The sequence below is a fragment of the Coprococcus hominis (ex Arizal et al. 2022) genome (assembly GCF_040094675.1).
GTDB classification, from domain to species: Bacteria; Bacillota; Clostridia; order Lachnospirales; family Lachnospiraceae; genus Coprococcus_C; species Coprococcus_C hominis.
The window spans coordinates 1-115,343 of record NZ_JBBNHG010000036.1 but is presented as its reverse complement, the minus strand read 5'-3'; the positions used below and the strand labels follow the sequence as shown (position 1 = coordinate 115,343).

Annotated in this window: 99 protein-coding genes, 1 tRNA gene, 1 pseudogene and 1 riboswitch (1 of these 102 running past the window's edge); of the genes and pseudogenes, 13 read left to right on the top strand and 88 right to left on the bottom strand. The window is 42.5% G+C overall.

The window, feature by feature from the left end; all coding sequences use genetic code 11:
* The 16 genes in view from AAAT93_RS11090 to rfbC are tightly spaced (at most 45 nt apart) and all read right to left on the bottom strand, a layout consistent with a single transcriptional unit that may run on beyond the window.
* Positions 1 to 1,239, bottom strand: the 5' portion of a protein-coding gene (locus AAAT93_RS11090) for a hypothetical protein (RefSeq protein ID WP_195541548.1). 159 nt of this gene lie to the left of the window's left edge; 1,239 of the gene's 1,398 nt are visible here — the first part of the coding sequence; it begins with the start codon at positions 1,237 to 1,239; its stop codon lies off the left edge, out of view.
* Positions 1,240 to 1,284: 45 nt separating this feature from the next.
* Positions 1,285 to 2,331: an acyltransferase gene (locus tag AAAT93_RS11085; protein WP_227573226.1), complete on the bottom strand. Its 1,047-nt coding sequence runs from the start codon at positions 2,329 to 2,331 to the stop codon at positions 1,285 to 1,287.
* Positions 2,306 to 3,532 carry a hypothetical protein gene (locus AAAT93_RS11080; protein WP_227573227.1) on the bottom strand — a complete coding sequence of 409 codons (1,227 nt, stop codon included), beginning with the start codon at positions 3,530 to 3,532 and terminating at the stop codon, positions 2,306 to 2,308. The genes AAAT93_RS11085 and AAAT93_RS11080 overlap by 26 nt, the downstream gene beginning before the upstream one ends.
* Before the next feature lie 10 nt (positions 3,533 to 3,542).
* The gene (locus AAAT93_RS11075) at positions 3,543 to 4,625 is read right to left on the bottom strand and encodes a hypothetical protein (RefSeq protein WP_227573228.1); all 1,083 of its coding nucleotides are present in this window, start codon (positions 4,623 to 4,625) and stop codon (positions 3,543 to 3,545) included.
* Positions 4,626 to 4,635: 10 nt separating this feature from the next.
* The gene (locus tag AAAT93_RS11070; RefSeq protein ID WP_227573229.1) at positions 4,636 to 5,652 is read right to left on the bottom strand and encodes a stealth family protein; all 1,017 of its coding nucleotides are present in this window, start codon (positions 5,650 to 5,652) and stop codon (positions 4,636 to 4,638) included.
* 3 nt (positions 5,653 to 5,655) lie between these two features.
* On the bottom strand, positions 5,656 to 6,768 hold the full coding sequence (locus tag AAAT93_RS11065; protein WP_118545715.1) for a glycosyltransferase family 1 protein: 1,113 nt from the start codon (positions 6,766 to 6,768) through the stop codon (positions 5,656 to 5,658).
* Positions 6,765 to 7,787, bottom strand: coding sequence for a glycosyltransferase family 2 protein (locus AAAT93_RS11060; RefSeq protein WP_349095587.1), 1,023 nt, complete (start codon positions 7,785 to 7,787; stop codon positions 6,765 to 6,767). Before AAAT93_RS11060 ends, AAAT93_RS11065 begins: the two co-directional genes overlap by 4 nt.
* Before the next feature lie 13 nt (positions 7,788 to 7,800).
* Positions 7,801 to 9,381 carry an MBL fold metallo-hydrolase gene (locus tag AAAT93_RS11055; protein ID WP_021984821.1) on the bottom strand — a complete coding sequence of 527 codons (1,581 nt, stop codon included), beginning with the start codon at positions 9,379 to 9,381 and terminating at the stop codon, positions 7,801 to 7,803.
* Positions 9,382 to 9,401: 20 nt separating this feature from the next.
* A complete protein-coding gene (locus tag AAAT93_RS11050; RefSeq protein WP_330594697.1) occupies positions 9,402 to 10,232 on the bottom strand; it encodes a DUF4422 domain-containing protein in 831 nt (276 codons plus the stop codon).
* 28 nt (positions 10,233 to 10,260) lie between these two features.
* Positions 10,261 to 11,337 (bottom strand): DUF6077 domain-containing protein, encoded by a 1,077-nt coding sequence (locus AAAT93_RS11045; protein WP_227573231.1) that lies wholly within the window; start codon positions 11,335 to 11,337, stop codon positions 10,261 to 10,263.
* A gap of 7 nt (positions 11,338 to 11,344) precedes the next feature.
* Positions 11,345 to 12,748 (bottom strand): sugar transferase, encoded by a 1,404-nt coding sequence (locus tag AAAT93_RS11040; RefSeq protein ID WP_021984824.1) that lies wholly within the window; start codon positions 12,746 to 12,748, stop codon positions 11,345 to 11,347.
* Complete coding sequence (locus tag AAAT93_RS11035) at positions 12,738 to 13,976, bottom strand: hypothetical protein (protein WP_227573232.1); 1,239 nt, start codon at positions 13,974 to 13,976, stop codon at positions 12,738 to 12,740. Before AAAT93_RS11035 ends, AAAT93_RS11040 begins: the two co-directional genes overlap by 11 nt.
* Position 13,977: 1 nt before the next feature.
* On the bottom strand, positions 13,978 to 14,895 hold the full coding sequence (locus AAAT93_RS11030) for a class I SAM-dependent methyltransferase (protein WP_117781559.1): 918 nt from the start codon (positions 14,893 to 14,895) through the stop codon (positions 13,978 to 13,980).
* The gene (locus AAAT93_RS11025; RefSeq protein ID WP_118671231.1) at positions 14,883 to 16,196 is read right to left on the bottom strand and encodes an ABC transporter ATP-binding protein; all 1,314 of its coding nucleotides are present in this window, start codon (positions 16,194 to 16,196) and stop codon (positions 14,883 to 14,885) included. The genes AAAT93_RS11030 and AAAT93_RS11025 overlap by 13 nt, the downstream gene beginning before the upstream one ends.
* Positions 16,197 to 16,214: 18 nt before the next feature.
* The gene (locus AAAT93_RS11020; RefSeq protein ID WP_021984828.1) at positions 16,215 to 17,048 is read right to left on the bottom strand and encodes an ABC transporter permease; all 834 of its coding nucleotides are present in this window, start codon (positions 17,046 to 17,048) and stop codon (positions 16,215 to 16,217) included.
* 2 nt (positions 17,049 to 17,050) lie between these two features.
* Positions 17,051 to 17,638 (bottom strand): dTDP-4-dehydrorhamnose 3,5-epimerase, encoded by a 588-nt coding sequence (rfbC, locus tag AAAT93_RS11015; RefSeq protein ID WP_021984829.1) that lies wholly within the window; start codon positions 17,636 to 17,638, stop codon positions 17,051 to 17,053.
* A 253-nt stretch (positions 17,639 to 17,891) separates the two neighbouring features.
* On the opposite strand from rfbC, the gene AAAT93_RS11010 reads away from it, so the two are divergent.
* Positions 17,892 to 17,981, top strand: a tRNA-Ser gene (locus tag AAAT93_RS11010).
* Between the two features lie 66 nt (positions 17,982 to 18,047).
* On the opposite strand, the gene rfbD is transcribed toward AAAT93_RS11010, so the two are convergent.
* Complete coding sequence (rfbD, locus tag AAAT93_RS11005; RefSeq protein WP_227573233.1) at positions 18,048 to 18,998, bottom strand: dTDP-4-dehydrorhamnose reductase; 951 nt, start codon at positions 18,996 to 18,998, stop codon at positions 18,048 to 18,050.
* A 427-nt stretch (positions 18,999 to 19,425) separates the two neighbouring features.
* Between rfbD and AAAT93_RS11000 the strand changes: the two genes are divergently transcribed.
* Positions 19,426 to 20,628, top strand: a complete 1,203-nt coding sequence (locus AAAT93_RS11000; RefSeq protein ID WP_227573234.1) for a CgeB family protein — start codon at positions 19,426 to 19,428, stop codon at positions 20,626 to 20,628.
* Positions 20,629 to 20,645: 17 nt separating this feature from the next.
* Here AAAT93_RS11000 and AAAT93_RS10995 read toward each other — a convergent pair whose 3' ends face one another.
* From AAAT93_RS10995 to AAAT93_RS10985, 3 genes are read right to left on the bottom strand one after another with little or no spacing between them, the layout of a single operon-like run.
* The gene (locus AAAT93_RS10995; RefSeq protein WP_279220907.1) at positions 20,646 to 21,701 is read right to left on the bottom strand and encodes a CatB-related O-acetyltransferase; all 1,056 of its coding nucleotides are present in this window, start codon (positions 21,699 to 21,701) and stop codon (positions 20,646 to 20,648) included.
* Positions 21,702 to 21,729: 28 nt separating this feature from the next.
* Positions 21,730 to 22,392 (bottom strand): glycosyltransferase family protein, encoded by a 663-nt coding sequence (locus AAAT93_RS10990; protein WP_021984833.1) that lies wholly within the window; start codon positions 22,390 to 22,392, stop codon positions 21,730 to 21,732.
* Between the two features lie 59 nt (positions 22,393 to 22,451).
* Positions 22,452 to 22,976: a hypothetical protein gene (locus AAAT93_RS10985; protein ID WP_227573235.1), complete on the bottom strand. Its 525-nt coding sequence runs from the start codon at positions 22,974 to 22,976 to the stop codon at positions 22,452 to 22,454.
* A 192-nt stretch (positions 22,977 to 23,168) separates the two neighbouring features.
* On the opposite strand from AAAT93_RS10985, the gene AAAT93_RS10980 reads away from it, so the two are divergent.
* Positions 23,169 to 24,230: a glycosyltransferase gene (locus tag AAAT93_RS10980; protein ID WP_227573236.1), complete on the top strand. Its 1,062-nt coding sequence runs from the start codon at positions 23,169 to 23,171 to the stop codon at positions 24,228 to 24,230.
* Between the two features lie 15 nt (positions 24,231 to 24,245).
* Positions 24,246 to 25,418 carry a CgeB family protein gene (locus AAAT93_RS10975; protein WP_227573237.1) on the top strand — a complete coding sequence of 391 codons (1,173 nt, stop codon included), beginning with the start codon at positions 24,246 to 24,248 and terminating at the stop codon, positions 25,416 to 25,418.
* Positions 25,419 to 25,460: 42 nt separating this feature from the next.
* On the opposite strand, the gene AAAT93_RS10970 is transcribed toward AAAT93_RS10975, so the two are convergent.
* The gene (locus tag AAAT93_RS10970) at positions 25,461 to 27,089 is read right to left on the bottom strand and encodes a cytidylyltransferase domain-containing protein (protein ID WP_227573238.1); all 1,629 of its coding nucleotides are present in this window, start codon (positions 27,087 to 27,089) and stop codon (positions 25,461 to 25,463) included.
* A gap of 214 nt (positions 27,090 to 27,303) precedes the next feature.
* Between AAAT93_RS10970 and AAAT93_RS10965 the strand changes: the two genes are divergently transcribed.
* Positions 27,304 to 28,404 carry an N-acetylneuraminate synthase family protein gene (locus AAAT93_RS10965; protein WP_021984838.1) on the top strand — a complete coding sequence of 367 codons (1,101 nt, stop codon included), beginning with the start codon at positions 27,304 to 27,306 and terminating at the stop codon, positions 28,402 to 28,404.
* 52 nt (positions 28,405 to 28,456) lie between these two features.
* On the opposite strand, the gene AAAT93_RS10960 is transcribed toward AAAT93_RS10965, so the two are convergent.
* From AAAT93_RS10960 to AAAT93_RS10775, 38 genes are all read right to left on the bottom strand, one after another.
* Positions 28,457 to 29,395 (bottom strand): sugar phosphate isomerase/epimerase family protein, encoded by a 939-nt coding sequence (locus AAAT93_RS10960; protein ID WP_117781564.1) that lies wholly within the window; start codon positions 29,393 to 29,395, stop codon positions 28,457 to 28,459.
* Positions 29,395 to 30,450, bottom strand: coding sequence for a sugar phosphate isomerase/epimerase family protein (locus AAAT93_RS10955; protein ID WP_117781565.1), 1,056 nt, complete (start codon positions 30,448 to 30,450; stop codon positions 29,395 to 29,397). The genes AAAT93_RS10960 and AAAT93_RS10955 overlap by 1 nt, the downstream gene beginning before the upstream one ends.
* A 67-nt stretch (positions 30,451 to 30,517) precedes the next feature.
* Positions 30,518 to 32,806: an adenylyltransferase/cytidyltransferase family protein gene (locus AAAT93_RS10950; protein ID WP_227573239.1), complete on the bottom strand. Its 2,289-nt coding sequence runs from the start codon at positions 32,804 to 32,806 to the stop codon at positions 30,518 to 30,520.
* 44 nt (positions 32,807 to 32,850) lie between these two features.
* Positions 32,851 to 34,158, bottom strand: coding sequence for a glycosyltransferase (locus tag AAAT93_RS10945; RefSeq protein ID WP_117781567.1), 1,308 nt, complete (start codon positions 34,156 to 34,158; stop codon positions 32,851 to 32,853).
* A gap of 13 nt (positions 34,159 to 34,171) precedes the next feature.
* Positions 34,172 to 35,368 (bottom strand): glycosyltransferase family 2 protein, encoded by a 1,197-nt coding sequence (locus AAAT93_RS10940; RefSeq protein WP_117781568.1) that lies wholly within the window; start codon positions 35,366 to 35,368, stop codon positions 34,172 to 34,174.
* Between the two features lies 1 nt (position 35,369).
* Complete coding sequence (locus AAAT93_RS10935; RefSeq protein WP_117781569.1) at positions 35,370 to 36,557, bottom strand: radical SAM protein; 1,188 nt, start codon at positions 36,555 to 36,557, stop codon at positions 35,370 to 35,372.
* A 17-nt stretch (positions 36,558 to 36,574) separates the two neighbouring features.
* Positions 36,575 to 37,717 (bottom strand): glycosyltransferase, encoded by a 1,143-nt coding sequence (locus tag AAAT93_RS10930; RefSeq protein WP_118235330.1) that lies wholly within the window; start codon positions 37,715 to 37,717, stop codon positions 36,575 to 36,577.
* A 62-nt stretch (positions 37,718 to 37,779) separates the two neighbouring features.
* Positions 37,780 to 38,877 carry a glycosyltransferase family 32 protein gene (locus tag AAAT93_RS10925; protein ID WP_118235331.1) on the bottom strand — a complete coding sequence of 366 codons (1,098 nt, stop codon included), beginning with the start codon at positions 38,875 to 38,877 and terminating at the stop codon, positions 37,780 to 37,782.
* A gap of 4 nt (positions 38,878 to 38,881) precedes the next feature.
* The gene (locus AAAT93_RS10920; protein WP_118235332.1) at positions 38,882 to 40,048 is read right to left on the bottom strand and encodes a radical SAM protein; all 1,167 of its coding nucleotides are present in this window, start codon (positions 40,046 to 40,048) and stop codon (positions 38,882 to 38,884) included.
* Positions 40,039 to 41,106: a glycosyltransferase family 32 protein gene (locus AAAT93_RS10915; RefSeq protein WP_118235333.1), complete on the bottom strand. Its 1,068-nt coding sequence runs from the start codon at positions 41,104 to 41,106 to the stop codon at positions 40,039 to 40,041. Before AAAT93_RS10915 ends, AAAT93_RS10920 begins: the two co-directional genes overlap by 10 nt.
* 10 nt (positions 41,107 to 41,116) lie before the next feature.
* On the bottom strand, positions 41,117 to 42,400 hold the full coding sequence (locus tag AAAT93_RS10910; protein WP_117780844.1) for a CDP-glycerol glycerophosphotransferase family protein: 1,284 nt from the start codon (positions 42,398 to 42,400) through the stop codon (positions 41,117 to 41,119).
* A gap of 227 nt (positions 42,401 to 42,627) precedes the next feature.
* Complete coding sequence (locus AAAT93_RS10905) at positions 42,628 to 43,359, bottom strand: glycerophosphodiester phosphodiesterase family protein (RefSeq protein ID WP_227573240.1); 732 nt, start codon at positions 43,357 to 43,359, stop codon at positions 42,628 to 42,630.
* A gap of 10 nt (positions 43,360 to 43,369) precedes the next feature.
* Positions 43,370 to 44,710 carry a Gfo/Idh/MocA family oxidoreductase gene (locus AAAT93_RS10900; RefSeq protein WP_227573241.1) on the bottom strand — a complete coding sequence of 447 codons (1,341 nt, stop codon included), beginning with the start codon at positions 44,708 to 44,710 and terminating at the stop codon, positions 43,370 to 43,372.
* A 39-nt stretch (positions 44,711 to 44,749) separates the two neighbouring features.
* Positions 44,750 to 50,083 carry a LicD family protein gene (locus tag AAAT93_RS10895; RefSeq protein ID WP_227573242.1) on the bottom strand — a complete coding sequence of 1,778 codons (5,334 nt, stop codon included), beginning with the start codon at positions 50,081 to 50,083 and terminating at the stop codon, positions 44,750 to 44,752.
* A gap of 21 nt (positions 50,084 to 50,104) precedes the next feature.
* Complete coding sequence (locus tag AAAT93_RS10890) at positions 50,105 to 52,117, bottom strand: glycosyltransferase (RefSeq protein WP_021984854.1); 2,013 nt, start codon at positions 52,115 to 52,117, stop codon at positions 50,105 to 50,107.
* A gap of 26 nt (positions 52,118 to 52,143) precedes the next feature.
* Complete coding sequence (locus tag AAAT93_RS10885; protein WP_227573243.1) at positions 52,144 to 53,979, bottom strand: motility associated factor glycosyltransferase family protein; 1,836 nt, start codon at positions 53,977 to 53,979, stop codon at positions 52,144 to 52,146.
* A gap of 27 nt (positions 53,980 to 54,006) precedes the next feature.
* Positions 54,007 to 54,279 (bottom strand): hypothetical protein, encoded by a 273-nt coding sequence (locus AAAT93_RS10880; RefSeq protein WP_021984856.1) that lies wholly within the window; start codon positions 54,277 to 54,279, stop codon positions 54,007 to 54,009.
* A 70-nt stretch (positions 54,280 to 54,349) separates the two neighbouring features.
* Positions 54,350 to 55,204 carry a flagellin gene (locus tag AAAT93_RS10875; RefSeq protein WP_118545750.1) on the bottom strand — a complete coding sequence of 285 codons (855 nt, stop codon included), beginning with the start codon at positions 55,202 to 55,204 and terminating at the stop codon, positions 54,350 to 54,352.
* Positions 55,205 to 55,397: 193 nt separating this feature from the next.
* Positions 55,398 to 55,880 (bottom strand): hypothetical protein, encoded by a 483-nt coding sequence (locus AAAT93_RS10870; RefSeq protein ID WP_021984858.1) that lies wholly within the window; start codon positions 55,878 to 55,880, stop codon positions 55,398 to 55,400.
* Positions 55,881 to 55,890: 10 nt separating this feature from the next.
* On the bottom strand, positions 55,891 to 56,283 hold the full coding sequence (fliS, locus tag AAAT93_RS10865) for a flagellar export chaperone FliS (RefSeq protein WP_117780850.1): 393 nt from the start codon (positions 56,281 to 56,283) through the stop codon (positions 55,891 to 55,893).
* 21 nt (positions 56,284 to 56,304) lie between these two features.
* Positions 56,305 to 58,221, bottom strand: a complete 1,917-nt coding sequence (gene fliD / locus AAAT93_RS10860) for a flagellar filament capping protein FliD (protein ID WP_021984860.1) — start codon at positions 58,219 to 58,221, stop codon at positions 56,305 to 56,307.
* Between the two features lie 31 nt (positions 58,222 to 58,252).
* Complete coding sequence (locus tag AAAT93_RS10855; protein ID WP_021984861.1) at positions 58,253 to 58,717, bottom strand: flagellar protein FlaG; 465 nt, start codon at positions 58,715 to 58,717, stop codon at positions 58,253 to 58,255.
* Between the two features lie 110 nt (positions 58,718 to 58,827).
* On the bottom strand, positions 58,828 to 59,043 hold the full coding sequence (gene csrA / locus AAAT93_RS10850) for a carbon storage regulator CsrA (RefSeq protein WP_021984862.1): 216 nt from the start codon (positions 59,041 to 59,043) through the stop codon (positions 58,828 to 58,830).
* Position 59,044: 1 nt separating this feature from the next.
* The gene (fliW, locus tag AAAT93_RS10845; RefSeq protein WP_021984863.1) at positions 59,045 to 59,509 is read right to left on the bottom strand and encodes a flagellar assembly protein FliW; all 465 of its coding nucleotides are present in this window, start codon (positions 59,507 to 59,509) and stop codon (positions 59,045 to 59,047) included.
* Positions 59,510 to 59,718: 209 nt separating this feature from the next.
* Complete coding sequence (gene flgL / locus AAAT93_RS10840; protein WP_227573244.1) at positions 59,719 to 61,248, bottom strand: flagellar hook-associated protein FlgL; 1,530 nt, start codon at positions 61,246 to 61,248, stop codon at positions 59,719 to 59,721.
* 24 nt (positions 61,249 to 61,272) lie between these two features.
* Positions 61,273 to 63,141, bottom strand: a complete 1,869-nt coding sequence (gene flgK, locus AAAT93_RS10835) for a flagellar hook-associated protein FlgK (RefSeq protein WP_227573246.1) — start codon at positions 63,139 to 63,141, stop codon at positions 61,273 to 61,275.
* Between the two features lie 42 nt (positions 63,142 to 63,183).
* Positions 63,184 to 65,001, bottom strand: coding sequence for a flagellar hook-associated protein FlgK (flgK, locus tag AAAT93_RS10830; RefSeq protein WP_196020557.1), 1,818 nt, complete (start codon positions 64,999 to 65,001; stop codon positions 63,184 to 63,186).
* Between the two features lie 21 nt (positions 65,002 to 65,022).
* Entirely contained in the window at positions 65,023 to 65,550 is a 528-nt protein-coding gene (locus AAAT93_RS10825) for a flagellar protein FlgN (RefSeq protein WP_021984867.1), read from the bottom strand.
* Between the two features lie 13 nt (positions 65,551 to 65,563).
* Positions 65,564 to 65,851, bottom strand: coding sequence for a flagellar biosynthesis anti-sigma factor FlgM (gene flgM / locus AAAT93_RS10820; RefSeq protein WP_021984868.1), 288 nt, complete (start codon positions 65,849 to 65,851; stop codon positions 65,564 to 65,566).
* Between the two features lie 204 nt (positions 65,852 to 66,055).
* The gene (locus tag AAAT93_RS10815; RefSeq protein WP_021984869.1) at positions 66,056 to 66,451 is read right to left on the bottom strand and encodes a hypothetical protein; all 396 of its coding nucleotides are present in this window, start codon (positions 66,449 to 66,451) and stop codon (positions 66,056 to 66,058) included.
* Positions 66,452 to 66,498: 47 nt separating this feature from the next.
* A complete protein-coding gene (locus AAAT93_RS10810) occupies positions 66,499 to 67,212 on the bottom strand; it encodes a ComF family protein (RefSeq protein WP_021984870.1) in 714 nt (237 codons plus the stop codon).
* On the bottom strand, positions 67,196 to 69,544 hold the full coding sequence (gene recD2 / locus AAAT93_RS10805; RefSeq protein WP_196020559.1) for an SF1B family DNA helicase RecD2: 2,349 nt from the start codon (positions 69,542 to 69,544) through the stop codon (positions 67,196 to 67,198). The genes AAAT93_RS10810 and recD2 overlap by 17 nt, the downstream gene beginning before the upstream one ends.
* A 20-nt stretch (positions 69,545 to 69,564) precedes the next feature.
* Complete coding sequence (locus AAAT93_RS10800) at positions 69,565 to 69,969, bottom strand: rod-binding protein (protein WP_021984872.1); 405 nt, start codon at positions 69,967 to 69,969, stop codon at positions 69,565 to 69,567.
* Positions 69,970 to 69,988: 19 nt separating this feature from the next.
* A complete protein-coding gene (locus tag AAAT93_RS10795) occupies positions 69,989 to 70,819 on the bottom strand; it encodes a flagellar hook-basal body protein (RefSeq protein ID WP_021984873.1) in 831 nt (276 codons plus the stop codon).
* Positions 70,820 to 70,845: 26 nt separating this feature from the next.
* Positions 70,846 to 71,628 (bottom strand): flagellar basal-body rod protein FlgF, encoded by a 783-nt coding sequence (gene flgF, locus AAAT93_RS10790; RefSeq protein ID WP_118671255.1) that lies wholly within the window; start codon positions 71,626 to 71,628, stop codon positions 70,846 to 70,848.
* 14 nt (positions 71,629 to 71,642) lie between these two features.
* Positions 71,643 to 72,632 carry a rod shape-determining protein gene (locus AAAT93_RS10785; RefSeq protein WP_021984875.1) on the bottom strand — a complete coding sequence of 330 codons (990 nt, stop codon included), beginning with the start codon at positions 72,630 to 72,632 and terminating at the stop codon, positions 71,643 to 71,645.
* A gap of 34 nt (positions 72,633 to 72,666) precedes the next feature.
* On the bottom strand, positions 72,667 to 74,481 hold the full coding sequence (locus AAAT93_RS10780) for a PAS domain-containing protein (protein ID WP_227573249.1): 1,815 nt from the start codon (positions 74,479 to 74,481) through the stop codon (positions 72,667 to 72,669).
* A gap of 98 nt (positions 74,482 to 74,579) precedes the next feature.
* A complete protein-coding gene (locus AAAT93_RS10775) occupies positions 74,580 to 75,467 on the bottom strand; it encodes a hypothetical protein (RefSeq protein WP_117780860.1) in 888 nt (295 codons plus the stop codon).
* Positions 75,468 to 75,804: 337 nt separating this feature from the next.
* On the opposite strand from AAAT93_RS10775, the gene AAAT93_RS10770 reads away from it, so the two are divergent.
* Complete coding sequence (locus AAAT93_RS10770; RefSeq protein ID WP_147341771.1) at positions 75,805 to 76,458, top strand: hypothetical protein; 654 nt, start codon at positions 75,805 to 75,807, stop codon at positions 76,456 to 76,458.
* Positions 76,459 to 76,554: 96 nt separating this feature from the next.
* Here AAAT93_RS10770 and metG read toward each other — a convergent pair whose 3' ends face one another.
* From metG to AAAT93_RS10690, 16 genes are all read right to left on the bottom strand, one after another.
* The gene (gene metG, locus AAAT93_RS10765; RefSeq protein ID WP_117780861.1) at positions 76,555 to 78,543 is read right to left on the bottom strand and encodes a methionine--tRNA ligase; all 1,989 of its coding nucleotides are present in this window, start codon (positions 78,541 to 78,543) and stop codon (positions 76,555 to 76,557) included.
* 26 nt (positions 78,544 to 78,569) lie between these two features.
* Complete coding sequence (locus tag AAAT93_RS10760) at positions 78,570 to 79,874, bottom strand: UDP-N-acetylglucosamine 1-carboxyvinyltransferase (protein WP_021984880.1); 1,305 nt, start codon at positions 79,872 to 79,874, stop codon at positions 78,570 to 78,572.
* Between the two features lie 88 nt (positions 79,875 to 79,962).
* Positions 79,963 to 80,376 carry an aspartate carbamoyltransferase regulatory subunit gene (locus AAAT93_RS10755; protein WP_021984881.1) on the bottom strand — a complete coding sequence of 138 codons (414 nt, stop codon included), beginning with the start codon at positions 80,374 to 80,376 and terminating at the stop codon, positions 79,963 to 79,965.
* 31 nt (positions 80,377 to 80,407) lie between these two features.
* Positions 80,408 to 81,370: an aspartate carbamoyltransferase gene (pyrB, locus tag AAAT93_RS10750; protein ID WP_227573250.1), complete on the bottom strand. Its 963-nt coding sequence runs from the start codon at positions 81,368 to 81,370 to the stop codon at positions 80,408 to 80,410.
* A complete protein-coding gene (locus AAAT93_RS10745) occupies positions 81,367 to 81,855 on the bottom strand; it encodes a DUF5673 domain-containing protein (protein ID WP_021984883.1) in 489 nt (162 codons plus the stop codon). The genes pyrB and AAAT93_RS10745 overlap by 4 nt, the downstream gene beginning before the upstream one ends.
* Positions 81,856 to 81,867: 12 nt before the next feature.
* Entirely contained in the window at positions 81,868 to 82,803 is a 936-nt protein-coding gene (locus AAAT93_RS10740) for an ornithine carbamoyltransferase (RefSeq protein WP_118545768.1), read from the bottom strand.
* A gap of 19 nt (positions 82,804 to 82,822) precedes the next feature.
* Positions 82,823 to 84,010 (bottom strand): methionine adenosyltransferase, encoded by a 1,188-nt coding sequence (gene metK / locus AAAT93_RS10735; RefSeq protein ID WP_117780862.1) that lies wholly within the window; start codon positions 84,008 to 84,010, stop codon positions 82,823 to 82,825.
* 113 nt (positions 84,011 to 84,123) lie between these two features.
* A riboswitch (SAM riboswitch) is annotated at positions 84,124 to 84,232 on the bottom strand.
* 87 nt (positions 84,233 to 84,319) lie between these two features.
* A complete protein-coding gene (locus AAAT93_RS10730) occupies positions 84,320 to 84,856 on the bottom strand; it encodes a VanZ family protein (RefSeq protein WP_021984886.1) in 537 nt (178 codons plus the stop codon).
* Positions 84,834 to 85,250 (bottom strand): HIT family protein, encoded by a 417-nt coding sequence (locus AAAT93_RS10725; RefSeq protein WP_117780863.1) that lies wholly within the window; start codon positions 85,248 to 85,250, stop codon positions 84,834 to 84,836. The genes AAAT93_RS10730 and AAAT93_RS10725 overlap by 23 nt, the downstream gene beginning before the upstream one ends.
* A 72-nt stretch (positions 85,251 to 85,322) precedes the next feature.
* Positions 85,323 to 85,802 (bottom strand): flagellar protein FliS, encoded by a 480-nt coding sequence (locus tag AAAT93_RS10720; RefSeq protein ID WP_021984888.1) that lies wholly within the window; start codon positions 85,800 to 85,802, stop codon positions 85,323 to 85,325.
* Positions 85,803 to 85,858: 56 nt separating this feature from the next.
* Complete coding sequence (locus AAAT93_RS10715) at positions 85,859 to 87,289, bottom strand: flagellin (RefSeq protein ID WP_227573251.1); 1,431 nt, start codon at positions 87,287 to 87,289, stop codon at positions 85,859 to 85,861.
* Positions 87,290 to 87,398: 109 nt separating this feature from the next.
* Positions 87,399 to 90,680 carry a DUF6240 domain-containing protein gene (locus tag AAAT93_RS10710; protein WP_227573252.1) on the bottom strand — a complete coding sequence of 1,094 codons (3,282 nt, stop codon included), beginning with the start codon at positions 90,678 to 90,680 and terminating at the stop codon, positions 87,399 to 87,401.
* A 39-nt stretch (positions 90,681 to 90,719) separates the two neighbouring features.
* The gene (locus AAAT93_RS10705; RefSeq protein ID WP_227573253.1) at positions 90,720 to 90,857 is read right to left on the bottom strand and encodes a hypothetical protein; all 138 of its coding nucleotides are present in this window, start codon (positions 90,855 to 90,857) and stop codon (positions 90,720 to 90,722) included.
* A 165-nt stretch (positions 90,858 to 91,022) separates the two neighbouring features.
* The gene (locus AAAT93_RS10700; RefSeq protein ID WP_118374229.1) at positions 91,023 to 93,644 is read right to left on the bottom strand and encodes a hypothetical protein; all 2,622 of its coding nucleotides are present in this window, start codon (positions 93,642 to 93,644) and stop codon (positions 91,023 to 91,025) included.
* A 27-nt stretch (positions 93,645 to 93,671) separates the two neighbouring features.
* A complete protein-coding gene (locus AAAT93_RS10695; RefSeq protein ID WP_021984892.1) occupies positions 93,672 to 94,673 on the bottom strand; it encodes an aldose 1-epimerase in 1,002 nt (333 codons plus the stop codon).
* 290 nt (positions 94,674 to 94,963) lie between these two features.
* The gene (locus AAAT93_RS10690) at positions 94,964 to 95,305 is read right to left on the bottom strand and encodes an Ig-like domain-containing protein (RefSeq protein WP_021984893.1); all 342 of its coding nucleotides are present in this window, start codon (positions 95,303 to 95,305) and stop codon (positions 94,964 to 94,966) included.
* A 292-nt stretch (positions 95,306 to 95,597) separates the two neighbouring features.
* On the opposite strand from AAAT93_RS10690, the gene AAAT93_RS10685 reads away from it, so the two are divergent.
* On the top strand, positions 95,598 to 96,356 hold the full coding sequence (locus AAAT93_RS10685) for a M23 family metallopeptidase (protein WP_181985530.1): 759 nt from the start codon (positions 95,598 to 95,600) through the stop codon (positions 96,354 to 96,356).
* A gap of 29 nt (positions 96,357 to 96,385) precedes the next feature.
* On the opposite strand, the gene AAAT93_RS10680 is transcribed toward AAAT93_RS10685, so the two are convergent.
* From AAAT93_RS10680 to AAAT93_RS10645, 8 genes and pseudogenes are all read right to left on the bottom strand, one after another.
* Complete coding sequence (locus tag AAAT93_RS10680; protein ID WP_118734611.1) at positions 96,386 to 96,958, bottom strand: VanZ family protein; 573 nt, start codon at positions 96,956 to 96,958, stop codon at positions 96,386 to 96,388.
* A gap of 374 nt (positions 96,959 to 97,332) precedes the next feature.
* Positions 97,333 to 97,764: a protein-export chaperone SecB gene (locus AAAT93_RS10675; protein ID WP_021984896.1), complete on the bottom strand. Its 432-nt coding sequence runs from the start codon at positions 97,762 to 97,764 to the stop codon at positions 97,333 to 97,335.
* Positions 97,764 to 98,162 (bottom strand): helix-turn-helix domain-containing protein, encoded by a 399-nt coding sequence (locus tag AAAT93_RS10670; RefSeq protein ID WP_021984897.1) that lies wholly within the window; start codon positions 98,160 to 98,162, stop codon positions 97,764 to 97,766. Before AAAT93_RS10670 ends, AAAT93_RS10675 begins: the two co-directional genes overlap by 1 nt.
* Positions 98,163 to 98,193: 31 nt before the next feature.
* Positions 98,194 to 98,571 (bottom strand): type II toxin-antitoxin system RelE/ParE family toxin, encoded by a 378-nt coding sequence (locus AAAT93_RS10665; RefSeq protein WP_176934011.1) that lies wholly within the window; start codon positions 98,569 to 98,571, stop codon positions 98,194 to 98,196.
* A gap of 159 nt (positions 98,572 to 98,730) precedes the next feature.
* The gene (locus tag AAAT93_RS10660; protein WP_021984900.1) at positions 98,731 to 99,522 is read right to left on the bottom strand and encodes an AbiH family protein; all 792 of its coding nucleotides are present in this window, start codon (positions 99,520 to 99,522) and stop codon (positions 98,731 to 98,733) included.
* 300 nt (positions 99,523 to 99,822) lie between these two features.
* Complete coding sequence (locus AAAT93_RS10655) at positions 99,823 to 100,023, bottom strand: hypothetical protein (RefSeq protein ID WP_021984901.1); 201 nt, start codon at positions 100,021 to 100,023, stop codon at positions 99,823 to 99,825.
* A 206-nt stretch (positions 100,024 to 100,229) separates the two neighbouring features.
* Positions 100,230 to 101,855, bottom strand: a pseudogene (locus AAAT93_RS10650) (nucleotide sugar dehydrogenase).
* A 160-nt stretch (positions 101,856 to 102,015) separates the two neighbouring features.
* A complete protein-coding gene (locus AAAT93_RS10645) occupies positions 102,016 to 102,645 on the bottom strand; it encodes a nucleoside-diphosphate sugar epimerase/dehydratase (protein WP_227573254.1) in 630 nt (209 codons plus the stop codon).
* Positions 102,646 to 102,934: 289 nt separating this feature from the next.
* On the opposite strand from AAAT93_RS10645, the gene AAAT93_RS10640 reads away from it, so the two are divergent.
* Positions 102,935 to 105,418 (top strand): GH36-type glycosyl hydrolase domain-containing protein, encoded by a 2,484-nt coding sequence (locus AAAT93_RS10640; protein WP_118734607.1) that lies wholly within the window; start codon positions 102,935 to 102,937, stop codon positions 105,416 to 105,418.
* Positions 105,419 to 105,564: 146 nt separating this feature from the next.
* Here the strand turns inward: AAAT93_RS10640 and acpP are convergent, their stop codons facing one another.
* Together acpP and AAAT93_RS10630 are read right to left on the bottom strand one after the other, a co-directional pair.
* The gene (gene acpP, locus AAAT93_RS10635; protein WP_021984907.1) at positions 105,565 to 105,798 is read right to left on the bottom strand and encodes an acyl carrier protein; all 234 of its coding nucleotides are present in this window, start codon (positions 105,796 to 105,798) and stop codon (positions 105,565 to 105,567) included.
* Positions 105,799 to 105,928: 130 nt separating this feature from the next.
* Positions 105,929 to 107,608, bottom strand: a complete 1,680-nt coding sequence (locus AAAT93_RS10630) for a putative bifunctional diguanylate cyclase/phosphodiesterase (protein ID WP_227573255.1) — start codon at positions 107,606 to 107,608, stop codon at positions 105,929 to 105,931.
* Positions 107,609 to 107,957: 349 nt separating this feature from the next.
* On the opposite strand from AAAT93_RS10630, the gene AAAT93_RS10625 reads away from it, so the two are divergent.
* A complete protein-coding gene (locus tag AAAT93_RS10625; RefSeq protein ID WP_117780873.1) occupies positions 107,958 to 108,359 on the top strand; it encodes a Fur family transcriptional regulator in 402 nt (133 codons plus the stop codon).
* A 276-nt stretch (positions 108,360 to 108,635) separates the two neighbouring features.
* Here AAAT93_RS10625 and AAAT93_RS10620 read toward each other — a convergent pair whose 3' ends face one another.
* Both AAAT93_RS10620 and AAAT93_RS10615 read right to left on the bottom strand, forming a co-directional pair.
* Positions 108,636 to 109,499 (bottom strand): peptidoglycan DD-metalloendopeptidase family protein, encoded by an 864-nt coding sequence (locus AAAT93_RS10620; RefSeq protein ID WP_195541177.1) that lies wholly within the window; start codon positions 109,497 to 109,499, stop codon positions 108,636 to 108,638.
* A gap of 56 nt (positions 109,500 to 109,555) precedes the next feature.
* Positions 109,556 to 110,005, bottom strand: coding sequence for a SpoIID/LytB domain-containing protein (locus AAAT93_RS10615; RefSeq protein ID WP_118374236.1), 450 nt, complete (start codon positions 110,003 to 110,005; stop codon positions 109,556 to 109,558).
* Between the two features lie 226 nt (positions 110,006 to 110,231).
* Between AAAT93_RS10615 and AAAT93_RS10610 the strand changes: the two genes are divergently transcribed.
* The 4 genes from AAAT93_RS10610 to AAAT93_RS10595 all read left to right on the top strand — a co-directional run bounded on the left by AAAT93_RS10610 (position 110,232) and on the right by AAAT93_RS10595 (position 115,155).
* On the top strand, positions 110,232 to 111,005 hold the full coding sequence (locus AAAT93_RS10610) for a thiazole synthase (protein WP_021984912.1): 774 nt from the start codon (positions 110,232 to 110,234) through the stop codon (positions 111,003 to 111,005).
* Between the two features lie 14 nt (positions 111,006 to 111,019).
* On the top strand, positions 111,020 to 112,354 hold the full coding sequence (thiH, locus tag AAAT93_RS10605) for a 2-iminoacetate synthase ThiH (RefSeq protein WP_227573256.1): 1,335 nt from the start codon (positions 111,020 to 111,022) through the stop codon (positions 112,352 to 112,354).
* A 486-nt stretch (positions 112,355 to 112,840) separates the two neighbouring features.
* Positions 112,841 to 113,782: a thiamine phosphate synthase gene (locus AAAT93_RS10600; protein WP_227573257.1), complete on the top strand. Its 942-nt coding sequence runs from the start codon at positions 112,841 to 112,843 to the stop codon at positions 113,780 to 113,782.
* Between the two features lie 602 nt (positions 113,783 to 114,384).
* Positions 114,385 to 115,155 (top strand): ATPase, encoded by a 771-nt coding sequence (locus AAAT93_RS10595; RefSeq protein WP_196020579.1) that lies wholly within the window; start codon positions 114,385 to 114,387, stop codon positions 115,153 to 115,155.
* Here AAAT93_RS10595 and AAAT93_RS10590 read toward each other — a convergent pair.
* The coding region (locus AAAT93_RS10590; RefSeq protein WP_227573258.1) for a hypothetical protein at positions 115,133 to 115,343 on the bottom strand (211 nt) is incomplete at its 5' end. The genes AAAT93_RS10595 and AAAT93_RS10590 overlap by 23 nt on opposite strands.

The window sequence follows — 115,343 nt, the reverse complement described above, 5'->3', positions numbered from 1 at the left end:
AATCTCTGCTAATACATCCAGCTGAATGCCTTGTTTTTCAAGTTTCTTTACGAGATCTTCCTGCATATTTTCACTAATATTCCTCATATCACTGGATATCAGCGCTAACTTTGTAATCTCCTTTTTCTTACATGCTGCCAAAATTTTTGCTACCACAAATCCTAGCTGCTCCTGCATTTCAGATTCTGATATGTTTCCCAGTAATTTCATCCCCATAGTAAGTGTGTAATCCGTGTCTGCAACAATAACTTTGCTATACATAAAACATAATAACAGGATCACAATGGAACCTGCCGCGCCCAATACACCTCCTACCAGTCCATATTTTATGAGTTTTTTCTTATCCACATGTGGCGCTGGCACCGCATCTGCAGTTGTTCCCGTCTCCTCCAGCTTTTCTTCTTTTAACGCCTGTTCTTTCTCGTCCTCGACAATGCCATTATAATAAGTTAATGTATTCCCAGATAGTGCATCCACCGCATTTTTCAACCGATCCTTTGTATTCACACGTTCTGTATATATCGTCCTTTGCACATTATAAACTGTATCAGAACGAACGACCGCAGTCTGAGTATCTGTCATCACAAGGGTATGTTTTTCCACATTTTTTAGTTCACCGGCATATTGAATCAAAGTCTCTTTTGCAAGTTCGTCCAATCCCGGAACCAAATTTGTCCCATATACATACAGGCATAATCCTCCGTTTGTTTGCATAGCGGAGTCATAAGATACATCCAGCAGCTCTTTAATCTGTGCAGCTGTATAATCCCCTTTCAGTTCCTTCGATTCAGCCACCGAATCAGCCAGTCCACCATTTCGAATATAAGCAATATATGCTGATAAAATCTGATTCTGAGCCTCTGTCCGTTCTTCTACAGTATCCAGCGTCACATCCAGTTTTATTTGGAACTGATATGTCTTTTGCTGCATATGATATGGCTCAATCTGCATATAAAGCGACTCATCCAAATATTGCTCCATCTCAGCCATACGATCATAAGAATACAATGCATATGAGATATCCGCTTTTTCTGTTTCTGAAAATTCCTCGTACATATCTTCCAACTTCACTGGAGTCTGAGACTGTTCTGCATCAATTTCCCGTTTATTCTTCAAATAGCAAAGTCCTGCCAATCCCACTGCTCCGCATAGCGCTAATACAATAACAAGCGCTATATATTTTCGGATATATGCAAACACATTTTTTACTTTAATTACTCTGTCATTTTGTTGGTTCATTTATTCTGTCCTCCTATGCCACTTTGTTTCGCTTCTCAATCGCTTTTATGGAACTACATGTTTCAATACCGGAATTTTACGAATTACCCATATGATAGCAACACAAACTGCAACAATTCCTATTGGAGAAAGCAATCTCCATATTAACGATACCTCATTAACTCTTGTCAATCGTATAACCGCTTTTAATACCGACCAATGCAAAAGATAGACGCCAAAAGTATATTTATTTAAATATACTACTATTGCCCGTATCCACTTTACATCCATTATCTTTGGAGCAATTTGTTTAATTAACACAAAAACACCTATCGCGTAGAGAATACATGGAACATCATTGTATCCATTAAACGTTTTATTTACAGTCCCATCACGCATGGATAAAAAATAAGTTCCAATCATATTTGTAAACAACCCTAAAATAGCCAAAATATATATGACTATTCTATCTTTTCTTTTTATTTCTTGTGTATGTAAGAGCCAACCAACCACAACATAAAACAGATATGACATATTTACAAATAATCTAAATCCAGGATTATAAGGAACCCAATCTGTAAACTTCGCTGCAAAAGGAATTAATACATTCAACAAAAAACCTACAACACTTATATATACATATACCGATTTTCGTTTTTCCTTCTCCACTGCTGAGAATAAAGGGATTGCTAGATAGGCCGCGTATAACGGCATAAAAAACCAATAAGTCGTTACTATAGAACCGCCATTTACTAATCCCGCAATAACGTATTTAATGGTCACATTATTCCATTGTAAATTATGCATACATATGTTAAATCCTATACCTATAAAACTCCAAAATATATATGGAAAAACTGTTTTTTTCGCTCGCTTGATTAAAAACGTTTTTGTATCATATCTTTGTCTATAATCAAGCAAGTTTGCTCCTGTTATCATAAAAAAACACGGAACAGCAAAATACAATCCCGCCTCAATTATATTCGCCGATTTCCAATATCTATCTGTGCTAAAAGTCCAAAAGCAATTATTTGAATGCAAATACACAACTGCCAGCATAGATATTACATTCATCAGCATTATACTTTCACTTTTTCGCGTACTCTCTTGCATCTCCCATCCCCCTTTTTACATTTTTATCTACAATTGATTTCTGTCCTGCTAATGTAAGCACAATAAAAGGATTAAATGTAATATCAAAAAGTCTTGGTTCCGTTATACAGAAGATCATAATTATCATCAATATCCATGTATAATAATACTGCTTTTTCTGTATTGATTTTTTTAACATATATGCATATGCAAGCAATACAATACCTAAAAATAATATTCCATGATCCAACAAAATTTTTACATAAGAACAATCAACATAGTTATACGTCCCTCTTAATGTTTCTTTCATATTAAATCCAATCCATTCAATATCTTTTCCAAATAAAGAAATGCCATATTCTGACATTGCGTTTTGCCCAAGAGCCAATCTGCCTGACAATAACTTATTTAATTGAAAATATATCGTATTCTGCGGATTATAGAATGCATGTAACAAAATCGCAAAAATTGCAACTACCACTGGGGACGCAATAAATACGCCTTTTAATTTCTGTATAAATCTTCCATTGTTTACATTTAACCGATAAATTGCAAAAATTATAATTGTTATTATACTAATCAAAAAAGCGAATCTGGAGTTTGTCATTTTGTATAAATACAAACTAATTCCTAATGCTATAATATCCTCCCAAATTGACAATTTGCCCTTTTTTAAATATATATACTGCAACAATATAAATACAAAAAGAATTGCTCCCGTTGTTGTCCACGAAAAGCCAAGAAAATGGCGTATTCGGCCTCCATCCTGCCTAACATAATCTTTTATTACTCCAATTCGCGATCCGATAACGCATACAAACAATATAACAGATTGTACTGCACACGATATTTTAATAATATAGTTTTCCTCCACATTACATGCAGCGATAAAAATCAGCAAATAAAAAATTATGGTTTTATTAAATGAGCCCAAAAAGCTTATAGCAATCACACAAGATACGTCTAAAAATAATTTTATCCATTTGCGATTATATATATTTGAACATATTACTTTGAAAGCCAAAAGAATATATGCCACATATCTTGCCATTTTTGTAAATATATTTATTAACGATACTCTGTCATTACCCTGTCCAAATGCAACAGCAGTCAAATCCAAGATGTTTGCAGACATATAAACAAAAAACGCAAGAAGAAATACCACTTCTGTTTTTCGGATATTTAATTGATTGTTACCCTCATTACGAGCTATTTCTTTCATACTTCCACTTTTATTTCATTGCCTTTTCAATAGCTTGTTTTGTATAAAATCCACTGGTTAATCGTTTTGATATAAGCTTCGCGTGTTGTAACATATCCGCATATTCATCTTCTGTGAGTTTTTCAAAAATATCTTTTATCTCATATAATGAAGAAATCGTAATTCCAACCCGCTCTTGTTCGACAAATTCAGCCAAAGCTGCTTCTTTCCATATAATGACGGGAATTCCACTTGCAAGATATAAGGAGGTCTTATGTGGGTTATTCACCTTTAGGTATTCCCCATAAACGCCTGCACATGTATCAACGGATATTCCATCCCACACAAGCCCAAAGTTTCCTTCTAATTCATAAGGTAACTCTGCTGGCGGAAAAGATCCATGATAGCAAATGTTCCCTCCTGCTTGTCCTGTATAATTAGGACCATACAAATCAAACGCAATATCTTTAGGAAGCTCATATACATAAGCCGATTTCTGCTTGTCCAGATTTCCTGCAATAATACAGGAATATCCCTGCTTCCGCTTACCACGTTCTTGTATTTTTTCTCCCTCTTTACCAATCAAATAGTCAAAGATATCTAATTCAATCATCTTCTCTGATGGTATTCCCAATGCCTCGCGCATTAGTTTTTTCATTTGATGATTGTGGACAACTATATTCGTCGCATTCTTTAATACAGACACTTCCTCTAATTCCATTCTTTTTTTCTTCTTAAATGGTATTGATTTGTTTTTTATATGGCGCATATACTCTAAATCATGAATAAACAATACCACGCGAATATTTTTCTGCACGAGTTTTTTTAAAACCGATGCAAGAAAAACTGTGTGATTTCTTACCGGGAATTGAATATATATTGTATCACCTTCATGTACACAGGCTAATTTTTCTTCCCAATATTTTTTTGTAGCTATGTGCCCCATTATTTTGCTTATAACCCCGGCACGTGTTCTCGTATCTTCACCAACCACAAGATTAATCATTTTCATCCCACATTGCTTGAATATAACATCTAAATCCTCACGAGCTTTAATCCCCGCCGTACGGTTCAAATATTCATCTTCTGTTTTTTCACATATATACCAATCCATTGAGCACCTCTTATTTCTCAAATAATGATTTACATGGCAATATCTTTTCAAATGCATGAACAACCTTTTGTTTTGTTTCCTCATAATTCTCAACTTGTGATTCATTCACACATATCATCTTATATATTCCATTTTCTATTGCATGACACATCTCTGCGATATTGTTATCTTCCGAATCCCCATCATTCATATGAAACGCTTTGCCGTTTTTTCTCCAATTGTATGGTGAAAACCTTCCAGTCACTAACTGCTCATTCTTAAATATATACTGATTAACATCCTCCGCACTGCGAAACTTATTTCTACATACCCGATCCAATATCTGCTCATTTTCTCTCCAAACCTGTTCATATGTAGACTTTAAGTATGAAGATGACAAATGAGAATATTCAAGTCCGAAGAAATCATGTCTACGCCATAGCAAAAAACTCCAATTCATCATTAGTGCTTTTTTATCCTTTACTAAATAAAACTTCTTCCTTTGCTTTTTTAATACTTCCTTCCTATCATATTTAGAGTTTAATAAAATCATATTATTTAATAAAATATGCATAAAAACATCTTGTTTATTTGGAGATATCGGATCTTCTACCGCCATATCACACGGAAGACCATTTTTAAAAAAATCTTCCGGTTCTACTTTTGAAGTTATAAACACATCATCATTAAAATAGACAAAATGCTCTGAAAGATTTTTTATTCTATGAAAATTCAATTCTATTGTATGCGAACTGAATGTCGGTAAATATTCATGGGGAATATAATCCTCATGATTAACAAGCACTAATTTATCGTGATTTTCATTTAGCCAATCTGGTTTCTGCCCACAAGTAACAAAATATATTTTATGAACCCATGGCGCATATTTCTCCACACCACGAAACCAATATTTTAAAATATCCCAATCCCGATACCTCGCATCCGTTATATCTACTGGCTCATCAATTTTTCCACTATACTTATTTTTATTCTTTCTCCATTCTAGGTCACTACCATCCACCCATGGAATAACAAAATCAATATCCATTTTTTACTTTTTCTCTCCTAATAATGTTTCTAATCGTCCAACCTCTGTATTTATATCATATCCGGCTTTCATAGCTAATTGGAATAGCGTGTCTCTTTTTTCACAGTATTCCGCATTTAAAATTCTATCCGCCCATACTTCTGCCGATTCTTCCAGTGAAACAAATTGCAATTGTGGTGTTACCTTAACTTCTTCAGGAATTACATCTTTCGAAGCAATACAAGTAAGTCCCGTAGCCTGTGCTTCCAAAAGCGCTATCCCAAGTCCCTCAAATACAGATGGAAATACAAATACATCCATTGCTTGTAATAAATTCGGCACATCATTTCTGACTCCCAACATTTTTACAGCTGTTCCTAGATTTAACTTTTGTATCTTTTCCCGTATCTTATCTTCATCTTCCCCCTGACCTATCATCCATAGAATTGCTTCGGGTTTTTTCTTCAACACACTAGCAAAAATATCCAATAAAAATAATTGATTCTTTTGGAATTGCAATCTTCCTACGTTACCAATTACAAATTTATCCTCAACACCATATTTCTTTCTGTATGCTATTCTTATATCTTCATCATATTTGTATTGCGATATATCAATTGCATTCTTTATTTCTTTATAATTTGCACCTTGCATAATTTGTTTTGAATAAAACCATTCTCCAGCCTCTTTGGAACAGGCCCAAAAATCTGTTGCATATTTATCAATATGCCTCTTATTATATGCATGCAACAATCCTCTAAGTTTGCTATCCATGTTCATAGAATTATGACTATGAATAATTCTTCGTTTTATTCCATATTTTTTTGCATACTTCAGATAATCAATATTTGCCAGACTGCATACATTAACCCATATAGTATCATACTGAGAAGCATTTTCTTTAAAAAATTGCTGCATCTCTCTTTTATACTTCTTATAATCCTTACTTCTTGCTGTGATATGATAAATCTCACAGCCATAAGAGATCAATTCGTCTTCATAAGCAATTTTATCATGTGAATTGCACAAAAAATCAAATTTAAAATTACCACGATTTATCTTTCGAATGTAGCTCATCAAAAAGCTTTCCACTCCACCGGGATTCTCTGTCATTCCAAATATCAAAATGTTGTTCATATACTGTTTATTCCCCTTTTTTCATGTACTTCATTCTGTTTGACACGAAGCATATATATTATTCCGGCAAAGCAATTTAATTTCATTTTCATAAGTAGCACCGGTAGCATTCTTGCACTTTTACATTCTTTAACCCTAATTGCATCAATTGCATTTTTGAAAATTGCCGTTTTCGCAACCGACTTCATTTTTTTGCATTTTGCTCTGAACGAATACGTTCGCTGTTGAAACACCTCTCGCACCATCATAATATTAAAATGCATCATTACATATTTATCATACGCTTTTTTTATGATCTCATTTTCATCCTGTATCGCCTCTGCCGTTTTCTCCATAGCGCAAATATATTTTTCTGCCTTCAGACCAGTCTGTACATGCATAACAGACTTCGGATTTAATGTGTAATGGTACACCATCTCTGGCTTCCAGCATATGGACGTGATATGCTTCATATACCGAAGTGTAAAATCACTGTCTTCTGCAAAAGGTAACTCTGCATCAAATCGAATACGATTTTTCTCAATGATATCCCTTCGAAACAATTTCGCCCACACCTGCATATATCGTGTAGGATTTTGAATCATCTGTACTCTACCTTCATCGAGTTTTCCCCCGTCAAACACTCTTTTTCGATCAGTAATCGAATTCTGCTTTTGTCCAGCTACATGTCCATATGCAAAAAAATCATATTCCCCATGTCTCGCATCATTCATCATCGTTGCGACACCTGTCCTTGCCAGATAATCATCGGCATCAACAAATGCTAACCACTCGCCCGTTGCATTCTGAATTCCCAGATTTCTTGCATTGGACACCCCTTTGTCGGATGTGAATATTTTTATGTTACTATATTTCTTTTTCAGTCGCTGCAAAACCTGCTTGGTCTCATCCGTAGATCCATTTTCTACAATCAATACTTCTGTCCGTGGTACATCTGTCAAAGATTGCACAGCTTTTTCAATTGTATCCGCAGCATTGTATGCCGGAATAATAAAAGATATCAAAACATCTGTCTGCATTTTATTTTATTCCTTATTTCAATATAATCCAAGTCGGCGTTGTATCATACATACCAATTGGCACCTGTAAAATACCAGTTACATATCTGTATACACCCCCACACCCTTTTTCTTCCTCATCCGCATTCACAGTTTCTATACTACAATCCATGAATACATATTTCGGAGACACCATGTTATAAAACTCCGCACTCAGTGTCCACCGTCCATTATTATTTGCCTGCACATAATCTGCATTTAGTTTATCATAATTTTTCTCTATAATATGGTCCTCTAATGGATGGGTTATTTTTGATAAATATAACATGGATTCTTGATTCGCCTGGATTCGAAAACAAATAGAACCGTTGTATTCTTGATATTCCCCAATTGCATCCGTTTCATCATCCCACGCATGTAATACCTTGAAACTAAGCCCTAATGCTTCAAATTGATCATCTTCTTTTACATAGTTTACATTCGTTTCTTTTTCTAAAGTTTCCCGGAACATTTGCACAAAATCCGTGTTCTGCCATTCTTTTGCATCCCTCAGATAAGTTGCATACTGCTCGTCGTTTATATGCATCGTGTAGATCTGATCAATCTGAATTCCCTGCTTGTCCTGTAGAATTTCACAAAATGCATGTGCATTGCTATCAATCGGGCTTGTCACAATCCAAGCCGTTACATGATTATCATGTGCCCGGATGATTGCTCGCAGCTTTTGTTCATACCAGCCATATCCACCATCAATGATGATCAGATTATTATTTTTATCCTCGATTGTATAACACATACTTACTTCACTTGTATTCGGCCCATACTGTGTTACAATCCATCCACCCAGATCCCGTTGTTCAACATCCGCGCAGTAATACAGATTATATCCGGCTACATTTTTATAGATCTGGTATCCATATTGATTCAAAAGGTCTTCCGGCACCGTTTTATAATCTTCGAGCACAACAAAATCATAATTTTTCGCCATTGCCTGTGCAAAAATATAGTCATAATTTGGATTCTCAGAACGCATCTCATTCGCGATTCGAAGGCTCAGATCGTCAATGACATTGATATATCCTTCCACATTTCTGCCGTACATTAATTCAATGTCTCCGCAATATTGACGTATCTCATAACTTAAATTAAGTGCGGCAATACATTTTGGCGTTTCATCCACCGCCAGCATCTCATCACATACCTGTTGTACTCTGGCATCCACCTTCTGTTGATTGGATGCCTTAGCCATCCCAGAATGTGTATATACATTTGTGCCTTTCCATACAACCGCTGCCAGCACGAGTACAAATGCAATCACCTTTACGGCAATATGCTTTCGTTTTCTCACAAACAAAACTGTAGCATACGCAATTGCAAGGGTATTTGGCAACAGCCACATCAAACGCCAATAAATGATTTTGGAATATACATATTTGTACAGAATTGGGTTCAATACCAAAAAAGCCAGCAACACACTTGGATACACTATTTTCCGTCTGCTTTCCTTCGTTGCAAAAAACAGGTATATATATGCGACGATTGCAAAAAGCAGATACCCGCGATTTCCATAATATTCATTTACCCAATATATAATCGGCTGCATCCAAGCTCTCATGTTTTCACCTATTGTTATCTCTAAAAACTGCTATCATATTTCTTATGAAATACCTTTGCCTTTAAAAAGGAAATTCCTTTTCGGAACCAGTTTATCTTCTCCATATAGATAAATGGCAGTTCCTTCACATCTTTTTGTGAAATCTGGCCTGATTGAATCTGATAATCCAGCCATACATTAAATATAATTTCACTTACCCGTCCATAAAAACGGCTCTGAAATGCTGACATCTCCGGTTGTTTCTCACCAACCCTTTTTTCCAACTCAAAAAGAATCGCAAACAACCATGCACAATACGAGTCAAACAATGCACGCTCCATCACCATCATATTAAACATATAGCCAGAAGTTTGTTTGATCACTTTATCATAAGAGTTCAGATAATCCGGACATTGTTCTCCAATGATTTCCCGCACACAATCCAAATGTTCTGCATAATGTGTGTGTGCATAATGTGAATACAATGTCTCAATATAATATTTACGCTTCTTTGGCACTACTATACGGTGCGTCTCAAAGATCTTCTCCATCTCTGGTTCAGTAACGATACACGCAAAAGGATCCTTACTTTTATTTTTCCCTTTAAAATAACGCCGATAATGTACAAGTCCCAGATACTCTGCTGGTATATTTTTCCAAGCGTAATAAATACCTGTCAATTCACAATAATTTGGATTTTTCGCTGATATATTGTCACCTTCATTATCCTTCTGATACCCCAGATCAAGCGGCGTTCCATCCGGATTTTTCTTTCCCTCTGCGCCAACATGCAATGGTACATACATAGTATCTTCCGGCATACGATAAGGTTTATGTGCCGCTATTACAATCTTTATGTCTTTCTTACTCAATTTTCCTTCCTCCATACATATCCTGAAATCAATGTAGCAATGTTGAAATTCCAAGATATGCGATATTGACCAGACAAGTGCCCCACACCATTATCGCAGTGCGTAAGCTTTTCTTTGCAATTCCATATACGAATCCAAAACATCCAATCATAACCGTTGAAAGTATATAGCTCATACTTGTAAGAAGCGCAACTGCAAACACCGTAAGCCATACCATACAGATTGCTCCTTTTTGTTCCGCATTATATACTGTCTTTTCTTTCCATCGTCTATCATCCGGAAGTAATCGATACAACCGCAAAAAAGCATACAGAAGTGCCGGTATTCCAACCGCTGCCATAGTTGCTTTCCCCTGCCATAACCGGATTATCGTAAAAGTTTCCGCATTGTAGATCGAAAAATATCCATACATATACATTACTAGTAGAAGAATCACAAACAAAGCTCGATATATATGTTTATCAAATAACTCACCTGCAACCAACCAGAAGATGCACATCATCACCGCCAGCAATACCGGTGGTAAAAATGTATGCATCATGCTTGCCGCCGAAATGCCTGTTATCTTCGACAGATATGCTGCAAATACCGCCCACGGAGATATCACATCCTTGAACAAATCTCCGGTCCAGGATAATATCTCCTTTCCCGTGTTCACATCTGTAAGCAGCATTCGATTCGTACGAACTGTATCAACTGCATTGACAACAAATCGTGTATCATCCGCATTTGTGAGCTGTAATCGGAATGACTGTACAATCATATATATTCCAGTTGCAAGCATAACGATGATTCCAACCCACGCAGATGGCTCTACCTTTGGAATTGTCATACTACAATATGTTTTTTTCACAATCCCATAAACAATAATCCCAATAAGGAACATCGAATACACAACAACATCCACAAGGAAACTTACCTTCAACAGAATAAGCGGAACCGTGATAATCTGAAAAACTGCCCACATACTCAGATATCCCATAACAAAACTTCGAGGGATCGTCCCCCGCATGCTCAATCTGTTACATATTGCATTACCAACAAATACAGGCGCAATCCACAAAAACAAGATATATAAAACTATATTTCCAACGGACGCCGTCATCTCCAACCTATACCGATCCCTTTCTCTTCAACACCGTAAATACGGTCTTTATCAGTATCTTAATATCCAAACTAATACTAAAATTCATAATATATTCGTTATCCAATCGAACTACTTCTTCAAAATCCGTAATTTCGCTACGCCCGGATACCTGCCACATACCTGTAAGTCCTGGTTTCATAGCAAGTCGACTCTTATGGTGCTGATCATACTGATTATATTCATCCACCGTTGGCGGTCTTGTTCCAACCAAACTCATATCGCCCTTGAATATGTTGATAAACTGCGGAAACTCATCAATACTTGTCTTCCGCATAAACCTGCCGATTGGTGTTACACGCGGATCATCATCCATCTTGAACATCAAACCGGACATTTTATTCTGTGCCATAAGTTCTTTCTTCCGTTCTTCTGCATCCATATACATAGATCGGAATTTATAAATCTTAAACCGTCTTCCATTCTTTCCAACACGTTCCTGTTTGAAAAAGATTGGACCCGGTGACTGTATAAAGATAATCGGCGCAAATATGACAAATAATATTGCCGTAATCGCCATCCCTATAATAGATACTCCAATATCCATCAATCGTTTAATAACCTTTTGTTTGAATGACATGATATTAATACTTGTTGTAATTACCGTATAATGACTAATATTCTCTACAGCCGCATTCGGAGTTCCCGGAAGAATATTATTGATACTTACGTGTACTACAACACCCATCGCGAGAAATCGTTTGGTGATTTCTGCAACGCCTTCTCCATCATACTCTAAAAATATCTCATCAATAATATTGGATTTTACATATTCATACATTCCTCCAGCATCTGCAACAACATCAATACCATCGATTTTCTGACCGGTCATATCCTTATCCAGAATAACGATTCCATGGATCAGGTAATTTCGATATCCACTTTCTGCCAACCCTTTTACCAGGCTTTGCGCATGTGCATGATTCGTAACAATAAGCATCTGTCCTTTTCCGCGCTCTTTGTCCTCATTGGAATATAATACTTTCTTTCTCACAAGACGTACAATATACATGGTAATTGTGTCAATGACCACAAACAACGCAAACAATATTCGAGAATACACCGAAGATTGTTTCGCAAAGAACAATATAAACAAAATCACTGCAAACATCTCTGCATTATGAATGACTACTTTTTTCAATTCCTGTATGGCATTCCGCATTAAAATTCCAGAATACCCTTCCGAAATAAACATGATGGATAAATGTATTAAAATAACCATAATATTCATCATTGTATATTCCCCTGGTGTGGAATTCACAAGCCTTCCAAGCCTGATATAATATGCCAACCAGTAAGACACCTCTATACAGATAAGATCCAATATGATGAAATCCAAATGTTTACTTCTGCTCGTAAATTTATTTTGCATGTTGTATCATCCCTTTTAATTTTTCCCATCCTTTGACACTGGCTGCCTTTTCCTGCACAATCGCAGCATCTGCCTGAATGGTATAATCAAACTCTATCAAATAGGTGTGTTCCTTCATGTTTTTAATATAAATCTGTGGATCGCCCTGTTCCATCACATACGCACGTTTGTCAAACCGGTATCCATTTGTCCGATACTCTAATTCATAAGATGCATTTTCCGTATATCCAACTGCCTTCTGAATATATACAACACACGGAATCTCACCCGGATCAATCCTTAAATTCCGCAAAGCATCAGGCAGCTTTCTTTGCAAATGAAACTCACCTTTTTCATCTGGATAAATACGGATGATATCACTTTCTGCTTCCGAATATCCTTTTCCCGTATCATAATACAGTTGAACCTGATTTGTTCCATTTTCATTTCCCTTAATTGCTTCTTCGAGATCCAGATTCATGACATACTGTCCCATTGTTCCATACAATGCATATAAATCGCTCCGATCTCTGTAGCAGTATTGCTGCAAAAAATGCAGTTCCATCTGCCGGTAAGCGGATACATTCTCAGGTGTAACTCCAAGCATCCGATTCATCTCTGTTTCATCAATGCTCGCACGGTTTGCATAATTCTCCAAATATACTTTACCCGCACGCCAAAGTAAAAAATCCACAGGAACCGGGAAGTCAAAGGTCCACTCATAATCAATCACTATCCATGTATTCCCCTGTACCATAATGTTGGAAAATATTAAATCAATATCTACCCCTTTGGAAAAAGGTACAGATACCGGAAGTGTTATTTCCCCGAACGCCTTTTGATATTGTTCTATTTCGTCCTGACTTCTTTCTCCACATACTGACTGTTCACTCAAATATACTTGCCGGATTTCGGAAGCATACTGTTTTACTAACTCCGCAAATCCATCCTTGTCATCATTTGCCAGACATGCATCTAATGCAGCCTCTAGTGTATCTCCATCTACATATTCAAATTCGATATATGCATCTGTAAGGTTTGCCCGATTTGCACACAAACGACTCCCTGCAAACTCTTTTTGCAACAATCCATATACCTCGTTCATATGTTCAATATGCGGACGTGCCAATCTTGTATCTGCATATTTACGCACAACGCGGCTTCCGTCCTCCCGACAAACAATATCGGTGCGAATCGCGTAGTCTGGATGACGTTGATTCGAATATTTTGTATAAATTAATCGCTCCATCCTACACTCCTTTGGCTACAATCAAAAATGAGTTTGAGAACTCTGGAAACATTTCTGCTCTAATCAATTCCCCATACACTTTATTTTCATCAAATAAACGCACACGATTCCGATCGAAATTCCGATGATTTACATTCAGTTCATTCTCATGTGGCAGATATTCATCCGAAAAGATCTTTTCAGGCAGCTTATAATCCGGGTATGGATAATAAAAAGTATGCTCAGAAAAACCAGCCTGTTCCAACATATGGGCTAACTCGTTTTTAGAAAATGTCCGCACATAACTATCTTTTGCATACCCTTCAATTCCGCCAAAAAATGTTGCTATATGATCTTCCCGGCATCCTGCCCAATATTTCAATCCAAATTTATTTTCTATCGCAAGAATAAGTCGCCCATCTTTGGTTAAATGCTTCTTGATAATTTCTAAAAATTCTGCATATGGCTGTTCACTATCAATATAACTACATGCATATTCAAATACACCAATCAACGTGATCACATCATATTTCTTCTCCAGATGTTGTTCCACTTCCTGAAAATTACCAACTTTAATTGTGATATTATCTGCTTCCTGATGCCGATACGCGTTAATCAGCGAGCGTTTCATAGAAAGCTCCACCGCATCTACATTTTTTGCCATACGAGCAAGTACACCAGTAATTGCTCCACAACCTGCTCCTATCTCCAACACACTGTCTTCTTTTGTAATCGGCATTGATTGTACAATATTCTCCCTGACATTTGAAAAATGATACAAAATCGCCCAGGATTTTCGCTCTGCTATCACACGATTATACTCGGAAACCGGAACATTTTTTGCTATATCCAGCATTTCATCTTCAATTTCGCCGTCACTGTACAAATCCTTGCCAGGATAGTATGTGTCATCAATTGTTATGGAACCTATTTTCTGCATATATTCGTCCCTTCATAAGTCTGAACTGTAATCTTCGAGTTCATATCGTAATATCCAACCGTATTTTTATCTGACACGACTGTGATATTGCATACATCATATAAACGATGATATACCGTGAAATCCGTGCCATTATAACCAGTACAACCAAGCGAAAGAAGATACTCGCCTCCTTGCAGATTCATATCCTGCTCAAAAGATATCTCCATAATGGGGCCAACCTCAAAATCAGTCTTTTCAAACATCGTATTTGTACCGGTAATTTCTGTTCCCTTTGGATCTTTGATGGATAACGCAAATATCGGATATTCAATTGGCGCATGCATCTGCACCTTCATGCGTACCGTAAAAGGTTTTCCCTTTTCAATCGTATTGGTAATATTTCCACAGCTATCTACAATCGCATAATCAATAATCTCTGCTTTCTTATCACCATACTCAATGGCATTTTCATTTTGTGAAAGCAAATCCTTCCAGCATTTTGCTTCTTTTACAGATTTTGCTGCCTCCATACTTGGTGCCTTGGCAATATTTTCTGTTTCCTCGTCCACATGTTCCAAATCCAACTGACCAACCAGCACCTTTTTATACATGTCAACCATTTCTTTGGGACGTCCCTCTGCCAGTTTTACACCCTTATTCAACAGCACAACACGATCACAATATTTACTGATACTGCTCAGGTCATGGCTTACGAACAATATAGTTTTTCCCTGTTCTTTAAATTCCTCAAACTTTTTATAACATTTTGTTTGAAAGAATACATCACCAACAGACAACGCCTCATCTACAATCAAAATTTCCGGATCTATGTTAATCGCTACTGCAAAAGCCAACCGTACAAACATACCCGAAGAATATGTTTTAACCGGTTGATGAATAAACTCTCCAATATCTGCAAATTCCAATATTGAATCCAGCTTTGCATCAATCTCCTTCTTGGTAAAGCCAATCATAGTTCCATTTAAATACACATTCTCAAGTCCTGTGTATTCCATATTAAATCCAGCTCCCAACTCAAGCAATGCAGAAATACGTCCATCGATCTCCACATTACCACTTGTCGGATTCAGAACTCCGGTAATAATCTTGAGAATCGTTGATTTGCCAGAACCATTTGTCCCAATAATTCCAACACATTCCCCTTTTTTAATATCAAAATTAAGATCATGCAATGCATAATGTTCGCGATGCAATACTTTTTTCGTTAAACCCAGGGACTCCCGGAATCGATCGGATGGTTTATCATATAATTTATATAATTTCGTTACATTCTGTACACGAATCGCCGTCTCGCTCATAATTTATCTCTCTTTTTCTTATAACACATCTGCAAAATGCACCTTCAGTCGATTAAACACATTCACACCTATAACAAAGAATAGCAATGTAATAATCCAAAAGGCAAGTGTCCATAACGGCTTCTCCCAAAACCAAATATGATCCAGCAACGCATTTCGAAATCCATCTACAATATAATACATCGGGTTTAATTTAAATACTTTTGCTAAAGTTGGATGGTTCACCAAAATATCCGATATATTCCACATAATTGGAGTCATCCACATTCCAATCTGTAATACAATATTTACAATCTGTGTCAGATCCCGAAAAAAAACAACCACCGCAGATGTAAAATACGCCAATCCTAACACAAGCAGAAAGTTACAGATCATATAATATATAATCTGCAACAAATAAACACTTGGAATATATCCATTACACCAGCATAAAACAATCGTAAATGCCGTAAATATCACATGTACAAAGATTGCCGACAATACTTTCACCAACGGTAATATATCGATGTTAAATACAACTTTCTTTACCAGATAGTTGTACTCGATCAATGCATTTGTTCCACCGTTCAACGCCTCCGAAAAAAAGAACCACGGAACAAGTCCTGCCATCAGCCACAGTACAAATGGGTGTCCACTCGGTCTACCCTGACGCAATCCCACAGTAAATACAAACCAATACACAACAACTGTGACAATCGGCTGCACAAACGCCCAGATTACGCCCAAATAAGAACCAGCAAACCGTGTCTTAAAATCATTCTTCGCCAGATTTCCGATCAATGTCCGATTTTGAACTAATTCGATCGGAAGATTTATAAATTGTCGAAACCGTGAAGTTGTTTTCTTTTCCATGCCTATTTTTTATACTCCTTAATACCACTCCACTTGGTATCCTTCTCTGAGAATGTCAGATCTTCTACCGTCATTCCTTCTGGCATCGGCCATTCTACGCCAATTTCCGGATCAGACCAGAGCAGTCCGCCCTCATCGTTTGGATGATAGAAATCTGTACATTTATAACAAAACTCTGCATGATCAGATAATACGATGAATCCATGCGCAAAGTTCTTTGGAATGAAAAACTGCTTCTTGTTCTCTGCAGACAAGCGAACGCCAAACCATTTACCAAATGTCTTTGATCCTTCCCGCAGATCCACCGCCACATCAAATACCTCTCCACTTACAACACGCACAAGCTTATCCTGTGGATAATTGATCTGGAAATGCAATCCTCGAAGCACACCTTTCTTAGAGCTGGACTGGTTATCCTGTACAAATGTACAATCAATGCCTGCCGCTGCAAAATCATTATAATTGTAGGTCTCCATGAAATAGCCTCTATCATCACCGAATACAGACGGTGTGATTACCTTCAATCCCTCAATCTCTACACCATCTGCTTCACAAGTCTCTACTGTGATTTTTCCAAATTTCTGTTCCATGTCCTTTTCCTTTCATCTATTTCTTATATTTTCTGTCCTTTTTTATTATTTAAAATAAAGTATAAATTTAAAATAGCTGTTAACAATAAATCCTTATTATTTTGATATACATAATTATTGAAATTGTAGCATATAGCTAGCAAAACTGCAAGTTTTAGCTGTTTTGTTCACAAAAACGAGATAGCCATAACGCATTATTTATATTCTTCCATTGTCTTCTCTTTTTGATAGGTATAAAATAATAAGTAATATTGGAGACGTATCGAAGTGGTCATAACGGGGCTGACTCGAAATCAGTTGGCCGGGGTAACCTGGCACGCGGGTTCAAATCCCGCCGTCTCCGCTAATAAAGAAAAATCCTCCCAACATTGCATTTCCCCTGCAACACTGGGAGGATTTGATTTTTCGATTAAATATCTGCTTCCTTCAAATATCTGCTTACCGCATCTGTCCAGACTGGAAGTGGCTCGAAGCCATTTTCTACAAGCTTCTTCTTGTCCAGGCGGCTGTTGTATGGTCTTGCCGCCTTGCTAAGTCCATACTCTGCTGTAGTAACTGGCGTTACCTTCGTAGAAAGTCCATACTGGCGATAGATTTCCACGCAGAAATCATACCATGAGATATAGCCTGTCTTGGCTCCGTTTGCGTCAGCCCCCTCTGGAAGCTCTGCATTTGTGGCATGGTAATAACCATATTTTTCGGTCTCGCACATATCTACGAGCAGACGTGCTAAATCATAAGTATACGTCGGCGTGCCGATCTGATCGCAGACCACGCGTACCTCGTCGTGTGTCTTGCCGACATTGATCATCGTTTTAATGAAATTCTTGCCATTTAAACCAAATACCCACGCGATACGGACGATGAAATATTTCTCTAGTATAGAAGAAACTGCCAATTCTCCGTCCAGCTTTGACTGTCCGTAGACATTGAGCGGCTTGTAATCTTTGCAATCCGGCTCCCAAGGCGTCGTGCCCTGTCCGTCAAATACATAATCCGTTGAAAGGTACAACATCTTGCAGTCCAGCTCCTTGCACACTTCTGCAATGTTTCTTGTGCCGTCAACATTTACCTTTTTTACGGTCGCCTGCTTGTCCTCATCTTCGGCTGCATCCACGGCTGTCCATGCTGCACAATGAATCACAGCGTCCGGTTTGATCTCCATAATCTGTTTCTTCACGGCTGCCTGATCAGTGATGTCCAGACTTACATATGGCATTGTCGTAACTGCCGATCCATCCTGCACACCTGCATAGGTCTCTCCGAGATCGGAACCCACGCCTTCGTGTCCTCGTTTGCTCAGCTCATTCATCACATCATGACCAAGCTGTCCATTTACACCCGTTACAAAAAATTTCATTTTTGATATCCTTTCCATTCAAATCTTTTATATTTTTTCAAAAAATTTGTCCCAATTTTGATTTTCTTTTTCCATTTTAACAACCATCTATGTGTGCGTCAAGCGATGAAAATCGTCATTTTTGACTTAATTTTATTAAGTAAAATTCAAAGTATGCTCTCCAGCGCGTCAATTATGCCAGACCCCTTGTTTTTTTGCTCACTTATGCTACGATGAGGTTGTCCGAGGCAAACACCCTTGGGCAGGAGGAGAGCTGGGGTTATTGATGTTCGAAAGCAATAACTTCAAATGTGTGTTTACATAGAAACCGGACGGAATGGGGAACCGTCCGGTTTTGTATTTAGCTTTTATCTTCGCATTGCATCCCCCCTACATCTCGATTATAATATCCTTATATTACTTCGGAAGAAAGCGGGGAGCTACAACTATGAAGATCATCTTTTGCAAATGGGGAAGCATCTGCGAAAAAGGAATTGCAAATGCAATGCAGCGGTTAGGCATTACAGTTATCACGATGGATCGCAAATTCGAAAGCGTCGACTACGACAAAGGCTATCTGGAAACACTGGCGGATCTGATTCAGAAAAACCTAGATGCGTCCTGTGTGTTCTCCGTGAATTTTCAGCCAATCGTAGCGCGGTGTTGCAAGGTGTTTAAACTACCGTATCTGTCCTGGACGGTCGACTGCCCAAGCTTCCAGCTCTATTCCGAGACGATTGCCTACCCCACAAACCGAATCTTCGTCTTAGATCGTATGCAATGGGAGAAATTCGCCCCGGTCAACCCGGACTGTATCTTCCATCTGCCAATGGGCGCAGATGTTGCAACATGGGACGAAATAAAGGTAACCGCCGAAGATCATCAAAATTACGACTGTGATGTTTCTTTTGTCGGTTCGTTGTACTCTGAGAAAACACGCTACAATTCCATCGAAAAAGATCTGCCGGATGCGATGCGCGGCTATGTCGACGGACTAATTGCCGCCCAGTTAAACGTCTATGGGTACAATCTGTTGGAGGATTCCATCACTGACGAATGGGCGCAGGAATTCAAGAAATATGCCGATTGGGCACCGCTTGGCGAAGACTACGCGGAAGATGTGAAAGGCATCGTTGCCGACACCTATCTCGGCTACAAATGCACCGAGCAGGAACGCATCCGCACCTGCAATGCAATTGGCGCGCATTTTGAGGAATTACGGGAACAAGGGATAAACTATCAATTTGACCTGTGGACGCTGACTGATACCGCACCACTAAAACATGTCCGGTGTCGTGGCGGCGCTGATTCCAACAATATGATGCCGCAGATCATCAAATGCAGCAAAATCAACCTGAACATGACAAACCGCCCGATCAAAACCGGACTGCCACTCCGTATCTTCGATCTCATGGCATGTGGCGGCTTCGTACTGTCGAATTATCAATCTGAAATCCCGGAGATTTTCGTCCCGGACGAAGATATCGTCCTCTATGACAGCATCCCGGATATGCTCGCCAAAATCGACTATTATCTGGAACATGATGATGAGCGGAAACAGATCGCAAAAAATGGATACGAGAAAGTGAAAGAATATCACAGTTACGATGTGAGAATAGTGACAATGTTGAAAGCAGCCGGGATTATTTAATCCCGGCTATATCCATATCAGAGTTTACACATTCCCTGAACGTTCTGTTCTGTGAAAATCGGAAGATTGACGGAAGATATCACAGGTATGCCATAAAAATCTGCCATATCCATATGCTTTACATTATCCAGGCTACGGTTTGTAATATACGCATCGCTCTGTGCAAACAGACCCCGTTCGTCATCCAGATTCCCCACATATACATTCACATAACAATCCACATCCGCATACTGCTCAAACAACCGATCCAATATAGCGAGCTTGTCCGGAACAAATGCATCCTCCTTTACATACAGCAGCAATTCACAATTCGTATTCGCATAGGAGCTCACGAATGCATCGATCACACGCGGATAAGTTGGATAATCCTGTTCAAAATCCGGAATATACAACAGCCGTTTATCTTCACCAGAAAAATTTTTTTCGATCGAGTTAATTTCGATCTGCGGAATCCGGGTGATTTCCTGTTCCGCTTCCGGCAGATACCTTTCTATAAATGGGTCTATCTCATCCAGCAACAGCTCCGATGCCGCACGGACTTCCTCTGCAGCCCAGTTCCACCAGCGGATCTTATTGAGTGCAGCAATCTGCTCCGGCTCGAACCGGTATCCTATCACCTTCGCTGGATTCCCGGCAACAATCGCATAGGCGGGTACATCCTTCGTAACCACAGCCCCGGCTGCCACAACCGCTCCATTTCCAATCGTTATGCCACCAAGCATAATTACACCATTTCCGATCCAGCAGTCATTCATGATAACGATCTGACCTTTGCGGCGGGTGAGATGCGGACGCTGATATGCCACACCACTTATCCGCCCCTGGCAAACCCGCTTGTAATCATGGTTTAAATCAATGATCATCTTGGTATCTCTTGCAATAGAAGAATATCGTCCTACCTGGATACTGTACAACAGATCCTGATCCGGACCCGCTTCCACCTGCGTTTCTTCTATATAGCTGTCCCGACCGATACACAACATCGGCAAATTTTTATGTTCTTCAAATAAATCATTCCAATAAACAGTATCTTCCGTCACACTGTATTGTGGAACATTTAATGTAATCGACATATTCCTGCCTCCTGCTTTTTTGACAAAGCTACATCGTCCCATACTCCTTCAATAGCTTTTCCCGTTCCTCATAATAATTCTTGAGATTCACGAATCCATCATCATGAATACACCACGGCGTCTCCATATACGGAACCACAACCTTATACCCATGCCGGATAAATTCCAGACTCTGCGATACATCATAGAAATCCCACTTATCAAACAGATCATCACGCCACGGAATATCGTATTGCGTAGCCATCAAAAGTCCATCGATGGCCTCTACCTCGATAACACCATTTTTTGCTTCTTCCGGATATTCATAATCGAACATTCCCATCGCACTCACATTACACGTATACAATGCCCCTACACGCCATGCCCACCATGGGATTTTATTCTCCGGTAAGTGAGGGGTTCCAACCATGCCAACCATACCAATCTCCGGGTCTTCAAATATATGTAACAGTCTTGCAATAAAATCCGGTTCCACAATCATCACATCCTGATGCAGATACACTTTATACTTTGCATCACTTGCGCGCATTCCTTCGTTGTACCCGGAAGTCAGGCTTTTCGCCTCCTTGATGCTGATCGCATCAATCTCATACCCTTGCGGCACATGTAATTTACTTATAAAATGCATTGCCTCTGCCTCATACTGTGCATCATTTGTACACATGATGAAGCATATCTTTTTCTCGTTCATCTCTTATCCTCTTCCACTTATTCACCGTGACTATAACAAGCATATTTCATTGTCTCTATCTACAAATTTAAGCCCATATTTTTTCTTAATCTATCCATCACCATTTCCGGTTCCAGACAAGAAATGCGAACCAGTCCCCGTAGTAGCTCCGGCTGCATATCATACTGTGCTACAACGCTTCTAAGCAGTTCTTCTGACTCTTTCTCCTGCAGAAACACGATTTCCCACAAGAGGAATTTCACCTGCTGTACAATAGCTATCAGATCCTCCAGATTGTCTGCAAGATCAAACAAAGTCCACGCTTCACCCACATTCTTCTCTGCCTGGTAAATCTGTGTAAAAATAACAATCCATGCATACGACGTGTTCCGTTTGGCAACATTTTCTGTCATTGCATCATCGACAAGCTTTTCAATCAGTCCATAGCTTTCCGCGCTATGCATCTGCAGGAGTTTATTAAATATCTCTATTTTTCTGGCAATCAGAGCATCATACTGCGCATGCCATTCCCGCTCATCCTGCGACAGGAGCTTTGCATAAGCTTCTGAGCCTTTATCAATTTCCGGTTCTTTCTGCATCCCCATGTTTCGTTCTATATCCCTTCTGTATTTTATCCTTCATCTTCCTTCACTTTATCTATATAACACCAGAATGTCAATTAAAACCTGTCATTCTCCATACATGTATCAAAAAGTATCCCAAAGGCGCGGTTATGCTTGACACCTCCCGCAATCCCATCCATAATGAAACTATCATTTAAACGGAGCGTACAAAACATGCCAAATCTATCTATTTGCATCATTACAAAAAATGAATGCGATAATTTAAAAATATGCCTAGAACGGATCAAAGATCTCGGCTGTGAGATTGTTGTTGTGGACACTGGTTCCTCAGATAACTCCAAGAAGATTGCTTCTGCAGTTACCCCATGTGTGTATGATTTTGTATGGTGTGATGATTTTTCTGCTGCCCGAAATTTCGCGATACAAAAAGCTGCCAATGACTGGATTTTATTCCTGGATTCTGATGAGTTTGTCGATGCGTTTGACATGCCGAAGCTGCTGGAACAGTTGCAGGCAATGCCAGCTTCCATCGGTCATATCCACATCAAGAGCTTATATGAAAATGATGGCCAGACGATGAGCAGTACCGAACCGATTGCGCGTCTCTTCTCCCGCAAGTTATATCATTTTGAAGGGCGGATTCACGAACAAATTGTCCCACTGGGTGCATCCACAGAGCCGGATTATTTTGATGCGCCCGTGTATGTCACCCATGTCGGATATCAGGGAAATGAAGCATACCGAACTGAAAAGGCAAACCGGAATCTGAAACTTTTATTACAGGAATTAGAAGCACAACCGGACGATCCTTACACGCTTTACCAGATTGGCAATTCTTATTTTTATTCCAAACAGTACGAGCAGGCAATTCCTTATTTTGAACGGGCGATGGAACTGCCGCTGGACACCAAACTCAGCTATGTTCACAGTATCATCAACCTCTACGGCTACTGTCTGATCAACACGAAACAGTTTGCAGATGCCCTTATGTTAGAAGCAGTCTATGATGATTTCAAAGGGGACGCAGATTACCTGTTTGTCCTTGGTCTGATCTATATGAACAACGCACAGTTTTCGAAGGCAATCGAAAGTTTCCTCTCCGCAACCAAGCTTCCAACCAGTGTGGTAGATGGGGTCAATTCATATTCTGCCTTTCACAATGTAGGTGTGATTTTGGAATGTCTGGGAGATAAAACAAACGCTATCTCCTATTATGAGAAAGCGGGCGATTATGCTCCTGCACGTGCCGGAATCGAGCGGTGTAAACAGGTATAAGGAAAGGATTTTAACATGAAGATTATTTTTTGCAGACATCATAGCATATGCGAACCGGGCATCCTCAAAAGTCTGACCCGGCTTGGTCATGAGGTCGTTGAATTTATGCACGACCGGGAACCACAGGATTACGACAAAGATTACTTGCTGCGATTGGCGGCCTTGCTCCAACAAACGCCGGATGCTGCGGCAGTGCTTTCTGTCTGCTTTTCACCAATCATCGCACGCGCAAGCAAACCTTTTGGAATTCCATATATTTCCTATACCGTGGATAGCCCTTGCTCTACCCTTTACTCAAAGACGATGGAATATCCACACAATCGTCTGTTCCTATTCGACAAGCTGCAGCTCGCCAAATTCGAGCACCGCAATCCGGGAAATTGTTTTCACACACTGCTTGCTTGTGATATCGAGCATTTTGACAACGTTACAGTCTCTTCTACAGATATGAAAGAGTATGGCACAGACGTTTCCTTTGTTGGCTCCCTGTACTCCGAGAAGAACAGCTATGATGACATTGCCGATAAACTTCCTGCATATATGCGCGGGTATGTGGAGGGACTTTGCTCCGCCCAGAAAAATGTCTACGGCTATAATTTTATCGAAGATGCACTCACCGACGAATGGGTGTCCGACTTTGTTTCCACCGTTGGCTTCGATCCACTCCCGGCTGATTACGAGACCGATTTAAAAGGAATTATCGCAGATACCTATCTCAACTGCCGATGCACAGAGCTGGAACGGAAGCATACTCTGGATGCAATTAGCAGGCATTTTCATGTTGATCTGTACACACAGAGCGATTCTTCTATGCTGCCTCATGTCAAAAACCGAGGTATCGCAGATTCTGAACGTGTGATGCCGAAGATCTTTAAATGCAGCAAAATCAATTTAAATATGACACTTCGCTCCATCAAATCCGGTATTCCACAGCGAGCGTTTGACATCATGGGATGCGGCGGGTTCCTCATGTCCAACTATCAGCCGGAGCTTGCAGAATATTTCATACCCGGGGAGGATTTGGTACTCTATGACAGTGTCGATGATCTGATTCAGAAGATTGATTATTATTTATCCCACGAAGAGGAACGATTACAGATTGCCAAAAATGGCTATGAAAAAGTCAAGCGCTATCATACCTATGACACACGCCTGACCGAGATTCTAAATACAGTTATATCTGACTGACTTTATCCTGAATCAGTCAGACATAACTGCATAAATATTCCATTACTCATCTGCTAAGATCAGCTGTTTCACACGCTCAATTCCTTTGCGCAGATCATGCGATAACATGAGATTCCGCATCTCCGCACGGATCTGCGGAGTCTCTACGACAAACCGGAAGGTCTTCTCCAATGTTTCATCACTCACCTGATTTCCCATACCAAGATTTAAGAAACCATTGTGCATCTGTGCGAAGGTGTGCTTCGTCTCGCGCTCATTCTGTGCCAGAACAATGGCGGGAACGCCCATCGCCGCAAGCTCATACACGGTTCTTCCCTGCGAGGTAATTGCCAGATCCGCATCGGACAGGGCATCACTCACGCGCTTGATATCCGTTACCACCTTGATCTTGCAAGCTTCATCATCTGACAGCTTATGTACATGGTTATCATATCCGGCGCCAAGTACAAACCGGAAGCTGATCTGAGGGAAATCCGCATGCATTTTCTTCGCCAGATTATACGCACGACAGGTGAAATCCGAAGGATCACTGCCGCCGAATAACACAACTACCTTCTTTACCTGCTCATGGTACTCTGCACATGGCGCAATCAGGAATTCATCCTTCAGGCAGACATATTTTTCACCCCAGTAGTAATTTTCACCTTTGCTGTCGTCCTCATACAATGCGTTGATCGTTGCATCTGCCACATCCGCGCCTGAGCCAATATCCTCCAACGTCACAACACGCTTTGCAAGCTGTTTTAACTTTAATATATATTCCCGCTCGGTGTTCAGACAGTCATGGACGATCACATCCGGATGCCACTTTCCTGCAAATGCATAAAATTCCTCATCATTGCCAACCGACTGGACACGCATATGGGAATCCAGTAATTTCTGATATCCCTCTTTCCGGTCTTCCCGCGTCACAAACAAGATCTCATGTCCCGTCAGACTGTACGCAAGTGTCAAGCAACGATAGATATGTCCCATGCCCAATTCCCGATATCCATCGACGCGGAATAAGATACGTTTCTTCGACAGCTCCTGCTCACATACGATCCAATCTGCATAACTGTCAATATCAATTGCCTCTTTCTCCGGCATTTCATAGACAGACGCCTTTACTCCAATCCGGTTATTCTCCGACATACACTCCCGTCTTGTAATCAGAAAGGCACCCGCCTCCAGGAAATTTGGCGGAAGCTGCTGTCGGTTCAGACGTTTCTCATAATTTGGAACACATCTGCCATCCTTCGTCGTCCATGAGAGATGTGGTTTGTTTACCGCGCTGATGTAGGTGTCATAATCGCTTTCCAAAAATGATTTCAATGCTCCATCCAGCGTCTCCACTGTCAGAAGCGGGGAGGTCGCCTGCAGTGTTACGACCACATCGTACTTCTTTCCGGTCTCCTGTTCCATCCGGAGCACGGCGTCATAAATCACCGGATCCAGTGTCACCGCATCCTGCGCCAGTGCACTATTACGGTTCATGGCTTTTGCGCCATACATCGCAGCGATGCTTAAGATTTCTTCATCATCGGAAGACACCACCACATCATCAATATAAGAGCACGCAAGTGCATTTTGAATGGAATAATAAATCAAAGGTTTCCCGTGCATCAGCCGTACGTTTTTTCTTGGAATTCCTTTGGACCCGCCACGTGCGGGGATAACTGCGAGTACCATTTCCTGCCTCCTTATTTTTCATCTGCAAGTGTCTGAGTTTCCGTTCTTCTATGTACCATACACATCACTGTGCGGCATATATATCATCTACACAGCTCTCACCCACCTGAATCACGCTACTTTCGATTGCGAAAATATCTATACCTTGCTATAATTTTATCAGATAAACCCGAAGAGTACAACCGCATGGTGCAATGCACAGAAAGGATGCTATATGAGTACAATTATTGACCGCGCGCTGGCAGGCAAGTTCGTCCTGATTGCAGAAATCGGAGTAAATTATTATGACATCGCAACAAAGTTTGACATTTCATTGATGGATGCCGCAAAGCTGATGATCAAAGAAGCGAAAGATGCCGGTATCCACGCTGTAAAATTCCAGAGCTATAAGGCTGGCACACTGGCTGCAAAAGCCTCCCCATCTTATTGGGATACCACGGAAGAGCCAACTACCTCCCAGTATGAACTTTTTCAGAAATTCGACCATTTCGGCGAAGCGGAATACCGCGAATTAAAAGACTTCTGCGATAAGCTCGGAATCGAGTTTTTGTCAACTGCTTTTGACCTTGCTTCCGCAGACTACTTAGATTCCATGATGGACGTCTACAAGATTTCTTCGTCTGACCTGAACAACCTGCCATTCGTCGAATATCAGGCGCGAAAAGGAAAGCCGATGCTGATCTCTGTCGGAGCTTCCAACGAGGACGAGATTACCCGTACCCTGTCTCTGGTTCGAAGTGTCAACGACCAGTCAATCGCGCTGCTTCACTGCGTGCTGGAATATCCGACACCGTACGAACATGCAAACCTGAACAAGATCACTTCCTTGAAAAAAAGCTACGCAGAAGATCCAATTTACGCTGATAAAAATGGTTCTCCAATCCTCATTGGCTATTCGGATCATACGAAGCCGGATACCTGCGCCGATGTGATCAAAACTGCATATAATCTTGGAGCTGTCATCATAGAGAAGCATTTTACATTGGACAAAACACTGAAGGGCAACGACCACTATCACGCGATGGACCCGGATGATGCAAGAAATATCCTGAAGGGGATTGCATTCATCGACACCCTGCGAGGCAGCTATGATCTGAAATGTCTGGACTCCGAGGCATCTGCCCGCTCCAACGCCAGACGTTCGATCGTCACCACCTGCGACATCAAAAAAGGCGCGATCCTCACACCGGAGATGCTTACTTACAAGCGTCCCGGCACGGGAATCCCACCTGAAAAGATGAATGAAATCATCGGAAGAACTATGGCTGTTGATGTCAAAGAGGATACAATCCTGCAAGAAGGGATGCTTTCGTAACATAACTATCGAAAAAATCCCCATTTTGAATATTTTTCTATAGAAAAATATTTTAGTTTTCTATTTTTTTTGCAAAATACGCCCCAATCTGTGCAATCAACGTGAGTGCCTGCGCCTTTAGTTCCTGCGGAAATGCCGTCAGGACGGGCGCAGTCTCAAAGCTGAGCACCTGATCAAAGCCAATCTTACGCAATCCCCGGATAAATCCTTCCCAATCTGTGGAAGTCACATTCTCACGCGCTCTCGTGAAGGTGAATGGTATCTGATGCAGATCCGCCACTCCATCATTGTCATGGATATGCAGAACTTTAAGCCTTGAACCAAGCGTCGTCAGAAAATCTTCGAAATCAAGTCCAACCAGATTAGCATGTCCGGTATCAAAGCAAAAGCCTAACACCTCCGCCTGATACCTCTCGTTCATCCGGTCGATCCGCGCAGCCGCCTTCCTGGCGTCACAGCAAGGGCCTTCTACCAGATGTCCGCCGATTCCACCATACAGATTCTCGATGCAGATCGTGATTCCCATCTCCTTTGCCAGAGGGGCTATCGTATTCAGGAAACGTTCGGTATAATCCCATTCCGCTTCTTCCGAGCCAAGGAACCGCGCCAGCTTAAACCCATGCACGACAATATTTTTACATTCTAAGAAATGGCAGATATGCATGCTTTTCACCGCCATTTCCTTCTGCAGGAACTCATTGATTTCTTTCTTGCCATTCGGGATATATACCGGATATGGCATGTGCATCTGATTGATCCGGATTCCCGCCTTTTTCGCGCCTTCCTTATGCGCCGAGAAAAACTGCTCTAGTTCCTGGATTGACTGACTAAAAAAAGCATTTACCTTTCCCTCATATAAATCCTTGTTCGTCAGATAACTGTTCAAACTAAAATCTGTACAGGAAAATCCAGCATCCTTCAACATCCGGAATCCTTTCTCCGGGCACGAATCCTCCACGACATTCCTGCTTTGTACACCAATCTCAAGCATTATTTTCTCCCTTCGTCCGTCAACCGCTCGAAATGAAACTGCGGCAGATACTCATCATTGAAATAAACGATCGGATTCGGGAGTCCCATCTTTCGAAGTTGCTGCTCAATCTCGCGGTAATAGATATTACAGATAAAGACTGCGGTATCCTTGTCCAGTTTCTTCAAATCCTCCGGATTATGAATCTCCAACCCATCGAGTCTGCTTCCCCATAAATGCGGGTTATTGTCACAGGTATAGAGCGGCGGGTACTTCTCACCATAACATTTCAGATAATTCCGGCACATATTGCCTGCTCCGAACAGCACACGGCTCTCATATCGGGCAAGCGTCGTCTCGATCCCGATCTGCCAGCACAGATAATCTGCCACCTGCTTTGCGTACCGCAGCAACGCAGGACGAAGTAATGGTGATGTGGCTGACACGGTATCCTCCAGATTCAGAATCAAAATCCCATCAAAACCAATCTTCCTCAACCCACGGATCAACCCGAGCCAGTCCGTCCGCAAGGTCTTCTTATACGCTGCTGTAAACGGAAGCAGTGCCTGCGCTTCGCTTCCATTTCCATCCTGCAAGATCACCGCTTTCACCCGATTCCCAAGCGGCGTAATATATTCATTCAGATCCTGTCCGCATACATTGCAGACTCCCATATCCACGCAGAATCCAAAGCGCGCTTCTCCTGCTTCCGTATTCAATGCATCGACCCACGCCACAGCTTCTGCCGCATCCGAGCATACGCCCCGTATCAGATGTCCACCGACATTCCGACACATGTTTTTCAGTAATATCTTCACATTATGCGTTCTCGCTTCATCGAGCAAGGACAGATAATATTCGCGGTTGACCGTCCATAATGCATCTTTTTCTACGTCCTCCACGATCGGTTCGACAATCCGGTACTCACATGCCGCATCGCCCCACACATCCGTCTCATCCTCAGAAAGTCCGCAGATTACGCCCTGATCCAGAAATCCGGCATCCGCAATATCCATGATACCCTGTCTTGGACGATCCTTATCTACAATTCCTTTTGGTGAACATACTATCTTCATGTTATAATCTCCACTTCTAAGATTTCGGTCACTTCATCCGTGCATACATTACTTTCCAAACCGATCGCTATAGCCTCTCACGAATCTCCGTCGAACTGATTCCCTTCGTATAATCAAAGAATACGAGGTCTGCACCATGCTTGTTCAAATATTCCTTCTCTGCAAGCCAGCTCCCATCATCGCCATGATCATCACCGGAAAACTGCACATCGAACTGAAACATCTTATACGCATCCCGGATTCCTCCAAAACCTGTCGGAAGTGCTTCCACCTGATCCGCATACCGGCATGCCTTGACAACCTCGACACGATCTTCACAGGAAATCACCGGATACTTGTTTTTCTGCCGGTAACAATCTTCATCCGACACAACCCCTATAATCAGATAATCACACAGCTCCTTGGCTCTCTGTAACAGACGCACATGTCCTGTATGGAACATGTCAAATACACCTGCAACATATCCGATATGATATTTCTTTTTTTCTACTTTTTTTGCATTGTCACTCTTCATGTTTGCATCCGAATCTGCCTTTGGATCAATCGGCTCCTGCCTAAATACCGGTTTCGCATACGAACGGCTTGTATCAAAGATTCCATAATCTGTGATACCCATCGTTTCTAATTGCTTCGCTACAGATAAATAGTTCTTAATGCAGATAAACACCTTAAATTTTGTTATATCTATCTTATTTAAAAAGTCCGGTGATTCTATTTTAACTCCTTGAATCTCTTGTCCCCATTTGTTAGGATTATTATCTATGATTGTAGAGATATGATACTCTTTACTGTACATTGCTAAAAAACGTTTTGTATATACTCCTGAACCAAACAAAATCAAATTCCGTGTTCCAATATCTTTCAATGGATTCACAAAAAACCGTTCATATTCTGCTTCTGAATAATTCATTCTTTTACGATTTGCTTCCACAATATCATTATTACTTCTTGTTTTAGAATAATATAAGCACAGTTTATCCTGGTTTCGAATCTGCGCTATATAGTTCCACACAAATCTTCTATAAGAATCAATTTTCTTATCTATTTTATATCTCTTTAATAATTCTATTTTGGGTATCGTTTTTTCAAGTTTTGGTTCACCTTCATACACTAAATCAATAAGTCTCGTAACAATAACTCCAACAGGGCAATTTTCAATCGCAAACTCTTGATCAAAGAACGTAAACTCTCCATCTTCAACAAAGCAGTTTAACGGCACAAGATCATAATACCCCCTTTCCAGTATCTGATCTTCTTCATCTTCAAAAAGACCAGAAGAAATCTCAGAAGACTGAAGAATTATTCTATAAAATCTATCCATCGCTTCAATAAATGATTTTTTATCCTCAAACGCAATACGTCTAAAAAATGATAATGCATTTTCACCTTTACTATATGGCATCCTATATACATCATCTTTTAAATCTGCCGGAATCATATGTATTCCCCGTTTTTCCAACTCGTTATTGTGATTCATCAATTCCAAAAGTCGTCTTTTCCCTTCTGAATAAACGGCTCTCTTTTCTACCTTTTCTTTATATATAATTGTTTGGAGCGCATTATTGACTCCTCTATCCAACGATGACGTTACATGCAGCACTTCATTTCCAACATCAAACGGTAACCGATTCTGAGATTTTGACGATATAATCAAAAAAGCATTTGCCATAGAATGAAATAAATTATTTTCAATCATACCGGTATACAGATACTGCTCTTCCAAAAAAACAGTATCCGGATAATGATACATTGGGGAACACCGAATATTCAATTCTTCATTTGGCGTGTATCCGTCTTTCAAAATATGAAACGGACTTTCCAAACCCGGAAATACAGAAAGAAATTCCGATTGGCAAAAGCCTGTCTGATTCAACATTTTTTTCAGCTTAGCTTTGTCATACATTCTCCCTGAAAAAATATCCTCTTTCTGTGTACTTGCTTTTCTATAATCTTCTATCCCATCAAAATTACGTCCGGTATATGGGTCTCTATCCCCGCAAAAGTAACGAATTCCAAATCGATTATGCGCCAGAAGGAATAATAACCCATTTGCATTTAATAATTGGCGCACAGAACTTATCAGTTGCTCTGGTTTCTCAAATTTCTCAAAGCATTCAGAAAGTATTGCAATATCATAATTCCCGATATTCGCCTTCCATTGCATCCACTCTCTAATATCAAGAAAATCCACTCCTGCTATTTTTCCAACACCGGAATCTTCTTGCAGACATTCATATAATGGATCCGTAGGGTATCCTATATATACCACACTATCTGTTTTCCGAAAGATATACCATTTTAAGATTGCTTTAGGAAGTTCCCTCTCTATATCTATATCTATATCTTTATTATTCATTGCTGAATTTCCTTTCAAACAATTCCCTAAATTCAAATATCAATTTAATCACATGGATAAATCACTATATGACTATCATCGATACCATCATTTATGAGCTGTAAATAAATTTCTCTCGAATTATTTTTATTTGCAACAACGTATACTGCTTGTTTGTACATTTTTTTGCACTTGCTCAAATCCAAAACCGGAAGTTTTTCTGTTATATCCGTCTGCTTTTCAGTACAATTATCACAAAAAGCAACAATACGAAAGTTTCGGGCAAGTAAAAATTTCAACGCATATTTCCCTAGCAAACCTGCTCCAAATATAACCACCGAACGCGTTCCAATTGCGTCACATATTTCGTTCCGCTTTTTTTCTCTGACTTCAAATTTTCGTCTTTCTTCATATATATACTTTGTTTCGTCTTCCAGAAAATGTTTATATTCCTCTTTGTTCCTTTCATCTATACTTAAAGTATAATGATCTTTTAATTGCTTTTTGAACCAGTCATATGCCTCTTTTACATATTCTGAATTAATATCATACTTCACTGCCGGAAGGACCTTTTTTAATTCTCCCAAAAAGCACCCTAACATTCTTGAAAAAAAACCAGCTTTATTCTTAATCTTATTGTACAGCTCTTTTTGTTGAAGCAATCGCTCAAATTCCGCTTTCGCATACATGAGAACCTTGGGGGACAACGTAGAAGCCTCTTCTCGATCCACTCTATATCTGTACAACGACTGGCTTGTATAGCATGCTTTTTTTGCACATCCAACAACTTGCTGCATAAACCCGATATCCTGATAGGCAGCCCCTGCCGATTCATTAAAGCTAATACTATTTTCTTCTAAAAAAGACTTACGATATATTCCACTCCACACAGATGTATCATTTGCATATATGTATGCGATGTCACTCGGCTCTACTATTCGATTAATCAATTCTGTATGATTACCAAAACTTTGATGTCTCCATCTTACCTCATTATTCGAATCAATCGATACAAACATATCAAACATTCCTTTGGCATAATCAAGTTGATGTTCTATTGCAAGCCCATACAATACTTCATACATATTAGAATCTACAAAATCATCCGTTTCGACAATTCCAATATAATCCCCACGTGCCATACAGATTCCAAGATTCACTTGATAACCATAACTTTTCACTGGAGAATGAACAAGTTTTATTCTCTTATCCTTATTACTATAATTCTCCAATATTTCCAATGTTCCATCTGTCGAGCCTGCATCAACGCATATAATCTCAATATCCTGCAACGACTGATTTATCACGCTTTTAATACATTTTTCTATATATGGGGCAACATTCAACGATGGCATAATAACCGATACTTTCATTACAGCCTCTTTTCTATTCTAATATAAAGTCCCGGTAAGAAGTTTCTCTCCAAACGACCTTATCTTCTTCAACCGCATAATCTTTTGTCAGTTCTTTCATTACTTCTATAGCAATATTCTGACTTTTGATTGCTATTATCAGATAATCAAATTTTTTATCTACTATTTCTTTTATTGCAGTAATCTCATACATACACTGTTCTGTTTTTCCTTCTGGATTCTTATCAACCCAGGCAACAACATTTTCTTTATATCCTAAGGAATCAAGCTCTCGATATAACGCCTGTCCACAAGCGCCTGCTCCATATATAACTATTCTTTTTCCAAATATATCCTTATATTTTGAGAAATCCCATTTCGCATATGCCAATGTATCAATATTATATAACACTTTCAATGTATGGCTCTCAAGCTGGAACAAATAATGTTTTAACTGTTTCAGTAGAGAATTTGCGCAATTACTTTCCATAAACGCATCTCTTAATCCGTTATATAGATAATACGTATTTATAGCAAGTTTTTCGTTTGCCGCTCTACACATAGAATTGTTTCGAATATAATAATGATAATATGCTTCGTTTAGGATATAAATACGCTTACATCTTAGACAATATGGATAAATAGTTAACGCATCTTCCCCATAAAACACTCGAGTGTCTATCTCTCCATATATATCCTGTAAAATCTGTCTTCGATATAGTTTATTAACAAGGGTACACTTTAATCCCATTTCATTTTTTTTAAAATCATGTAACATCGATGGATAAATTGCCGATTCCAGATTAACATAAACTCCTTCCGGATAAAGATCATACCATTCTTTTCTCGAACCATCTGCGTAATCACGATATATTCCAGACGTTACCAAATCACACTCATTTTCTTCCATACATTGTACTAATCTTTCATACATTATTGGCTCTATCCAATCATCACTATCAACAAAACCAACAATCTCCCCTTCGGCAAGTTCAATTCCTCTTTTCCGAGTAGAAATCAAACCAATATTTGTCTGTGTAAAAAGTCTTATTCTGGAATCTTTTTCCTGATATTCCTTTGCAATACTATAACTATCATCCGATGATCCGTCATCAATCAGAATAATATCAAGATTTTTATAAGTTTGAGAGATGACACTCTTTAAGCATTTGTGTAAATATTGTGCTGCATTGTAAATCGGGATAATAACTGATACCTTTTTCTCTGTCATATCATTTATCCTCCCCGTATAATTGCTCTGCTATTGGAATCGGATAATTTACTGCATCTATACCATGACATCTATGACACATATCTAAATAACCTTTTTCCGAATATCCAAGATTAAACTCCAACAACACCTTTTTATAGTTATCACTCTTTAGTAGCTCCAAATCTAGATAGTCATCCTGTCCCTCATTAAAATGAAGGTTGTCAGATACACTTCTTGCCATTACGCAAAAATACAGCTTATTGCCTCGCACTTCTCTGCATGGAGTTAAGCATCTGTCGAATGTCTGTGTTAACTCCTCTTCATCCATATCTTTGTTCAAATAGTCAAAACCATAATCAATCCAATAGCCATCTTCATCATACAATTTATATTCAATTCCATATTCTTGCAGTTTTTTTATCAATTTCATATGTGACTGATGCAATCGTGGCAATGCCTTTGCATAATTAGATATTCGATAAAGCACTTGATATTTTTGGCATACTTTTAATGTTTCTTCATCCGGGGCAATTGTTCCATTTGTTGTAATACTAAAAATTCCTATTTGGCTTCTATATTTGTTTCCTATGTACACAATTGCTTTTGAGAGGCCTTTATATAATAACGGTTCACCTCCAATTAATACAAATTCATTTATATAGTCCACTTTCGAAAAGAACATATCTGCACTTTTATATACTTCTGATAAATCTAAATCTTGTGTCTGATTACCAACATTATAACAGGCATGTGCACATTTTTTACATTTCAATGAACATCTTTCAGTCAATGTAATTTGCGCCAAGCTCATATAAGTTTTATTTAAAAAATATGTAGCGATAACTGGAAGAATTTTGTTATGAAATTCATCGTCAAAAAAGAAATCTCTTCCATGAATTAAATTCTCCTTTTCAAGCTGTTTCGCAATTTCAAGAGAATATTTTTTTGAAACACCTATAACAATTGCAATATGTGAATTTTCAGATATATACTTGTCCAATGACATAATTGTATGTCCTAACAGCCGCTGTCCTTGTCGTTCTTTATTATTGTCGATGAATCCTCCTAATATCCCAAATGCTCTAATACAGCGTCCGGTATTTTCGCCAATTTGTCCCGCTCCAAAAATATAAATATTTCTGTGAAACTCATCTTTTATAGAAGCAGAAAATTCATCGAATTCATGTCCTCTATTTGTCCATTTCATCGCTTATTTTTTCCTCTTTATATTATTTTTTGTTCTGAAACTCCCATTTTCATTAAAACATTCTTCATTTCTATTCTTGCTGATTCATTTACTCTTGCAATCACAACATAATCGTATTCAATGTTCAGTATATCTTCAATAGGATATATAATGTTTTCTTCCTGGACATACTTATCAATCCATAATATTACTTCGCAATACTTACTTTTTTGTACCTGCTCATAATATGCTCTACCAACAGCACCGGCACCATATAACACAATGCGAGATTTTTTTTCCACATTTGCAAATGGAAAAAGCCACTTATAATTATTGGATATCATACCTTTGTATTTTTTTCTGTGAAGCTGGACTGAATTCATATAAAACATATCCAACTGCTCTTCCATAATTGAAACTACCCCTAATTGCTGAAATTGCATTTTCAAATATTCATATAATTTAAATGTCTTCTCAAAAAAATCTTCTTCCACAAAATACGGTGCCGTTATTGTTCTTTCTCGTTGTCTATGATAATAATATGGAGCCGTTGAGATATATATTTTATTCACTCTAAAAATTAATGGATAAATAATCGCCGAATCCTCACCATACAAAAAATTATTTCCGGCTATCTGTGTATATTGTTCTTTTACAAGCTCTGTTTTAATTATTTTCATACAGAGTGAAGGATCTAAGCACCAGCCATCTTTTTCCTTACTCCATAACATTTTTTTTATTATAGAGTCTTCAATTTCCTTTTTCTCATATATTCCTTCTTGAAATTCAGAACATAAGTCATAAGCATAATCATCTTCATTCCAATATCTTATGCATCCACAAGTCACGATATCTGCGTCATACTCATCCGCCTTGCTCAGCATATATTCATACATTCCACCCGCAATAAAATCATCTGCATCCACAAACGTAACATATTTCGTATCCGCTTCCCTTAAACCTCTTTCTCTTGCTGCAATTAGTCCCTTGTGTTCTTGATGAATCACCGTCATTTTTTGTTTATATCTATCGCATATTTTCTCACTTTCATCCGTAGATCCATCATCAACAACTACTATTTTTATTTTATTTAAATTTTGACTTAGTACACTATCTAAACACTGTTTAAGATAAGCGATTTTATTATATACTGGTATAATAACTGTTAATAATTTATCCATACTTATTAATCTCCATTACTCCTAATTCAACAACGGTTATTTTTTATTACTGCATTACCCCCTTAATTCTTATCAAAAATAGCATAATCTTTTATTATATTTTCAATTTGAGAATATTTACTATTATTCAAATCCTTATTACTTACCCAAGACTCATCATAGTGATGAATGCTAATTGTATTCTTAGTTAATTTTACACTTCCCCCACTGTAACCTTGAGGATCTAACCAATCCGTAGGTAATATTATATTACCATTAATATTCTGCACTTCATTATTACATTTGAGGGCATATTTTTTTAAGTGAACTGTTTGATAATATGGTGAAGCAATCATATTTAACTTACCATTCTCATCAACAAAAGAAATCTTATCATATTCGTCTCTGAGTTCACCAATCAATTTATTATTCTTTTTGGCGCCGAATCCCAACCCCAAATTAATCCAGTAATTTCTTTGAAACCCCATAAAACCATCATATTTCATCAACATATCTGGTCTATTTAGCATCTCTACATCCGTATCAAGGTAAATTCCACCATATTTATATAATATATCTAACCTTGCATAATCTGGGACAAATCCCCATTTTCCATGCTTATATGCTTCATACATATATTTGTTTTTTTTAACGTCATAATTGGATTCATTCCATTGCAAAATCTCATAATCCGGGCATATCTTTTTCCAACTATCAATACATTTTTTGTTTTTTTCAGGTATATCGTTCCCTCCAAACCAACAATAGTGTATCGTTTTGGGAATAATATCTTTTCTAACAGGAGAAATTAAATCACTTCTTTTATTATTCACCATCATTGACATTATCGGATATATATAACAATCAACATCGTAGTCTGCAAATATATTTTCTAATTTCAGAATCATCTCATAACAATACATCGTGGTAATTAAAAAGACACAATTTTTAAAATTAATATTTGATATATTTCCAAAATTAATTCTTTGAATCCAATATCCATTACAATTTATTTTCTCATCTTTTAAATTTGAATCAACCACACATTGAATCTTATCTAAAAAACAATTGTCCATTGTAATAAACATATCTTGAAATAACTTTCCCGCTCCAAAGCAAATTATACTTTTATCAATATTTAATTCCATAAATTCTGATAAGTTTTTATTAATTAGCTTCATAAATTCACCTTGTTTTCTGAATCGCTGCAGGAATACTTCTTGATCTCACGCAGGAGCCATTACAATATTTACATGCAGTCAAACTTTCTGTATTATTAATAACTTTTAATAATTTCTTCCTATTGATTCTTGGATCTGACATATTATTATAGTCAATATATTCATCCATTAAATTATTGAAAAAACCCAAACGTTCTCCATGCGCGGCTCTCGGACACAAATATAATATTCCTCTATAAAACGTATAGCACTTTGACATTAAACAATCGGCATATAATTTTTTTAACGCATCATCTGTATATCCACGAAGATTTAATCCCCCTAAATCTTTCCAATCATTATACTTGTGAACATAGTATTTTATATTGCTTCTATCAAATAAATCCGACAATTCTCTTACTTTTCTGCTAACCAAACCATAATCTGACATATGTACCGAAACTTTTTTATCAGCTAACACTCGCAATATTTTTTCATTAGGTATAATCGTTGAATTTGTATATACAGTTATTCTTTTTATTTTATTATTATTTATATAATGCAATAACAATTTATCCATATCATTGACTAAAAAAGGCTCCCCACCCAAAAGTCGCATTTCTAAAAGAATATCTATAGTTGTCAAAAATTTATCGAACGATTGTATAATTCCATTTACTTCTAAATTTTCCGGTTTTTCATAATATTGCATCAAATTAGCACAATCTTTGCATCGCAATGTACACTTTTCTGTCAACACGACTTCAACATGTCCTACAATTAATTCGTCTTTATTATAGTTATTAATTACATTTTTATATTTATCAATATTTCTTTTTTCATCCAGCGTATATTCATTCAAAAATTCATCCGGACATATCTCAATTAAATATTCTATATCATAAAATATCTCAACCTCATTTTTTATCAATGTAGCAACTATCTCTCCGAAATAGTTCAAAGATGCAACCAAAAAAACATCTTGACTAAACCTATTAATTTCTTGTGGTGATATAACTGGAATCTGATGATATAGCTCCCCTGCATGATTCTTATCCACAAAATAATCTGGAGTAAGGCCTATCTCCTTTAATCCTCCAAGTGCAATTTCTCCATAATTGCCAGCACCATATATTAATAATTTTTTTTCACTATTATAAAACTCTTTTGTAAAAGTTTCTGTTAACCGCATACCTCATCCGTTCCTTCCATACTTTTTCTCTTAAACCACGACATATTTCCATAGTGTATCCAAAATGTTTTATCTGTTTTATATATCTTTTTTGTATGTTGGTTTGCTCCTTGAAAAATCATAGGATAAATATTCATCCCACCAACATTTTGCAATTGGTCGTTTATCATTACTCCCCATTTTTTTAAAACATGATATGAATGACTATTACAAGAAGTATTATCTTCGGAACCATCTTCTTTAATAAATGTGATTCCATCATAATAATCTCTGAGTTCTCGTATGATTTTTGTTTTAGGTATTGCACCAAATCCTGATCCTAAATTCATTGTCATTGAAGAATCCACACATCCGAAACATTCCTGATATAACAGTTGATCTGGTTTTTTAATCATTTCGATATCTGTATCCAAGTAAATCCCTCCATATTTATATATAATATCTAGTCGCATATAATCCGAAACAAAGCCCCACTTTTTTCGTTCATATGCCTGCTTCATATATAAATTACTCGAAATGTCATAATTTTTCTCGTTCCACTCATAAAATTCATAATCCGGACATATCTTTCTCCATTGCTTTATATTTTCATTTATTAATAAGGTTTTTTTACCACCTAACCATACATAATGAATTTTCTTAGGAATTACGGGATTGATAGTTTCCTTAATCACCTCATGATAGTTTGAAGAAATTAATTCATTATCTGATACTTCTGCAAATGCAATATAATCCCATTTTCTTATCACATCCGATTCTAGTTGCTTATATATTTCGTTATAGTCTAAACACGTAATCAAAATAACGACATTTTCATCCAACGCTTGATGAGCCTCGTCAAACGAATAAACTGGATACTTATACCCGTCATGCGAATAAAAATCTCCTATTTTTGCTTTATTATTATCAATATAAGCCACTAACTGTTCTTGAATGTTCCAGTTTGAAAAAAAATCTGCCATTCTTCTACCTTGAATTCCCAGACCAAAACATGCAACCTTATGTTTTTTTACCAGCGAAATTAATTGTTCTAAATTTAGCCCATTTAATCTTCCCATAATTAGCCCTCTATTTTCTTGACATCTTTTTTATTATGACATTTGCAACTTCTCCACTTGCATCTCCATTAAAAACTAATCGTATATTTCTTTTAAATTTCATAACATTGTCTATATACCTTGTTTTGTCAAATTGCAAAATACATTTTTTCAACTCTTCATTATTTCTGGCAATATCAAAAGGTAACTCCACATCAATTCCTGGCGTTATCTTTTTATTATTACTGACATGCTCTATTTCATTATTTGATAAATTCCAAAATAAATTTCTAGAGTCCTTATATTCTGTTAAATCATCCACATACAAAAAAGCAGGCATATTGCAGTAACATGCCTCAAAAACGGCACTCGAATAATCTGTTATATATGCATCCATCGCTGCAAGTATCTCATACATATCATCTGATTGACTTTCATTTATAATCCGTTTTTGCAAATGTTCATCTGTATATCCATGGAATTGTTCTGCTAGTTGTGGATGAACACGAACACAAATATACCACGTTCCTCCAAATCGTTCTTCTAAACACTGAATTAACTTTGCAAAATCAATTGTCCATATTTGCGAGTACACCATTCTTACCCCGTTTTTCGCCCCTTCCCGAAATGTTGGTGCAAACATAACCACCTTGGTATCTTCTCCTAAGCCATACTTCTCTCTAAATGCATTCTTATACTTTTCACGATTTCCATACAACACATCACATCGTGGTGCTCCTGTTTTCAAATAAGATCCGCTATATATCAGTCCCTTCGGACACATTTCCTCACAGAATTTCGAATCTATAATCAAATCATCTATCATTTCGGAATCATTTTTACTTACCAGATATGCCATTTTCGAGAAACCTTTTCCTCTCCATAGCCCAACCGTTTTTATTCCCAATGTATAATGATTCGTATTTAGATAATATTGTCCCTTACGCTTTTTTGTACCTAAGGGCTTTCGATAATTGTCTATCCAAACCTTTGAACGGCTCAGCCAATACGCCCGACTCCATAAAGTATTTGGAACTTTACGAATATAGTCAGGAAAATTTTTATTCATATCATTTACAAACCAGACAAACTCATAATCGGGATTACGCTTATGCAGTTCTTGTACAACATACTTCGGATTGCATCCAAATCCGCCTCGTCCTTCAAACGTACACACCGAAACCAGATTTTTCTTAATTGGAAATAGACGACAAACATAAAAGCATAGACTATGTAAAAATGCGGCTCTTTTCCTTTTTCGTATGTATGCACGTTCTTTTTTATCTGTAACTTCATAAGGATATGACAAATCCATTTTTAACTCCTCTATATAAAAACCCCCGCATAATTCTATGCGAGGGTCTACTGTTTTCCTAACTTCTTCTGTATCCGCGACTCCGTTCGCACAAGAGCAAATTCCGTTTTGCTCACATTATACGTAATATGTCATATATTATATCGGATATCGCTATTAAAATATTTAGTTATTTTCAACAATTCCAATCGTTTTACACCAGTTCCGATGCACATTCCGTTAATCGATTACAGATACACTTCCGGTTCATTCAATATAATATCTGTAATCCCCTGTTCCTCCAATGGATTAAAATCCAGTCTGGTTCCCGTCGGCTTCTCCGGATACAGATGTCCGGACATCCATGCACGAACAGTAATTCCATTCAATTCCTCTTTCGGAACATCGATCCCTCTCCAGAATGGATGCACCGCCACAGCTTTACACCCTCCTTTGATCTTATACATGCAATCGGATACATGCACATCTAGGATTCCAAGCTCTGCTTCCGGATCAATCCCCGACAATTTCTCCAATGATTTTGCGTAAAATGTAGAATACACGATATGCTTCTGCAATCCTCTTTTGTGGATCAAGTCCACTATCTTCTCTTCCATACCCGGATATGGATATACGGAGTTCTTCAATTCAATATTTAACTTGAATGCGGCATCCTCGCGCACTTTATCCTGAAGCAGGTCCAATAGTTCTTCGATACACAGAATCCGCTCGTTCTTTCCATCCCCGGCATCGATTCGCAGGCGCCTCAGTTCTTCATATGTATAATCGCGCAGGAATCCGGTTCCATCTGTCGTGCGCTCCACCCGTTCATCATGGAACACCATCAGATGTCCATCCTTCGATATCTGAATATCAGTCTCGATTCCCGCAAGCCCCGGAATTGCACACGCCTTCTTGAAAGCCGTCATTGTATTCTCTGGGTAGTTCTGACTACAGCCTCTATGTGCCCATATCTTCATAGAATGCCTCCTATATTTTCCGTCCCTGTTCCACCAGAAACTTTTCCATCATATCCGCCATAAAGATAGAATCTTCTGCTGTCAGCTTGAAGTTGCTGCTTTCATTCCCCCGAAGCTTCGTCAGGAAATCGCTGACCTCGTAACGAAGTCCATCTCCCAAATAGGTATCCGAATACTTCTGTACATGGGATGCATCCTCGTAATGTACCTCGAAATACGAGGTTTTCCACCACGGAGCTTCTGCCACAATATATCCATTTGTGCCAGAGATCAACAGCCGTCCTTCCGACTTCACGCCCAGACCACATGTGAGTGTCGCCAATGCATGCGGGTAGGTAAAGCTTACCTTCGTAAATACATCCAATCCATTCTCGCCACGCAAACTCTCAAAACGGTAATCCGTATATTCTTCTCCTAATAGCTTTAATACCGGAAGCATAATATAACTGCCAAGCTCCGTGAAACTGCCACCATACTTTATGTCTGTCAGCTCTCTCGTATCCGGTTTCTCCAGCTTTGTAAAGCAGGCTTCAATATTCCGAATCGCACCGATACTTCCACTTGCAGCGATTCCAAGTAACTTATGAAAGCCCGGACAATATGCTGTCTTTATACCTTCAAACAGAATCAATCCCTTTTCTTTTGCCAGATTGAAAAGCTCCTCTGCCTGCTGCCGCTTTAAAACCATTGGCTTCTCACAGATTACGTGCTTTCCATGATTCAGCGCATCTTTAATATAAGAATAATGTGTCTCATGCGGTGTTGCAATATAGACCACATCAATATCTGCGTAGAAATGTTCCATGTCCGCATACCAATTAATTTCCCATCGATCCGCAAACGACTTTGCACTTTCCGTGTGTGGATTGTAAACACCCTGCGTACTCACACCACTGACCAGCTTTGCTTCCACGACAAAACGCGATGCAATCCGCCCGGTTCCGATGATGCCGATTCTCTGGATATGACTGTTCTCCTGTCGAAGCATCGTACTGGAAATATCTTTCGTACGTTCCAGATATACAACCTCACAATAATCCTTTAAATAATCAAAGCATCCAACCCAATCTGATCCAACCGTAAATATATCTACATTATATTTTTTAATGTCTGTAAACTTCTGACCACCCGACTCTTCTATAATAATCTCATCCGCAAACCCGGATTTCCTCACGTTCTCTATCCGGGTCACCAGAGAATCTACTACATTTAATTTTCCTCGTGCCTTGTCATATTCCTCAGTTGTCACCCCAACGATCAGATAGTCCCCCAATGCTTTTGCACGCTGCAACAGCCGGTAATGTCCCTCATGGAACAGATCAAAGGTTCCGTATGTAATTACTTTTGTCATATGCCTTCTCCTCTGCATACACAGTTTTTATATATGCTTCTACTCACACAACTCATCCATCATAAACGCATGAATCTTCTGTCCACTCCTGCCATCCGCATACATCGCAATCTCACAATATGCTTCCAGACAAGCCTGGCGGTCGAACGAATCTCCTGCACCCTGATTCTCCAGCATATGCGGCAGACTGCAAATCGCACGTTCCTCACAGCCATATCGCACCCATTTGGATAACTTCGCGTAGCCCGGTGCATGCAGCCATGCATCCGATTGTTCATAAGCGATAGCCTCTTCTTCTACACTACCATCGAGAAGATTTACACGATACAGTTTTCTCATAGGTTCATGATAGAATAAAGCGTGCGCTTCGTCAAGTCTTCGCACAAATCCACCATTTCCTCCAGACATGCAATAGCTCTGATCTTCTCGGAATGTAAGGTCTAACTCCGTATGAAACGGTGTTACTTCGCCTTTTTCTGTATCGATACACACAAATTGGTTTCCCCAGACCGGTGCCAGCACAACCTGGTTTTCTCTGCGTGCCATGCTTCCAAACGCGTGTTCCATGCACGTCTTGCCTGTCGGGTACTGATTACAGATAAATCCCGGCACACGGCAGTTATAGGAAACTGTTTCTCCTGTCATCGGATTCCACTGTACGACATTCGTTCCTGTATACGGAAACAGCCATATCGTATCCTCGTCCGCCTGCAACGCACAGGCTCCTCGATAGTATCTTGCATCGACTGACAATACCTGTAATTCCAACGTCTCACACTCGATTGCAACAACCCGGTTATCAGCCGGATTCGCCAGCATCAGATATCCGTTCCAGATTCCGCTGCCGCCGACCCGGTCTGCCCCCGCATGGTTTGATACAAGGAATTCCTGACATCCATCGACATAGTCGATTGCCTGCGTATCCATATCAAACCGTACAATATACGGATATTTATATGGAATTAAGAATGCATAGTTCCCTTCAAACCATACATTTGCAAATGCTCCCGGCTGACTGATTTTCTGCTCTAATTTGATCCGTGTAATATTTCGTTTGTCATCAATTACTAGAATCTCCTGTGCATTCGCAGGGAATACATATACATACCTCCCATGCTCAACCGCCATCCGATAATAACCACCGGATGTGTATTCTGAAAGGTTACAATAGAATCGATAGATGCCTTTCTCCAGATGATATAACTGATTGCCTGGTTCCACTTTCCATGCATCCTGTCCCTGTGGATGATATGGTGTGATCATCTCCTTGCTCCAATCTTCGTCCGCCGGTTCTCTGTGAATATAATTATCGAGCAGATACACCGGTTTCCCTGCGATTCCGAAGAGGGCAGTCACGGAAGTTCCTGCATCTCCGATATAACAATCGCTCACCGCAATCGTCTTCTCTATATCCGGTGTCGTATCATAGATTCCCCGCCCCGCTGTCAGGAAATCCTGCTTCAACTGCTCATATTCCTCTTTGTACTGACTTCTTGCTGTCGTAAATGTCTCGTCCAAAAGCGGATGCGGGCGCCATAACAAACAGACATCCTCTCTTCCGGAAAAACAATCAAATACGTAATGGAGTTTCTTAAGAAATGCCTCTGTATCTGCCAGCATACCGCCAAGACTGGTGTTGAAAAAATACACGTTTTTTCCATTCATCTTGTCCTTCCAGTCTTCGGTCACTTCCGGTGGATTCTCGCACAACTTCACAACCCGGTCAAACTTCGGAGACCCAAGTGCCAGAAGCTTCTCCCTTGGGATACACGCATCGAAATAATCCTTATGCCCCTCTGCCTGCACAATAATATAATCCGCATATATGTACGCCTTACACAACGACTGATCCTCCCCCATGCCCCCGGAAGTTGCATAATATGGCACATACACAAGCTTGTCAGTATACGTCTTCAACTTTGCTGAATAGTAGTCCGGATCGATACTTGTCACATGATTTCCATCATCATACGGGTTATGGATATAGATGATATCCGCATTTCGACTCGCCAGATCAAAATCTCGATAATCCGTAATCGGTACATAAGCCGGGAACTGTGTCCCTTCATAATGATAAGTTGTAAGTCTTCCATACGCATCCTTATCATAATACGGAATCGGTACGACATAACATTCACACCGAGGATCTTCCTTTGCTGCAAGCCAGATGCTTTCCAGACTATCCCACATGCTTGCCTTGTATGGGAGAAATACGATTGTTTTCTTCCCCTTCTCGCCTTGCTTCCATTCAGATTTATCGCAGAGACAATCTGTAAAATATCCGATTCCAATCGCGTCATCTTCTTTGATTGCTTCCCTTGAAAGTCCTATTTTCCCTGCGCTTCTTGCCTGCTGCAAATACTTTTGAAGATCACGCTCATCAAGTACACAGGTATATTCCAATCTTTTGGCACCATCCTGTATTACAAACCGGTCTGTCGCCATATCATATCCGGTATAAAAATCCTCCCGGATTTTATAGGCGTAATCATAACGCGCCTGTTCCGTATGGCAAGACATATCCTCCAAATCATATAGGATCGTATCGCAGTTATACCCCTGTAACACAAGTTTTTCATTTATGATGTTCGCATTTACCGGTCCATACCGGTCATATATACAATCATCCGGAAAATCATACTCCACGTATTCATCCTGTCCGTCCCAGCGCAATAAACGGCCTTGCGTCAATGGCACAAAATAAAAATAGGTCCCATCCCATGCACTTGCCAACCAAATCTGTCCCGGATTTCCAATCTGAAGCCATGTATATTTCTCGGTTGCAAGGTCAAACCGTAACATAAGATTCGTCTGCTGTTCTGCTATATATAACACCTCCCTGCATCTGGCATAATTACAAGCAAAGCGACATGCTTCTTCGGAAGATAATGCTGCATATTCCGCATAGATGTGTTCCAAATATGCAACGCTATATGTCTTCAGATTCACACGTACAATGTACTTATAAAGCGCAGGGATAAGATATAGTTTATCTTTGTATATAACCGAAGAAACAAACTTACATTCCTGTTCTTCATTCCGAATTCCGATCTTCTGCCAACGCCCAGACTGAATATCATAGCTCCATATTGCCTTTGCCATGTATGGAGTCACGATGATTTTCCCATCATAGCAATCCAGCTTCAACGAAAGTCCCGTCTGGTTGATTTTTTCCTCCGGGATGCTGCTCAGAATCGTAACCGTTCCATCTTCGAGTCGCATTGTGCAAAGCAAATTCATCTCATCCGGAATAAAATACATGAGATCATCCGCAATTACATACGCCCGAATATGATACGGATAATTTCCTTCTTCATTTTTCAGCATTTGAACAAGTGGCTGCCCATCCACATTTCTGGAAATTCCCATTTTCTGTAGCAATACTGGTTTTTCAAGTGTCTCCACATAGCGCGACACATACCCCGCATCCCCGCAATAAGCATCTGCAAGCTCCGCTTCCTGTTGATAGAAAAAATCTTCGTCAAAGATCCCCCACGCAGCCTTTTTATACTCCTCCACGATTTCTTTATACTGCTCGTACATTTCCGGTTCCAAAGCTGACAGTACATCCTCTGTCACAGTATTACGTCGCCAAATTAGTGCGATATCTTCTCGTTTTTCCTCAAAGAACTTTAATGTTTCTTTCAATTTCTGCAGTGCAAGCTTCCTTCCCTGAACAAAGGTTGCCGCAGATATATCATATAATATTATCTGCTTTCGTATTGTATTTCCCGACTGTATGATTTGCTTCCACGTAATCGGTAATTTTTCAAACATATTTAAATAATCTAAACTGCATACAGGAACCTCATGCACGTGAATTTTATCTTCCCATACACATTTTGTATCTTCCCCAGCAAATGCTGTCAATTTTCTGACATACGCTTCCTTTGCAGACTCGGATGGCATCCATACCTCATCCGCAAGAACAACACCCGGAACTGTACAGAAATACTTCATCGTCTGGTTGACTTTTCCGTTATCCACATTTACATCCCGCATTGTAAACCACGGAATATAGACAAGCTTGTCAGTGTATTTCTTCAGATTCCTCGCATAGAAAAACGGATGCACGCTTGTCGTATAATTACATTCATCATATGGATTCTGCGTATAGATCACATCCGGCAGCATGTGTTCAAAATCATATGCATCATAGGGTGTTACCTCCACATAATCAGGCAATAACCCACTTTCATCATGCATTTCGCCAAATCCACCCAATGCTGTCTTCTCATAATATGGAGGCAAGATTACCGTCACATGACAGGTTTTATCCGCGCGTTCCTGTCTCCACACAGCTTCGATATTCTTCCACGAGGAAGCACGATACGGCAAAATCAAAACTTCCCGTTGTATCTGGATTTGTACACGATTATCATAATTTAAAATATCCCGTACACGTTCCTGTGAGCGACTGTCTGTCAGACGTTCTTCCGGTTCTATATCCTTTTTATCAAACGTATATTCAAATGGATACTTTGGCAGATGCTCCCGCACATATGCTTCCTGTTCCGCAAAGCAAGGATAGTCATGAGATGCTCCACCCTTGATAATCCGCATATAATCGCCATACTCGTTTTGTAACATCTTGTCATATTCTGCAGATATCCAGATATCCATGTTCTCAAATCTCACCTTGATTGCATGCTGAAAACAAGTCAACGGATATGTCTTTACCCCGTATTTCGCCCAGATTGGAGCAAGCATAACGGTATCTGACTGCTCCGGCCCATATAGTGCACATACACCCTCTGCAGCTTCATACATCTGCTTTATAAGCTTCCCTTGCCGGTCAAACTTCACACCACATAATTGTTCCAGCTGTGATAACACCTGATCCAGCATTGCCTGATCCAGATTCTCATCTGACAATATCGGTTCAAAGCTTAAGATTGCTCGAAGTAATGTCTTATGTGCCTCCTGTTCTTTCTTTGTTGGCGCCATATAATCAAGCGGAAAAATGTCAATACCTGCCCCCAGATAACATTGATGATATCTTTGTAAAATATCTTCTTCAAAAGTTGGATGTCGGGTATTGATAACCCGTGTAAGCAAGTCCTCATATTCATTGTGGCAATTTAACACCGAATAATTCTGCGGCAATTCCTTTTCTGCCACTTCCAAAAACCTCATGTAATCGCCTCTCAACATGCAGATATCAAAATCATCATCCCACGGAATACATCCACCATGACGAACAGCACCAAGCAATGTTCCATAGTCTGCAAACCACCGAATATTATATTTATCGCACACTTTCGCAACATCCGAAATAACTTCAAGATTTGCTGCCCACAAACGCTTCATCAATCCAGATACATAAAAATCTTCTCGTACCTCATCATCAAAATATTCGTGTGAAAATTCCATATAAACACCTCAACTCTGTTTCTAAACCGCATAAAGCACACAAGTATCATTCACAATTCCATCATCATAATACCGTATATAAAGACGGTAATCTTCCCGAAAATCATATAATACATTCGGCAGTTTCCATAAGTTGTCATACTCTACACTTACTCGGATCGCCAACTGCGGTTTATTTGCTCGAATATGCTGTTCCATATTTCTGATAATCTCTTCTGCATATCTGGCACCCATGAGCGCAATAAATCTGACCCTTGAATCAAAAACCTCATCCAAATTGATTGTTTTTAGTATATCCGGTTCGCAAACCATAACTTCCATATCCGATGAATGAAGTGCACCACAAATTCTTTCCTTTGTCATTTGATTTGGCGCAAAAACCTCGATCGCATCTAACAAATCATAGTTATAATCAACAACTGCCTGAATACTATCCGCCTGCTCCGCTCCCAGAAATACTGCCTGAGAGAATTCTTCCATATCTAATATGTCCCAATCTGCATACGCTTTATATCTATGATCTGCGACATCTTTCACATGTCGATATTCCATACTGATCCAATAATTCAACAGTCCCGCAAGTGTACATTTTGACAAATTATCTTCACATTGTCCATACAACCATGCATATTCGCCCAACGCATGTTTAACACTCGTGATTCTGTTCACAATTGCATGATTCATGGACTCTCTGTAATTCTTTTGATAATAGGTCTCCATTGCATGATACACATTCTTCTGGTATTGAAGCTTATTTTCATACATCCTTGTTTTCTGAACAAGCATCTCTATATCTTTATCATTGGCATAATCAAGAAATCGGTTAAATGCGTACGCGTTTTTCGTACCCGGCAATACATAGTTTATATCCTCAATACGGGACACCTTGTTACATATTTCCAGAATCTGTTCCGCCCGGTTTTTCCACTGATGTTTATGGATTGCAATATCATATCCGTTTTGAGCAATCTTTCCTGCTTTATCCAGATTTAAAAGTAATTCTTTTATTATGTTTTCGAGATTATCCAAATCTTGAAAATCATAAAAACATATACTTTCTCCATCTATGAATTCCTGCTTCCAATACCCACTTTCATCGGTACAGCAAACAGCCCCGTTCAACATCGCAGTAAACACCCGTTCATGTGAGCCGTCTAAGAATAATGGCATCTTATTGATCACGATTTTTGTGTTTGTCATAATATCCAGTGCTTCTGTATAAGAAACTGCGCCATGACGCTTTATATTTTCATACTGCGCCAATTCGTCTTTCTCCCAGCCGTTTCCATAGACATGCACTTCCAGTCCTGACTTTGCCAAATGTAGTATTAGTTTTTCCCGCTGTTTCGCACGAATATATGTATCCGCAAACGCAAGTACTACAAACAATTCCAATAACTGTGCTTCTGAAAGTTCAATCCCTCCGGATCGAAGTTCCTGTATTAGAATTTCCTCTGCCGGTATGCATTCCCCCTGCATAACACGCGCAATTGTAGCATCCATGATTTTCATAATGTCTTCCGACATTTGATCCACAATTGATTTGTATTCATTTGAAGCGCTGCATGTACCAAAAAAAGCAACATCTATCTCCCGATCAGCAAACGGCTTCGGAGGTTTCTCTGATAAATTTCCTCCGTGTGGCACAAACTGCACCGCATCAATGTTCTTATAGTATTTCTGTAAAAAATTACAATGATTTCTATCAATACAGGACACAATCAAATTTCTATGTTGCTCGGCCAGCCAGTCATATCTATAATATGGATGATCCACTAGAAACAAGAAAAATAATGTGTTGGGATTTCGATTGATTGCATCATACAATACAGAGGTGATCCCAAAAAAGGACAAGACTACATCATACTCTTCGAAATAGATCGTTCGATCTAATGCATCCTTTGTGATACCACCCAAAATATCCACTCGACACCCAAGTTGGCGAAAACCATCTGCAAGATCATTCATAAAACAAGAGATTGCATCATATTGCGACTCTCCCTGAATCATCAAAATCTTCTGTATATCTCCCACTGCGCACCCTCCATTTAGTCAAATGCCTATATTTCTTTTTCGCATTGTTCAATCGTTTTTATAATATCCGCAACGCCATCAGCAATGCCAATATATAACTTCGCACTATTTTTATATATACGGATTGATTCTGCAACACTGTCCTTTTCGGTCAGATATATTGTTGTCTCATAATCATGATTTGCCTGACATGTTATTTTTTTTATCAGCTTATGCTCCTCCATGTCCGCATACCATTCATCCAAAATTCGAATTTTTTCATTTATCTTCCGTAATTTATCTTTGTCATACTGTTTATGCTCTAACATATACGCTGCCTTATCACAAACCTCTGCGCCCTCCCGCATCCGAGTTATAAGCAGTTCTATATTTTCTTTCATCTTTTGTAGTTCCTGTTTTACAAGCTCATTTCCATTTGTTGCAAAACGTCGAGGGATCGCTTCTATCATCTCTGTTATGTTGTAAACATTTTTGCAATATTGATCAATTGCCTGTTGCAACGTCATAATTCGAGTATGCCTTTTCAATGCTCCACCCTCTGTCGCATCTATAAAATCTATATCAGGATTCCGATATGCCAGATCTTCAATACTGCGAATAAATGTATAATAATCCTTCTTCGTCAGCACATCGTTTCCATAAATATCTTTCACATATAAGGTCGGACTGTTAAACGATGTATTCTGATTCAAATTCTCACCATCGGCATACTGTTTATTTCCCGTCATTGCCAGATCCTGTCCGATCATAATGATTCGTTTAAATCCCCAATCTATCGCAAGCGCCATTGCATCCAGCGCAACTGATCCGCCCGCAAAAATCTCTCCAAGTGAACTTCCGGCATCCGAAAACATCCGGCTCCATGTTCCAGAATCCGTAGAATAAAACACCAGATTTTTTGGTTTTACCATATCCAACACGGCTGTATTTGCAGTAGCATCTGCAAGAAAAAATACATCCGCAAGTCCTTCTGCCGTAAAATTCTTTAATTCTTTGTTCGTATCGACCGTAATTACAAAATCAGGCATAACCCCATGTGCCATGACTGTATTGATTGCCGAATCCACTACGATCGTAATTGCTTTTCCCTTCGCTTTCTTCAACAGATCCACATTCTTTTGCAATGACGGTCCTGCCGCTACAATGATCGCCGGTACATCCTCCGGAAAGTAATCTTTATAGTCTGCGCCACTCCGACAATTTGGAAGAAATCGCATGTTAGAAATACTGGCAAGACCAATTTGTTTACCCACTTTGATCAACGTATTTGTCTGTATTCTATAATATTCGTATTTATCCTTTATTATCTGTTTATATCGATCATAGCCTTCCGGGAATCGTGTCTGATAGATTGGAAGCGCCATATATCGATTCGTTAATTCATTTATTTCGCTGATATAACTAAGTAAAAAATCGCCAAAATCATCGGTATTCAATGACTCTACCGATATGAAAAAACGATTATTATTTAACAGTTCTGTCAGATCAATCTCCTGCATTGCAGTCATAAATATGTCCAGATCTGGCTCATATACATAAATCGCATTTCCATGCGGATTACACTCCAAAAATCTTTTTGCAAATATACCATTTGCTAACCCATACATACACAAAAACGCATTATCTGGAATTGTATCATACTCCGCCATAAGTTTTTCTGCTTCTTTAGATGGATTGTACGTAGAATTCAAATTAAAGTCCCGATCCTTACCATGATACCCAATAATAACTTCCCCGTTTTTCGCTACCGCAGTAAAAGCCCGACTTTCCTTCTGTTGCTTCGCATAGGTATAAAATGCCTCCCATAATTTTTCATTTTTTTGTTTTAATGCTTTTAAATTGTTCTCGTATATAGTGTTCATTTTATACCCTCTTACATCCCTGCATCTTTACAATATATCTAATAACTCTACCAACTCGTACGTAATCAAATCCGCAAGCAACGTACCATCCTCTTCTTCCATCGCTGACAAAATCGGTGACAACGCATCCGTAATTAACCGCTGTTGCAATGCCTCATCCTGGATACCTGACGCAATTAGCGATAAGTTTGGAATCACACCATTCATCGCAGCTATCCCATCCGATACACGCCCCTGATATAAGATATCTGCAATCGTAAGCAATGTTTCTTTTGTATCCTGTATTAATTCCTGTTCCATAAAAACCTCCTTATACAAAATATGGCTGACTCGCAAGCGAGCCAGCCAATAAATTGTCAATAATATGAAATTACTGAAGTAATGAAAGTACACCCTGTGTAGACTGATTTGCCTGAGCCAACATGGACTGTGCAGCCTGCTGAAGAATGTTATTCTTCGTGTAGTTGGTCATCTCTGTAGCCATATCAGTATCACGAATCTGTGATTCTGCAGATGTCAGGTTCTCTGAGTAGTTCTCGAGGTTATCGATTGTGTACTCAAGTCTGTTCTGCTTAGCACCAAGTTCAGATCTAGCAGCAGATACAACCTTGATAGCTGAAGTGATAAGAGACATAGCTTCTGAAGCCTTTGAATGTGTATACATGTTCAACACATTACCAGCTGATGATGTGTTTCCTGCAACTACAGAACCTTTCGCACCAAACAAGATAGAAGCACTCATCTTCTTGATTGTGATCTCCATGTTCTCGCCCTTAACGGCACCAACCTGAAGCTGCTTTCCAGAGAAGTGACCATTCAAAAGCTTTGTACCGTTGAATGCAGCCTTTGTAGAGATAGAATCGATCTCCTTTGCAAGTTCGCCCATCTCATCCTGGATTGCCTTACGATCTACAGATGCGTTTACATCGTTGGCTGCCTTTGTAGCAAGCTCACCCATACGCTGAAGGATGCTGTGGATCTCACTCATGTTTCCTTCTGCTGTCTGGATAAGAGATACGCCATCCTCAGCGTTCTTAACTGACTGGTTGATACCTCTGATCTGGTTTCTCATCTTCTCACTGATGGAAAGACCTGCTGCGTCATCAGCTGCTCTGTTAACCTGATATCCGGAAGACAACTTCTCAGTTGACTTAGATACTGCCTTAACATTAGCGCCCAACATTCTGTTTGTGTTTGCTGCCTGCAAATTGTGCTGTACTACCATAATAATTCCTCCTTGAATTTATTCCCGCATCCTTGCGAGAAGTACTGGGGCACCGCCCCGTGAATAGTATGTATGTTAGAACCCGTTCTGGGTAGTAACCTTGGTTGAATCTGTAGGAACTTGTCTTGTTTGTTCCTTACACCTTATATATCGGACTGGAAATTATATCCTTAACCCTTTTTATAAAGTTTTTTTATTTTTTTCTGTCATAGAGCAAAGAGTCATTCACCATGCCGTTTGCCATAGACTTATAATACTTGTTTGCCACTGTTTTGGACTGTTTCATCTGGCGCACGCCCTGGAATTTCGCGGAGAATACCTGTTCCATCACTGCCCGGTTCCGCTCCTCCACGGCTTCGATCTGCATACCGAGATCCACACAGGTACGAATCAGATTCTGTATTGCAAGCAATTCATCTCTGTAAACCACCGGATCCCGCTGGATCTCAATCCGTACACGATCATAGACAGAAGAAAACCCTTTATCGATCTCATTGAGGTTGTCGATCAAAACATCCTTCTTCTCAACAAGCTCCGAAAACTGTTCCTCGTCAAACTTCTCCGCTGTGGCAATCACTGACTGCTCATTTGTAAGCTTCCAAATCTCTGTCAGATATCGCTGTTTCCGTTCCAGTGATTCACGCATGATATTCACATAAGTTCCGGTCTGATCCATATCTTACCTCCTAGCTCAGTGATAGCTGCGGTCCTTTGGCTTTCGTCATAACTTCCTTCCACACATCCCGCATGCCACGAAGCTCTTCTAACGCTCTCTCCAGAAGCTCCATGTCTTTCTTCATGTTTGCCTCCGTCAAAAGTGCAAAGATATAATCATACATACGCTTGAAGTCCTCGGCAACCGGATATTTCATATTCAGCGTCGATGTCAGTTCCACGATAATATTCCGGCATTTCTGGATGTTCGTATTTACTTTCTCATAGTCGTTCTTCTCAAGTCCCACAATTGCAATATTACAGAACTTAACCGCGCCTTCGTATAACATCAACGTAAGTTCTGCCGGTGTTGCTGTCTCGATACGGTTGTTTCCATATGCCTTTGCTGCTGTGTTATATGCCATTTATATAACCCCTCCGTCTATTTATGATGCACTTCCGAACAAGGATGACAGATATGACTGCTGACTCTGCAGCTTTGCCATCGCAGATTCCATCTTCGAGAACTGATCATAATACTTATCTTCAAGATTCTGGAGCTTTTCATCCCACTTATCGATGTCATCATCATAATCATCGATCTCGCTATCCAGCGTCTTGTCATTGTAGAACGTCTGTGTGCTTCGCACACCTTCGATACGTGTCATGGATTTCCGCAGATAATCATACATCTGTGTACCAACACCAGAGGTACTCGTAGTTCCGCCGATCACCTGTCCTACGATATCACTTCCACTTTCCAGCAGATTCTTCAACGTATTCGTCTCAGAAGAGTACTGGTCATCATCCTCATCACCGAGGATATGAAGCTTGCCGTTCTCTGTATAATCACCGGTCACGATACCAAGGGAAGCCAAGGTCATCGTCTTCGTACTTCCATCTGCCATTGTTACCTGCACGCCCTGATTCAAGGTCGTACGCATGCCGGAAAGCAGTGTCTGCAATGTAGAATCCCGTCGCAGCAATCCCTGCTTTGCCTTCTCTTCCCACTTCTCGATCTGCGTATCGGACAGCTTGCTTCTCTCATCCTCAGTTAAGGCATCATAGCCGGCATCTTTTTCGTTATAATATTTATTCATCTCGTCAATCAGTTCATTATATGACTTGATGAAATTTTTGATTGTGTTATATGCACTGTCAACATCCGCAGCAACCTCGACATTGACTACAGAGTCTGTCTTTGCCTTTGCTGTGATCGTAAGACCGTTGACTGTCAATGTATTACTGTCACTCGTGTATTTTACATTGTTATAGTAGATAATCGCATCTCTTGCGTCTACCTTTTCTGCCTTGCTTCCAAGTCCTAGAGCTTCCAATGCACTGCTGTCACTGGATGTGATATTGAAATCATTCGCAGCACCGGTCTTCGACGCATTGAGATAAAATCTTCCATGGGATGCATCGAAGCTTGCAGAGACACCCATCTTAGAAAGTGCTGTCGTGAAATCATTGATGGTTGACTTGTCATCTACAACAAAATCCTTGCCATTGACTGAGAATGTTGTTCCAACCTTAATACCCAGATCTGCAAGCTTGGTCGAGGTTGAGATATCGGTACTTGTAAAGTCCTGCTTTACCTTTGCCGTGAAGCCGGCACTCATTGTATTGCTGTCCGCATCACCCTTCTCATATCCAACTTCTCCAGACATACCAAGTGCTGCGCTTTCAATCGTGTAAATCTCCCCGGCCTTTGTACCATCATCCAGTGTCTTTTCTGAACTATTTGTAAAGACAAGCTTACCATCTTTAAGACTCGCCTGAAGATTCTCATATCCGGAAGTAGCTTTTAGCTTTGCATTCAATGCACTGATGCTTTCGACTCCGTTATCTCCGCTTCCTCCAAGCTCAAGTTCGAGAGCAGGAATCACATCGTTTCCTGCCGAGATCGTAATCTTCTGACCTGCAAGACCTAGATTCGCCCCTTGTGCATCTACCATGTCCGCAAACTTCGTAGACAGTCCGGCATCATTATAGGTTGTGTAAGACTTGCCATATGCCTTGATATTGTCTCCGGTCAGATAGGCTGACGATGCTGTCTGCTCGACGGAAACCGAATGTGTACCATTTGTCGCTCCGGAACCGGCTTTGACGGATACCTTTGTCTCATCACTGGCCGTTGCCTTCTTCGTTTTATAGTTGCTGACCGTCTTAAATGCAGAAAGCTGCGTCTTGTAGAAGTTATAAATCTTCGTATTTAATCCGCTCCAGATCTCTTTCTTCCACTCGACGTCCTGCTTCTTCTGTTTGATTTTATTTACTTTTTCAGAGCTGGCGCTGACCAGTTCCTTTACCATGCTCTCTGTATCCATGCCGGATACGAGGCCTGTCATACGCATTGCCATAACAAATACCTCCTAATCAGGGTATCGCCCCCTACCTTCTCTCATCAACCAGAAGACCTGCCATCTCCCATGCCTTTGCAAGCATATCGAGTGTCTTCTCCGGCGGAATCTCACGGATAACTTCATCGGTGTCACTATCTGTAACGGTGATGGAAATCCGGTTTGTATCCTCATGATACTTGAAGCTGAGCTGTGTATGATGCATTGGACTTGCCTGTTTCACTGTCTTGTTCAGATCATCGACTGCTGCCTTGATCTTGTCCGGTGCCACTTCCTGATCCGTCTGTACCGCACCGCGATCCTGTTGCTGTCCCGGCTGGCCGTTGTTATTGCTGTTGCCCTTTCCACCGATCGGCGGTAAGCTTGCAACCTGTACCTGCTGCTGCCCGGCAGTACTGCCTGTGTTCACATCCACCGTCTCAGACTGCGGACGTGTCACTCTTGTCTGTGAACTTACATTTAAGGCTCCTACGCCTCCGATTCCATCCATTCCCATAATCTATACGCCTCCTTGCGTGAACCTTGTATGCCTTCCATCCATGAACGGCATACGCCTATAGTTTCCTATTAGTTGTATCGTCAACTAATCACTCATACTTTACCACTTTATAAGAGTTTTTTCAAACTTTCTACGTCGAGATTCGCCACAGCTTCGCGGTTTTCTTCCTGAATCTGTGCGTAGATTTCCTTGCGGTAGACAGGCACACTCTTCGGTGCGGAGATACCGATCTTGACCTGATCGCCCTTCGCCTCGAGCACAGTGATCTCAATGTTATTGCCTATCACGATGGATTCGCCTTGTTTTCTGGATAGTGCTAACATATTACTCACCTGCCTTTTCTTTCATCTTCTGGATTGCCTCGTAGGCATTGAATTTCACCTTGTAATCTTCGTTCTCTACGATCACCTGAATGGCTTTTCTGCCCTCTGTGTTGATGATGATCGGAGCCTTCAGATTCGCTGTCATCTTCGTTAAGTCCGAAGGAATCGACAATGTGACAAACATCAGAATATCTGCATCTGCAGGATCACCGATGTTCTTCATCAGCTCGTCCTCCACGATCGGACCGTAATCATCAATCAGTTCAGATGGATGGATGATCGGAAGTGCCAATGCAGGCTCCTCCATCGACTGTAACCAGCTGATCTTCGAACGCTCCTCGCGGTCGCTGTCATAAATAATCGCAAATTTCTTTAAATTTTCAAAACCGATCAGCCCCATTGGGAACTCCAGGATCTTGTCCTCCGCGATGTCGACGGTTCCAAATAATCTTGTTTCTGCTACCATGCTTTATCCCTCCTCTAAAATTAGAAATCGTTCCTCATCATATGTATACAATAATAACGATTTCTCCGTTCTTCGAACTCTCGAATTCGTAACAGACATGCGCATTCCGGGCTATCGCCCTACATGCTTATGTCTGTTTATCCGTCATATAAATAAGCAGCTCCGCCTGCAAGCAGTCTCGCTGCTTATTTGCATGACGGAATTATTTTCTACAAATAATCAATCAACGATGCTCTGACCAGATTGCTCGTAGCTGCAAGCGCTGCCTCATATACGACGTTGGCCTCCTTGAAGTTCAGCGCTGCCTCTTCTGTGCTCACATCCTCATTTTCAGACTTCAATTCCTTGAATGTGCTGTACTGCTCTGTCACGCGAGTTCTGATCATGTCAAGCTTTGTCATGCGGCTTCCGACATCGGACTGGATGGCAGATACCTGATCCATATAGCCCTGGAAGTTCGTGATATTCTTCGCAAATGTCTTCTGCATCGTCTCTTTCTTGATTGCAATTTCGACGTTGATATCTTCCAGCATGGCGTTAATCTGCTTTACCGCATCATCATTCGACACATACTGGGTATCTGTAAGCATATTCTTTAACTTCTTCTCTGTCTTTTCCGCTGCATCTAACTCCTGCAGCGTATAGATCAGATCGTTGATGTTGTTGCTCATATCATCGTTGATAATATTTTTGCCTTCCGTATTAACCTGAATACTCTGGCTGAAATTCACTTCATAATAAATCGACTGTGTCCGGTCATAGGTATCATAATCTACCGTCTTAATGCTGCCATCCGACTGCTCGGTGTACTGCGTACAGTCAAAATAATGCTCCGGGCGGAGGTCGCCTGCTTCGAATTTATTTTTCGCGTAGTCAACTACGATATCGTCTGCCTGCTTGAGTGTGTTATACACGTTCTCACCGAAGATAATCTCGCCGGTCTCCTCGATGATGTTGATTTCATCCGGTCCAACCTGATAATACGTATCTGCATCCGCCGTTGTCTTCACCGTCTGGGTAAATCCACTCAGATCGATCGTGTTACCATTTGCGTCCAGTGCTTTCAGGGAAAGTGCTGCATTGCCCTGACTATCCTTACTTGAAATGCCCTCATATGCCAGATTCAGGCGATAGACCTGTTCCTTGTCCGGCTTTACATAGGTACTTGTGCCTGCCAGAATCCCATCTACATCTTCATTGTTCACGCCGTTTAATACGACCGTTTTCATATCCAGATCATCCGCATTCAGATGCTGTGTGATCTTATAAGAATATTTCTTGATATCCTCTGTCTCGTTAAATGCCAGAGAACGATCCGTCTTATAGCCAGAGAAAATATAACGTCCAGCGTAGGTTGAATTTCCCTCACTGTTGATCATATCCTGCATCTCTTTTAACACATCAATGATCGCGCTTCGGTCGGAGGTATGGAACGAATCCGTCGAGCCCTGTGTACAATAGCTCTGGATATCTTCGAGTCGTGAAGTGATGTTGTCCAGAGAGGTTGTCGTAATCTTCAGCCACGACTCTGCATCACCAATATTCTTATCCTTGTACTGTTCCAGCTGCGTTACCATCGTACGAAGCTTTAAAGCACGCACAGCAACAACCGGATCTTCGGATGCCTTTGTAATTTTCTTTCCCGTCTCCATCTGCGTTGTGCGGTTGTCCACATTTGCCATCGTCTTCTGCATATTCCGCAGAGAGTTATTGGAGATCATCTGATTTGTAATTCTCATATTCCTACCTCCAAGGCGTCAGCCTTATACACCAGTCTCGTTAATCAGTTTGTCATATACTTCATTCAATACAGATATTACCTTAGATGCCAGCCGGTACAGTTCCTGGAACTTCGTCAGATTCGAACCTTCCTCGTTCTTATCGACACCGGAAATAGATGCTCTCTGGTTATCAATCGTGTATCGGATATCATCCTGATTTGCTGCAAATACCTCATTTTTCTTTGTATCGACCGCCATGTTCGTTGTGATTGCCTGCAGGAAATGTGAGACATTACCCTGCTGGAACATCGATGTATCCGTCAGTCCAGCCATCATCTTTTCTAAGATGCCCCTTGCCTCTATGTTGCCCTGATCGATATCTTCCTTGTAAGACACAACAATCTTCTTCGGATTGGTCTTCCACTGCTGGTTCAGCTCCCAGTTCAGTCCGTTCAGACGGTAATAGCTGTCGTCGCCGGAAGAAATCGTTCCAGTTCCCTGCATGCTGCCCTTCAATACGAAATCGTGTCCATCCGGTGCCTGTGCGGTAAATGCATCAAGTCCCGGATTTCCATCGGCATCGGCACCCGCGCTTGTCAGGTCGTTCATGTACTTGGAGAATACACGCACCAGCTCGTTTAACTTTGCCTGATAATACGGAATACCCTTTGTCATATTTTTGACGCCAATCTGTGCCTGACGTCCGTCGATACCTGTCGGGAAGATAGCTGTTACTTCCGCATTCTTCTCATCAATCATCGTCATATTTTTAAATGTAAAGTTATTCAGCTTTCCGGCTGCATCATACTCGGCCGTCCAGCCGTCGTACAGATAATCTTTACCGTTCAGGGTAATTGTTCCCTCGCTTGGAATGTTCAGATCTTTCATGGCAACACTCTCTGCAAGCGATACTGTCACTTCCGGTGGATTGTCCGATACAGCAGTTGTTTTTCCGGAAAATACCTCACCATTGTTGCCGTCACGGATGTTGAACAGACCTGCGATTCTTCCGGTTGTATTCGCCGTATTGAAGAATTCTCCCGCAGTATCATCCGCGTTCTTCCAATAAATATCAACCAGACCATCCTGATCGTTCTGGTTCACCTTCTGCTCCCGTGGAACTATGGTCAGTTCATTGTAACCAAGCTCATCGACCAGGATTTCACCATTAATACGGATCGTCAGAGTCTTGGCATTTGCTTCGACCTGATCATTTCCCACACCATACATGATGCTTCGCTCGTCCACATCAACATTGATATATTCGGATAATGTGTCGATACATACGCCCCGCTTATCACGCAGGTCGTTTGCATTTCCACCCTTTAATTCGACTGTGATAATCTCCTGTGTCAACTCGTAGATCTGCTTTGCAAGCGAGTTCACTTCGCTGACTGCAAGTTCAACCTCATCGTTGATCGTCTTCTGCGTCGATTGGAAATTGCTTGCAAGCTCATTCACCATGTCTGTGAAAGAATCTGCCGTAAGCGCAAAGGAGATTCGCGTTGTATAATCGGCTGGCTTTGTCGAGAGATCCTGCATAGCATCGGACATCTCTGCCATCCATTTTGTATAGCCTGCCTCGGAAGTCATTTCGTTCATATACGTCTGTAACTGTTCGAGATTGGCATGCTGTGAATTGTACTGACTGTACTTGGAATTTGCAGACCAGTATTTCGTGTCGTAATATGCATTTCTCTGACGTTCTACGGCTGAAGCGGTAATACCGGTTCCCATCATACCATACGTCTTGTTCAGACGTAAGGCGTCCGATGCGGAAGCCTGCACGTTCTGTCTGGAATATCCTTTTGTATCCGCATTGGATATATTGTGCGCGGTTGTATTCAGCGCCGTCTGGAAATATGTCAGTCCCGAAAGACCTGTATTGAGTCCTAAAAATGTAGATGGCATCGCTTCCACTCCTTCTTTGTCAATTGCGAATTATCGTTTCTTTTATGCACCCAGCTTCTCGATCAGATAAGCAATCATCTCGGATACGGTGTTGATGTATCGGGAGGACGCATTATATGCATGCTGGAATTTGATCATACTGGATAACTCCTCATCAGAGGATACGCCAAGCAGCTGCTGTCTCGTATTCTCGGCGTCGGACACTGCCTGCTGTCCGGTTTCCATCATGGATTTGTATGTGTAACCACGGTCCGACAGATCATCCATCATACCGCTGTAATAATCTTTGTAATTGCACTGCACCAGAGAATTCGGGCTGACCGTTGCGAACTTATCGTTCCACCGTGCCAGCAACTCATCTGCGATCGTCTGTGCCTCCTCACCCGATACACGGGAGAGTGGAAGCAGGGACGGATTCTGTAACAGCTTCTCGTTCACCTTCAGGTTTCCGATCGTATAAAGCGAATAGAAATCGTCCGGATTTTCTTCGTTATATACCTTGAACGTCTGTGTCGTTCCATCTGCCAGCGTCAGTGTACGCTCTGTGTACCGCTCCACGCTGTTTCGCGTAAACAACTCGGTGCCCGGATACTCATTACCTGAACCCATGCCGATACCTGCAGTATCCTCGTCCAACACCTTTACGGTAGAACCATCTGCCAGCGTCACGGTTTTGTTCGGACACAACGTATCGTTGATCTGTGTCACCATCGCATGAATCAGCACATCAAACTGTGCCTCCAGATTCGTAATCGTGTATGGTTCCACATACGTATTAAAATATTCCAGATCTTTTACATAATCTTTGACGTCCTGCTCGTACTGCGCCATCGCCGTCTGATAATCCGCATTGTTAGCAAAATCTTTCTCCAGCGGTTTCGTCGGCTTTGTCGGTACGTCCGTGTAGTTACTGATAAAATAACCCCGCGACATCATAAGACCATTCAGAGAACCGATATCGCTGTTACTGTCCGCGGTCGGTACCCGGTTTATATTAAACAAAGGATCGCCATCCTGCTCCCATACCGGCATCAGGAAGTCCGTCGAAGAACCTGTGAATCCGTAATTCTGCTGATATTTCTCATTCTCACACACCTTCTGTGTCGTCAGTGTGTAGGTTCTTCCAAGCGTAACCAGTGTATGTCCTTCCAGATACACCTCTACCGTACCGTCTTCGTTGTTTACAACTTCGGTATTCACAATAGAAGAAAGCTTATCAAGTGCCTGATTCCGCTTGTCCTTTAAGTCATTTGCTTTTTCCACATTTCCTGCCTCAACCGCACGGATCTGCTGGTTGAGTTCATAGATGGTAGATGCAAGATCATTGACTGTCTTGACTTGATCCTTGATCTCCGTGTTCAGATTCCGCTGATACTCGATCAGACTGGAACGTATCGTCTGCACACGATCGATCAGGGTGAGTGCATTGGAGATAAAGGAGCTCCGCGTTACGATACTGTTCGACTCCTTCTGCAGCTCCTGCATGGATGTCCACATATCGTTTAACGTCGTGTTAAAATCCTTACCCTCTAACTCACCGAAATAATTCTCTATCTCTGAGACGGTTTCATACTGCGCCTTGTAGTAGCTCATACGCCCGCTCTCTGTGCGGTAGGTATCATCTGCAAACTGGTCGCGCACCTGTCGGATCTGCGCCGTTACAACTCCCATACCTACGTTATTGATATAATATGAGTCCGTTGCGACTCTGTTATATGACTGGTCTGTCAGGAGTACCTGCTGTCTGGTATAGCCCTCAGTCTGTGTATTTATTAAATTATGTGCGGTTGCATTTAACGCATATTGACTTGTCTGAAGTCCTGTTACGCCAACGGACAACCGTCCCATCGTTCCTGCCATACGTTTACTCCCTTATTCCCGTTAATTCTGTACATCAAATCTGCCCGGTACATCGGCACCGCCTGCATATGCAGCGTTGCTCTTGAACATCTCTTTCGAATACTCTGCCGTCTCCGGCGCCCGGTTTAAATTCTGCATCAGATTGATGTTATACTCGATCATTTCAAGTGCATCCTGAATCAGATTCTGATTATGTCCGTTTACTTCCCGCACCTTCCGTGCAAGCTTCGCCAGCTTCTCGTTGATCGCAAGCAGCGGATCATGGAATTCCGGCTGTCCTTCCAGAAATGTAACAACGTCCATCACCTTGACATCATCTGGTCGTTTGCCTAAGATATTCGCTACATTTGTCATTGTCTCGCGCCGTCTGTGTTCCACGCTTGCAAGCGCATCTGCCAGACGCTGCTCCTTCTCGGTTGTCTCAGACAGACGGTCAAGATTGTTCGATACAATCGCACCCGTCTTCTCCATCGACACCTGCAGAAGCTGCTCATACAATGCATACTCATCATTCAATTCCGTAATCAGATTCTCAATTATACTTGCCATGTCGCATCCTCTTTTAGATATTTGTCTTGCTGTAACTGTCCAGTAATTTCTGTGCGAAATCATCCACGCTCACATCATATGTGCCGTTGTCAATCCGGCGCTTCAGATCCTGAATCTTGGACTCTCTGACATCTGGTGTATTGCCCAGTGCTGTCTTTGCTGTCTGCATATCTTTTCCCATGCTTGAGAAAGATACCTGATCCAAAAAGCTTCCTGATCCGGTTGTTCCAGAAGTCTTCGTCTTCTTGGTGCCTGTGTTGCCATAAATCTGACTGATCATATTATAGGTTCCTATTCTCATTGCTTCTCCCTCCTTTTTCTTATCTTTCGCAAGCCGCAGTCTCCTGCAATTACGATTCTTCAATATGAATATCGGAAGTTTTCCCTGTATCATAACCCTTTTTATGTAAAAAAAGACACATGCACCAGCATTTGTGCATATGTCTCTTCTCTGTTTTATGTATTTTATACAGAAGCAATCCCTGCCTGCTTTTCATCCACTGGATTAGTCAAGAAATCGCATCTTACCAGCGGAACTCTTCCGAACCGCCTGCTGGCGTTCCCGCTTGTAAGCGTTTGTCATCGCATCTGCCAGTCCGCCTGCACACTCCTTACAGAATCTTCCGCTGTGGATCATCTTGCCGCAGCGCTCACATTCCAGACCAACCAGAGAATCATCGGTAAAGGATAAACGTTCCTCGCGCACCCAGTATTTGATCTGCTTGATCGTAACATCACACGCTTCCGCTACCTGATTGATATTCTCGCGTGGATTCTCCTCGATATATTTCTTTACTTTCTGAAACTTCTCTTCCAGCTTTTCTTTACATGCAGGGCACAGCTTTTCGCCCGCAATATAATTAAATAACTTCTTACAGTTTCTGCAATTCATCAGTTCCATGATTTGTTCCTCCCTCTATCTATTCTGACACAATCTCTATATCACTTTCATCTTCCGGTTCCGATTGCTACACTTGTATAATAAACATCCGGGATTCCCGCCGCATGCAGACTCTTCGTACATGCCTCGATCGTAGCCCCCGTCGTGTAAATATCATCGACCAACAATACTTTCTTATAGCTTACACTTTTTTCTATACATTGAAAAGCCTTTTTTAAATTTTGCTCGCGGTGCTCGGGGTCCAGACTTTTCTGTGGTTCCGTATTGACCACGCGTGCAAGCAGTTCCCGTTCGACCGGTATATCCAGCTTCTTTCCCAGTACATCTGCCAGAAGCTCCGCCTGATTGTAACCACGCTTCTCCAGCTTGCGCTTATGGATTGGGATCGGAATCAGCGCATCAATCCCCAGACTCTGCAATGTGAGTCCATGCCGTTTCACGATCTGTCCTGCATAGAATGCTGCATAATCACGCTGATTGTGATACTTGAACCGCGCCAGACTCTCATCAAGTGGATACTGGTATTTCATCGCCGGAAAGCCCTGTATATATGTCCGTGTATGCCGCGTACAATCCTCACACAGCTCCGCTTCCTCATCAGTGATCTCGCACCCACACCGCATGCAAACTGGCTGTGCCGGATAATCAATCATCGGTCTGCACTCGTCACACACCTGTCCAGCCTGTCTCCCTGTCACATCGCCACAAAGCGGACAGGTCGGCGGATATATCCAATTCACAAGTTTATTCCATACTCTCATTTAACTCCTCTAACCGAAGTGCCAGCGACGTGTACCGCTTCTGCTCCTCGGAATTATCAACCATCTGGTTTACCAAATTTACATCACCGACGATAATAACCAGCTGTCTCGCACGCGTGATTGCTGTGTAAATCAGATTCCGGTTCATCAGTTTCCGGTTTCCGCCAAGCAGCGGAATGATAACTGCCGGATACTCACTACCCTGTGATTTATGAATCGTCACGGCAAATGCATGCTCGATCTGATCCAGCTCTTTATAGTTATAAACACTCTCTCGTCCGTCGTCAAACAGGATTGTCAGCTCCTCATCGTAATCACTGATATCGGTAATCACGCCCATATCTCCGTTAAATACACCGACACCTTCATCCAGCACATAGCCTCTGCCGGTACCTGTCTTGGAAACACCGTAAATCTTCCACTCCTGCTGGTAATTATTCTTGATCTGCATGACCTTGTCGCCCTTTCGGAAGGTCACATCGCCACGCACATGCTCGGGCTTGTCCTTCGCCTTCGGATTCAGACGGTTTTGCAGCTTCTGGTTCATATTCTCCACGCCGACTTCGTATTTCCGCATCGGACACAGGATCTGGATTTCCTGCGGTGAAAATCCATAGTAATTCGGCAGATTCTTCATCGTGAGTGTCTGTACTTCCTCGATGATCTGCGATGCTGTCCGCTGTGGGATAAAGAAGAAGTCCTTGCTCTTGTTCGTCAGGATCAGATGCTCGCCACGCTGGATCTTATGCGCATTGAATACGATGTCGCTGCCATCCTCCTGCCGGAAGATCTTGTTCAGCGTCGTAACCGGGAAGCAGCCCGAATTGATAATATCCTTCAGCACATTTCCGGCACCCACGGAAGGAAGCTGGTTTACATCCCCGACGAAGATCAGTCTCGTTCCATATGGAACCGCCTGCACGAGTGAATAAAAGATATACGCATCAACCATCGACATCTCATCCACGATGATCGCATCACATTCGAGTGGATTGTCTGCATTTCGTGAAAAATGCATGCCGTGATCGTCCTGATTTTTGCTGTCCTCATCCATCGCACCGCTGATTTCCAGCAGACGATGAATCGTCTGTGCCGGCCATCCGGTCGACTCGGTCATACGCTTCGCTGCACGCCCGGTCGGTGCACAAAGCTTGATCTCCATACCTTTCTTGGAGAAATATTTGATAATAACATTGATGATCGTCGTTTTTCCGGTTCCGGGACCACCGGTAATAACTGCCACCCCGGCTTCGATCGCCGATTTTACAGCTGCCCGCTGCAGCTCATCCAATGTCAGTTTTTCTTCTTTTTCAATCTTCTGAATTTCTCGTTCCAGCTCGTCCTGTTCCATATCATAGCGAAGCTGCAGATCGGTAAGCAGTCTTGCAGAATTCAGCTCCACATAATAATTCGATGCCAGATAGACGACATCTTCTTCATCGATCTGCTTGATCATGATCTTGCCTGCGATCAGCAGCTCCATCAACTGCTGTTCAAACAGGGAAACCGTCTGTTCGTACGCCGATTCCGCACTTGTCGCGTCTGCGTATTCTGCATAGCCAAGTGCTGACTGTCCATAGATGCCCTCGACATCCGTCGCCGTGTCACGCGTCAGTTCCACACAGCGACGCAGCAAAAGCTGTTTCGGCAGGTACATATGCCCTTCGCCGCCTGCCATATTCAGCACATACAGCACAGCCGACCGCAAACGGAATTCAGAATCCTGTGCAATTCCCATGCGCTTTGCGATATCATCCGCGATCCGGAATCCGATACCGGAAATATCCTCCGCCAACTTATATGGATTGCCGCGCAGGATATCATAAACTTTATTTCCATATGTATTGAAGATGCGAATTGCCAGATTCACCGAAATTCCATACTGTGCCAGAAAAATGGCAACCTCCTGAAATTCCTTCTTCTCCATGTACGAAGTAGCAATCGCCTGTGCCTTTCGCTCGGAAATTCCGCTGATCTCCGCAAGACGTTCTGGTTCCTCCTCGATGATCCGAAGGGTGTCATCCTTGAATTTCTTGACGATCTTCTTCGCCAAAACGGCGCCAATGCCCTTGATGATACCAGAGCCTAAATACCGCTCGATTCCAAGTGTATCCTTCGGCATCTGAATCTCGCAGGAGGAGAATTTGAACTGAATATCATACTGCGGATGATTCACGTATTCTCCCTCTGCAATCACATAGAGACCTTCACCGGCACCCGGCAGGGTGCCAACGAAGATCTCTTCACCTTCTTCGCCTTCCACGGACATCACACAATAGCCCGTTTCGTCGCTTTTATATACGATTTTTTCTATGTAGCCTTCTCTAATCATGTCATGATCCTATTTGTATTTTATGCATTTTGTGTCTGCGTAGTTGCCGCAGCCTGTTCCTGCTCATGCAGTTCCTCCGGCGTGATTGCCGCGTTCTGTTTCTTCATGGATTCGTATAACTGCTGTGCCAGACCAAGCTTGCCCTGATCGCTGACCAGCTTTGCATACTGCTGTGCCTGCAGGTCATATGCGTAGTCTGCATATGGGTTGTCGTCCTCGTCGCTGTCAGACTTGATCGTGGATTGTACCTGCTTATACACCTGCTCGACCAGATATGCTTCAAACTCCTTGCATGCCGCAAGCATCTCCTCATCAGTTGCTTCCGAGGAGGTTGATTTCTTGATCTGATTGGTTAAGTTGCTCGTCTGTGCCTGTGTCACATAGGATGAATAATCTTTATTTGTAAGGTTTGTGATGTTTTCCATAAGGTCACCTTTCCTCTACCTAACGAAGAGCGTTAGCCTGTTGCATCATTTCGTCGGATGCCTGAATTGCTTTGGAATTCATTTCGTATGCACGCTGTGCCACGATCAGGTTAACCATCTCATTTGCCACATCGACATTCGATGCCTCCGTGTAATACTGATGCGTCTTTGTCTGCTTCACTGCCGCATTTCCATTCTCCGCAACTGCCGCGCCACTTGCGACGGTTACCGAATAATTGTTGCTGCCTTCCTTGGAAAGACCTGCCGGATTATTAAACTGGTAAATACCAAACTTGACCGGACGTCCATTCGCATCTGTAATCACTGCTGGGTTCCCTGTACCATCCGGGAATGCCAGAGTGCCATCCTGATTAACTACCAGATCCGTTGCCACACGATTAGATGGCAATATGATTTGATTTCCATATGCATCCAGAACCGGATTTCCGTCAGATGTACAAAGCATGTTTCCATTTGCAACCGGCGAGATTTCAAACGAACCATCTCTTGTGTACTGCAATTCTCCACTCTCCGTGCGAATCTGGAAGAAACCATCCCCTTCCAGCGCTACACTGAACGGATTCTCCACATGCGTCAGGTTTCCCTGTGTAAATGTACTTGTAATCGCTGCCACACGGCTGCCAAGACCTACCTCTGCCGCAACCGGCTTGTTCTCGCCTGCATTATTCGTCGATGTCGACTGCAGGTTCTGATACAGCAGCGACTTAAAGCTCGCCTGCTGTGATTTATAACCAATCGTATTAATATTTGCTACGTTATTTGCAATTGTATCTACATTGACCTGCTGTGCCCGCATACCGGATGCAGCCGTCCAAAGTGATCGCATCATACGCTACTACCTCCTATTATCTTCCACTATAACCGTCCGATTTCATTGACTGCCTTGTCCAAGGTCTGGTCGATCGTCTGAACCATCTTCTGATTTGTCTCATACGCTCTTGTGACCGCGATCATATCAACCATCTCTGTGACCATATTGACATTTGACATTTCCAGATATCCCTGATTGACTGTTGCATCCGCCTGTGTCTGTACGGCGCCATTCACGGCTTCGTACATATTCTCACCATAGCTGGATAATGCGTCGTAGCTCTGAAAATCAACCAACTGCAATTTCGCAACATACGTATTGCCAGAGTAAATTTCTCCCGCCTGATTTACGCTGATCTTGACCAGATTTGCATTCGGAATCTGTATACGATTACCGCCTTCCGCCAGCACATAATCGCCATCCTTTGTCACAAGATAACCGTCCCTGGTTACAGTGAAATCGCCATCGCGCGTGTAGCGTGTCGTTGTCGTTCCACTCTTGTCTGTTGTGCTGATGGTAAAAAATCCGCTGCCGGATAATGCCAAATTGTACTGGTCTTCTGTCTGTCTGAAATTTCCCTGAGACATATCATAATACGTCTCTCCGATCTTCACGCCGAGGTTCACGCCGCCGATGCCCTGCTTTATGTTCGGTCCGATCGTTGGATCGTCAATCTTGACTGCCAGCTGGCGGTCAAAAGACTGCGATGTAACGTCCACCTTTTTGTAGCCGGTCGTGTCCGCGTTCGCCATGTTGTTTGTCACAACATCCATTCTCTTTTCCTCGTTGCGAAGTCCGGTCCATGCCGTGTACAACCCTCTTACCATCGTTTTCCTACTTTCTACTTTCGCTCACTCAAAAACTCAATATACTTACCTGTACCGATTGCCACTGCAGTCAGTGGTTCCTCGGCTGTCATCGTTGTGATTCCGGTGTTCTCCTCGATCAGATCTTCGAGTCCGTGCAGCAATGCACCGCCACCAGTCAACACGATTCCACGGTCTGCGATATCAGCTGCCAGCTCTGGTGGTGTACGCTCCAATACCGAATGTACTGCATCCACGATCTGGGATGTCACCTCGCGCAGCGCCTCCTCGGTCTCATCCGAAGATACCGTTACCGTCTTTGGAAGTCCGGTTACCAGATTTCGTCCACGGATATCCATGGAGATATTCTCTGGTCGTTTGTAACAGGTTCCAATATTGATCTTGATCTCCTCTGCCGAACGCTCACCGATCAACAGATTATGACGTTTCCGCATAAAACGAACGATCGCATCGTCGAAATCATCGCCCGCTACCTTGATGGACGATGATACAACCACGCCATCCAGTGAAATAACTGCGATATCCGAAGTACCGCCTCCGATATCTACGATCATATTTCCGCATGGTCTGGAAATGTCAATACCGGCTCCGATTGCGGCTGCAACCGGCTCCTCAATGATATAGACATCTCTGGCACCCGCCTGATAGGTCGCATCCTCAACAGCACGCTTCTCTACATCCGTAACACCGGATGGCACACATACACTAATACGTGGTCTTCTACCGAAGAAGCTCTTGCCCACTGCCTTCTGGATAAAATATTTCAACATCTTTTCTGTCGTTTTATAATCGGAGATAACACCCTGTCTGAGCGGACGCACCGCAACGATATTCCCAGGTGTTCTTCCGAGCATCAGTCTTGCCTCTTCCCCGATTGCCATGATCTGTTCGGTATCTCTGTCATAGGCAACTACGGACGGCTCCTTCAATACGACGCCCTTTCCTTTGACATAGACTAATATACTGGCGGTTCCTAAGTCGATTCCAATGTCTGAACTTGCCACGTCTTGTTCCTCCTATCTATATATCGGAAATTTCCTAATTATCCTTAGCTTTTTTCATAATAATCATGGTTGCAGCGCCTCCCTGTAACCATTCAATCGGCACTTCCGTGATATCCATGATCTCGTCCAATGCTGGCACATAGCTGCACCAGTTTGTGATCTTCCGTCCGGCAATATCCTTGCGGACACCATCCATATGCTCAAATTTATCGCGCAGATTCTTCAGAATCTTGCGGCTGTCGCCACCAGTCAGATCATATCCAAGCATGTCATTGAGTGCCTTGTTGGAGAAGAATACATAACCCGTGTACAGATCCCGGATAAAAATGCCCTCATGGAAACTATTGTATGTTTCTATCAGATGTTTATTCACATTTCGCACATTATCATCGCCATCTGCATTTTCCAGCATATTCTGGATCAGCAGAGAGATACTCTGTGAGAAACGAAGTTCTTCTTTTGTCCAGATTCGTTCCGATTTCGACTCTGCAAAAATCAAAATACCGTACAATCTTCCTTCCAGATAAATCGGATATGCGATCTCCGCCCGGAAATTATACCGCATCAGGTTGATTACATCGCGCTGTGTCATATTGGTACGGTCAAGCATACAACAGCCATTGCCGCGCTTGATCGCGTCTACCACAAGATACAAACGCTCCGGAAGCAAAGTCAATATATCGTCACTCGGCATCTCACCGGATACATCGAAATAACTTCGCAGACTGAATGCTTTTGGATTGTCCTTGTCAAATGTATATAAGAACATGCGGTCCAAATCCATATGCAGCGCGACCTCACGCAACGTCTCGCCAATGACCTGTTCTACATCTTCGCTTAATTTGCTGTTGATCTTCGACAATGCATTGTTGACAATGCTCTGTCGTGCAAGCTCCTCACGCATCTTCTTGCCCGCGCCACGTGACTTCGCAGATTCCACAATAGAATTATAGCTTTGCAGCAGGAAATCCGATACCAGTTCTGCTGTCGTCCAATGAAGCTCGTAAATTTCCTCCAGATGCTCTGTCTCATCCGGTGTATAAGAGCCAAGCACCCAGAACCCCTGCAAATTATCACCGACGAAGATCGGTGCCATTGCCAGCTTTCCATAACCGCCTTCCTCGCGGTCAAAGATATGTGGCTTCATCTCTGCCAGTACTTCTTCCTTCATCGTTTTGAAAAACTCTTTGTAGGTTGGCGTCTCAAACAGATCATAGAAATCACCCAGATCCGTCGCAGGTCCGACTGGTGTAGATTCCACCTTGCCATTCTCATCAACAAACACAGAATACAAATTAGTGAGTTGTGAAAATCCACTCATGATCATTTCCATCTTCTGAATCTGCGGAATCATGCCCGGATTATCCAGCTTGCTGATTACCAGGGATCCCGTCGGCGAAATCTGCATGCGTCTGTTTGGCTCTTCAATCGCCCGTTTGATCTCCGCCTGTTTTTCTTCTTCCTTCTCCGCAGAGATATCGCGGATATAAAACTCTACTTCATATGTATTTTCTTCTTCTGACACAACTTCGATACAGATATTGACCCGCACCTGTCGAAGCACCCCATCGTCTCCAACCATACGATATTCGTGCACGTAATCCTGAACACGATTGTCAATCGCATTATGAATGGTCTTCATTACCATCTCACGATCCGACGGATAGATATAATCCTCGGACAATTTCATTCCTTTGTTCAGCATCTCGACATTCATACCAATCTCGGATGCGTTCGGTGAAACATATACCAGACTGGAACCCGGCATATCGATAATATATCGTTTTACAAGCACAATATATTTTGTCTTTTCAATCGCTTTTCTGAGGTATTTGTTTTCAATTACCATGCCACTCGCCCCCTTATCGTATCGTAAAGCCTCGGTATCTAATAAGGCTGTCACACGCAATGTGCGACAGCCCCGTCTATACTGCTTTCTGAATCGGACTAATTGTTGCTGATCTCAGGGAATGCCTGATCTGCAACCTTAATCGTATTGTCTACGGAAATAACTACATTATCAAGTGCTGCTTTCATCTGTGCCATATATTCGCTTACACTCTCGCACTCACGCTTCACAGACATACGTGTATTGTATGCCTCTGTTCTTGCCTGATTCCGCATCTCCTCACACTCTGCAGTTGCCTCTGCGCGCATATTTGCACAGGTTTCCTCTGTATGATCGTTCAAAGACTGACATGCGCTCTCCGTCTCTGCACGCAGGTTGTCTGTCTCTTCTCTTGTCTCACGCTTCACGCGCTCACACTCTGCATATGTGGATTCCTTGCGCTCCTGACATTTGCTCTTTGTCTCTGCATCGAGTCTCTCACAGGCTGCAACTGTCTCTGCATGCATACGCTGGCACTCTGCGGTTGTCTCCTCTGACATCTGACGGCAGGCATCACTTGTCTCCTGTGTCAGTCTGTCGCATTCTTCCTCTGTCTTTGCGCGCAGCTCCCCGCACTCCTTCTGTGTCTGCTTTGTCAATGCATCTGCACTCTCACGTGCCTCCAGCAAAGTTCTGGAAATTGACTCGTAACGGCTCGCTGACTCTTCTTCTCTTGTCTCGTACGCTGTCATCTTGTCACGGAGCTGTGTCACTTCTACCTGCAGCTCATCGTTTACCTTCTTGAGGTTCTCGATCGTGCTGGAAGATTCGTTCAAGTTAACCTCTCTCATCGTGTGGAGATTCTTTACTGTCTCTGACAGCTTCAATACGTTTGCCTTTAAATCTGCAACCTCTTTCTCGTGTTCTGCTGTCAATTCGTCTATATAATTTTCTACTGCCTTCTTGTCATATCCACCAAACGATGTGGTCTTCAACGTTACATCCATTCTGCAATTCTCCTTTCGAATGTCCATTATCCAATATGTTTCTTAATTATATCATAAGAACTTCGTTTATGCATCATTTTTTTACACGGGATTTATGATTAACAATCTATATACAAATTACTTTAACGGACGTTTGAATTGACGATAATGGTTCACTCCGGGACCGCATTAAAAGGTTTAATAAAAAGTATGTGTGTATTGATATTTGCTTTCACTTTATGATACACTAAGGGTATGTTTAATCATATAAAAATTATTACGAGGTGATCTTTAAATGAACTTTTTCATGAAAATTCATGCAAAAAAATACAAACGATTTTCTCTTTTGCCGATTTGTATGCTGTTAATTTTTTCATTAACCGCATGTACAGCGAATGTGGAGAAGCGGTATCAGACCTACATCAAGAGTTTGATCGCAATCAATTATCTTGGTGCAACCAAGGATTACATTGCGGCGTCCGGTGCCAATCAGGAGGATGCAGATGCCCTTTATCAGGCAAACATTGACCTGCTCACTGACAATATCCTCACCTATTACAGTGTGAATATTGACGATGCGCCAGAGATGCGGGAGCAGTTCGAGTCTCTTGCCAAAAATATTTACAGCAAGGTTAATTACAAGGTAGATAAAGCAAGAAAAGACGGCAGTGTTTATCTGGTAGATGTCACGATTTACCCGATCAACCTGTTCGCACAGACCTCTTCTGAAGTAACTGCTTATGTCGACACATTTAACAACGATGTGAAGGCTGGAACTTATAACGATTATTCTCTCACTGATTACGAAACATTATTCTCGCAGGGCTTGATTGACATCCTGAATGCCGGTTGTGAAAATATGAGTTATGCCGACCCGCAAGTTATAACTGTTGAAATTATTGAAGATGGAAATAAATATTACATCAGCGACCGCGATTTCATGCAGATTGATGCTGCTATGATCAGTTCCGCAATCGTGACTGAGACTGCAACTTCAACAGATGCGAATTAAATAATGAAGCATGCAGGTAATATATGAAACAACATATAAAAACGACCGATTGGTTTTAAACCAACCGGTCGTTTTTGATATATTATTTTATTATTCCTAGCTGATCATTGCTCCAGCCGGCATATCCTTCTCTGCGGTAAGCAGTGCCAGATTTCCATCGAAATCCTCTGCACAAAGAAGCATACCTTCGGATAACACACCTGCAAGCTTTGTCGGCTTCAGGTTCGTGATAACAACAACCTTCTTACCAACCATCTGCTCTGGTGTATAGTAATGCTTGATTCCTGATACGATCTGCAGGGTTCTGCCCTGTACCTTTACCTGTGAGCAAAGCAGCTTCTTGGACTTTGCAACTTCCTCACAGGAGATGATCTCACCCATCTGCAACTGCATACGGCTAAACTCATCAATTGTGATCTCTTCTTTCACTACAGCATCAAGTGTAGGAATCTCAACCTTTTCTTCCTTCTTTGCCTTCTTCTCCGGCTTTGGCTCTTCTTCAACCACTTTGGATGGGAAACGCTTCTCGATCTCCTCGAGCATCTTTGGTGCATCGATTCTTGCGAAGAGAATCTCCGGCTGATCCGTTACCTTATTCCCGGATGGATACAGGCCAAAGTTCGAAAGTTCTGTCACACGACGCTTTTCTGCATTGAGCTGCTTTAAGATCTTCTCAGACGTCTCCGGCATATATGGCTCCAGAAGGCTTGCGCCAACCACGATGCTCTCTACCAGATTGTAAAGAACGGTGTTCAGACGATCTGCATTCTCCGGATCCTTGGCAAGTGCCCAAGGCATTGTCTCATCGATATACTTATTGCAACGCTTAAACAAAGCGAAGATCTCTGTGATCGCATCTGCCACGCGGAGCTTGTCCATGCATGCATTTACACGGAGTCTGGTGTCGGTTACAACAGCCTTCAAGTCATCATCGACCGGCTCATGTGCACCGGCATTTGTCACAACGCCATCAAAATATTTATTCGACATGGAAATCGTACGGTTCACGAGGTTTCCAAGTGTATTTGCAAGTTCTGAATTGATACGCTCAATCACAAGCTCCCATGAAATAACACCATCGTTCTCAAATGGCATCTCATGCAACAGGAAGTAGCGGACCGCATCCACGCCGAACAAATCTACCATATCATCTGCATAGATTACATTTCCACGGGACTTACTCATCTTTCCATCACTCTGGATGAGCCAAGGATGTCCGAACACCTGCTTCGGAAGCGGCTCGCCAAGCGCCATGAGGATACATGGCCAGTAAATGGTATGGAAACGGATGATATCCTTGCCGATCAGATGCAGATCTGCAGGCCAGTAACGATGGTACAATTCGTCCGAATTGCCATCCACATCATAGCCAAGACCTGTGATATAGTTGGTCAACGCGTCGATCCATACATATACGATATGTCCCGGATCAAAATCTACAGGAATACCCCATTTGAAGGATGTTCTTGATACGCACAGATCCTGCAGTCCCGGAAGGAGGAAGTTGTTCATCATCTCGTTCTTGCGGGACTCCGGCTGGATAAAGTCCGGATGTGTATTGATATGCTCGATCAGACGGTCAGCGTATTTGCTGAGCTTGAAGAAATATGCTTCTTCCTTTGCCGGCTGTACCTCACGGCCACAGTCCGGGCATTTGCCGTCCACAAGCTGTGCTTTCGTGAAGAAGGATTCACAAGGTGTACAGTACATGCCTTCGTACTGACCCTTGTAGATATCGCCCTGATCGTATAATTTCTTGAAAATCTTCTGTACCTGCTTCTCATGATAATCGTCCGTTGTACGGATGAATTTGTCGTAAGAAGTGTTCATCAGATCCCAGATACGCTTGATCTCAGCCGATGTCTCATCCACGAATTCCTTCGGTGTGGAGAGATTCTCAAATGCTTTAATCTCGATCTTCTGACCATGTTCGTCAGTTCCTGTCTGGAAACGTACGTCGTATCCGACGTATCTCTTGTATCTGGCAATGCTGTCTGCAAGTACAACCTCATACGTATTGCCTATATGAGGCTTACCAGATGTGTATGCGATTGCGGTTGTAATGTAGTACGGTTTTTTAGGCATATGAAACCCCTCCCTTATTTTTGTTTTTAACCCACTCTTAATTTAAACTTCTGGACATCGCGCTCGTCATCAACTACCTCGATCTGACCGCCAAGTCCACGGATCTTTCCATCGAAATCTTCGTAACCACGCAAAATATACTTGATATCGTCGATCGTACTGAATCCTTCCGCTGCCAATGCTGCAATGACAAGTGCGGCACCTGCACGCAGATCCGGTGCTACCAGATTCGCGCCTGTGTATCCATCCACGCCAGTAATCACTGCGGAATTACCTTCTACTTTGATGCGTGCTCCCATGCGGGAAAGCTCGCTTACATATTTAAATCGGTTTTCAAATATACTCTCCGTAATCACGCTCGTTCCCTGTGACAATGCAAGTGTTACCGCCATCTGCGGCTGCATATCTGTCGGGAATCCCGGATATGGAAGTGTCTTAATCTGTGTTGCCTTGAATCTGCCGTCCGCCATAACACGAACTGCATCATCGTATTCGATTACGCGTGCACCAATCTCATTCAGCTTCGAAGAGATTGCCTCTAAGTGTTTTGGAATTACATTTTTGATGAGAACATTTCCCTTTGTCGCTGCCGCCATCGTCATAAATGTTCCCGCCTCGATCTGATCCGGAATGATCGAATACTCCGTTCCTCTCAGCTTCTGAACACCACGGATACGGATAACATCCGTTCCGGCGCCCTTGATATTTGCACCCATACTGTTCAGGAAGTTCGCTACATCTACGATGTGTGGCTCCTTCGCAGCATTCTCGATCGTCGTCTTGCCCTCTGCAAGCACGGCTGCCATCATGATATTGATGGTTGCGCCAACCGTTACCACATCGAGATAAATATGATTTCCAATCAACTGGTCTGCTTTCGCAACAACCTTACCGCCATTTACAATCTCTACTTTCGCACCAAGTGCCTCAAAGCCCTTGATATGCTGGTCGATCGGACGCAGTCCAATATCACAGCCGCCCGGCAAAGCAACCTGTGCATAGTTGTATTTACCAAGCAAAGCTCCAAGCAGATAGTAGGATGCTCGTATCTTCCGAATATATTCATCATCCACACAGACATCCTCGCCGGTTCTGATTGTTCCGCCGCAGATAGAAACTGTATGGTTATCAATGTATTTTACCTTAGCGCCAATTGTCTCGATTGCACGAAGTAATGTCTTTGTATCTTCTACATATGGTACATTCTCAATAATGCATTCTTCGTCTGTCATGACTGCTGCTGCAAGGATACCGAGTGCGGCGTTTTTCGCACCGGCAATCGAAACTTCACCTTCCAGAACATTGCCGCCTTTTATAACATATTTTTCCATTTCACACCTCTGTGCTGCCAGTTATTTTTTACGCTACTAGCCCATAATCTTAATAATTATAACACATTCCATTATTTTGTAAAGCATTTTACTTGTCTGCCTCACAATAAATGCATCGATAAATACGATTTTTTTCATCGGCTAATTTAAATATATGCACAATTCCTGGTTCTGTCGATGTGATACAGCGAGGATTTTTACATTTTTTCACATTGATCAGTTTTTTTGGCAATGCCAGCTTCTTTTTCTCGACCGTCTGTCCGTCCTTGATGATGCTGACTGTGATATCTGGATCGATGTAACCCAACACATCCAGATTCACATCGTACTCCTTATCAATCTTCAGGATGTCCTTCTTGCCCATCTTGCTGCTCTTGACGTTCTGCAGGATGGCAACGGAACAGTCGAGCTTGTCAAGTTCGAGGTCGTGATATACCTGAAGTGCCTTGCCAGCAGTAATATGATCCAGCACAATACCATTTTGAATACTATCTATCTTCATGATTCTTCCTCCTTAATGCAAATCCATTTCCTTACTCTGGGATCTTGGCAAGCTTGTCCGCAGACAGATTCAGCTTCGCACCATTCGCCTTGAGCAGTGTCAGCATCAGTGCCATACGCACGAATTTTCCATTCATAACCTGACGGAAATAGCAGGCACGTGGATCGTCATCGATTTCCACAGAGATCTCGTTCACACGTGGAAGCGGATGCAGGATTGCAAGGTCAGACTTTGCATTTTTCAGCTTCTTTCCATCAAGAATGTATGTATCCTTCAATCTGACATAATCCGCCTCGTTGAAGAAACGTTCCTTCTGTACTCTTGTCATATAAAGCACATCCAGCTCGCTCATCACTTCTTCCATCGACTCTACTTCTTCATATGGAATATTCTTTGCTTCGAGCACTTCGGAAATAATGTATTCCGGCACGCGAAGTTCCTTCGGTGCAATCAGGATAAATTTTATATTTTTATAACGGGATAAAGCCTTGATCAACGAATGCACGGTACGACCAAACTTCAGGTCACCGCACAGACCAATCGTAAAGTTGTCCAGTCTGCCCTTCTCCCGCAGGATCGTGAGCAGGTCTGTCAGCGTCTGTGTCGGATGGTTGTGACCACCATCACCAGCGTTGATAATCGGCACGCCACTCACCATGGAAGCACGCATCGGCGCACCTTCCTTCGGATGACGCATTGCGATGATATCTGCATAGCAGCTTACCACTCTTGTTGTATCGCCCACGCTCTCGCCCTTCGTTGCTGACGAAGAATCAGCCGAAGAAAAACCAAGTACATTTCCGCCAAGCTCCATCATTGCTGATTCAAAGCTAAGCCTTGTTCTTGTACTTGGTTCAAAAAATAATGTTGCAAGTTTTTTGCCCTTACACGCTTCGCTATACGCTTCTTTGTCGTCGATGATATCCTGTGCCAGCTTCAAAATGCCATCGATTTCTTCTACGGTCAGGTCTGTTGAATCAATTACATGTTTCATTTCTGGTTTCCTCCCATTGAACGCACGTTGTTTTTTCGGAATATCTCATCGATTGCAAACCGGTCTTCCCGGTTGCAAACGAGGATATATGTTTTTCGATTCGCACGAATCTTCAGTACGATTACATTGCTGTCCTCCCCCTGGTTCTCCAGGAGGAAAGACCGCATGAATTCCCATTCGATAAATGTGGTTCCGACCAGCACTCCATCTTCTGTGATGCCACTCTGTATCCGGGTGGACAGCACGATGAACAACACAAACATCAATACCGCAGGCACAAATATGTAGATCTTAAAATATACCAACACAACAAGTCCCACAAGTCCAAGGTTCGCATAGACGACCTCAGAGATATTTAATTTGTGATGCAGCCGGCTCTTTATGACAATCCCAGACTGTTTTTTCACGGCAGAGACGCAGACAAGCGCGCCCGTACCAAAGCCAAGGAAAAGCACAAACGCCAGTACCGAAAGCCACACATCCATATATTATACCACTTAAATTCCTTTTATCAATGTATACATGACAGCTTTTTCTGCGTGTCTTCTGTTTTCTGCCTGATCGAGAATATGATCAAGGTTCTTCATCTCCACTTCCTTCGAAATCTCGAAGCCTACATGCATTGGCATGTCGTGGAAGACAAGTGCATGACTGCCCTCTAAGAACTCATCGTTCAACTGATATGGCATCATCTTATCCATGAGTTCTTTCTTCTTATCCTGATATGCAGGATCGTTGAAGAACTCCATGTCAAGCCATGTATCGGTGTAGCAGATATCCATATCCTTGACATATTTCTTCACTTCGTCCATCGGCATGTTCGGATCAAGCTCTACATAGTAACCAGTCTTCTTTGCTTCCTCATAGAAGTCTGGACCGCAGGCAGTATCATTTACAAGCGGGGTAAGTCCGTACAAAGTTCCCTGCTTCATCTTGGAGAAGAATTCTACCAGTGAATTGAATACGTTGTTCTTTGCACCGATATATAAGAACTTGACATTCAGACTACCAAACTTCTCGATGATCGTCAGTGCATCTGCCAGAATCTGGCAAGGATGGTACGAGTTATCGCAGCCATTGATAAATGGTACCGTTACATTGTCACCGAACAGCTCAACGGTCTCATTTTTCACGAGACGTGCCATGATGATGTCCACATTGCGGCATACATATTTGATCTCAGAAACCGGCTCGCCAAGAACAAAGTTGCTGTCCTTCCAGAGCTGGTTGTAGTAGGTTCCGCCAAGCTCTGTCATTCCTGTCGTGAAAGAAAGGAATGTACGGGTACTTGTCTTCTCAAACAACGTATAGAGCTTCTTGCCCTCCAATGCGTGGCTGTACTTCTCCGGGTTCTTCTTCATATCCAGTGCAAGATCAAGAATCTTCTGCAGCTCTTCCGCAGAGAAATTCTTGAAGTTCAACATATTCTTCATGATATCTTCCTCCTGTTTTCTACAAATATTTCTTTAAGTCGTCTACCTTGTCGGTCTTCTCCCACGGAAGGTCGATATCGGTTCTTCCGAAATGTCCATAAGCGGCTGTCTGCTTGTAGATTGGTCTGCGCAGATCAAGCATCTTGATGATACCAGCCGGACGCAGGTCGAAGTTCTCACGGATGATCTCTACGAGCTTATCATCTGCAAGCTTACCTGTGCCAAATGTATCTACCATGATGGAAGTTGGTCTTGCAACACCGATCGCATAAGAAAGCTGGATCTCACACTTCTCAGCCAGTCCGGCTGCCACGATATTCTTTGCTACATAACGTGCGGCATACGCTGCGGAACGGTCTACCTTTGTGCAGTCCTTTCCAGAGAATGCTCCGCCGCCGTGACGTGCATATCCACCGTAAGTGTCTACGATAATCTTACGTCCGGTTACACCAGAGTCACCGTTTGGTCCACCGATAACAAAACGTCCGGTTGGGTTGATGAAGAACTTCGTCTCATCGTCGATCATATCCTGTGGAAGGACTGGATCAAATACATATTTCTTGATATCCGCATGGATCTGCTCCTGCGATACATTCTCGTCATGCTGGGTAGAAAGTACAACTGCCTCTAATCTGCAAGGCTTTCCGTTCTCGTCATACTCTACCGATACCTGTGTCTTACCATCTGGTCTTAAATAAGGAAGTGTGCCGTTCTTACGAACTTCTGTCAGCTTTCTTGCAAGCTTGTGTGCCAATGAGATTGGATATGGCATAAGCTCTGGTGTCTCGTTTGTTGCATAGCCGAACATCATACCCTGATCGCCAGCGCCGATTGCCTCAATCTCCTCATCGGACATATGATTTTCCTTTGCTTCGAGTGCCTTGTCAACACCCATTGCGATATCGGTTGACTGCTTGTCAAGTGCAACGATCACACCACAGGTATCACAGTCAAATCCGTACTTTGCACGGTCATAACCGATCTCACGAATTGTCTCACGTACGATTGTCTGAATATCGATCTGTGCCTTTGTTGTGATCTCACCCATAACAAGTACCAGTCCGGTTGTTACGGCTGTCTCACAGGCAACACGGCTCATAGGATCCTGCGCTAAAAGCGCATCTAATACGGCATCACTGATCTGGTCACAGATTTTGTCAGGATGGCCTTCGGTTACTGATTCTGAAGTAAATAATAACTTCTCCATTTGTTCCTCCTTTGGAATGCATTTGTCTATGGTTCTTTGTCTCTTTTTCAGCGGCAATTCATAAAAAATAAATCCGGCTGCAAGCAACCGGATTTGAAAGTCGTTATCAAATCTTCTTATTGCTCGACAACTTAATCTAAGTATCGCTCAGGTCGGCACCTTCCGTCTCCGGGGTTGCCGTGGCTTCTTCGTCCCTTATGACTCCACCACTCTGAATAAGAGAGACATGTTTAACATATATCATATATTTCTAATTGTCAATGGTTTTATTTGCTAATCTCGTTGTATTTGCGCATATTCTGGCGATTTTCATTCCTGTGTGCCATGCTTTTTACGGATAAATCGAATCAGCGCCGCAACAAGCATCAGAATCAGCACGCCTACTGCTGCGCCACAGCTATCGAGTAGCACGTCCTTTACCTGTCCGCTCCGTCCAGGAACAAACAACTGATGAAACTCATCCGTCGCCGCATACACCGTCGCAGTTCCCCACGCGAATAACGCAGACACCTTTCGTTTTCTTCGGACATCCAGCCATACACCACAGAGCAGCATTGCAAAGACGGCATATTCCGTCGCATGTGCCAATTTTCGGATCGGATGATCGACCTTCGCTGCAAACGCAAGCTGTGCTTCCTCCGACCAGTTCTTAAAATCCGGATGTACAATGCGTCCAAACTCCATACCGACCGTATAACTGTCCTCCGTCGATTCCTCGCCATTTCTGGCAGAGAAACAGAAGATCATAATCGCGAACAGTACCGACAATACAAGAAACACAATCTGCCGTTTCGACAGCCTCCCCGACTGCGTCTGTTTATCCTTAGATATGCTTCTTGATTGCATCTGCCAGTGCCTTCAAGGATTCTGATTCTGTCTCGCCCTGCTTCCATGTCACCTGTACGTCATCCCCTGCGTGACGTGGAATCACATGCATATGGAAATGATGCACGGTCTGACCGGCTACTTCGCCATTGTTCTGCACGATATTCAGGCCCTCGCAGCCAGTCTCTTCCTGTACCGCTTTCGCAACGTGGGTTGCAAGCGAAAATACCTTGCCTGCAGTCTCCTCATCAAGCTGGTAGATATTATCGTAGTGCTCCTTCGTCAGAATCAGCGCATGTCCCTGATTGGCTGGTGCCAGATCCAGAATTACACGGCACTCTGGTGTCTCATATACCGTTGCAGATGGAATCTCTCCATTTGCGATCTTGCAGAAAATACAATCATCTTTTTTCATCTTTACTTACTCCTTTTTATTTTAACTACTTATACTTTACCATTTCTGATAAAGCATGGCATCGTTTTGCTCTTAGACCTGGTATCCACGTTTTTCGTAGTTTACACCCTGTATACTCTCGTTCAGGGTTCCTTTCCCATAGGTAAGTCCAGCGTACACCTGATGTACATTCTGCATCACAGCGCCCTCGTTGTCAAGTTCGTGTAAATGTACAAATCCGACACGTAAGTCATCGACCATCTGCACACATCGATCCAGTTCATCCGGCTGTCTGCGTACTTCCGAGCGCACAAGCTTCCCATAGATAAATCGCAAAATGGCAATCACATTTCTTCCAAGCGGATCTTCCTTCGAGAAACATTCAATCAGCTCCTGCATCGCACGCCGCGCCTGCCCAATCGTTTGCAGGTATGTGGTCATATTCTCCGCTTCGTACGCTGCCATCGCATCCATGCCGTATGTATGAAATATATCACATAGCACCAGAATCAGACCGCTGTGGTTCTCCTGACTGATGCGTCGTGTAAATTCCTGTTTTTGTTCCTGTGTCATGGTGGTTTCCTCATATTCCTGTCTTATACATATTATCCCAATCCGGTCTGCGCCGCCTACTGCAGCAGCTGTAACAGCGATTCCGGTCTGTCGTTCGCCTTCTGCATCATGGAGATTGCCGCCTGCGACAAAACCTCCTGCTGCGTATATTCTGTCATCTCCTCAGCCATATCCGTATCCATGATCCGCGAATAAGCCTCCGTGATACTCTCACTTTGCACTTCGAGATTCGAATGCACATCATCCAGCCGGTTCTCATACGCACCCAGCTTCGAACGTGCAGCCGAAACTTTCTTCACTGCCTCATCAATGATATCAACTGCCTGACTTGCATATTCATGTGTGTACATGATCAACTCATCCACGCCAAGTGATTTTGCATTCAGCTCTGGAATGTCGATGGCTAACTGCTCACCCTCGTTGGAACCTGTCTGTATTACCATCGTTCCAGCCGACAGCACTTCGATCTCTGCTGTTACAGCTCCACCATTTTCGGCAACAGCGCCCGGATCTGCTTCAATCGTCATAGAGAAGCCGCTTCGGTCTGTGACTTCAATCTTATTTCCATTTGCCTTCAAAGTTGCAGTCGTAGAAAATCCATCTTCTGTGATGTTCAAAGCTGCCTGACAATCCTTGCCCTGCATCATCGTGCCATCTGTCACTCCAAACACCGCTGCCAGCTCCGGATTTCCCACAGAGATGCTGATTTTCTCACTGCTGCCATATCCCTTTGTGCGGAACACCACCGGTGCTCCACTGTCAAAGCTCTCCTCTGTCGTTCCGTCATTCGACGCAAAGACATCAATATTGATCTTGGCAAGGCTGGTCTGGATCTTTCCATATACATCCTCCATCGTCATGCCTTCCTCGATCTCGATTGCAAATCCATTTACCTTCAAAGTTCCTGCCTGCTCTTTTGTGATCACGGCTGTAGAATAGGTAAATCCTGTCGTCATAGATGCCTGCTCTGCATCGGCTGTGACATTGATCGAATAAACACCCGTGCTTACCTCTGATGAAATGTATGTTGCTTTCACACCATTGACGCTGGACAGAGAACGTCTCGTCAGATCCCCATTCAGCAGTGTCTGTCCGTTAAATGCGGTCGTATCGGAAATCTGTGTCAGCTCAGCCGCCAGGGAATCAATCTCCTCCTGAATCGCATCACGATCGACCTCATCATTGACATCGTTTGCCGCCTGCACAGCCAGTTCCCGCATACGTCCTAAAATGCTGTGCATCTCCTCCATGCCGCCCTCTGCGGACTGGATCACAGAGATACCATCGTTAGAATTCAAAGCCGCGCGGTCAAGTCCCCGGATCTGTGCACTCATCTTCTTTGAAATCGCAAGTCCTGCCGCATCATCTGCCGGGCTTGTAATCTTATAACCAGAAGAAAGTCTGGACATCGACTTTGCAACTTTATTATTTATTTTACCGAAATTAGTCGTGGCATTCATCGCCAGCGCATTATAATTAATTCTCATGGTCTGCCTCCTTAAACTCGTTCGTTATGCTTCAGCTATCCAAATGTCTGCTTCTTATCCGGCATCATGTCCGCGGCACATTATACGTCCGCATCCCGGTTTTACTATGTTATATATCGGTAAGTTTCGCCATAGCCTTAACGAAGAATATTGCCGCCCGACACAGTTTTTGTGTGTCCGCTCCCCCGTTCGTTCCACGCGCCGCTGTACGGCTTTCTCCAAGCGCAACTGCCGCATCCGCATATTCACTTCCGGCAAGCAGTTCCCGGAACGCATCCGTCTGTCCAGCAAGCCATGTATTCGCCTCCGAGGAACCGCCAAGAATCTCACCCGTGCATGTTCCCGCTTCGTCCATCCGGATCTGCGCCTGCAGCATACCATGCACCCCTGCCGCCATCCGGATCGTGATGCCGCGGGCTTCTACTCCGCCCGTCTGCATCGTCAGATTCACTACCTTCATACCTGACTCTGTCTCAACCGGGAGCTGATACTGCCTTCTGCCCGCCATGGCTCCCAATATTCGGAATCCTGCCTGCACGACCTTCATGCCCTGCAGCTGATCTGATGTTATATTTCCTTCTTCTGCCTGATCATACATCTGCTCTACCATCTGTTGCCGGATATCCGCATACATCTGCGCCAGATCTGCGTCTGCTTCGATCTGTTTCAGCAGCATCTCCGATTCAAACGGCAACGCAATCTCCTCTCCTGTGAGGGACTTCGCCATAGCATCCGTCTCTGCGTCAACTGCATCCTCCTTCGTATGGTCCTGCCATCCAATCTGCTTCCATACCTGTGATGCAAATGTATAGAAATTCATGGACGCCTGATAATTGACAGCTTCTGCTTCCGGTCCTACCGACATTCCCTGCAGTATATAATCCGCCGCTTCCAGATTTTGTGCGCTCTCTTCAATATCATTTGCCTGCAGAAGCTGTTCTGCCTGTGCAAGCATCGGAGAATCAGAGATTTTCTCCCATGGGTTTTTATATTCTTCCTGCGCAGCCATCGGTTCATTTCGGCTCATATATTCATCTTTCTCTCCCATGCGGAGCTGTCCGGTCCAGTTACCATCCGCACCAACCCGTCCCGCATATGCACGCGCGATCTGATCATCCATCTTCTCCCCACGTGTCTGCAGATCCGCAAGCATACCGAACGAATCATCGACCACAGCCTCCATCCCGGCGGCCTTCCGGCTTCGCATCGCAGTAATCAGATTACGCACGGTAAGCCGGCTGTTGTTCGCGAACAGATACCCGGCTTCCCGGTCGCCGGATTTCTCTAACTGCTTAAATACCCGGTACAACCCGATATATCCTGCGCGTTCCTCGCTGCTGATCTGTCCACGCTTCTCTACATCACGCAGATACGTTGCAAAATCGTCTGTCTCCTTCACACCTGCTTTGTAATTTTTGTCCCGCAGTGTCTGATTGAGTTCATCGACTGTCATATCAAGCGGGTTGATACCATCCCGGATCATAGACAGCACCGCATTCGGATGGCATGCGGCAAGCATATCATTGACCGCTCTGTCATACTCTATGATCTGTGCGATATTTTCCTCCGTGATTTCCATGCGGTTATACCCGAGAATCTGTACCGCTCGTGTATGTTCCTCATCCACCGGCAGCTCCATATCTGTCAGTATATCTTCGATATTTGAAAATGCTTTGCGGATACTATCTCCCATATCCGCACGCGGGGCTGTACCAAGTGCCTCATATCCGCGCTCCATCGCTGCGAAATCAACGGAACGCCGGATCGTCTGTGTCGATATATCTGCCACCCCATCCGACACATTGTTATCGGACATCCGGCGTTGCATATCACCCGCCTGTCCACCGATCTGGTGTTCTTCCTGTACAAGCTTCGCAAATCCATGTACCGTCACCGACTGCAGCGCGTCCGTACCCGCCAACACGCCAAGCCTTGTTGCCGGTGCCGTGCCAATCGTCTGCAGATCTGCCTGCATCTGCTGATAGATTGCCTTGTTTTCTTCGGTTGGCGCAACACCCTGCTTCGCAAACATCTCCTGCGTAAGCTGTGCCTCTGCATTTCGCAGCTTCGCCACCACCTGCGCCAGTTCACGAGTATCAATATTGATATCCACGGAGAGCATCCGTACCGCAACACTCTGTGTCATGGAGAGCCGGATCTCCTCTAACTGCCGCAGTGCCGTTACCTCCCGCAGCGTCTGATTCTGTATGTCGGAACCTGCGCTCCGGCCATCCTGTAACTGTGTACCCTTATCCGCGGTTTCGTCGTATGCTCCCACCGGCTGTCCACCGGTCTGTCCATCCCGTACCCCATCATAATGCGCCGCCACCAGCGCAGCGATTGTAAGCGGCCGCTCTGTACGTACTGCCTGTGCCACATCCTCTGCTGTAATCGAAGCTGCATCCTGTCTGAGCTTTGCCGCTCTCGTCTCAAGCTCCTGTGTCTGCCGCTTCTCTGCCTGCTGTGCCGTCGGCAGTTCACCGATATCCTTCCCGATCTGCGCCTGCATCTGCATATAAGCCCGCACGGAATCCGTCGTGACCGGAATATCATTTGCCAGAAGCAGATTTGCCCCGGCCATACTTGTTTCATCCACGACAAATCCAGCCTGCATGATCACATGTGCGAGCTGCGCCTGCAAGCCGGAATCTGCATTTCCATCTTCACCCGAAGCATACACCGATTGTCCAGCGCTCTGCTGCGGCCTGGATATTGTCTGTTGTGCAACCTGTTTCGCCGCATATGCGGTGTCTCCTCCCAATTCATCCACCGCGGCAATCTCTCTTTGTCCACTGTAATGCGCCTTGTAGAGTGTCTCCTGCGTGAGTGGCTGCCGATTCTTCAACAGGTACAGAATGTCCTTGTTCCCCACCTGCAGCTTCACATCTGTCCCGGCTATCTGCGCCCCGCTACTTGTAAAAACCAGATTCGAGGCGTCTCCCTCCTCGATCTGCGCCTGCGCGAGCACATTTACAAGCGCGTCCTTACGCGCATCTGCACGCATGGAAGTAACCAGCCCTTCTATGTCCGAAAGCGATGCCGAAGCGACATCCACGCCCATCATACGAAGCTTCTTTATCTCCTCGGAAGTAAGGGAACGCGCAATCTCCCGTGCATCTGCACGCGCCTGTTCTTCGTCGCTTGTCTCTTCCTGCTGTTCCTGCTTCGCCTTCTCCTGCATGTCCTTGCGGTACTCATTGAAATTATCCATGACCGTCTGCGCATTCGTGTCGACCGAAGAATTCCTGTCGTACTGCACCTGCCCGACCTTCTCGAAGGCATCGAGCTGATCGACCGAAGCAGTCTTCATCTTTGTTCCACTGTAAGCATTTGCACTGTCACTATACGCTTTGATGGCATCCTGTGAATTTTTGATATTGATATTCTGCATAAAATGCTCCTTGCATCATTAATTTGTATGATATTATTCCTATCTTGCATCGTTCCGATCCTGCGTTCCGGTTGCCCGAACTGGTTCTCTGTCTTTTATATCGGCACAGTCCGCCCAATCATTAAGAAGCTGCATGGTGTCTGAAGCACAATGTCCAAGACGCAATGCCTGAAGCACAATGTCTGAAACGCAATGTCCAAGACGCAATGCTTGGTGTTTGCATGAAGATTAAATGCAAAAAGCATGGACGGCTCATTATGAACCAACCATGCTTTTTCATTACTATCTCATGCGCATCTGTCACTGCTTACCGGTACAAGCACATGTATAATATTTCATCATTTAATTGAAAAATGGTGTCCCGGGTGCTACCGTCCCATCATAGATCAGACCGGTTTCCGGCAACTTCCCTGCGTTACTATCAACCCGCATATTTGCGACCTGTTCTTTGGATAGTTTCATGTCAGCCGGAAGCTTATCATATGAATCTGAATACCACCAGTTTCTTCCGTAATACGACTTCACTGCATACCAGCCACCTCGTTGCGCATCATATTCATACAGGACATCCTGTGTGACGGTTTTGCCGGATGCATTTGTAAATGTTTTATTCCGGACAAGAATATCCGAAGTCGGATGCTGTGCATAAGTTGCCTTCAGGTCAATACAGTTATTCTTATTGACATATCTTCCGTCCACCCATACATCCTCCATATGGTGGACGCCGTTTCCAACACCTGTATATGCACTCACATACGTATATGCCGTTCCATATCCCCAGCCCTCAGCAGCAACCTTCAGCCAATTGCCTGCGCCAATCTTTTTCTCAAATTCATCTCCGGACAACTGATTCCGATATGTCTGTAACTCATCGGTCGATTGTTTCTCATATTGATGAATTTTCCTTTCCAGTTTATCGAGGGACGAAGAAAATGCGTAATCATTCGCTCCACCGTCAAAGGTAAATAAACTTTCAATATATTTGGACATAACCGGATCCGTATTTCCGTTTCCGGCACCACCATATGATTTCGTTGTTCCGTTCCATGTTACATCGACCAGATAATGCGCCGAGCCTGACGAAACCGTACAATCCGGCTGCAACGCTTTCGCTACATTCGCCATAACGCCCGGAACTCCTACGGATGACAACACCATCGGATGAAGGTATTCCAGGAACATCATCTCATCCGCCGACTGCCACATCGAATAGTGTTCATTCAAAGACAATTCCGGGTATGGAGATGTTGCCAGCAGCGGATACGGGCGATTCGGATCCGGCTTCGATGTGTCAACGATGTTTTTCGGATAGACAGAAAGCCGCCCCAACGCTGAGTTCACACTTTGCAGATTGTCGAACAAGCCTTTTGATTTATCCGTGTAATTGTTAATCAGATAATCGGTCAGACTCTCCACCGATTTGCAGGAAACCTGAACCGGTGTATCCGTATAAACCGGCATTGTTGAATACGACACATTTCCCGAATAAGTGACTTTATAGGCACGATCAGCCTGCTGCAATGTATATGCTCCGCCATCGGAACCCGATTCAGACATCTCGAATATATATCCGCCCTTCACACGTCCGGTTTCTTTATTCTCGTATTTGACATCGAAAAATCTCCGGGTCGTCGGGATAAGATAAGCTCCTTTTCCGGCCTTATACTTACTGTTTTTATCCTCAAAACGAACATAGGAAACATCCGGATTATTCGTCTTCACATAGAAATACTCATTGAAAGGCTCCAGCAGAGGAACGATTTCATATGAATATCTGGTAACATCGTTCTTGTTTGCTCCGGTTGAGCCCGTTGAACCCGATGTTCCGTTTGAACCGGTGCTTCCGTTTGATACCGGATTTTCCGGCAAAGCAATTTCAGGCCGGTTCACAAAACCCGTTCCAACTGTAGATACGATACCTGCAACATTTCCCGGAGCCGCCCCGTTCTTTTGAACAAGAACGATCTGGATTGCCTCTAACCTTTTTGCATATCCGGCCGTTCCAGCAGCTGCTCCATTTCTTGTCCATCCAAGCCAGCCATACGACTGTGCATGTACGCGGTAATAAACATCATAGTGATTGGCAAGTTCTCCAGTAAGGTAAATCTGGATTGCCTCCAGCCGTTTTGCCTGCCCGCTTGTTCCGGACATCTCGCCATTCATTCTCCAGCGGGACTCCCAGCCATAGCTTTGTACATGTGTGCGATACACAATATTTCCCGTATATTGTTGATTGGTAAGTTTTATCTCTATACCTTCCAGGCGTTTTGCACGTCCGCTTGTACCTGCCATCACTCCGTTGTTCTTCCATCCCTGCCAGCCATAGCTTTGTACATGCGTACGATATGTAATGTTGGTCGTCTCCCGACCTCCGACATTCACATCAGAGGCGCCATTGAGCGATACGTAGTTTCTCCCATACCTGCTTACGATACCATTGACATTATTCTGAACCGTTGTTCCCCTTGCGACAACAACAATCTGAATTGCCTCCAACCGCTTAGCAAGCCCTGCTGTTCCGGCTGCCTGTCCATTTTTTGCCCAGGCAAGCCAGCCATATGACTGTGCATGCACACGATAATAAATATCGTAATTCTGTGCATTTGCACCGGTTAACTCAATTTTAATCGCTTCCAGACGCTTTGCTTCGCCCTGTGTTCCGCTCATCTCACCATTCGAAACCCACGGGAGCCAGCCATATGTCTGGCAATGTGTTGTATAACGGACCCCCAGATTATCTCCGGAGACTGTGATCCGGATTCCTTCCAGCCGTTTTGCTTTTCCGCTTGTTCCGGAGGCTTCTCCATCACGCTTCCATGCAGATTCCCAACCAAATGTCTGAACGTGTGATTTGTATTGTACCGAAACCCCTGCGGCTTCCACATTTTGAACCGGGACATATGCAAATACAGACAGCACCATCACGATTGAAAGCACAAGTGCCCATACTCTTCTCTTATTCATAAATAACCCTCCCTTGTCACCACACGCTTACGCGGTATAGATCTTCTCCGTCACCGTATGAGATTCACCCGGTGCAAGCTCCTTGTAACCAGATTCCTCTGCTGGGATTGGCTGGTTTGGTGCATCGATGATCCATGTGCAAGGCTCTGGACAGAAGTATCCTTTGTCTCCATGATCGTTCCATACAACCCAGAATTTGAAGTCCTTACATACTTCATAGCAGATACGCTTGCCTGTTGCAGCATCCGTTGCCACTGCGCCATAGAATGGCTTGCCATCCAGACTTCCTTCCTCTGCAAAGAATACGTCATTGTCAATATCATGCAGCACTGGAACCTGTGAACCAGTCAGATACTGTCTGTCGTGATTTGTCTGTACGAGCATGTCACCTGTCGGAATGCAGGACTTTGAAAGCTCCCACTTCTCGCCAACCGGGATATACAGACGCATATCCAGACCATTTCCATCCTTTGTGAAAGGTCCGTTAATCGTTGTATGGTTGCACATACCATATGGCATCTGCTTGTCAGATGTATTTGTCATTGTAAATGCATACTCCAGACCGTCATCGGACAAAGTAAATGTGAACTCTGCCTTGAAGCTGACTGGGTATGTCTCGAAAAATTCATCGTTCTTGTCATATATGTACTCTGTCTTTGCGATTGCCTTCTTGCCGTCCACGGCTGCACTCACAAGTGTATGCTCACGCTTATGCAGGAAACCATGAATATGGTTGCCAAGCGGATCATTCAATGGAAAATGATAGGTTGCATCGCTTACCTTCAGCACGCCATTTGCAAGGCGGTTTGGAAGATACAGGGTCGGAAGTCCATACACCTCCGGGCTCTTCTTCAGATCCTCAACAGAAAGGGATTCGTCATAACGGAAAATCTCAATGTCATTTTCAACATCCTGCATACGGATGACATTACTGCCTAAAAAAGGTGCCACGATTGCTTTGTACTTTCCTGCTGTCAGTGCAACTGCCTCTTTCCCTTTATAATCAATAATCTCTGCGGAATAACTCATTGTTTTTTCCTCCTTTTCAAGACTGCACCTTTCGTGCAGTTTCACTCAAAAAATTTCATTTCAAATCACATAAAATAATAGCACATCGACCATACTATGTCTAGGAAAAAAGAACACAAGACATGCTTTTTGCGTATGATATGGATAGGCACGCATGCAACCGATTATTCACAAGTCTTTTCGAGTTTTACCATCCATTTCTCCCCCTTGCTAAGATACCACCCGCGCGGTTGCATTTTTATAAAAAGGGACCGATTTGTTTCGGTCCCTGTAATTTATTATCTGTACTTTTATAATTTGAATTTGATCTGCACTGGCTCCTTCAACGACTGTCCGCCTCTCGACTTCACATTTTTTGTGATCGTCAGGAAATAGTATTCGTTCGTCGAATACGGCTCCAGCGGTTCCACCTCGATAATCTCATTTTTCGTATCATAACGGATATAGGATCGCAGCTTCTGGTTCTGCGAATTCGTCACATACATCGTATCCTTGTTCACCGTATGCGGGTCCAGCGGAATATTGAACCGCACGCGCCACACAAAATTCCCCGTCTTAAAACGCAGATCCTGCTTGACCTTGTTCGCAAGCTGTGGTGGAATATCTTCTATATCAATCAAATTTTTTGCCATTTGCAACTCCCTCTGTCGTAATCCAATGCCGCATTTCCAGCATCCATCTTCTGTACTCACTCATGTTTTAGTTTATCACAAAGCGCATGCGCGAACAAGAATTTTGCCGCTGTCTGTCAGAATTTTGTACACGCATTTTCTTTACATCACAGATTTGTAACACTACAATAAAATTGTTACGAATTTGTTATCGTACATTTCAATATATCGTCACATTTTCCATATATTTGAATAGCGTATGCCATATATGGGAACACTGACTGCAAGTACATATTCCGTAGGAGAGCAAATCATGAAACATAAATTTCAGTTTTCCTACAAAAGACAAAAATTACTGACATTTACTTTGGTGGGAAGCAGTCTGCTCGTCTGTCTGATGAGTCAGGCACGCGAATTTCCATCGATCAAATTACCGCAAAAAGAATACAGACTAACCGGAACATCCCTGCAAAGTGTAAAGGAAATCGTTCCTTATTATGATTCCTGCAACACCGTCTACGATGATTCCCTCTATCAGGGCGAGATCGTCGTCACACAGGAAGGCACCGCTGGCAAGCAGGAAACAACTGCTTTGATCACCTATTTAAATGGACACGCTGTGTCCGAGGAGATCATCGATTCCCGCGTCATCACGCCCGCGATTGCCCGCGAGGTACATGTCGGAACAAAGGAGCGACCGGACTTTCTGATTCCGGTCGATGATTACGTCATCACTTCTTACGTCGGTCCGCGCTGGGGCAGAACGCACAACGGAATCGACCTCGCGGTCAATGTCGGCACGCCTGTCAAGAGCAGCACCGCCGGAACCGTCATACAATCCGGTTGGAACGGCGGCTACGGCATCAGTGTCTATGTGGACTGCGGCGATGGCATGGTCATCCGTTACGGACATCTGTCTGAAACTTCTGTCGAAGTCGGACAGACGGTCGCACAAGGCGATCTGCTCGGACTCTCCGGCAACACCGGAAACAGCACCGGACCACATCTGCATTTTGAAATGCGGGTGAATGATGAGGTTGTTGATCCATTGGAATACGTGAAGCTACAATAAAATAGCAGGGGGTACTTGATTGGAATAATTTAATTTTTACATTTGGGTGGGGCGGAAATTTTCATAAGAAGATATGTAACAGGATTTCCAATCATTGCTTGTCCCAACACACACCCAAGTGTATTATCAAAGATATCATCAAATTCAAACAAGCCCCGGCACAGCCAAAGCTGCAAGCCTTCAATACTTGTAGAAATCAGAATTCCAGTAACCAACGCCCGCCAAATACCTCGTTTCCGTCCACTCGCAAGCGGCAGCAATGCACCAATCGGAACAAACAACGCAATATTCAGCAGAATCTCCCAAAACAAGCTATGTGTATATCCCTCTTCAAAGGCATGATACACTACCTTCCACGACCAGAACCATTCATACTCCGCCTGCCTTGTCCCTGGCTGCCGCATAAACACAGTCGAACCAAATACAAGCATCAGATATGTCACAAGCAATAACACTGAAACCGCCTGCACCCAACGAATATGCTTGCGTAGCACTTGTATCAATAAAATGGCTGTTACTCCTATCAAAACCGAGAAAAATACAACCGCTTCAAACGCGGTCCACTCTGGATAATATTTTATAAATATCTGATTGAGATCCATATGTTTCCCCTTTCCTTGTGTAGTATAGCACAAGTTTTTATCCTCAGATATAACCTGTATTTTTTATCAAAATTACAAAAACCTGGCTTGACGATTCTGCATGAAATATAGCAGAAAATGCACGAAAGTGAAAAAATATGCTCTCCAGCGCGTCAATTGTGCCACCCCCCTTGTTTTTTCTTCCACTTATGTTACGATAAATGTGTTCAAAGCAAACACCTTTGGACATCTTGGGGAGAGGATGAGTTGCTGATGTTCGGAAGCAGCTCAGATGTGTGTTTTATATAGAAATACCGTGTGGATTGGGGAATCCACACGGTATTTTGCGTTACTGTTTTAATTTGATGTGTTTTGACCTATAGCTTAGTCAAATATTATTCTGACAAACCTTTATAGTAATCAATTACGTTTACAAACGGAATAACAACTTTTCCGCTGTCAAAAATATTAGATGTTATCGATTCTATTTTTCCTCTTGCAATGCTAATCAGAGCTGCAGCTCCATTTATGATTACAAGCTGTTTAAAATCTTCTTCCTCAGTATTTTTTTCTGATAGGAATGCTCCTTCTAAAGATAGTTCTAATTTAAAATTTCGATCTTCTGCCTGCTCTATCTCTACTTCAAAATCTATAGCCATTTGCGAAAAAAGGCCTTCGTCAATATTTTCAAAACTAGGCTCATTAATATTAAGACCAAAACTTCTTTTTGCCTCTTTTTGAACATTCACTATGTTATTTTCAACAGAAATCTCTTTAATCGTTGTACCAACTAACTTTATTCCTGTTGCAATTCGATTTAACTCCATTATGCAATCGCCCCCTTATCATATACAAGTCGTAAATAACCATTATCCCGTCTTTTCTTTCCTACCTTTTCGCTCTCCCATTCCACAATATTATAATCAGATTTTACACATGGTTTATCCAAACTAACAAATAATTTCAAGTTTGTCTTTTGACAAATTTCATTTAATGTTCTTATCGTGAAATTATATTCCCTACTTTCCCACTTAGAAACCATTGCCTGCGTTACGCCCATATATTCAGCAAACTTTTGTTGTGTCATGCCCATGTCAAGTCTGCATCTTTCAATCTGCGCAGAAATCTTTGCTAACTCAACAATCGTTTTTACTTCAGACTTAGAAATACCTTCTGAAACCCAATTTGACTTCTTTGCATTTGCAATCTTTTCTGCAATTCCCATTTTCATATCCTCCATCTATAATCCTATTAAGTTAACTAAACAACCATTTTAGCCTCTTTTGAGCAGTTTCAATCGCTCTCTGATAATCTCCAGCACTTTTCTCTAAAAAGGCCGTAAGCAGTATTATGGTATCATCTTCAATCGTATAAAGTACTCTTACATTTTTCCTGGATTCTGGATGTCTAATACTATATAGTTTGTCAAATCCCGTTAACTTTTCAAATTGCGGCAAATCAATCGCTCGATCTTTTTCCTGTTCTAAAACTGCCAGATCTGCAATCAACTTTTTCTGATATCTCTGCCAAGGCGCATTTTCCCTCCACGCCTCATCAACTGCTTTTCGAAACTCTTTCTTTACACTTGAAATTGTCTCTTCTAATTCTTCAATAAGTAATTGTTCTAATTCCACACCCCAAGTCTCCTCCTTCGTATTGTTATAATATAACTTATAAGTAATATTTTCAACAGTTTTTTATATTTATTATATTCAAAACTTTATTTTATATTCAATTTGATAAACTTTCTCTACTCGCCTCCTCACACTTTACCATAACAAGATTTGCCTGCGTTAACAAACTATCCTGTGACAAAGAATACATTTCTCCACATTTCCTAATAAATAAGTTTTCTGAGATATCCCATATCTATAAACAAATAAATGATTTTTCGTGTTTCTCTGAAGCCAATCAATCAACACATTTCTCCATGTTAAATCCGACTCTCCCAGCGCCAAACCATATGTACAAATCGTATCCGCAGAATTGATTATATTCACCGCCTCAACAACCCGCATCCTGTCATATTCTTCATTAAAAAAAGGTTTAACAAACGCTCTTTTTCCATTTCTTGATAGAGGATATGCTGCTTTCCATTGATTTTCATTGTCAATTCCTAACGTTGGATCATCCCCTAATTTACCATGAATATGGATTATCTGAGGTGCCCGATATGAATATTGATCAAACGCTTTCTCCATAGCATAATCAAAAACCTCTGTGTAATTAAACGAAATCGCCTGGATATTTCTACGCAGCCCTGCATCTCTTATACTCATTGTAGAATTCACATTATGAGATATTCCTTTGTAAAACCCAGAAAACGAATCCACCATCTCATCATGAATTATTTTTTCTTTTGCTTCATCATTTATCCTTTTGAAAAAAAGTTTCTGTTCTCTATCTAGATATTCTCTCATATATACAGAAAAATCCCTGACACATTCAACAAACTCTTTTTCCGTTTTTAGGGATTGCGCATAATCACACATCTCCATCTCGAAATCACCCCAACGATCTATATCCAATGATATTTCTCTTTTGAATGCCTCAATAATAGGAGATTTCGAATCTGAATTAACCATCCGAGAATCTCGTATTCATACCACAATTAAATCAAAACCATTTCCAATCAAAAATAAAGTCATTTTATCCCCCTTGTATAATCTTCAAAACTATTCAGCTCTACTATTCCCGCCGTGTATCAAACAAAAGTAACAACTACTGTGCTGCATACGACAGACAAATCATCATCACAATTTTAAATGCGAATTTTGTCTCACTTTCGTACATGGGAATTTTTCAGAGGTTCTCAACTATCGACATTTTTTCTAGAAAAAAGAATTTGCAATAAGAACGATAACTATATAGAATTCCCCTCACCCCTATAAGTCATGCTCCCACACATGTCTTATAACCATTATTCTACACAAATCTACAATTTTTTCCAGCACCACCTGCAAAATAAATTCTACCGCTTCAACCTTTCCATCCAGCGCCTCGGAAAAGAAGTCATCATCCATCAGCTTCAGTCTGTCAATCCGATTCAGATACTCTTCCTGCCTGTTCAACTCCATCTTCGCCATACACTCCTCCTGTATTGCCCCGGGGTGATGGTTCATCCATCCAACCTTGTCGACACAAAAACCATATCACAGGTGAAAATACATTGTAAAGCGTAAGTTTGGAACATTTAGGAAAAGCACGCAAGAATGCGGGGTACAGGCGAAAATAAATTTTAAAAACGTAAAAAAACCGCCGAAAGCACTACGCTCCCGACGGTCTCCCATCCCTAATCTCTCCTAAATATATCTCTCGTATACACCTTGTCCGCCACATCATCCAGACAAGCATCATACCGGTTCGCAATGATCGCCTGCGACAGATCATTGAACTGCGCCAGATCATTCACAACTCTGCCGCCAAAGAATGTGCTACCATCCTCCAAAGTCGGCTCATACACGATCACGGTTGCGCCTTTCGCCTTGATCCGCTTCATGACTCCCTAGATGGAACTCTGCCGGAAATTATCCGAATTACTTTTCATCGTCAAGCGGTACACACCAACGACAACTTCCTTTTCCTTCGAAGCATCGTAGTCTTCATTCGGTCCATACGCTCCAGCAATCTCCAGCACTCGATCCGCAATATAATCCTTCCTCGTCCGGTTTGATTCCACAATCGCTTCAATCAGGTTCTCCGGCACATCCTGATAGTTCGCCAACAACTGCTTTGTGTCCTTCGGCAGGCAATATCCTCCATAACCAAAACTTGGGTTATTGTAATGTGTGCCGATTCGCGGATCCAAACACACACCATTGATGATTTGCTGCGTATCAAAGCCCTTCATCTCCGCATATGTGTCGAGCTCGTTGAAATACGATACACGCAGTGCCAGATATGTATTTGCAAAAAGCTTGACCGCCTCTGCTTCCGTATACCCCATGATCAGCGTGTCAATATTCTCCTTGATTGCGCCTTCCTGCAACAGCCCCGCATATGTATGTGCCGCCGCAACCAGTCTCTCATCATCCATATCCGTTCCAACAATGATACGGCTTGGGTATAAATTATCATACAACGCCTTTGATTCCCGCAGAAATTCCGGACTGAAAATAATGTTTTCACAACAATATTTCTTCCGGATGGATTTCGTATATCCCACCGGAATTGTGGACTTAATTACCATAATTGCAGATGGATTATACTTCATTACCAATTCAATGACCGATTCTACTGCAGATGTATCGAAGAAATTCTTCTGACTGTCATAATTCGTCGGTGCCGCAATCACAACAAAATCTGCCCCCGCATAAGCCTCCTCTGCATCCAATGTAGCTGTCAGATTTAACGTTTTCTCTGCCAGATACTTCCCAATATATTCATCCTGAATCGGACTTATGTGATGATTGATCTTCTCACACATACGCTTGCTCGCACCCATGACATTTGTCGGATTGACTGCTTTATCTGTACTGATCAGCACAAAACGGTCGCAGTGATTTCGGATTGCCGCAAGTGCGGTTTTATAAGTGCCAAATACGTTGTTTTTGATCGCCTCGCAAGGACTTCCCTCCATGAGTGGCACATGCTTGTGTGCCGCCGCATGGTAGACGATCTGCGGTTTATACTCTTCAAACACACGCTCGATTCTGCAGCTGTCACGTACCGATCCAATCAGTACAGTCAGATTCAGTTTCGGGAAGTTATGTCGTAATTCCTGTTCAATCTCGTATGCATTGTTCTCATATACATCAAAGATGATAAGTCGTTCCGGCCGGCTTGCCGCGATCTGTCTGCAAAGCTCACTTCCGATCGAGCCGCCTCCACCGGTTACCAGCACACGTTTGCCCTCGATATAGCCGGTTATACTAGCAAGATCTGTCTTGATCGGTTCTCTTCCGAGCAGATCTTCCATAGAGATCGGCCGGAGCTTACTCAGCTTCACATCACCATCCACAATCTGGTAGATACCTGGCACGGTCTTCACAACACAATCCGTCTCGTTACATATATTAAGTATCTCCCGACGCTCATCCTTTGTTGCCGTTGGAATAGCAAAGATGATTTGATCGATCTTATGCAGCAAATATATCGTCTCTTGTTCCTGCTACCGGAACACCCTCGATAAAACGTCCATTCTTGTTCTTATTATCATCAATAAAACATTTCACACGCATGTTGTTGAGCTTGGATGACCGCTGGATTTCTCGCATCAGCGTCTGTCCTGCCGCACCGGCTCCAATAACCATGACATTGTCCACCTGCTTGCCATGTGCCCGGTTTCGTTCTGTGACAAAGATACGATACGAATACCGCAGTCCGATCACACATACATATTCCAGAACAAATCCTAATATATAGTAGGAAATCGGCATACGCTGCAGGAAGATCGTGATTCCACACAGATTGATCAGTCCTGCGATCAATGTCGCGTTCGTCATTGGCAGTAATTCACGGATGCCAAGGAACCGCCATATTCGTTTGTACATACTTGTGAGCCAGAAGACTGTCAGCGTGATAACCATTCGAACCGGTATATATATAATCCACGCTTCCAGATATTTGATATCGATTGCTGAGAACCGGCAGTCAAACCGCAGCCACAATGCAACCGCATACGCAAAATTAACTACAACTGTATCGTACACCATAAGCATCACTGCGACAATATGCCAGTGCTGAATTTTGAACTTTTTCTCTGCCATGTTTCCCATTTCTCCCTGTCACCGGACGCCACGCCCGGAAATTTTATCTTTTGTTACCATTCATCTCCAAAAATATAGTATAGCAATTTGTGAATTGCAATAGACCTTGCAAAATTGACACTTAATCTGTCATAATTGGTATTCGTCCTTGTAAATAGGGAGTTTTCTGGCATACTTTCTGCATTTTTCGTTTGTGCAATTTGTTGCCTGAATGCGAGAATTTTTGTTGTGCTTTGACTATTTTTATTATATAATGAGGGCAGTGTTTTATGAAAGGAAGGTATTATACATGAAATTTGGTTACTTTGATGACGCAAATCGTGAGTACGTCATTACTTCGCCTAGAACTCCATATCCATGGATCAATTACTTAGGCACACAGGGGTTCTTCTCCCTGATTTCCAACACTGCCGGAGGATATTCCTTCTACAAAGACGCTCGTCTTAGAAGAATCACTCGTTACCGTTACAACAACGTACCTATTGATATGGGTGGACGTTATTTCTATATCAATGAGAACGGTACGATCTGGAACCCGGGCTGGTCTCCAGTGAAGACAGAGCTGGATGCTTATGAGTGCCGTCATGGTATGGGTTACACAGTAATCACAGGTAAGAAGAACGACCTGAAGGCTGAAGTAACATTCTTCGTACCACAGAATTACGACGGAGAAGTACAGCAGGTAGTTTTGACAAATGAGAGCGACAAAGCTAAGACATTCTCCTTCTTCTCATTTGCTGAGTGGTGTCTGTGGGATGCACAGGACGACTGCACAAACTTCCAGAGAAACTTCAGTACTGGTCGTGTAGAGGTAAAGGATTCTACCATCTACCACAAGACTGAGTACAGAGACAGACGTGATCATTACGCATTCTATTCTGTAAATGACACCATCGATGGTTACGATACAGACCGTGATGCATTCATCGGTTTGTACAATGGTTTCCACAATCCACAGGCAGTTGAAGCTGGTAAGGCTAACAACTCCTTTGCAGATGGCTGGTCACCAATCGCTTCTCATTATAAAGAGATCACACTTGCTCCGGGCGAGTCTAAGACACTCATCTTCATCCTTGGTTATGTAGAGATGCCAGTTGAGGAGAAGTTCGAAGCAGATGGTAAGACTATTAATAAGGTAAAGGCTCTTGCTATGATGGACAAGTACAACACACCTGAGAAGGTTGCTGCTGGTCTTGCAGAGCTGAAGGCTACTTGGGATAATCTCCTTGGAATCTTAAATGTTGACACACCAGATGACAAGGTTAACCGTATGGTTAATATCTGGAACCAGTATCAGTGTATGGTTACATTCAACCTTTCACGTTCTGCTTCCTACTTCGAATCAGGTATCGGTCGTGGTATGGGATTCCGTGATTCAAACCAGGATATCCTCGGTTTCGTTCACCAGATTCCAGACCGTGCAAGAGAGAGAATTATTGATATCGCTTCAACTCAGCTTGAGGATGGCGGTTGCTACCATCAGTATCAGCCACTGACCAAGAAGGGTAACTCCGATATCGGTGGTGACTTCTCCGATGATCCATTGTGGATGATCCTTTCTGTTTCCGCTTACATCAAGGAGACAGGTGACTGGGGTATCCTCGATGAGATGGTTCCTTATGATAACGACGAGTCTAAGGCAAAGCCAATGCTTGATCACTTGAAGGTTTCCTTCTACAAGATCGTAAATAATCTTGGACCTCACGGACTTCCACTTGCAATGCGTGCAGACTGGAATGACTGTATCAACCTGTCATGCTACTCTGACACACCAGGTGAGAGCTTCCAGACATATACAAACCCTAAGTTCGCTGCTGAAGGCGGTTACTCTAAGGTTGCTGAGTCTGTTATGGTTGCTACACTCTTCACATATGCAGGTCCAAACTATGTATCTATCCTGAAGCACCTTGGCAAGGATGACGAGGCAACAGCTGCTCAGGCTGAAATCGATAAGATGAAAGCAAACATCATGGAATCCGCTTGGGATGGCGACTGGTTCATCCGTGCATACGATGCAAACGGCGAGAAGATGGGTTCTAAGGAATGTGAAGAAGGTAAGATCTTCATCGAGCCACAGGGCTTCGCAATCATGTCTGAGATTGGTAAGGATCAGGGCTGTGATATGAAGACACTTGCAGCCATCGATGAGAGACTGAATACAAAGCATGGTCTTGTACTGAACAACCCTGCTTATACAAAGTACTACATCCAGTACGGTGAGATCTCTACATATCCGGGCGGATACAAAGAGAACGCTGGTATCTTCACACACAACAATGCATGGATCATCTGTGCTGCTGCTTACGCTGGTCAGGGTGATCAGGCATTCAAGTACTACTCAGAGATCGCTCCTGCATTTACAGAAGAGACATCTGATATCCACAAGACAGAGCCATATGTATATGGACAGATGATCGGTGGTAAGGATGCTGGTTCTGATATCGGTCAGACAGGCAAGAACTTCGGTCAGGGTAAGAACTCATGGCTGACAGGTACAGCTGCTTGGAACATGGTAGCTATCTCCCAGTACATCCTTGGTGTACAGCCTGACTTCGACGGTTTGAAGATTGATCCTTCTATCCCTTCTGCTTGGGATGGTTTGAAGGCTTCCCGTCAGTTCCGTGGCGACACATATGATATCGAGGTTAAGAACCCAGATCACGTATGCAAGGGTGTTAAGAGCATGACTGTTGATGGCAAGGCAATCGACGGAAATGTAATCCCTGTTGCTGGTGATGGCAAGGCTCATAAGGTTGAGGTTGTTCTTGGTTAATTGATAACTAACGAGACAATTCACAGATAAAAATAGCAGCGGCTGCACATCGTGCAGCCGCTGTTTTTGTATGCAGTCACCACATAAAAAAGGCACCACCCGACAGGTGATGCCCTCATATGTAGAAATTCGGTCCTAAGTCCCGATTAGTCCTCGATACCGTTGTTCTTAAGGTAATTAACAACATCCTCTACAGTTGCCATAGCAGCTACGTCATCTGCAGGGATCTCACAACCATACTCCTCTTCCAAAGCCATAACAAGCTCATAAAGATCCAAAGAATCTGCGCCAAGATCATCCTTGAAAGATGTTGAGAGTTCGATTTCGCTCTCGTCAACGCTAAGCTGGTCTGCAATAATTTCCTTTAACTTTTCTAACATACTATTAGTCTCCTTTTACATTTCATTTTATAACTGCACTTGCATATCGGCTAAGTGACTCTCATACAGAAAATATACAACAGCCCTATACTATATGTCAAGCTAGTATTCGTATTTTTAATAAGCGGGGTTAAAAGGCAATCCGCTCAAACTCTGGTACAGGCATTGGCTTTGCAAAATAAAATCCCTGCGCGATATCACAGTTAGAATTCTTCAGGAAATCCACATGTGCCTTTGTCTCGACGCCTTCCGCGATTACCTGCAAATGCAGATCCTTCGCCATACCGATGGTGTGATTTACCACAATCTTGCCCTTCTCCGAAGCGATCTCACTATCAAGGAATTCCTTGTCAATCTTGATCGTATCGACCGAGATATTTCGAATCAGATTCAATGAGGAGAATCCGGAACCAAAATCGTCCACCTCCAGCTTAAATCCCAGCTTCTGAAGACGGTCAAGCACACGATTCAGCTCCTCCGGCTTGTCTAAAAACAGAGATTCTGTGATCTCCAGATTCAGCATATCCGGTGTGAGATCGTATTTGTGGATCAGCTCCATCAACGCCTTTTCCAGATCGTTGTGCTGAATATGATATCTCGATATATTCACGGATATCGGCACAACCGAACGTCCCTGATCCAACCAGCGGCGGATATTCTTACACGCCTCTTCCCACATGTATTCATCCAACTTCAAAATAAAGCCGTTCTTCTCAAATAACGGAATGAAATCGTTCGGCGGGATCAAGCCCTTCTCTGGATGCTGCCATCTGCAAAGCACTTCGGCACCACACAGGGAGTTGTCCTTCAAACGATACTTCGGCTGCAGATACATCTGATATTGATGCTCGGTCAGCGCCTTCTCCATATCCTGCTCGATCTGTCCGGCACGTAGCATCTCCTCGCGGTAATGCTCATCATAAAATGCACAGAACTTCATGATATTACCCTTTACGGTACGCTCTGCCATCATCGCACGGTCGCACATCAGATTCACCGGAATACTTCGGTCGTTCACCAGATAAATACCGAACTTTGTCACGATATCATACTGGAATGGATTGTTGCTGATCTTCTTGCGCAGCTTCTCAATCTCTTTGATGATCTCGCCCTTTTTATCATAGCTCATATAAAAGACGAACATATCCGAATGCAATCTTGCGTAATTGTTCTGATTGCCATATGTCTCCTGCAATACCCGCGCTACAAAACGGAGCACCTGATCGCCCTCCGCAATACCGTGGATATCGTTAATATTCTTAAAACGCTCAATGTCTAACAACACAATTGCATAATTATTGTATAAATCCTGAATCGCAACCTGCGTCTGATCATAAAACCGAATCCGGTTCGAAATGCCAGTCAGCTTGTCCACCTCGTCTGGTGTATGGTTTATCAGCTTGACTGCCTGCTCCATCATATTCTGCATAACTACCTGCTCATTGTCGCCAAGTGCGACCAATGTTGCAAGCACAGCGTCTCTACCGTCAAACCATGCAATATCATGATAACGCCACGTTGCCACGCCATCAAGCAGCTCCTCATAACGCTCCCGCACCAGCGGTGCCTGTGTCTTGATATGCTGCATCGGGCAGTCCATACACGGAGTTTCCTTCGTACAAAGCACCTCATGACAAATCATGCCGACACGATTTCCCATCAATTCAATCGCCTTGTCATTCTGATACAGAATCTCAAAGCTGGAACGGTCAATGACGATGCTTGCCTCACATCCGGCATTTAAAATGGAGTGAATGACCTGCTTCGTCTCCTGCATGTTTAATTCATCGGTTATCATACCGAAATTCATATATTCGCTTCCTTTTATCAGGTAAATATTTATTTAGTAAACAACACAGATTTACTATAACAATGATGGAATTTTATGTCAATCGAAATCAGTCAAATACTTACAAATACTTGTGATTTTCTATGTTTTTACTAGATTCTTTTCCTCGTGTTATATAATTTTTTGGTTGACAGAATGTGTATTATTCACTATACTAAATAATAAGAATTATTACTATTTTATGATATAGTATCAATACTATTCGTATACAGATAATGTGCAGAGTACGTTAACTCATATATTGTTCAGAGTGTGTTAGCTCATATATTGTGCATACAGTGTATTAGTATATATAGTAACGGAGGTATCTATGGCAACAAGCAAATATAGTCATCAACGAGAATCAATTATAAACTTTCTGACGGGCAGAACCGATCACCCGACTGCGGATGCTGTCTACCAGTATTTGCGGAACGACCTCCCAACGATCAGTCTCGGTACGGTCTACCGGAACTTAAACCAGATGGCAGCGTCCGGCAGGATTCTGCGTCTGCATGTAGACGGAAAAACCGATCACTACGACGCCTGCACCGACCCACATGCCCACCTTTTATGTACGAAATGCGGTGCCGTGCGTGATATCCATATGAATTTCGAGGATGATCTGATTGCACAGGCTGCAGAAATCTCACCATGCCGCGTGGATGGCGTATCTGTATTGTTTACCGGTTTGTGTGAAGAGTGCGCAGACTGTGTCGACGATGAACTTTGATGGGTGATAAATCATAATTGGTGTTGAACTGTAATTGATGAAAAATCGCCGGTTCATAACAATTTCCCCAATATTTGACTTCTGTGTCTGTTTTACTGGGTAAATTATACGTAAAAACAAAAAATCCCCAACCATTTACGCTCTCAAGCAGCTTCCGGTTGGGGAATTTTTTGTTATATGAATTTATTCCCCAATCAGCCACTTTCTAGCCAGCTTCCAACTGGGGAATTTTTATTCTACTGCATTTTTTACCCAACAGTCACCCAATAATCAGTACTACTGCATCAGAATCATTGGGTTGATTGGCACGCCATTCTTCATCAGCTCGAAAAATACATGTGTACCTTCCTCGGTATAGTAACTGCTTGGAGAAGCAACCTCGCCGATATTCTGCGCGGTTGTAATCGTATCACCCTCGGCGACAGTGACATTCATCAACTGTCCGTAGATTGCTTTGAATCCATTTCCCATGATTACAGTCACCGTCGTTCCATGCTCTTTGTCCTCGCTGACAGACTCGACAACGCCCTCATAGGCTGCCAATACATTTTCTCCCTCATCTGCAGCGATCAGGATACCCGGATTGCAACGATAAGAACGAAGTGTCTTGAAGTATACGGTTGTGTCCATGCTGTATGGCAAGATGACCTTTCCATCTACTGGCCATACGAGCGTGCCACCTTCGTTGTAGGCATTCGCAACAACCACACCATCTTCATTGACGATCACGCCATCACTGCTTGTCTCTGCAGTCTCTTCAGATGATGCATTGCTGTCACTTGTACTTTCATCTGTATTTTGTGCGCTTTCATTTGCGCTGTTTTCTGTATCCACACTTTGTGCATCTTCATTTGCAGCTATTTCCTGTGCTGTCTGATTGTCCGCATCGGTATCACCAGCAACTGCTTCATCGGAATTTGCCTCCGCGGTTTCCGGCATCTCCACCTTTGTCTCAGCAACCTGTTCCGTTGTTTCTGTTACCTCCGGTGCATTCAGATCCACCGTCTGCTTGTCTACTCCAAACTCGCTTTTGTAAGTATTGTAATTATAGATTACCATCAGACCAACGAACGCCAGAACGCCTGTGCCTATCGCAATATACAGTCCCTTTGTCCGCAAAAATTCTTTGAATCGGTCCATACTCTGCCTCCTTTTGATTTGCTAATGCTAGTATGGACACATTATTTTCCTTTTATTCAATTATTTTCTTTTTGCTCGATTATTTTTCCTTTGGTGGCGATCACCGCACGCTCATAACGCGCCTTGACGGATTTGTAATTCTCCCTGCCCCATTTTGCGATATAATCTTCTTCCGTATAATATTGAAATTCCAGATCTGACGCCTGTATTACGGTCGCGTCTCCCATCGCATAATACACCTTCGTCCGAAGCGCGACCGCCTGTGCCTGCAAATAGCTGTCATCCGCGCTTGCATCCACGATTCCCGGCATGATATGCGCTACATATTTTTCCACATCCACCAGCTCATTTCCCGCTTTCGTCTGCACCAGCACATCTCTCCCGGTTGAAATGCGTTCCAGCGAGGCAGTCCCGTCCCCCTGCTTTCCATTCACGCAGAATGTGACGAGACACGGCACCACGATTGCACAAACAACCGCCACTAAAATATATGGAAATACTTTCATATACAACAACCCTTTTCTTGCTCGTTTTATTATATGTACAAACGCGGAGCAGCATGCTGTATTTTTGTATGTGTGCTCGCGATTGCTTCCGGCTTGACATATTCCGTATAATGTCTATAATAATAGCAGAGTGTTTGTCATATATGGCTGCGCGAAGGGGCACACCACCACGGGTGTGGTTTTTTCGCGTGGCTTTTTTGATATTTTATAAACGGAGGTTTCAAATATGGAGAATAACAACGATGTTTTCATGCTTGGCGGACATGAGTTTCATTCCCGCTTTATCTTAGGTTCTGGAAAATACAATTCCCACCTGATCCGTGCGGCAGTCGAATATGCCGATGCCGAGATCGTCACGCTCGCCCTGCGCCGTGCCAATACCAGACCAGAAGAGAATATTCTGGACTTTATCCCGAAGAACGTAACGCTGCTGCCGAACACATCCGGCGCAAGAAATGCAGAGGAAGCAATCCGTATCGCCCGCCTCGCCCGTAAAATGGCTGGCACTGATTTCGTCAAGGTCGAGATCATGCGCGATTCCAAATACCTGCTTCCTGACAATCAGGAGACGATCAAAGCGACAGAAGTCCTCGCGAACGAAGGCTTTGTCGTTATGCCTTACATGTATCCAGACCTGAATGTTGCCCGTGATCTGGCAAATGCAGGCGCCGCCTGTATCATGCCGCTCGCATCGCCGATTGGTTCCAACAAGGGTCTTGCAACGAAAGATTTCATCCAGATTCTGATTGATGAGATCGACCTCCCGATCATCGTCGATGCCGGTATCGGACGCCCTTCACAGGCTTGTGAAGCAATGGAAATGGGGGCCGCTGCCATCATGGCAAATACCGCGATTGCAACTGCCGGTGATATCCCGATGATGGCAAGCGCATTTAAGGATGCGATCATCGCCGGTCGTAAAGCTTATCTGGCAGGACCTGGGCGCGTACTCGACAAGGGCGGCGCAGCTTCCGATCCTCTGACCGGATTTTTGCGATAGGAGGAAAATAACGAATGGAACAAGAATATACAATAGATAATTCCTACCTCTCTCCGGAAGCGCAGAAGCGCAAGAAGGACTTGGAGGAAAACCCGGCATCCCGTACCAACCATATGGAATATATGGACGGCATGGAAGTGCTGGATTCTGATATCAAGGACAAGGTGCGCGCAGCCATGCAGTCCTATGATTACAACGCTTACACTGATGCGGATGTCCGCACAGCCCTTGCAAATGCGAAGCAGGGACACTGTGGCATTGAAGATTTCAAAGCACTTTTATCCCCTGCCGCACTTCCACATTTGGAGGAAATGGCTGCTCTGGCACAGAAGGAGCGGTTGGCACATTTCGGCGACTGTGTATACATTTTCACCCCGCTATACATTGCGAACTATTGCGAGAATTACTGTGTGTACTGCGGTTTCAACTGCTACAACCACATTCACAGAAAGAAGCTTTCCGAAGCAGAAATGGAAGCAGAGATGAAGGTCATCGCAGATTCCGGCATTGAGGAAATCCTGATGCTGACCGGCGAGAGCCGCGCCGTAAGTGACGTGAAATACATCGGCGAAGCGTGCAAGCTGGCGCGGAAATATTTCCGGAATATCGGTCTGGAGATCTACCCGGTCAATACTGACGAATACCACTATCTGCATGAGTGCGGTGCCGACTACATCACTGTCTTCCAGGAGACTTACAACCCAGACAAGTATGAGACGCTTCATCTGATGGGGCACAAGCGTGTATGGCCATACCGTTTTGACGCGCAGGAACGCGCACTTCGCGGTGGCATGCGCGGTGTCGGATTCTCCGCTTTGCTGGGGCTCGATGATTACCACACAGATGCTCTTGCAACAGCTCTGCACGTATATTATTTACAGCGCAAATACCCGCATGCAGAAATGTCTATTTCCTGTCCGCGTCTGCGCCCGATCATCAACAACGACAAGATCAATCCAAAGGATGTCCATGAAAATGTCCTCTGCCAGATATTATGTGCTTACCGGTTGTTCCTTCCATTTGCAGCAATCACGGTTTCTTCCCGCGAGGAAGCGCGTTTCCGCGATGGCATCATCCGCATCGCCGCAACTAAGATTTCCGCAGGTGTATCGACCGGTATCGGTGACCACAAGGAGAAATACGAAGCACACGACGGGGCAAAGACTGATGCTGGTCAGGCATGTGAGAATAGCTCCAAATCAGTGGATGAGACAGCGACAGATGCTGGTGATGAGCAGTTTGAGATTGCTGACAGCCGCAGCTTCGAGGAAATCTACGATGCCATCCGCGCCCAGGGCATGCAGCCGGTATTGAACGACTACTTGTACACGGAGGAGTATCATAATTAGGTTGTGGGGATTCTAATTTAGACTGGTAGCATGTTTTCGCTATGGTCTAATTACCAGTTTGTTGGGGGAATTTGGGCTATTTCCATTTTTCACCCAACTTGACATGGCTTGATTGCCTCTTTGTTGGGGAGATTTCCTACAATACGGATTTTCTCCCCAACTTGCCATATTCTAATTACCTATTTATTGGGGGAATTTTGTACTATTCATTTTTTCACCCAACTTGACATGGCTTGATTGCCTCTTTGTTGGGGAATTTTTGCACTATTCATTTTTTTACCCAATTTACCATGATCGAATCACCGATTTGTTGGGGAATTTTTCTACAAGATGAATTTTTCACCCAATTCGTCATGACCGAATCGCCTACTTGTTGGGGAATTTTCCTACAGTCCGGATTTTTATCCAACCTACGCCATAGCGGACATATCAAGACTAGGGAATATTTACAATTATCAAATGATATTTTCGAAAGGATTACAGAATATGATGACACAAACACGAATCGCAGTAACAAACCGGACTATATGTTATGAATTATACAAACAGGCAGGCTTAGCAAGTGCAGAGGACACACCGCTCACTTGCTTATCCCGCCAGATTCGTGTGCTTCTAAACAATAATTCTTACGATAAAATTCTAGTTCGTGAAAAGGATCTAAGCGTAGAGGAATACCATGAATTTATCGCTGATATTTTCTCTGCCCAACATTCCTATCGCTCCGCAACTAACTTGACCTCCAATAACTGTACATCTCCAAAGAATCCGCTCACCATTAACTCAAGATCAGATAATTCTACCCTCACAAAATCAATATGCTCCGATGGATTCAACATAATGTCCTCCCGCATCATTGTACACAATTTTCCAGCGGTTGCCGAAGAATTTGGTACAGATCTGCATCTGCCATTTTTCATGTTTACGAATTTACTTTGTCAATCAGGCAATTCAGGACAAAATAATTTTCAGAATTCCCTATCTAATAGTTCTGTCCTGGCTTCTGATGCTTCTGGTACCTCTGTTATAACTTCAAATAACGATCTGACTCATGGTACCTCTGTTATAACTTCAGATAATGGTCTGTCCCATGAGAATACTACATCCGCAACAACATCTTCTGACGGCTTCCGAAGAAAATATCCGCACATCAAAAGGATCGGAACCTCTATCCACAGTGTAGAGGACGCAGTCTTTGCAGAATCACATGGTGCAGATTACATCACCGCCGGACATATCTTTACAACGGATTGTAAAAAAGGGCTTCCGGGAAGAGGTATTGACTGGCTGAAGTCAATCTGCAATGCTGTTTCTATTCCAGTGTACGCCATCGGTGGAATTTCAGATGCAAATGTTTCCATGTTATACGATTGTAATATATCTGGATATTGCATGATGTCGGCGTCCATGAAACCAATTCTATCCGAATAATTGAGCGTTCCATTTTAAGGAATTAAGTTTGTTTCTGACAGATTACCTACTTTAATAAACCTAATTAAACTCCTTACAATTTGGAGCTTTTTCCCTTTTGGTTTACTTTACCACTACTCTGTCACATACTTTTGGGATTTACTATATTGTAACTTCATCACATATTTTTGATTTTTCTCTGTTGCAACCTCATCACTCGTTCTTCGTTTAGTGCAAATCTTATATTTTCTCCATTTTCCCCCAGCATATTCCCACTTGAATTTGTGCAAATCTCCTAAACTTGCATTTTTTACTCAAAAAGTTCTTTACAAGCAATCATAATCCATGCTATTGTCTATATGGTTAATTCATTTAATTTCTAAAGTGAATTTATCTACATGTTCTTATTTTTACCCATTATTTTATTACATAATGAACATTATAACGAAACAGGCATAATTGTATCAAACTATGTCATGTCATAACACTTTTTCTGACCCGGATTCTACTTCCCCCGGTCCCATATTTTTCTTTCTGACTAGGGACATTTTCTATCAGTTTCCTGTCATGTTCCTAGTCAATTTCAAAAACTATAATTATTTTATTTAACAACGGAGGTTTTTATGGACGTACAAAAAATGCAAAAGGAACTCGAACATTTATTAGCTGAAGTACACTGGATACAGCAAAAGCTAAAGAATCTACCAGAGGAAAACATATCTTGTGAACGCGACAAACAATACATTCGATGGTACTTAATATCTGAAGGGAAACGAAACTATCTGCCACGCTCACAAGAGAAATTAGCCAATAAATTAATGCAGAAAAAATACTATCTCGCCCGTCTAAAAGATGATTTGGATGAAATTACATTTCTAAAAAAATGCTTGAAAATTGCACCACCACACACACGAAGAATTGACAAACTTCTATCTCCAGATTCTTCCTATCACAATCTTCTACTTTCAGCAGTTTTCAATGATGAAGTTTCATGGTCAACAACCGACTATCAAAGATCCAATAACTATCCAGAAAAATTAATTCATAATACTTATGCGGGGATTCTGGTACGTTCCAAATCAGAAGTTCTTATTGCCAATGCCCTATTTTCAAAGCAAATTCCTTTTCGATATGAAGCATGTTTGCAACTTGGATCTCATACTGTCTATCCGGACTTCACGATCCGACATCCTGTCACAAAGAAAATATATTATTGGGAGCACTTAGGAATGATGGGGGAGGAAGACTATCTCGACAATGCCTTAACGAAAATCCGACGTTATTGCCGGAACAATATCTATCCTGACGGCAATTTGATTCTTACATATGAGTCGCTTCAAACGCCACTTGATTCTGAACTTGTCCTACATATCATCGAGCACTACTTCTCGTAGCTTCCGGTTGGGGAGTTTCTCTCGCTCTACCACTTTCTACCCAACCTGCTTGCTTCTCTGTAGCTTCCGGTTGGGGATTTTCTCCCGTTCCGCCATTTTCTACCCAACCTACTTGCTTCTCTTTACCTTCCGGTTGGGGATTTTCTCCCGCTCTGCCATTTTCTACCCAACCTGCTTGCTTCTCTTTA

What these genes read in the sequence shown, in the direction of transcription:
- AAAT93_RS10815 (WP_021984869.1), bottom strand. Translation starts at nt 66,451, where the DNA reads ATGGAACTGATGAATTGCAGAAACTGTAAGAAGTTATTTAATTATATT.
- AAAT93_RS10935 (WP_117781569.1), bottom strand. Translation starts at nt 36,557, where the DNA reads ATGAAATGGACAAATAGAGGACATGAATTCGATGAATTTTCTGCTTCT.
- AAAT93_RS10685 (WP_181985530.1), top strand. Translation starts at nt 95,598, where the DNA reads ATGAAACATAAATTTCAGTTTTCCTACAAAAGACAAAAATTACTGACA.
- AAAT93_RS11040 (WP_021984824.1), bottom strand. Translation starts at nt 12,748, where the DNA reads ATGCAAAATAAATTTACGAGCAGAAGTAAACATTTGGATTTCATCATA.
- AAAT93_RS10625 (WP_117780873.1), top strand. Translation starts at nt 107,958, where the DNA reads ATGGCAACAAGCAAATATAGTCATCAACGAGAATCAATTATAAACTTT.
- AAAT93_RS10990 (WP_021984833.1), bottom strand. Translation starts at nt 22,392, where the DNA reads ATGAACGAGAAAAAGATATGCTTCATCATGTGTACAAATGATGCACAG.
- AAAT93_RS11075 (WP_227573228.1), bottom strand. Translation starts at nt 4,625, where the DNA reads ATGGATTGGTATATATGTGAAAAAACAGAAGATGAATATTTGAACCGT.
- AAAT93_RS10715 (WP_227573251.1), bottom strand. Translation starts at nt 87,289, where the DNA reads ATGAGAATTAATTATAATGCGCTGGCGATGAATGCCACGACTAATTTC.
- AAAT93_RS10775 (WP_117780860.1), bottom strand. Translation starts at nt 75,467, where the DNA reads ATGGATGTAACGTTGAAGACCACATCGTTTGGTGGATATGACAAGAAG.
- acpP (WP_021984907.1), bottom strand. Translation starts at nt 105,798, where the DNA reads ATGTTAGAAAAGTTAAAGGAAATTATTGCAGACCAGCTTAGCGTTGAC.
- AAAT93_RS11025 (WP_118671231.1), bottom strand. Translation starts at nt 16,196, where the DNA reads ATGAGCGAGACGGCGATTCGTGTACAGAATGTAACGAAATTATATAAA.
- AAAT93_RS10640 (WP_118734607.1), top strand. Translation starts at nt 102,935, where the DNA reads ATGAAATTTGGTTACTTTGATGACGCAAATCGTGAGTACGTCATTACT.
- AAAT93_RS10760 (WP_021984880.1), bottom strand. Translation starts at nt 79,874, where the DNA reads ATGGAAAAATATGTTATAAAAGGCGGCAATGTTCTGGAAGGTGAAGTT.
- flgL (WP_227573244.1), bottom strand. Translation starts at nt 61,248, where the DNA reads ATGAGAATTACAAATCAGATGATCTCCAATAACTCTCTGCGGAATATG.
- AAAT93_RS10645 (WP_227573254.1), bottom strand. Translation starts at nt 102,645, where the DNA reads ATGGCAGAGAAAAAGTTCAAAATTCAGCACTGGCATATTGTCGCAGTG.
- AAAT93_RS10880 (WP_021984856.1), bottom strand. Translation starts at nt 54,279, where the DNA reads ATGGAACAGGAATTAATACAGGATACAAAAGAAACATTGCTTACGATT.
- AAAT93_RS11000 (WP_227573234.1), top strand. Translation starts at nt 19,426, where the DNA reads ATGAAGATCATCTTTTGCAAATGGGGAAGCATCTGCGAAAAAGGAATT.
- AAAT93_RS10810 (WP_021984870.1), bottom strand. Translation starts at nt 67,212, where the DNA reads ATGAGAGTATGGAATAAACTTGTGAATTGGATATATCCGCCGACCTGT.
- AAAT93_RS10740 (WP_118545768.1), bottom strand. Translation starts at nt 82,803, where the DNA reads ATGAAGAATATGTTGAACTTCAAGAATTTCTCTGCGGAAGAGCTGCAG.
- AAAT93_RS10975 (WP_227573237.1), top strand. Translation starts at nt 24,246, where the DNA reads ATGAAGATTATTTTTTGCAGACATCATAGCATATGCGAACCGGGCATC.
- AAAT93_RS10870 (WP_021984858.1), bottom strand. Translation starts at nt 55,880, where the DNA reads ATGGATCAGACCGGAACTTATGTGAATATCATGCGTGAATCACTGGAA.
- AAAT93_RS10730 (WP_021984886.1), bottom strand. Translation starts at nt 84,856, where the DNA reads ATGCAATCAAGAAGCATATCTAAGGATAAACAGACGCAGTCGGGGAGG.
- AAAT93_RS10600 (WP_227573257.1), top strand. Translation starts at nt 112,841, where the DNA reads ATGATGACACAAACACGAATCGCAGTAACAAACCGGACTATATGTTAT.
- AAAT93_RS10855 (WP_021984861.1), bottom strand. Translation starts at nt 58,717, where the DNA reads ATGGGAATGGATGGAATCGGAGGCGTAGGAGCCTTAAATGTAAGTTCA.
- AAAT93_RS11080 (WP_227573227.1), bottom strand. Translation starts at nt 3,532, where the DNA reads ATGAAAGAAATAGCTCGTAATGAGGGTAACAATCAATTAAATATCCGA.
- AAAT93_RS10875 (WP_118545750.1), bottom strand. Translation starts at nt 55,204, where the DNA reads ATGGTAGTACAGCACAATTTGCAGGCAGCAAACACAAACAGAATGTTG.
- pyrB (WP_227573250.1), bottom strand. Translation starts at nt 81,370, where the DNA reads ATGAAACATGTAATTGATTCAACAGACCTGACCGTAGAAGAAATCGAT.
- AAAT93_RS10610 (WP_021984912.1), top strand. Translation starts at nt 110,232, where the DNA reads ATGGAGAATAACAACGATGTTTTCATGCTTGGCGGACATGAGTTTCAT.
- flgK (WP_227573246.1), bottom strand. Translation starts at nt 63,141, where the DNA reads ATGCCATCTACATTTTTAGGACTCAATACAGGTCTTTCGGGACTGACA.
- metK (WP_117780862.1), bottom strand. Translation starts at nt 84,010, where the DNA reads ATGGAGAAGTTATTATTTACTTCAGAATCAGTAACCGAAGGCCATCCT.
- rfbD (WP_227573233.1), bottom strand. Translation starts at nt 18,998, where the DNA reads ATGAAATTTTTTGTAACGGGTGTAAATGGACAGCTTGGTCATGATGTG.
- flgM (WP_021984868.1), bottom strand. Translation starts at nt 65,851, where the DNA reads ATGAGAATAGGAACCTATAATATGATCAGTCAGATTTATGGCAACACA.
- AAAT93_RS10630 (WP_227573255.1), bottom strand. Translation starts at nt 107,608, where the DNA reads ATGAATTTCGGTATGATAACCGATGAATTAAACATGCAGGAGACGAAG.
- recD2 (WP_196020559.1), bottom strand. Translation starts at nt 69,544, where the DNA reads ATGATTAGAGAAGGCTACATAGAAAAAATCGTATATAAAAGCGACGAA.
- AAAT93_RS10680 (WP_118734611.1), bottom strand. Translation starts at nt 96,958, where the DNA reads ATGGATCTCAATCAGATATTTATAAAATATTATCCAGAGTGGACCGCG.
- AAAT93_RS10710 (WP_227573252.1), bottom strand. Translation starts at nt 90,680, where the DNA reads ATGCAGAATATCAATATCAAAAATTCACAGGATGCCATCAAAGCGTAT.
- AAAT93_RS10945 (WP_117781567.1), bottom strand. Translation starts at nt 34,158, where the DNA reads ATGAAAGTATCGGTTATTATGCCATCGTTGAATGTTGCCCCATATATA.
- csrA (WP_021984862.1), bottom strand. Translation starts at nt 59,043, where the DNA reads ATGTTAGCACTATCCAGAAAACAAGGCGAATCCATCGTGATAGGCAAT.
- flgK (WP_196020557.1), bottom strand. Translation starts at nt 65,001, where the DNA reads ATGGCAGGAACGATGGGACGGTTGTCCGTTGGCGTAACAGGACTTCAG.
- AAAT93_RS10675 (WP_021984896.1), bottom strand. Translation starts at nt 97,764, where the DNA reads ATGGAGTTAAATCGAATTGCAACAGGAATAAAGTTAGTTGGTACAACG.
- metG (WP_117780861.1), bottom strand. Translation starts at nt 78,543, where the DNA reads ATGCCTAAAAAACCGTACTACATTACAACCGCAATCGCATACACATCT.
- AAAT93_RS10910 (WP_117780844.1), bottom strand. Translation starts at nt 42,400, where the DNA reads ATGGATTTGTCATATCCTTATGAAGTTACAGATAAAAAAGAACGTGCA.
- flgF (WP_118671255.1), bottom strand. Translation starts at nt 71,628, where the DNA reads ATGGTAAGAGGGTTGTACACGGCATGGACCGGACTTCGCAACGAGGAA.
- AAAT93_RS10995 (WP_279220907.1), bottom strand. Translation starts at nt 21,701, where the DNA reads ATGTCGATTACATTAAATGTTCCACAATACAGTGTGACGGAAGATACT.
- AAAT93_RS10755 (WP_021984881.1), bottom strand. Translation starts at nt 80,376, where the DNA reads ATGAAGATAGATAGTATTCAAAATGGTATTGTGCTGGATCATATTACT.
- AAAT93_RS10885 (WP_227573243.1), bottom strand. Translation starts at nt 53,979, where the DNA reads ATGAACACTATATACGAGAACAATTTAAAAGCATTAAAACAAAAAAAT.
- AAAT93_RS11060 (WP_349095587.1), bottom strand. Translation starts at nt 7,787, where the DNA reads ATGCAGACAGATGTTTTGATATCTTTTATTATTCCGGCATACAATGCT.
- AAAT93_RS10655 (WP_021984901.1), bottom strand. Translation starts at nt 100,023, where the DNA reads ATGGCGAAGATGGAGTTGAACAGGCAGGAAGAGTATCTGAATCGGATT.
- AAAT93_RS10615 (WP_118374236.1), bottom strand. Translation starts at nt 110,005, where the DNA reads ATGAAAGTATTTCCATATATTTTAGTGGCGGTTGTTTGTGCAATCGTG.
- AAAT93_RS10940 (WP_117781568.1), bottom strand. Translation starts at nt 35,368, where the DNA reads ATGACAGAGAAAAAGGTATCAGTTATTATCCCGATTTACAATGCAGCA.
- AAAT93_RS11045 (WP_227573231.1), bottom strand. Translation starts at nt 11,337, where the DNA reads ATGACGGCGTCCGTTGGAAATATAGTTTTATATATCTTGTTTTTGTGG.
- AAAT93_RS11065 (WP_118545715.1), bottom strand. Translation starts at nt 6,768, where the DNA reads ATGAACAACATTTTGATATTTGGAATGACAGAGAATCCCGGTGGAGTG.
- AAAT93_RS10920 (WP_118235332.1), bottom strand. Translation starts at nt 40,048, where the DNA reads ATGCGGTTAACAGAAACTTTTACAAAAGAGTTTTATAATAGTGAAAAA.
- AAAT93_RS10980 (WP_227573236.1), top strand. Translation starts at nt 23,169, where the DNA reads ATGCCAAATCTATCTATTTGCATCATTACAAAAAATGAATGCGATAAT.
- fliW (WP_021984863.1), bottom strand. Translation starts at nt 59,509, where the DNA reads ATGGTAGCAGAAACAAGATTATTTGGAACCGTCGACATCGCGGAGGAC.
- AAAT93_RS10825 (WP_021984867.1), bottom strand. Translation starts at nt 65,550, where the DNA reads ATGGCAAGTATAATTGAGAATCTGATTACGGAATTGAATGATGAGTAT.
- AAAT93_RS10690 (WP_021984893.1), bottom strand. Translation starts at nt 95,305, where the DNA reads ATGGCAAAAAATTTGATTGATATAGAAGATATTCCACCACAGCTTGCG.
- AAAT93_RS10915 (WP_118235333.1), bottom strand. Translation starts at nt 41,106, where the DNA reads ATGGGAAGATTAAATGGGCTAAATTTAGAACAATTAATTTCGCTGGTA.
- AAAT93_RS10770 (WP_147341771.1), top strand. Translation starts at nt 75,805, where the DNA reads ATGCTGTTAATTTTTTCATTAACCGCATGTACAGCGAATGTGGAGAAG.
- AAAT93_RS10700 (WP_118374229.1), bottom strand. Translation starts at nt 93,644, where the DNA reads ATGAATAAGAGAAGAGTATGGGCACTTGTGCTTTCAATCGTGATGGTG.
- AAAT93_RS10970 (WP_227573238.1), bottom strand. Translation starts at nt 27,089, where the DNA reads ATGGTACTCGCAGTTATCCCCGCACGTGGCGGGTCCAAAGGAATTCCA.
- AAAT93_RS10780 (WP_227573249.1), bottom strand. Translation starts at nt 74,481, where the DNA reads ATGGTAATTGAAAACAAATACCTCAGAAAAGCGATTGAAAAGACAAAA.
- AAAT93_RS10595 (WP_196020579.1), top strand. Translation starts at nt 114,385, where the DNA reads ATGGACGTACAAAAAATGCAAAAGGAACTCGAACATTTATTAGCTGAA.
- AAAT93_RS10905 (WP_227573240.1), bottom strand. Translation starts at nt 43,359, where the DNA reads ATGAAGATATGGGCACATAGAGGCTGTAGTCAGAACTACCCAGAGAAT.
- AAAT93_RS10950 (WP_227573239.1), bottom strand. Translation starts at nt 32,806, where the DNA reads ATGAATAATAAAGATATAGATATAGATATAGAGAGGGAACTTCCTAAA.
- AAAT93_RS10660 (WP_021984900.1), bottom strand. Translation starts at nt 99,522, where the DNA reads ATGGTTAATTCAGATTCGAAATCTCCTATTATTGAGGCATTCAAAAGA.
- AAAT93_RS11030 (WP_117781559.1), bottom strand. Translation starts at nt 14,895, where the DNA reads ATGCAGAAAATAGGTTCCATAACAATTGATGACACATACTATCCTGGC.
- rfbC (WP_021984829.1), bottom strand. Translation starts at nt 17,638, where the DNA reads ATGGAACAGAAATTTGGAAAAATCACAGTAGAGACTTGTGAAGCAGAT.
- AAAT93_RS11035 (WP_227573232.1), bottom strand. Translation starts at nt 13,976, where the DNA reads ATGGAGCGATTAATTTATACAAAATATTCGAATCAACGTCATCCAGAC.
- AAAT93_RS10955 (WP_117781565.1), bottom strand. Translation starts at nt 30,450, where the DNA reads ATGAAGATAGTATGTTCACCAAAAGGAATTGTAGATAAGGATCGTCCA.
- fliD (WP_021984860.1), bottom strand. Translation starts at nt 58,221, where the DNA reads ATGGCAATGCGTATGACAGGCCTCGTATCCGGCATGGATACAGAGAGC.
- fliS (WP_117780850.1), bottom strand. Translation starts at nt 56,283, where the DNA reads ATGGCATATAACACAGCAGCAAAGGCATATGGAAACAACCGTATCGAG.
- AAAT93_RS11055 (WP_021984821.1), bottom strand. Translation starts at nt 9,381, where the DNA reads ATGAGAGCTTGGATGCAGCCGATTATATATTGGGTAAATGAATATTAT.
- thiH (WP_227573256.1), top strand. Translation starts at nt 111,020, where the DNA reads ATGGAACAAGAATATACAATAGATAATTCCTACCTCTCTCCGGAAGCG.
- AAAT93_RS10745 (WP_021984883.1), bottom strand. Translation starts at nt 81,855, where the DNA reads ATGGATGTGTGGCTTTCGGTACTGGCGTTTGTGCTTTTCCTTGGCTTT.
- AAAT93_RS11020 (WP_021984828.1), bottom strand. Translation starts at nt 17,048, where the DNA reads ATGGAAAAGAAAACAACTTCACGGTTTCGACAATTTATAAATCTTCCG.
- AAAT93_RS10930 (WP_118235330.1), bottom strand. Translation starts at nt 37,717, where the DNA reads ATGGATAAATTATTAACAGTTATTATACCAGTATATAATAAAATCGCT.
- AAAT93_RS10720 (WP_021984888.1), bottom strand. Translation starts at nt 85,802, where the DNA reads ATGACACAGGAACAAAAACAGGAATTTACACGACGCATCAGTCAGGAG.
- AAAT93_RS10895 (WP_227573242.1), bottom strand. Translation starts at nt 50,083, where the DNA reads ATGGAATTTTCACACGAATATTTTGATGATGAGGTACGAGAAGATTTT.
- AAAT93_RS10795 (WP_021984873.1), bottom strand. Translation starts at nt 70,819, where the DNA reads ATGATGCGATCACTTTGGACGGCTGCATCCGGTATGCGGGCACAGCAG.
- AAAT93_RS11085 (WP_227573226.1), bottom strand. Translation starts at nt 2,331, where the DNA reads ATGCAAGAGAGTACGCGAAAAAGTGAAAGTATAATGCTGATGAATGTA.
- AAAT93_RS10985 (WP_227573235.1), bottom strand. Translation starts at nt 22,976, where the DNA reads ATGGGGATGCAGAAAGAACCGGAAATTGATAAAGGCTCAGAAGCTTAT.
- AAAT93_RS11070 (WP_227573229.1), bottom strand. Translation starts at nt 5,652, where the DNA reads ATGGATATTGATTTTGTTATTCCATGGGTGGATGGTAGTGACCTAGAA.
- AAAT93_RS10960 (WP_117781564.1), bottom strand. Translation starts at nt 29,395, where the DNA reads ATGCTTGAGATTGGTGTACAAAGCAGGAATGTCGTGGAGGATTCGTGC.
- AAAT93_RS10620 (WP_195541177.1), bottom strand. Translation starts at nt 109,499, where the DNA reads ATGGACCGATTCAAAGAATTTTTGCGGACAAAGGGACTGTATATTGCG.
- AAAT93_RS10900 (WP_227573241.1), bottom strand. Translation starts at nt 44,710, where the DNA reads ATGACAAAAGTAATTACATACGGAACCTTTGATCTGTTCCATGAGGGA.
- AAAT93_RS10670 (WP_021984897.1), bottom strand. Translation starts at nt 98,162, where the DNA reads ATGGGAATTGCAGAAAAGATTGCAAATGCAAAGAAGTCAAATTGGGTT.
- AAAT93_RS10925 (WP_118235331.1), bottom strand. Translation starts at nt 38,877, where the DNA reads ATGAAGCTAATTAATAAAAACTTATCAGAATTTATGGAATTAAATATT.
- AAAT93_RS10695 (WP_021984892.1), bottom strand. Translation starts at nt 94,673, where the DNA reads ATGAGTTATTCCGCAGAGATTATTGATTATAAAGGGAAAGAGGCAGTT.
- AAAT93_RS10800 (WP_021984872.1), bottom strand. Translation starts at nt 69,969, where the DNA reads ATGGAAAACATCACAAACCTTACAAATAAAGATTATTCATCCTATGTG.
- AAAT93_RS10965 (WP_021984838.1), top strand. Translation starts at nt 27,304, where the DNA reads ATGAGTACAATTATTGACCGCGCGCTGGCAGGCAAGTTCGTCCTGATT.
- AAAT93_RS10725 (WP_117780863.1), bottom strand. Translation starts at nt 85,250, where the DNA reads ATGAAAAAAGATGATTGTATTTTCTGCAAGATCGCAAATGGAGAGATT.